Annotated in this window: 104 protein-coding genes and 1 tRNA gene (2 of these 105 cut by a window edge); 49 read left to right on the top strand and 56 right to left on the bottom strand. The window is 68.3% G+C overall.

What is annotated here, in order from left to right:
- Positions 1–622, bottom strand: the 5' portion of a protein-coding gene (locus F0U63_RS34040; protein WP_395836494.1) for a family 43 glycosylhydrolase. Its footprint begins 1,061 nt before the window's first position; 622 of the gene's 1,683 nt are visible here — the first part of the coding sequence; its start codon is at positions 620–622; the stop codon falls past the left edge of the window.
- A 369-nt stretch (positions 623–991) separates the two neighbouring features.
- Here F0U63_RS34040 and F0U63_RS34035 point away from each other — a divergent pair, with 369 nt between their 5' ends.
- The 5 genes from F0U63_RS34035 to F0U63_RS34015 all read left to right on the top strand — a co-directional run bounded on the left by F0U63_RS34035 (position 992) and on the right by F0U63_RS34015 (position 7,315).
- Positions 992–2,848 carry a family 43 glycosylhydrolase gene (locus F0U63_RS34035; RefSeq protein WP_395836492.1) on the top strand — a complete coding sequence of 619 codons (1,857 nt, stop codon included), beginning with the start codon at positions 992–994 and terminating at the stop codon, positions 2,846–2,848.
- Positions 2,849–2,928: 80 nt separating this feature from the next.
- Positions 2,929–3,915, top strand: coding sequence for an ABC transporter substrate-binding protein (locus tag F0U63_RS34030; RefSeq protein ID WP_395836490.1), 987 nt, complete (start codon positions 2,929–2,931; stop codon positions 3,913–3,915).
- Positions 3,905–5,389 (top strand): sugar ABC transporter ATP-binding protein, encoded by a 1,485-nt coding sequence (locus tag F0U63_RS34025; protein ID WP_395836488.1) that lies wholly within the window; start codon positions 3,905–3,907, stop codon positions 5,387–5,389. Before F0U63_RS34030 ends, F0U63_RS34025 begins: the two co-directional genes overlap by 11 nt.
- Positions 5,379–6,359, top strand: a complete 981-nt coding sequence (locus tag F0U63_RS34020) for an ABC transporter permease (RefSeq protein ID WP_395836486.1) — start codon at positions 5,379–5,381, stop codon at positions 6,357–6,359. The genes F0U63_RS34025 and F0U63_RS34020 overlap by 11 nt, the downstream gene beginning before the upstream one ends.
- Positions 6,356–7,315: a sugar ABC transporter permease YjfF gene (locus F0U63_RS34015; RefSeq protein ID WP_395836484.1), complete on the top strand. Its 960-nt coding sequence runs from the start codon at positions 6,356–6,358 to the stop codon at positions 7,313–7,315. Before F0U63_RS34020 ends, F0U63_RS34015 begins: the two co-directional genes overlap by 4 nt.
- A gap of 111 nt (positions 7,316–7,426) precedes the next feature.
- Here the strand turns inward: F0U63_RS34015 and F0U63_RS34010 are convergent, their stop codons facing one another.
- Complete coding sequence (locus F0U63_RS34010; RefSeq protein ID WP_395836482.1) at positions 7,427–8,854, bottom strand: carbohydrate porin; 1,428 nt, start codon at positions 8,852–8,854, stop codon at positions 7,427–7,429.
- Positions 8,855–9,389: 535 nt separating this feature from the next.
- On the opposite strand from F0U63_RS34010, the gene F0U63_RS34005 reads away from it, so the two are divergent.
- Together F0U63_RS34005 and F0U63_RS34000 are read left to right on the top strand one after the other, a co-directional pair.
- On the top strand, positions 9,390–10,274 hold the full coding sequence (locus tag F0U63_RS34005; protein ID WP_395836480.1) for a carbohydrate ABC transporter permease: 885 nt from the start codon (positions 9,390–9,392) through the stop codon (positions 10,272–10,274).
- Positions 10,271–11,107 carry a carbohydrate ABC transporter permease gene (locus F0U63_RS34000; protein WP_395836478.1) on the top strand — a complete coding sequence of 279 codons (837 nt, stop codon included), beginning with the start codon at positions 10,271–10,273 and terminating at the stop codon, positions 11,105–11,107. Before F0U63_RS34005 ends, F0U63_RS34000 begins: the two co-directional genes overlap by 4 nt.
- Positions 11,108–11,179: 72 nt before the next feature.
- On the opposite strand, the gene clpB is transcribed toward F0U63_RS34000, so the two are convergent.
- On the bottom strand, positions 11,180–13,783 hold the full coding sequence (gene clpB, locus F0U63_RS33995) for an ATP-dependent chaperone ClpB (RefSeq protein WP_395836476.1): 2,604 nt from the start codon (positions 13,781–13,783) through the stop codon (positions 11,180–11,182).
- Positions 13,784–13,998: 215 nt separating this feature from the next.
- On the opposite strand from clpB, the gene F0U63_RS33990 reads away from it, so the two are divergent.
- On the top strand, positions 13,999–14,505 hold the full coding sequence (locus F0U63_RS33990; protein ID WP_395836474.1) for a hypothetical protein: 507 nt from the start codon (positions 13,999–14,001) through the stop codon (positions 14,503–14,505).
- A gap of 16 nt (positions 14,506–14,521) precedes the next feature.
- On the opposite strand, the gene F0U63_RS33985 is transcribed toward F0U63_RS33990, so the two are convergent.
- Genes F0U63_RS33985 through F0U63_RS33975 form a run of 3 tightly spaced genes read right to left on the bottom strand, consistent with a single transcriptional unit; the run spans position 14,522 to position 15,715 of the window.
- Positions 14,522–15,166, bottom strand: a complete 645-nt coding sequence (locus F0U63_RS33985; protein WP_395836472.1) for a hypothetical protein — start codon at positions 15,164–15,166, stop codon at positions 14,522–14,524.
- Complete coding sequence (locus tag F0U63_RS33980; protein ID WP_095989161.1) at positions 15,163–15,474, bottom strand: DUF1844 domain-containing protein; 312 nt, start codon at positions 15,472–15,474, stop codon at positions 15,163–15,165. The genes F0U63_RS33985 and F0U63_RS33980 overlap by 4 nt, the downstream gene beginning before the upstream one ends.
- A gap of 4 nt (positions 15,475–15,478) precedes the next feature.
- A complete protein-coding gene (locus F0U63_RS33975) occupies positions 15,479–15,715 on the bottom strand; it encodes a hypothetical protein (protein WP_395836470.1) in 237 nt (78 codons plus the stop codon).
- A 239-nt stretch (positions 15,716–15,954) separates the two neighbouring features.
- On the opposite strand from F0U63_RS33975, the gene F0U63_RS33970 reads away from it, so the two are divergent.
- The gene (locus F0U63_RS33970) at positions 15,955–16,716 is read left to right on the top strand and encodes a gamma-glutamyl-gamma-aminobutyrate hydrolase family protein (protein ID WP_395836468.1); all 762 of its coding nucleotides are present in this window, start codon (positions 15,955–15,957) and stop codon (positions 16,714–16,716) included.
- A 66-nt stretch (positions 16,717–16,782) separates the two neighbouring features.
- The gene (locus tag F0U63_RS33965) at positions 16,783–17,448 is read left to right on the top strand and encodes a hypothetical protein (RefSeq protein ID WP_395836466.1); all 666 of its coding nucleotides are present in this window, start codon (positions 16,783–16,785) and stop codon (positions 17,446–17,448) included.
- A 134-nt stretch (positions 17,449–17,582) separates the two neighbouring features.
- Here F0U63_RS33965 and dnaB read toward each other — a convergent pair whose 3' ends face one another.
- The 9 genes from dnaB to F0U63_RS33920 form a co-directional block, all read right to left on the bottom strand.
- Positions 17,583–18,953 (bottom strand): replicative DNA helicase, encoded by a 1,371-nt coding sequence (gene dnaB, locus F0U63_RS33960; RefSeq protein WP_395836464.1) that lies wholly within the window; start codon positions 18,951–18,953, stop codon positions 17,583–17,585.
- 154 nt (positions 18,954–19,107) lie between these two features.
- Positions 19,108–19,554, bottom strand: a complete 447-nt coding sequence (gene rplI / locus F0U63_RS33955) for a 50S ribosomal protein L9 (RefSeq protein WP_395836462.1) — start codon at positions 19,552–19,554, stop codon at positions 19,108–19,110.
- A gap of 30 nt (positions 19,555–19,584) precedes the next feature.
- Complete coding sequence (gene rpsR / locus F0U63_RS33950; protein ID WP_395836460.1) at positions 19,585–19,926, bottom strand: 30S ribosomal protein S18; 342 nt, start codon at positions 19,924–19,926, stop codon at positions 19,585–19,587.
- 47 nt (positions 19,927–19,973) lie between these two features.
- Positions 19,974–20,435 (bottom strand): 30S ribosomal protein S6, encoded by a 462-nt coding sequence (gene rpsF / locus F0U63_RS33945; protein WP_095989154.1) that lies wholly within the window; start codon positions 20,433–20,435, stop codon positions 19,974–19,976.
- A gap of 174 nt (positions 20,436–20,609) precedes the next feature.
- Positions 20,610–21,188, bottom strand: coding sequence for an aminoacyl-tRNA hydrolase (gene pth / locus F0U63_RS33940; RefSeq protein WP_395836458.1), 579 nt, complete (start codon positions 21,186–21,188; stop codon positions 20,610–20,612).
- 75 nt (positions 21,189–21,263) lie between these two features.
- Positions 21,264–21,965: a 50S ribosomal protein L25/general stress protein Ctc gene (locus tag F0U63_RS33935; protein ID WP_395848470.1), complete on the bottom strand. Its 702-nt coding sequence runs from the start codon at positions 21,963–21,965 to the stop codon at positions 21,264–21,266.
- Between the two features lie 203 nt (positions 21,966–22,168).
- A complete protein-coding gene (locus tag F0U63_RS33930) occupies positions 22,169–23,119 on the bottom strand; it encodes a ribose-phosphate pyrophosphokinase (RefSeq protein WP_395836456.1) in 951 nt (316 codons plus the stop codon).
- 69 nt (positions 23,120–23,188) lie between these two features.
- On the bottom strand, positions 23,189–23,491 hold the full coding sequence (gene spoVG, locus F0U63_RS33925) for a septation regulator SpoVG (protein WP_395836454.1): 303 nt from the start codon (positions 23,489–23,491) through the stop codon (positions 23,189–23,191).
- Between the two features lie 92 nt (positions 23,492–23,583).
- The gene (locus tag F0U63_RS33920; protein ID WP_395836452.1) at positions 23,584–23,952 is read right to left on the bottom strand and encodes a DUF5658 family protein; all 369 of its coding nucleotides are present in this window, start codon (positions 23,950–23,952) and stop codon (positions 23,584–23,586) included.
- A 162-nt stretch (positions 23,953–24,114) separates the two neighbouring features.
- Here F0U63_RS33920 and F0U63_RS33915 point away from each other — a divergent pair, with 162 nt between their 5' ends.
- From F0U63_RS33915 to hpt, 3 genes are read left to right on the top strand one after another with little or no spacing between them, the layout of a single operon-like run.
- Complete coding sequence (locus tag F0U63_RS33915) at positions 24,115–24,717, top strand: thymidine kinase (RefSeq protein ID WP_395836450.1); 603 nt, start codon at positions 24,115–24,117, stop codon at positions 24,715–24,717.
- 19 nt (positions 24,718–24,736) lie between these two features.
- On the top strand, positions 24,737–25,552 hold the full coding sequence (locus F0U63_RS33910; RefSeq protein ID WP_395836448.1) for a uracil phosphoribosyltransferase: 816 nt from the start codon (positions 24,737–24,739) through the stop codon (positions 25,550–25,552).
- 10 nt (positions 25,553–25,562) lie between these two features.
- On the top strand, positions 25,563–26,096 hold the full coding sequence (gene hpt / locus F0U63_RS33905) for a hypoxanthine phosphoribosyltransferase (protein WP_395836446.1): 534 nt from the start codon (positions 25,563–25,565) through the stop codon (positions 26,094–26,096).
- A 13-nt stretch (positions 26,097–26,109) separates the two neighbouring features.
- Here the strand turns inward: hpt and F0U63_RS33900 are convergent, their stop codons facing one another.
- On the bottom strand, positions 26,110–26,634 hold the full coding sequence (locus tag F0U63_RS33900; protein ID WP_395836444.1) for an MmcQ/YjbR family DNA-binding protein: 525 nt from the start codon (positions 26,632–26,634) through the stop codon (positions 26,110–26,112).
- Positions 26,635–26,686: 52 nt separating this feature from the next.
- The gene (locus tag F0U63_RS33895) at positions 26,687–27,502 is read right to left on the bottom strand and encodes an IF-2 protein (protein WP_395836441.1); all 816 of its coding nucleotides are present in this window, start codon (positions 27,500–27,502) and stop codon (positions 26,687–26,689) included.
- 101 nt (positions 27,503–27,603) lie between these two features.
- Here F0U63_RS33895 and F0U63_RS33890 point away from each other — a divergent pair, with 101 nt between their 5' ends.
- From F0U63_RS33890 to F0U63_RS33870, 5 genes are read left to right on the top strand one after another with little or no spacing between them, the layout of a single operon-like run.
- Entirely contained in the window at positions 27,604–31,614 is a 4,011-nt protein-coding gene (locus F0U63_RS33890) for a hypothetical protein (RefSeq protein ID WP_395836439.1), read from the top strand.
- Positions 31,615–31,628: 14 nt separating this feature from the next.
- Positions 31,629–32,480, top strand: a complete 852-nt coding sequence (gene dapF, locus F0U63_RS33885; RefSeq protein ID WP_395836437.1) for a diaminopimelate epimerase — start codon at positions 31,629–31,631, stop codon at positions 32,478–32,480.
- Between the two features lie 46 nt (positions 32,481–32,526).
- The gene (locus F0U63_RS33880) at positions 32,527–34,377 is read left to right on the top strand and encodes a response regulator (protein ID WP_395836435.1); all 1,851 of its coding nucleotides are present in this window, start codon (positions 32,527–32,529) and stop codon (positions 34,375–34,377) included.
- A 20-nt stretch (positions 34,378–34,397) separates the two neighbouring features.
- Positions 34,398–35,906, top strand: a complete 1,509-nt coding sequence (locus tag F0U63_RS33875) for a DUF4388 domain-containing protein (protein ID WP_395836433.1) — start codon at positions 34,398–34,400, stop codon at positions 35,904–35,906.
- A 22-nt stretch (positions 35,907–35,928) separates the two neighbouring features.
- A complete protein-coding gene (locus F0U63_RS33870) occupies positions 35,929–37,251 on the top strand; it encodes a tetratricopeptide repeat protein (RefSeq protein WP_395836431.1) in 1,323 nt (440 codons plus the stop codon).
- Between the two features lie 12 nt (positions 37,252–37,263).
- Here F0U63_RS33870 and F0U63_RS33865 read toward each other — a convergent pair whose 3' ends face one another.
- The 4 genes from F0U63_RS33865 to F0U63_RS33850 form a co-directional block, all read right to left on the bottom strand.
- Complete coding sequence (locus F0U63_RS33865; protein WP_395836429.1) at positions 37,264–38,226, bottom strand: class I SAM-dependent DNA methyltransferase; 963 nt, start codon at positions 38,224–38,226, stop codon at positions 37,264–37,266.
- Between the two features lie 7 nt (positions 38,227–38,233).
- Complete coding sequence (locus F0U63_RS33860) at positions 38,234–38,839, bottom strand: DUF2378 family protein (protein WP_395836427.1); 606 nt, start codon at positions 38,837–38,839, stop codon at positions 38,234–38,236.
- A gap of 98 nt (positions 38,840–38,937) precedes the next feature.
- Complete coding sequence (locus tag F0U63_RS33855) at positions 38,938–40,233, bottom strand: M16 family metallopeptidase (RefSeq protein WP_395836425.1); 1,296 nt, start codon at positions 40,231–40,233, stop codon at positions 38,938–38,940.
- Entirely contained in the window at positions 40,230–41,771 is a 1,542-nt protein-coding gene (locus F0U63_RS33850; RefSeq protein WP_395836423.1) for an ATP-binding protein, read from the bottom strand. Before F0U63_RS33850 ends, F0U63_RS33855 begins: the two co-directional genes overlap by 4 nt.
- 191 nt (positions 41,772–41,962) lie before the next feature.
- Between F0U63_RS33850 and F0U63_RS33845 the strand changes: the two genes are divergently transcribed.
- On the top strand, positions 41,963–43,438 hold the full coding sequence (locus F0U63_RS33845; RefSeq protein WP_395836421.1) for a kelch repeat-containing protein: 1,476 nt from the start codon (positions 41,963–41,965) through the stop codon (positions 43,436–43,438).
- 48 nt (positions 43,439–43,486) lie between these two features.
- Here the strand turns inward: F0U63_RS33845 and F0U63_RS33840 are convergent, their stop codons facing one another.
- Positions 43,487–44,554 carry a cell envelope biogenesis protein TolA gene (locus tag F0U63_RS33840; RefSeq protein WP_395836419.1) on the bottom strand — a complete coding sequence of 356 codons (1,068 nt, stop codon included), beginning with the start codon at positions 44,552–44,554 and terminating at the stop codon, positions 43,487–43,489.
- Positions 44,555–44,806: 252 nt separating this feature from the next.
- On the opposite strand from F0U63_RS33840, the gene F0U63_RS33835 reads away from it, so the two are divergent.
- On the top strand, positions 44,807–45,688 hold the full coding sequence (locus tag F0U63_RS33835; protein WP_395836417.1) for a 2-oxo acid dehydrogenase subunit E2: 882 nt from the start codon (positions 44,807–44,809) through the stop codon (positions 45,686–45,688).
- Between the two features lie 32 nt (positions 45,689–45,720).
- Here F0U63_RS33835 and F0U63_RS33830 read toward each other — a convergent pair whose 3' ends face one another.
- The gene (locus tag F0U63_RS33830) at positions 45,721–46,668 is read right to left on the bottom strand and encodes a zinc metalloprotease HtpX (RefSeq protein ID WP_395836415.1); all 948 of its coding nucleotides are present in this window, start codon (positions 46,666–46,668) and stop codon (positions 45,721–45,723) included.
- Positions 46,669–47,029: 361 nt separating this feature from the next.
- Here F0U63_RS33830 and fni point away from each other — a divergent pair, with 361 nt between their 5' ends.
- The 6 genes from fni to F0U63_RS33800 are packed head-to-tail and all read left to right on the top strand — an operon-like array spanning position 47,030 to position 53,371.
- Positions 47,030–48,091: a type 2 isopentenyl-diphosphate Delta-isomerase gene (gene fni / locus F0U63_RS33825; RefSeq protein ID WP_395836413.1), complete on the top strand. Its 1,062-nt coding sequence runs from the start codon at positions 47,030–47,032 to the stop codon at positions 48,089–48,091.
- A 29-nt stretch (positions 48,092–48,120) separates the two neighbouring features.
- On the top strand, positions 48,121–49,467 hold the full coding sequence (locus F0U63_RS33820) for a hydroxymethylglutaryl-CoA reductase, degradative (protein WP_395836411.1): 1,347 nt from the start codon (positions 48,121–48,123) through the stop codon (positions 49,465–49,467).
- Between the two features lie 7 nt (positions 49,468–49,474).
- On the top strand, positions 49,475–50,425 hold the full coding sequence (mvk, locus tag F0U63_RS33815) for a mevalonate kinase (RefSeq protein WP_395836409.1): 951 nt from the start codon (positions 49,475–49,477) through the stop codon (positions 50,423–50,425).
- On the top strand, positions 50,422–51,414 hold the full coding sequence (mvaD, locus tag F0U63_RS33810; protein WP_395836407.1) for a diphosphomevalonate decarboxylase: 993 nt from the start codon (positions 50,422–50,424) through the stop codon (positions 51,412–51,414). The genes mvk and mvaD overlap by 4 nt, the downstream gene beginning before the upstream one ends.
- Positions 51,414–52,493 (top strand): mevalonate kinase, encoded by a 1,080-nt coding sequence (locus tag F0U63_RS33805; protein WP_395836405.1) that lies wholly within the window; start codon positions 51,414–51,416, stop codon positions 52,491–52,493. The genes mvaD and F0U63_RS33805 overlap by 1 nt, the downstream gene beginning before the upstream one ends.
- A gap of 44 nt (positions 52,494–52,537) precedes the next feature.
- Entirely contained in the window at positions 52,538–53,371 is an 834-nt protein-coding gene (locus tag F0U63_RS33800) for a DUF4846 domain-containing protein (protein WP_395836403.1), read from the top strand.
- A gap of 870 nt (positions 53,372–54,241) precedes the next feature.
- Here F0U63_RS33800 and F0U63_RS33795 read toward each other — a convergent pair.
- The 6 genes from F0U63_RS33795 to F0U63_RS33770 all read right to left on the bottom strand — a co-directional run bounded on the left by F0U63_RS33795 (position 54,242) and on the right by F0U63_RS33770 (position 62,148).
- The gene (locus F0U63_RS33795) at positions 54,242–56,185 is read right to left on the bottom strand and encodes an NERD domain-containing protein (protein ID WP_395836401.1); all 1,944 of its coding nucleotides are present in this window, start codon (positions 56,183–56,185) and stop codon (positions 54,242–54,244) included.
- A gap of 291 nt (positions 56,186–56,476) precedes the next feature.
- A complete protein-coding gene (locus tag F0U63_RS33790; RefSeq protein ID WP_395836399.1) occupies positions 56,477–57,439 on the bottom strand; it encodes a helix-turn-helix domain-containing protein in 963 nt (320 codons plus the stop codon).
- A gap of 1,435 nt (positions 57,440–58,874) precedes the next feature.
- A complete protein-coding gene (locus F0U63_RS33785; RefSeq protein ID WP_395836397.1) occupies positions 58,875–59,759 on the bottom strand; it encodes an alpha/beta fold hydrolase in 885 nt (294 codons plus the stop codon).
- 628 nt (positions 59,760–60,387) lie between these two features.
- The gene (locus F0U63_RS33780) at positions 60,388–61,146 is read right to left on the bottom strand and encodes a double-CXXCG motif protein (protein ID WP_395836395.1); all 759 of its coding nucleotides are present in this window, start codon (positions 61,144–61,146) and stop codon (positions 60,388–60,390) included.
- Positions 61,109–61,585: a DUF2380 domain-containing protein gene (locus F0U63_RS33775; protein WP_395836393.1), complete on the bottom strand. Its 477-nt coding sequence runs from the start codon at positions 61,583–61,585 to the stop codon at positions 61,109–61,111. Before F0U63_RS33775 ends, F0U63_RS33780 begins: the two co-directional genes overlap by 38 nt.
- Before the next feature lie 92 nt (positions 61,586–61,677).
- Complete coding sequence (locus tag F0U63_RS33770; RefSeq protein WP_395836391.1) at positions 61,678–62,148, bottom strand: FHA domain-containing protein; 471 nt, start codon at positions 62,146–62,148, stop codon at positions 61,678–61,680.
- A gap of 228 nt (positions 62,149–62,376) precedes the next feature.
- Here F0U63_RS33770 and F0U63_RS33765 point away from each other — a divergent pair, with 228 nt between their 5' ends.
- A complete protein-coding gene (locus F0U63_RS33765; RefSeq protein WP_395836389.1) occupies positions 62,377–63,117 on the top strand; it encodes an SIMPL domain-containing protein in 741 nt (246 codons plus the stop codon).
- Positions 63,118–63,617: 500 nt separating this feature from the next.
- Entirely contained in the window at positions 63,618–64,646 is a 1,029-nt protein-coding gene (locus tag F0U63_RS33760) for an aspartyl protease family protein (protein ID WP_395836387.1), read from the top strand.
- Between the two features lie 233 nt (positions 64,647–64,879).
- On the opposite strand, the gene F0U63_RS33755 is transcribed toward F0U63_RS33760, so the two are convergent.
- On the bottom strand, positions 64,880–65,209 hold the full coding sequence (locus F0U63_RS33755) for a hypothetical protein (RefSeq protein ID WP_395836385.1): 330 nt from the start codon (positions 65,207–65,209) through the stop codon (positions 64,880–64,882).
- Positions 65,210–65,800: 591 nt separating this feature from the next.
- On the opposite strand from F0U63_RS33755, the gene F0U63_RS33750 reads away from it, so the two are divergent.
- The gene (locus tag F0U63_RS33750; RefSeq protein WP_395848469.1) at positions 65,801–66,973 is read left to right on the top strand and encodes an amidohydrolase family protein; all 1,173 of its coding nucleotides are present in this window, start codon (positions 65,801–65,803) and stop codon (positions 66,971–66,973) included.
- 240 nt (positions 66,974–67,213) lie between these two features.
- Here F0U63_RS33750 and F0U63_RS33745 read toward each other — a convergent pair whose 3' ends face one another.
- Positions 67,214–68,074 (bottom strand): SDR family NAD(P)-dependent oxidoreductase, encoded by an 861-nt coding sequence (locus tag F0U63_RS33745; protein WP_395836383.1) that lies wholly within the window; start codon positions 68,072–68,074, stop codon positions 67,214–67,216.
- Positions 68,075–68,163: 89 nt separating this feature from the next.
- On the opposite strand from F0U63_RS33745, the gene F0U63_RS33740 reads away from it, so the two are divergent.
- Complete coding sequence (locus F0U63_RS33740; RefSeq protein ID WP_395836381.1) at positions 68,164–69,267, top strand: hypothetical protein; 1,104 nt, start codon at positions 68,164–68,166, stop codon at positions 69,265–69,267.
- A 327-nt stretch (positions 69,268–69,594) separates the two neighbouring features.
- On the opposite strand, the gene F0U63_RS33735 is transcribed toward F0U63_RS33740, so the two are convergent.
- On the bottom strand, positions 69,595–69,870 hold the full coding sequence (locus tag F0U63_RS33735) for an RCC1-like domain-containing protein (RefSeq protein ID WP_395836380.1): 276 nt from the start codon (positions 69,868–69,870) through the stop codon (positions 69,595–69,597).
- Here F0U63_RS33735 and F0U63_RS33730 point away from each other — a divergent pair.
- From F0U63_RS33730 to F0U63_RS33715, 4 genes are all read left to right on the top strand, one after another.
- Positions 69,850–72,147, top strand: a complete 2,298-nt coding sequence (locus F0U63_RS33730) for an MASE1 domain-containing protein (protein WP_395836378.1) — start codon at positions 69,850–69,852, stop codon at positions 72,145–72,147. The two genes, F0U63_RS33735 and F0U63_RS33730, sit on opposite strands and share 21 nt — an antisense overlap.
- A 381-nt stretch (positions 72,148–72,528) precedes the next feature.
- On the top strand, positions 72,529–73,845 hold the full coding sequence (locus tag F0U63_RS33725) for an ATP-binding protein (protein WP_395836376.1): 1,317 nt from the start codon (positions 72,529–72,531) through the stop codon (positions 73,843–73,845).
- Positions 73,846–73,937: 92 nt separating this feature from the next.
- Positions 73,938–76,175, top strand: a complete 2,238-nt coding sequence (locus tag F0U63_RS33720; RefSeq protein ID WP_395836374.1) for an ATP-binding protein — start codon at positions 73,938–73,940, stop codon at positions 76,173–76,175.
- The gene (locus tag F0U63_RS33715; protein ID WP_395836372.1) at positions 76,172–76,651 is read left to right on the top strand and encodes a response regulator; all 480 of its coding nucleotides are present in this window, start codon (positions 76,172–76,174) and stop codon (positions 76,649–76,651) included. Before F0U63_RS33720 ends, F0U63_RS33715 begins: the two co-directional genes overlap by 4 nt.
- Here the strand turns inward: F0U63_RS33715 and F0U63_RS33710 are convergent.
- The 3 genes from F0U63_RS33710 to F0U63_RS33700 form a co-directional block, all read right to left on the bottom strand.
- A complete protein-coding gene (locus F0U63_RS33710; protein ID WP_395836370.1) occupies positions 76,638–76,883 on the bottom strand; it encodes a hypothetical protein in 246 nt (81 codons plus the stop codon). The two genes, F0U63_RS33715 and F0U63_RS33710, sit on opposite strands and share 14 nt — an antisense overlap.
- Before the next feature lie 167 nt (positions 76,884–77,050).
- Positions 77,051–77,275, bottom strand: a complete 225-nt coding sequence (locus F0U63_RS33705; protein ID WP_395836368.1) for a hypothetical protein — start codon at positions 77,273–77,275, stop codon at positions 77,051–77,053.
- Between the two features lie 39 nt (positions 77,276–77,314).
- Entirely contained in the window at positions 77,315–77,452 is a 138-nt protein-coding gene (locus tag F0U63_RS33700) for a hypothetical protein (RefSeq protein ID WP_395836366.1), read from the bottom strand.
- 138 nt (positions 77,453–77,590) lie between these two features.
- On the opposite strand from F0U63_RS33700, the gene F0U63_RS33695 reads away from it, so the two are divergent.
- From F0U63_RS33695 to F0U63_RS33680, 4 genes are all read left to right on the top strand, one after another.
- Positions 77,591–77,767: a hypothetical protein gene (locus F0U63_RS33695; RefSeq protein WP_395836364.1), complete on the top strand. Its 177-nt coding sequence runs from the start codon at positions 77,591–77,593 to the stop codon at positions 77,765–77,767.
- Positions 77,768–77,870: 103 nt separating this feature from the next.
- The gene (locus tag F0U63_RS33690) at positions 77,871–78,218 is read left to right on the top strand and encodes an FAD-dependent oxidoreductase (RefSeq protein WP_395836362.1); all 348 of its coding nucleotides are present in this window, start codon (positions 77,871–77,873) and stop codon (positions 78,216–78,218) included.
- A 101-nt stretch (positions 78,219–78,319) separates the two neighbouring features.
- A complete protein-coding gene (locus F0U63_RS33685; protein ID WP_395836360.1) occupies positions 78,320–79,066 on the top strand; it encodes an alpha/beta fold hydrolase in 747 nt (248 codons plus the stop codon).
- Entirely contained in the window at positions 79,047–79,610 is a 564-nt protein-coding gene (locus F0U63_RS33680) for a TetR/AcrR family transcriptional regulator (RefSeq protein WP_395836358.1), read from the top strand. Before F0U63_RS33685 ends, F0U63_RS33680 begins: the two co-directional genes overlap by 20 nt.
- A 173-nt stretch (positions 79,611–79,783) precedes the next feature.
- Here the strand turns inward: F0U63_RS33680 and F0U63_RS33675 are convergent, their stop codons facing one another.
- Complete coding sequence (locus F0U63_RS33675) at positions 79,784–80,545, bottom strand: hypothetical protein (RefSeq protein ID WP_395836356.1); 762 nt, start codon at positions 80,543–80,545, stop codon at positions 79,784–79,786.
- Between the two features lie 170 nt (positions 80,546–80,715).
- Here F0U63_RS33675 and F0U63_RS33670 point away from each other — a divergent pair, with 170 nt between their 5' ends.
- Positions 80,716–83,475, top strand: a complete 2,760-nt coding sequence (locus F0U63_RS33670) for an AbfB domain-containing protein (protein WP_395836354.1) — start codon at positions 80,716–80,718, stop codon at positions 83,473–83,475.
- A 101-nt stretch (positions 83,476–83,576) separates the two neighbouring features.
- On the opposite strand, the gene F0U63_RS33665 is transcribed toward F0U63_RS33670, so the two are convergent.
- The 7 genes from F0U63_RS33665 to F0U63_RS33635 form a co-directional block, all read right to left on the bottom strand.
- Positions 83,577–83,957, bottom strand: coding sequence for a hypothetical protein (locus F0U63_RS33665; RefSeq protein ID WP_395836352.1), 381 nt, complete (start codon positions 83,955–83,957; stop codon positions 83,577–83,579).
- Positions 83,958–84,201: 244 nt separating this feature from the next.
- Positions 84,202–85,167, bottom strand: coding sequence for a TIGR01777 family oxidoreductase (locus F0U63_RS33660; protein WP_395836350.1), 966 nt, complete (start codon positions 85,165–85,167; stop codon positions 84,202–84,204).
- Positions 85,168–85,276: 109 nt separating this feature from the next.
- Positions 85,277–86,401, bottom strand: a complete 1,125-nt coding sequence (locus tag F0U63_RS33655; protein WP_395836348.1) for a sugar ABC transporter substrate-binding protein — start codon at positions 86,399–86,401, stop codon at positions 85,277–85,279.
- Between the two features lie 48 nt (positions 86,402–86,449).
- Positions 86,450–86,992, bottom strand: a complete 543-nt coding sequence (locus tag F0U63_RS33650; RefSeq protein WP_395836346.1) for a thiol-disulfide oxidoreductase DCC family protein — start codon at positions 86,990–86,992, stop codon at positions 86,450–86,452.
- Between the two features lie 8 nt (positions 86,993–87,000).
- The gene (locus F0U63_RS33645) at positions 87,001–87,447 is read right to left on the bottom strand and encodes a hypothetical protein (RefSeq protein ID WP_395836344.1); all 447 of its coding nucleotides are present in this window, start codon (positions 87,445–87,447) and stop codon (positions 87,001–87,003) included.
- A 124-nt stretch (positions 87,448–87,571) separates the two neighbouring features.
- Complete coding sequence (locus F0U63_RS33640; RefSeq protein WP_395836342.1) at positions 87,572–89,017, bottom strand: serine/threonine-protein kinase; 1,446 nt, start codon at positions 89,015–89,017, stop codon at positions 87,572–87,574.
- Entirely contained in the window at positions 89,014–89,736 is a 723-nt protein-coding gene (locus F0U63_RS33635) for an RNA polymerase sigma factor (RefSeq protein WP_395836340.1), read from the bottom strand. Before F0U63_RS33635 ends, F0U63_RS33640 begins: the two co-directional genes overlap by 4 nt.
- A gap of 121 nt (positions 89,737–89,857) precedes the next feature.
- Between F0U63_RS33635 and F0U63_RS33630 the strand changes: the two genes are divergently transcribed.
- The 3 genes from F0U63_RS33630 (at position 89,858) to F0U63_RS33620 (ending at position 91,406) form a co-directional block, all read left to right on the top strand.
- Positions 89,858–90,259, top strand: coding sequence for a c-type cytochrome (locus F0U63_RS33630; RefSeq protein WP_395836338.1), 402 nt, complete (start codon positions 89,858–89,860; stop codon positions 90,257–90,259).
- Positions 90,260–90,384: 125 nt separating this feature from the next.
- Positions 90,385–90,924 carry a hypothetical protein gene (locus F0U63_RS33625; RefSeq protein WP_395836335.1) on the top strand — a complete coding sequence of 180 codons (540 nt, stop codon included), beginning with the start codon at positions 90,385–90,387 and terminating at the stop codon, positions 90,922–90,924.
- Positions 90,925–90,941: 17 nt separating this feature from the next.
- Positions 90,942–91,406 carry a cupin domain-containing protein gene (locus F0U63_RS33620; RefSeq protein ID WP_395836333.1) on the top strand — a complete coding sequence of 155 codons (465 nt, stop codon included), beginning with the start codon at positions 90,942–90,944 and terminating at the stop codon, positions 91,404–91,406.
- 4 nt (positions 91,407–91,410) lie between these two features.
- Here F0U63_RS33620 and F0U63_RS33615 read toward each other — a convergent pair whose 3' ends face one another.
- The gene (locus F0U63_RS33615) at positions 91,411–91,809 is read right to left on the bottom strand and encodes a hypothetical protein (protein ID WP_395836331.1); all 399 of its coding nucleotides are present in this window, start codon (positions 91,807–91,809) and stop codon (positions 91,411–91,413) included.
- 529 nt (positions 91,810–92,338) lie between these two features.
- Here F0U63_RS33615 and F0U63_RS33610 point away from each other — a divergent pair.
- The gene (locus F0U63_RS33610; RefSeq protein WP_395836329.1) at positions 92,339–92,578 is read left to right on the top strand and encodes a hypothetical protein; all 240 of its coding nucleotides are present in this window, start codon (positions 92,339–92,341) and stop codon (positions 92,576–92,578) included.
- A gap of 47 nt (positions 92,579–92,625) precedes the next feature.
- On the opposite strand, the gene F0U63_RS33605 is transcribed toward F0U63_RS33610, so the two are convergent.
- The gene (locus F0U63_RS33605) at positions 92,626–93,792 is read right to left on the bottom strand and encodes a BamA/TamA family outer membrane protein (RefSeq protein WP_395836327.1); all 1,167 of its coding nucleotides are present in this window, start codon (positions 93,790–93,792) and stop codon (positions 92,626–92,628) included.
- 162 nt (positions 93,793–93,954) lie between these two features.
- On the opposite strand from F0U63_RS33605, the gene F0U63_RS33600 reads away from it, so the two are divergent.
- On the top strand, positions 93,955–95,541 hold the full coding sequence (locus tag F0U63_RS33600) for an alkaline phosphatase family protein (RefSeq protein WP_395836325.1): 1,587 nt from the start codon (positions 93,955–93,957) through the stop codon (positions 95,539–95,541).
- Positions 95,538–96,620, top strand: coding sequence for a lysylphosphatidylglycerol synthase transmembrane domain-containing protein (locus F0U63_RS33595; RefSeq protein ID WP_395836323.1), 1,083 nt, complete (start codon positions 95,538–95,540; stop codon positions 96,618–96,620). The genes F0U63_RS33600 and F0U63_RS33595 overlap by 4 nt, the downstream gene beginning before the upstream one ends.
- A 51-nt stretch (positions 96,621–96,671) precedes the next feature.
- Here F0U63_RS33595 and F0U63_RS33590 read toward each other — a convergent pair.
- The 7 genes from F0U63_RS33590 to F0U63_RS33560 form a co-directional block, all read right to left on the bottom strand.
- Positions 96,672–96,755 (bottom strand) — tRNA-Leu (locus F0U63_RS33590).
- Positions 96,756–96,857: 102 nt separating this feature from the next.
- Positions 96,858–97,235, bottom strand: coding sequence for a 2Fe-2S iron-sulfur cluster-binding protein (locus F0U63_RS33585; protein ID WP_395836321.1), 378 nt, complete (start codon positions 97,233–97,235; stop codon positions 96,858–96,860).
- 1 nt (position 97,236) lies between these two features.
- Positions 97,237–99,081 (bottom strand): Fe-S protein assembly chaperone HscA, encoded by a 1,845-nt coding sequence (gene hscA, locus F0U63_RS33580; protein WP_395836318.1) that lies wholly within the window; start codon positions 99,079–99,081, stop codon positions 97,237–97,239.
- Positions 99,078–99,707, bottom strand: coding sequence for a Fe-S protein assembly co-chaperone HscB (hscB, locus tag F0U63_RS33575; protein WP_395836315.1), 630 nt, complete (start codon positions 99,705–99,707; stop codon positions 99,078–99,080). The genes hscA and hscB overlap by 4 nt, the downstream gene beginning before the upstream one ends.
- A gap of 88 nt (positions 99,708–99,795) precedes the next feature.
- Positions 99,796–100,191 (bottom strand): iron-sulfur cluster assembly accessory protein, encoded by a 396-nt coding sequence (locus F0U63_RS33570; protein WP_071900937.1) that lies wholly within the window; start codon positions 100,189–100,191, stop codon positions 99,796–99,798.
- Positions 100,192–100,225: 34 nt separating this feature from the next.
- The gene (iscU, locus tag F0U63_RS33565) at positions 100,226–100,627 is read right to left on the bottom strand and encodes a Fe-S cluster assembly scaffold IscU (RefSeq protein ID WP_395836313.1); all 402 of its coding nucleotides are present in this window, start codon (positions 100,625–100,627) and stop codon (positions 100,226–100,228) included.
- 40 nt (positions 100,628–100,667) lie between these two features.
- Positions 100,668–102,029 carry an IscS subfamily cysteine desulfurase gene (locus tag F0U63_RS33560; protein ID WP_395848468.1) on the bottom strand — a complete coding sequence of 454 codons (1,362 nt, stop codon included), beginning with the start codon at positions 102,027–102,029 and terminating at the stop codon, positions 100,668–100,670.
- A gap of 361 nt (positions 102,030–102,390) precedes the next feature.
- Here F0U63_RS33560 and F0U63_RS33555 point away from each other — a divergent pair, with 361 nt between their 5' ends.
- From F0U63_RS33555 to F0U63_RS33540, 4 genes are all read left to right on the top strand, one after another.
- The gene (locus F0U63_RS33555; protein ID WP_395836310.1) at positions 102,391–103,941 is read left to right on the top strand and encodes an SPFH domain-containing protein; all 1,551 of its coding nucleotides are present in this window, start codon (positions 102,391–102,393) and stop codon (positions 103,939–103,941) included.
- A 142-nt stretch (positions 103,942–104,083) separates the two neighbouring features.
- Positions 104,084–105,754, top strand: a complete 1,671-nt coding sequence (locus tag F0U63_RS33550; RefSeq protein ID WP_395836306.1) for a hypothetical protein — start codon at positions 104,084–104,086, stop codon at positions 105,752–105,754.
- An 11-nt stretch (positions 105,755–105,765) separates the two neighbouring features.
- Positions 105,766–106,392: a hypothetical protein gene (locus F0U63_RS33545; protein ID WP_395836304.1), complete on the top strand. Its 627-nt coding sequence runs from the start codon at positions 105,766–105,768 to the stop codon at positions 106,390–106,392.
- Positions 106,393–106,721: 329 nt separating this feature from the next.
- The gene (locus F0U63_RS33540) at positions 106,722–108,680 is read left to right on the top strand and encodes an AbfB domain-containing protein (RefSeq protein ID WP_395836301.1); all 1,959 of its coding nucleotides are present in this window, start codon (positions 106,722–106,724) and stop codon (positions 108,678–108,680) included.
- Between the two features lie 48 nt (positions 108,681–108,728).
- Here F0U63_RS33540 and F0U63_RS33535 read toward each other — a convergent pair whose 3' ends face one another.
- The 4 genes from F0U63_RS33535 to F0U63_RS33520 all read right to left on the bottom strand — a co-directional run.
- Complete coding sequence (locus F0U63_RS33535; protein ID WP_395836299.1) at positions 108,729–110,774, bottom strand: PEP/pyruvate-binding domain-containing protein; 2,046 nt, start codon at positions 110,772–110,774, stop codon at positions 108,729–108,731.
- Between the two features lie 23 nt (positions 110,775–110,797).
- Positions 110,798–111,286 carry a hypothetical protein gene (locus F0U63_RS33530; RefSeq protein WP_395836296.1) on the bottom strand — a complete coding sequence of 163 codons (489 nt, stop codon included), beginning with the start codon at positions 111,284–111,286 and terminating at the stop codon, positions 110,798–110,800.
- Between the two features lie 141 nt (positions 111,287–111,427).
- Positions 111,428–111,841, bottom strand: a complete 414-nt coding sequence (locus F0U63_RS33525; protein ID WP_395836294.1) for a hypothetical protein — start codon at positions 111,839–111,841, stop codon at positions 111,428–111,430.
- Between the two features lie 7 nt (positions 111,842–111,848).
- Positions 111,849–111,938, bottom strand: partial view of a hypothetical protein gene (locus F0U63_RS33520; RefSeq protein WP_395836291.1) — the 3' end only. 954 nt of this gene lie beyond the right edge of the window; the window shows 90 of its 1,044 coding nt (coding positions 955–1,044); its start codon lies off the right edge, out of view; the stop codon is at positions 111,849–111,851.

The raw sequence follows: 111,938 nt of genomic DNA, 5'->3' as shown, positions 1-111,938 counted from the left end.
AGATGGGGGTGGGCAGACCCCGGCTGTTGCCATCCAACTTCCAGACGAGGAACAGCTCGTCGTTCTCGTCGCGGATGATCGCGCCGTCGATGGAGCCCAGTTCCTCGCACACGAGCGGACCGTGATCGGTGTACGGCCCCTGGGGCTGAGAGGCGGTGGCCACGGCGACGCACAGCGGGCCGTCCTTCTTCCTCGCCGTGTAGAAGACGTAGTAGCGGCCCTTGTCGACCGCCAGCTCGGGTGCCCAGTAGTTGGACTCGGGCTTCTCGGGGTCGGCCTCGGACCAGGCGGGCTGCTGCGTGAAGACGGAGCCCACCAGCTCCCAATGCAGCAGATCCTTCGAGTGCAGCAGCGGAAATTGGGGCGCCCACTCCGAGGACGTCGCCGAGGCCCAATACTCCTCGCCCACCTTGATGACGGACGGATCGGCGAAGTCCCCCGAGAGCACCGGGTTGGTCACCTCGAGCGGTATGAGGGGCTCGGGCGGCGGCGGCTCGACGGGGGGCTGGGGCTCCACCGGAGGTGGCTTGGGAGTGTCCTGCGTGCAGCCTGGCACCGCGAGAGCCAGGGACACGGACAAGGAAAGCAGGGCCGCGGAAAACGAGACACCGCGTGAGCGCATCAAAGGGGGTCCTCGGCGAAAAGGGGCGGCAGGCTACGGTGTGATGATCCGCCGGTCAATCCAGCAGGACGTCAGGATTGGCGGACACGAGTCACTCACTGCATGTATGGGCTTCGGGATGGGCGTGTATTCCAGCCGACATATGGTTTTGACGCAATGCATTGTCATCGTGTCTGGTGCAACGGATGGCGGGCGTGCGAGAGGGTGGCTCGCTGTCCTTGACACCCTCCACCCGCGTGTATCTGATGCGCGGCCTCTTGCACGGTGCCCGGGACCGGGCGGCCTGAGAGCCACCAGCCGTTACATCATCCAGCGAAGGGAGCAGGGTTCATGCGGAGAGGTTTGTCCTCGTCTCGGAGTTGGAGCCGGATGGGAGCCCTGCTCCCAGTGCTCGCATTGCTGACCATCACGGCTTGCCCGAGCGAGCCGACACCACCGAATCCCCCGGAGCCTCCAGGGTCCGAGCCCCCGCTGCCTCCGGCGCCCACGCCCGTGAGCCGCGTCTTCACCAATCCCCTGCGGGCTTCCATTCCGGGCGGAGGCTTCGTGGAGACCTGCGCCGACCCGACTCTCATCCGCGGCCAGGGCAGCGATACGTCTTGGTACATGCTGTGTACCTCGGACCCCCTGAACGAGCAGGACCGGGACAGCTCGGGCCGCTACAAACATCACCTGCTGCCCATCCTCAAATCCCAGGACCTGGTCAACTGGGCCTACGTGGGGGATGCCCTGACCAGGCTCCCGGATTGGGCGAAGCCCGGCGCCGGCATCTGGGCCCCCGAGATCGCCTGGTTCAACGACAAGTTCTATCTGTATTTCACCGTCACCGACACCCCGGAGGGCGGGAGCGCCATCGGCGTCGCGACGAGCGACAGCCCCACCGGGCCCTGGACGATCTCGAACAAGCCCGTCGTGGAGCCGCACGAGAACGTCTGCTGCGGCAACTCCAGGCGGCACGTGTACGACCCCGAGGTCCTCGTCACGCCGGGGGGGAAGCGGTACATCTATTACGGCAGCTATTACGGGGGCATCTCGGTGCGCGAGCTCTCGGAGGATGGCCTCACCTCCGACAAGTACACCCAGGTGGAGGTCGCCACCCCCAACCGCTACGAGGCGCCCAACGTCATCCAGCATGGGGAGTATTACTATCTCCTCGCCTCCGCCGCGGAGTGCTGCCGGGGCGCGCTCACCGGCTACAGCGTCTTCGCCGGACGCTCCAAGCAGCCCTATGGCCCCTTCGTGGATCGTGAAGGCGTGCGCCTCACCTACAACCGCGTGGGCGGCACGCCCGTGCTGGGCGCCAATGGCAACCGCTGGGTGGGGGTGGGGCACCACAGCGTCTTTACCGACACGGGCGGCCAGGATTGGATCGTCTATCACGGCATCGACCGCCACAGCCCCTACGTGTCGAGCACGCCCGGCGGGGGGGATCTCCTCAACAAGCGCCCGGTGCTCATGGACGCGCTGGACTGGGTGGATGGCTGGCCGGTGACGCGCGGAGGCCAGGGGCCCTCGGACTCCGAGCAGCCCGCTCCCGCCGCCCAGGCCAACGAGAAGAGCCGTTACGAGCCCGTCTTCGCGAAGCAGGATCTGCCGGGCGCCGAGCTGACCGCCTTTTCGGACGAGTTCAACGGCTCCTCGCTGGATCCGAAGTGGTCCTGGACGCGTCCTCCCGTGATGAGTGACTACGGGGTGGAGCAGGGGCAGTTCCGCTTCAACACCCGGAACAAGGACATCTACCAGGGCGACAATGCCGCCGCCGTGCTCTGGCAGCCCGCCCCCACGGGCAACTTCCTCGTGGAGACGAAGATGTCGTTGAACCTTCCGCCGGTGAGCTGCTGCCACAACTTCGTCCAGGCGGGAATCATGATCCAGAAGGACGATGACAACTACGTGCGGCTGACCCACGTCTCGTTCTACGAGACCCGGCAGATCGCCTTCTCCAAGGAGGTGTCGCTGGAGCAGGTGCCGGTGGGAGCGCCGCTCTTTGGTGATACCTACGGGGGCCCCGCCGACGAGACCGTCTGGATGCGGATCGTCCGGCGTGTCCAGGGGAGCGAGGAACTCTACACCGCGTATTCGAGCCGGGATGGCACGACCTGGACCCGGACCGCGACGTGGACCCACGCCCTGGGCGCGGCGCCCCGGCTGGGCTTGCTGTCGATCGGTGGAGAAGGTTTCGTCGCCACCTTCGATTACGTGCGAGTCTATGAACTGAAGCAGTAGAACCGTCGCTTGTGGTGCACCAAGTGGGGCTTCGTTGATTTCAGCGGCGGACGGGTTCCGCCGCTCACCTGGAGGGACGCATGAGATGGATGATCGTGGCGGCGATGGTCGCCCTGGTGGGTTGTAAGCAGCAGGCCGCGGAGAACAAGGCGCCGGCGGCGGGCGCGGAGGGCGCGGGCGGCGCCCCGGTGGCCAAGAAGCTGTCCGTGGGCTTCTCCCAGGTGGGTGCCGAGAGCGCCTGGCGCACGGCGGAGACGAACTCGATCCGGAGCGAGGCGGAGAAGCGGGGCGTGGACCTCAAGTTCGCCGACGCCCAGGGCAAGCAGGCCCAGCAGATCCAGGCCCTCACGTCCTTCATCGCGCAGAAGGTGGACGCCATCGTGCTCGCCCCGGTGGTGGAGACGGGCTGGGATGTGGTGCTGACGCGCGCCAAGGAGGCCAACATCCCGGTCATCCTCGTGGACCGCGGCATCAAGACGAGCGACGAGAGCCTCTACACCACGCTCATCGCCAGCGACTTCGTGGAGGAGGGGCGCATGGCGGCCGAGTGGCTCGCCAAGAAGACCAACGGCAAGGCCAACATCTACGAGTTGCAGGGCACCACGGGCGCCGCCCCGGCCATCGATCGCAAGAAGGGCTTCGAGGAGGCCCTCGCGAAGTACCCGGACATGAAGATCATCAAGAGCCAGAGCGCCGACTTCACCCGCGCCAAGGGCAAGGAGGTCATGGAGGCCTTCATCAAGTCCGACCGCGAGCAGATCCAGGCCGTCTACGCCCACAATGACGACATGGCCCTGGGTGCCATCCAGGCCCTGGACGAGGCGGGCATGAACCCGGGCAAGGACGTGACGCTCATCTCGGTGGACGGCGTGAAGGGTGCCTTCGAGGCCATGGTCGCCGGCAAGCTCAACGCCACGGTCGAGTGCAACCCGCTGCTCGGGCCCCTCGTCTTCGACACCATCAACAAGGTCCGGGCGGGAGAGAAGGTCGAGAAGTTCATCAAGAGCAACGATCAGCTCTTCGAGCAGAGCACCGCGGCACAGGTCATCGGCTCGCGTGAGTACTGAGCCCATCCTCGTCGCTCGCGGAGTCCAGAAGCGGTTTCCCGGGGTCCACGCGCTGGCGGGCGTGGACCTCGAAGTTCGTGCGGGCGAAGTCCACTCCTTGATGGGCCAGAATGGCGCCGGCAAGTCCACGCTCATCAAGATCCTCACCGGCGTCTATGCGCGAGATGGAGGCTCCCTCACCTTCGAGGGACGTGACTTCCATCCCACCTCGCCAGGTGATGCCCAGAAGAAGGGCATCAGCACCATCTACCAGGAACTCAGCCTCATCCCGACCCTGACGGTGGCGGAGAACCTGTTCCTTGGCCGCGCCCCCCGGCGCTGGTTCGGCATCGACTGGCGGGCCATGCACCGTCAGGCCGAGGAGATCCTCGCCACCTTCGATCTGCACGTCGACGTCACCCAGCCGCTGGGCACGTTGTCGGCCGCTGTGCAGCAGCTCGTGGCGATCGCCCGCGCCGTGCAGACGCGTGCCCGGGTGCTCATCATGGACGAGCCGACCTCGAGTCTCGACAGCCATGAGACGGAGGTGCTGCTCGACACCATCGTGAAGCTGAAGCAGCGAGGGCTCGGCATCATCTTCGTTACCCACTTCCTGGATCAGGTCTACCGGGTGAGTGATCGCATCACCGTGCTGCGCAACGGCGCGCACGTCGGCACGTACGAGGCCAGCCAGCTCTCGCGGCTGGAGCTGGTCTCGCACATGCTGGGCAAGGTGCCCGAGGAAGTGGAGCCCGCGCTGCACGAGCATGGGTCGAACCAGCGGCCGGTGGTCGCCGAGGCCCGGGCGCTGGAGCGCCGGGGCGTGCCCGCGTTCGATCTGACGTTGCACGAGGGCGAGGTGGTGGGCTTCGCGGGGTTGTTGGGCTCGGGCCGCACCGAGGCCGCGCGTCTGTTGTTCGGCGCCGACCATGCCCGGAGCGGAACGATCAATGGGGAGTCTCCGAAGGGTCCCCGCCATGCGATTGATCGGGGGATGGCCTTCCTGCCCGAGGATCGCAAGGCGGAGGGCATCTTCCCGGAGTTGTCGGTGCGCGAGAACATCGCGCTGGTCGTCCAGCGCAAGCTGGGCTTCACCTTGTCGTACGCGCGCCAGGTGCAGCTCGCCCAGGAGTTCGTGACGAAGCTGGGCATCAAGACGCCCTCGGTGGAGCAGCCCATCCGCCTGCTCAGCGGCGGCAATCAGCAGAAGGTCATCCTCGCCCGGTGGCTCGCGTACGAGCCGCGCCTGCTCATCCTCGACGAGCCGACGCGCGGCATCGACGTGGGGGCCAAGGGGGAGATCGAGAAGCTCATCCAGCAACTGTCCCAGAAAGGACTCGCGGTGCTCTTCATCTCGGCGGCGCTGGAGGAAGTGCTCCGGCTGTCTCATCGCATCGCCGTGTTCCGGGATCGCAAGAAGGTGGGGGAACTGTCGCGCACGACGCTGCCAGAGGTCATGAAGATGATCGCCAGTGAGGACACCGATGCGTCCTAGGAACTTCTGGCCCTGGGTGGCGCTCGTGGCGCTGCTCGTCTTCAACCTGCTGTTCACCCCGGGCTTCGCGCGGCTGGAGCTGCGCGACGGCCGGCTGTTCGGCACGCTCGTGGACATCTTCCAGAATGGTGCCCCCGTCATGCTCCTGTCCGTGGGGATGACGCTGGTCATCGCCCTGGGAGGAATCGATCTGTCGGTCGGCTCGGTGATGGCGCTGTCGGGCGCGGTCGCGGCGCTGCTGATGACGGAGCAGGGGCAGGGGGTGCCCGTGGCGGTGCTGGCCGCGCTGGCGCTGGCCCTGGGGGTGGGGGCCTTCAACGGGGCGCTCGTCGCCTATGGAGGCATCCAGCCCATCATCGTGACGCTGGTGATGTTGGTGATGGGTCGGGGGCTCGCGCAGGCGCTCACGCATGATCAGAAGATCCGCTTCGAGGTGCCGGCCTTCGAGTTCATCGGCAATGGAACGGTGCTGGGCCTGCCATTTCCCATCTTCCTCGTGGCGGCCCTGGCGCTGCTCGTGGAGCTGATGTTGCGCAAGACCGCCGCGGGGCTCTACCTCGAGGCGATGGGGAGCAACCCGCGCGCCGCGCGGTTGTGTGGCCTGCGGGTGCATGTCATCCGGCTGGTGGCGCACATGACGTGTTCCTTGTGCGCGGGGCTCGCCGGGCTCATCGCCGCGGCGGACATCAAGGAGGCGGACGTGGCCAACGCCGGGCTCTACCTGGAGTTGGATGCCATTCTCGCCGTCGTGCTGGGCGGCACGAGCCTGACGGGAGGGCGGGCCAACCTGGTGGGCTCGCTCATCGGGGCCACCTTCATCCAGACGCTCACCACCATGCTCCAGATGCGCGGGGTCATCACCGAGCACACGCTCATCATCAAGGCCGCGGTGGCGCTGTCCGTGTGCTTCATGCAGACGCCCGCCTTCGAGCGGCTGGCGCGTCGCTTCCGCTCCGCGGAGGCCGCATGAACTTCGTGCGCAAACACATCACCGTGCTGGCGGGCCTGCTCGTCTACGTGCTGCTCTACGCGGTGGCGGCGATTCGCTACGAGGGCTTCTTCTCGCTGCCGGTCTTCATCAACTTCCTGTCCAACAACGCGGTGCTGGGCATCGTGGCGGTGGGCATGACGTTCGTCATCCTCTCGGGTGGAATCGATCTGTCCGTCGGGGCGGTGATGTCCTTTTCCAGCGTGCTCATCGGCGTGCTGGTCATGGACCTGCACTGGAACGTGTACGTGGCCATCGCGGCGTCGGTCGTGTGTGGCACCGCGCTGGGCGCGGTGATGGGGGCCATCATCCACGCGACGGGCATCAAGCCGTTCATCGTCACGCTCGCGGGGATGTTCTTCGTCCGGGGGCTCGCCTTCCTCATCCACCTGGAGTCCATCTCCATCTCGGAGCCGAGCCACACGGCCATCGCCCTGGCCAGCGTGGGTCCGCTGCCGGTGACGGCGGTGCTGTTCCTGGGCTTCGTGCTGGTGGGGTGGTACGTGGCGGTGCTCACGCCCTTCGGGCGCGAGGTCTACGCGCTCGGGGGAGGGGAGGAGGCCGCGCTGCTCATGGGCCTGCCGGTGCGGCGCACGAAGATCGCGGTCTACGCCGTCAGTGGCTTCTGCGCGTCCTTCGCCGGGGCGGCGCTCACCTTCTATCTGTCGAGCGGCAGCCACCTGGAAGGCGTGGGCATGGAGCTGGATGCCATCGCCACGGTGGTGATTGGCGGCACGCTGCTGGCGGGCGGGGTGGGCTCGGTGTTCGGCACGCTCATCGGCGTGTTGATGCTGGGCCTCATCCTCACGTCCATCACCACGTACGAAGGCATGATGAGCTCGGGGATGACCCGCGTGGCCATTGGCGGCCTGCTACTGGCGTTCGTGCTCCTGCAGAAGGTGCTGACGCGGCGGGCGGGCGTGGGCCGCGCCACCTGAAAAGCAGAAGGCCCGTCCCTTCCAGAGGCGCCTCGCGGAGCCGGGAAGAGACGGGCCTTGGGGGAAGAACCTCCCACGGTCAGGTGCCGTGGGAGCCTTTCCCGGGAACGACTAGAACCACCACTCCACGCGCGTGCCGAGGTAGTGGCCGACCTTCACCGGGCGGCCGTTGTCGGACACGGCCTGCTGATAGGACGACACGAGGCCGATCGCCGCGGCATCGTTGTAGAAGGCGGCCGTGTAGAAGAGGCGGAAGTGGGGGCGGGCCCACATGGTGCGGCCACCGAGCGGAACGAAGGTGGGCGCGATGGTCAGCTTCAGGGCCGTGGCCAGGTCGCCGCTGGCGATCTCGGCCTGCTTGACGCCCTGGTAGTGGACCTCTCCGATGAGGTGGAGGTGGTCGGTGAAGTAATACTCGCCGCGGGCGCCCACGCCGAAGTCCATGGCGCTGCCCACGGTGGTGCCGGGCCCGCCCTCGGGCACGGTCAGGTTCCGCAGACCCTGGCTCCAGTGCAGGATGGCGTAGGCGTTGAGGCTGAAGGAGCTGCCGAAGTTGTAGAGGAAGTGATCCACGGCCTGGATGCCCGCGGAGTCGTCATAGACGCCCTCGGTGTTGGCCTGGCCGAACGAGTAGTACGTCTGGGCTCCGCCACGCGCGCCGCTGGCGGCGCGGCTGCCATAGCGGAAGGACACGTCATTGAAGGAGCCATTGCCCAGGTCGAAGTGGGCCTTGGCGCCCAGCACCCAGCCCAGGTCGGCGTTGAGGCCGACCTGGGTGCCATCATCCCTCGTCACCTTGACGGCCGGCAGCAGGTGCAGCTCCGCCAGCCCGTGGAAGGAGTGACCGGACTCGAGCTTGTGCACGTACTGCGCGACGAACACGGTGCGCTGACGCCGGATGTCCCCCGAGCCCAGGCGGCCGTCGCCGTTCACGTCGAAGTTGTACTGGGGGCTGTTGAGCGAGCCCTGCATGATGATGGCCAGATCCAACGGGCCGTACATCACGCCACCGCCCTGTCCCACCAGGTTGTTGAAGTAGAAGATATCCGCGATGTGCACGTCCGTGCCGCGGTAGAACCGGGCGCCGCCCCACACCCGCAGGTTGGGCAGCAGGATGTTGCCCGACTCGATGTAGGCCTGGGAGAGCGAGATGACGAGCGGGTCTCCGTTGCTGCTCGGCCCGCCGGCGAACAGGCCATTCTGGGAGTACATGGCCGGGGTGATGACGAAGTCCACGTACGGCGCGCTCGTGTCCGTGCTCGGCGCGAGCAGGTGCAGCTTGATCGCGGGCTCGAGATAGTCGCCTTCCTCGAGACGGCCACCGATGGCGCTGCCCGTCACGTTCATGCGCTGTCCCATGACGTAGCGACCCGAGGTGGGATCCCAGGCCGCGCCCATGCGGCCGTACATGGAGATCTCAAGACGGTCGTACAGGAGGCTCGCGTCCGCCGATGTGGAACCCGCCGCCAGGGCGATGACGCACAGCATCAGGCAAACGCGCCAGAGGCGAGACAGGGTGGGGGTGGAGGAAAGTGTCATAAAGTCAATCTCACAAGGGGTCCGCAGGGCAGCTCATACTCTGCTGCACATACTCTGACACCGAAGTTGTTGGGTTTGTCGAGAAAATTAGAGATGCTGCCACGCGTCGTTCTTCCCACCGGAGGCAGGCGTCGAATGCGAGACAGGCGGAGGGCGCCCGAGACGGCCGCCGCTCCATTTTTTCCTGTTGGAAAGTACCGGCCTGGGCAGGCTCTCGATGGCTGAAACGTGTGAGCAAGACCATCGGTGCGAGGGCTCTATTCGGCTGGTTTCGCCAACGGCAGTCCGCGGCTCTGGCGCTCATGACTGTCTACCGATGAGATGGTGGGGCGCGGCCCATTGGCTTTTGGCTTGATTGGTTTGAAGTCCTATGGTCCGTGGCGGTGAAGGTCGGCCGCGGCGGGAACGACGTGGCTGAATTCTTGACTTGGAACGCATTGATGAACCACGAGGGGACGCGTTGAGTATGGCGGACAGCGGCACAAAGGCATCAACCCATGCATCCTCCGAGGGCTCCGCGCCGAGCGCGGGTTCGATGCTGGCCCGGCAGCGGGTGCGGGCGGCGTGGCTGTTCCTGTTGCCCACGCTCGTCGTGTTGGCGGGAGTGGCGGGGTGGCCTCTCTTTCGGACCTTCTGGTTCTCCTTCACCAACGCGAACCTCGGCAGCGGCGAGCCGCCCGAGTTCGTCGGCCTGGAGAACTTCGTGGTGGTGATGGAGGATCCGGACTGGTGGCGCTCGGTGCGCAACACGTTCCTGTTCACCGGGGTCTCCGTGACGCTGGAGACGGTGCTGGGGATGGTCATCGCGCTCACGCTCAACAGCCACTTCCGGGGCCGGGGCGTGCTACGGGCGGCGGTGCTGGTGCCGTGGGCCATTCCCACGGTGGTGTCCGCGAAGATGTGGGGGTGGATGTTCCACGATGTCTACGGCGTCATCAACGAGATGCTGCTGCACTTGGGGGTGATCTCCGGGCCCATCGCCTGGACGGTAGACCCCAACCTGTCGATGGTCGCCATCATCGCCGTGGACGTGTGGAAGACGACGCCGTTCATGACGCTGCTCCTGCTCGCGGCGCTGCAGATGCTGCCGGATGAGCTCTACGAGGCGGCGCGCCTGGATGGGGCCCATCCGGTGCTCGTCTTCTTCCAGATCACCCTGCCGCTCATCCGGGGGCCGATGCTGGTGGCCATCATCTTCCGCGTGCTCGATTCCCTGCGTGTGTTCGATCTGTTCTACGTGCTCACGAGCAACAGCAGCGAGTCCATGTCCATGGCCGTCTACGCGCGGCAGCAGATGTTCGAGTTCCAGGATCTGGGCGTGGGGGCGGCGGCGGCGACGTTGCTCTTCGCGCTCATCGCGCTGTTCACCATCATCTACATGGTGCTGGGCCGTAACTCGGTGATTCAGGAGGCCGCATGAGCCCGGCACTGACGTGGTTGAAGCGGATCTCGTTCGGGGTGCTGGTGACGGTCATCATCGTCTACACCCTCTTTCCCTTCTATTGGGCGGTGGTGTCGTCGCTCAAGCAGGGCAGCGCGCTCTTCCAGGTGGAGTGGTGGCCCAAGAATCCGGCGTGGCACAACTACGTCGCGGTCTTCACCGAGCAGCCCTTTGGCCGCAACCTGCTCAACTCGGTGGTGGTGGCCAGCTCGGTGGTGATCCTGTCGCTCATCCTGGCGATCACCGCCTCCTTCGCCCTGGCGCGCATCCGCTTCCGGGGGCGTACCCCGCTCATGCTGATGATCCTCGGCGTGTCGATGTTTCCGCAGATCGCGGTGCTCTCCGGCATGTTCGAGCTCATCCGCGCCCTGGGGCTGTACAACACGCTGCCCGGACTGACGCTGTCATACATGCTCTTCACGCTGCCGTTCACCGTGTGGGTGTTGACGACGTTCATGCGCGAGCTGCCCAAGGAGCTGGAGGAGGCGGCGGTGGTGGATGGCGCCACGCCCTGGGTCGTCTGCATGCACGTCTTCCTGCCGCTGCTGCGGCCGGCGCTGGTGACGACGGGCCTGCTCGCCTTCATCGCGGCGTGGAACGAGTTCATCTTCGCGCTGACGTTCACGATGGATCAAAGCGCGCGCACGGTGCCGGTGGCCATCGCGCTGATGAGTGGCGCCAGCCAGTACGAGTTGCCCTGGGGCCTCATCATGGCGGCGTCCGTCATCGTGACGGTGCCGCTCATCGCCCTGGTGCTCATCTTCCAGCGCAGCATCGTCTCCGGCCTCATGGCGGGCGCCGTCAAGGGCTAGAAACGGCTCCGCCCCACACGGTGTGAGCACCGTGCGGGGCGGGGGAGGGCGCCCGGGACGAGCGCCCGGGGCTCAGGCGGCCTTCGCCTCGCCCTTGCCGAAGGTGAGGCCGTCCTGGTCCGCGTCCACGAGGATGTGCTCCCCGGGGGCGTAGTCTCCGCCGAGCACCTTGCGCGCCAGCGGATCCATCAGGTGCTTCTGGATGGCGCGCTTGAGCGGACGCGCGCCGTACACCGGATCGTAGCCGCGCTCGGCGAGCACCGCCGCCGCCTTCTCCGTGAGCGACAGGGTGAGCCGCTTGTCCGCGAGTAGCTTCTGCAGGCGCCCCACCTGGATGTCCACGATGCGCTGGATGTCGCGCTTGCGCAGCGGCTCGAAGAGGATGATCTCGTCCACGCGGTTGAGGAACTCCGGCCGGAAGTGCTGGCGCAGGATGCCCATCACGTCCTCACGCGTGCGCTCGTCCAGCTCGTCCTTGCCCGCCATGCCCTCCTGGAGCGCCTGCGAGCCGATGTTGCTCGTCATGATGAGCACCGTGTTCTTGAAGTCCACGGTGCGCCCCTGGCTGTCCGTCAGCCGGCCCTCGTCGAGCAGTTGCAAGAGGATGTTGAAGACGTCCGGGTGGGCCTTCTCGATCTCGTCGAAGAGGATGACGGTGTACGGACGGCGGCGCACGGCCTCGGTGAGCTGGCCGCCCTCGTCGTAGCCGACGTAGCCCGGAGGCGCGCCCACCAGGCGGGCCACGGAGTGCTTCTCCATGTACTCGGACATGTCGATGCGCACCATGGCGGTGTCGTCATCGAAGAGGAACTCCGCGAGCGCCTTGGCCGTCTCCGTCTTGCCCACGCCCGTGGGGCCCAGGAAGATGAACGAGCCGATGGGCCGGTTGGGATCCTGCAGTCCCGAGCGCGCGCGGCGCACGGCGTTGCTCACCGCCTCGATGGCGCTGCGCTGGCCGATGACTCGCTGGGCCAGCCGGTCCTCCATGTGGACGAGCTTCTGCACCTCGCCCTCCATGAGCTTGGAGACGGGGATGTGGGTCCACTTGGCCACCACCTGCGCGATGTCCTCCGCGTCCACTTCCTCCTTGAGGAACTTGTGGTTCTTCTGCAGCTCGGCCAGCTTCTCGTTGCCCTGGGAGATCTCTTTCTCGAGGCCGGGGATGACGCCGTACTTCACCTCGGCGGCCTTGTTGAAGTCGCCCTGGCGCTCGGCCGCGGCCTGATCGTTCTTGGCCTTCTCGAGCTTCTCCTTCTTCTCGCGGATGCCGGCGATGGCCTTCTTCTCCGAGTCCCAATGGGCCTTGAGCGCGGTGAAGTTCTCGCTGAGGTTGGCCAGCTCCTGTTCGATCTTCGCGAGCCGCTCCTTCGAGTGGGGATCCGTCTCCTTGCGCAGGCCCTCGCGCTCGATCTCCAGCTGGGTCATCTTGCGCCGGATGTCGTCGATCTCCGTGGGCATGGAGTCGATCTCGATGCGCAGGCGGCTGCACGCCTCGTCCACGAGATCGATCGCCTTGTCGGGCAGGAAGCGGTCGGAGATGTAGCGGTTGGACAGCGTCGCCGCCGCCACGAGGGCCGAGTCCTGGATGCGCACGCCGTGGTGCACCTCGTAGCGCTCCTTGAGGCCCCGCAGGATGCTGATGGTGTCGTGCACCGTGGGCTCGCCCACCATCACCGGCTGGAAGCGCCGCTCGAGCGCCGCGTCCTTCTCGATGTGCTTGCGGTACTCGTCGAGCGTGGTGGCGCCCAGGCAGTGCAGCTCACCGCGCGCGAGCGCCGGCTTGAGCATGTTGCCCGCGTCCATGGAGCCCTCGGCCTTGCCGGCGCCCACCAGGGTGTGCAGCTCGTCGATGAAGAGGATGATCTCCCCGGCCGAGTCGGCCACCTCCTTGAGCACCGCCTTGAGGCGCTCCTCGAACTCACCGCGGAACTTGGCGCCGGCCACCATGCCGCCCAGATCCAGCGTCACCAGGCGCTTGTTCTTGAGCCCCTCGGGCACGTCGCCGTCGACGATGCGCCGCGCGAGCCCCTCGGCGATGGCCGTCTTGCCCACGCCCGGCTCGCCGATGAGCACCGGGTTGTTCTTCGTGCGCCGGCTGAGCACCTGGATGCAGCGGCGGATCTCCTCGTCACGGCCGATGACGGGGTCCAACTTCCCGGCGCGCGCCGCGTCCGTCAGATCGCGCCCGTACTTCTCCAGCGCCTGGTAGGTGGACTCGGCGTCCTGGCTCGTCACCCGGGCCGAACCGCGCACCTCCTTGAGGCTGGACAGCACGCGCTCGCGCGTCACACCGGAGGACTTGAGCACCTCGCCCACGCTCCCCTTGTCCTGCGTGAGGGCGAGCAACAGGTGCTCGCTGGAGACGAAGTCGTCCTTGAGGGACTTCGCCTCGTCCTCCGCCTTGTCGAAAACCTTGGCCAGCCGCTGGCGCACGGCCGCGCTCTCGCCTCCCTGCATGCGGGGCAGCTTCTGGAGCGCCTCGCCCAGCCGGGACGCGAAGAGCTTCACGTCCACGCCGATCTTGCGCAGCAGGGGCTCGACGATGCCGTCCTTCTGCTCGAGCAACGCCGCCGCGAGATGCTCCGGCTCGTAGTCCGGGTTGTCGGCACGCCGGGCCAGAGACTGACCTTCCTGGATGGCCTCCTGGGCCTTCACCGTATACTTGTCGAGTCGCATGTCTCCAACGTAAGGGCCGTGACCCCCTTGGCAAGGAAGGCCTGTCCGGCCTCCTTTCACGCCCCGTAGGGGTTTTTCATGGATTTTCTGGCTCTTCGGGAGTTGCCTTCCCCCACCCGGTCCAGGTATATGCCCGCGCGAACACCCTGGGGGGCACCCAACTGGAATCGCACGGCGGTTACCTCATTCGAGTCGAGTCGCTGGGCAGCCTGCCGTTGAAGGCGCTCGCTCAGCAGGCGCTCGTCGAGGACGGCGCCCCGGTGGATACGGTGCTCTCCCTGTCCGTCTATCCGCGTCGGAAGATCGTCCGCCTGGCCCTGGATTCGGCCCTCACGGCGGGACGCCGGGGGGCGCACTGGTACAGCACCCACCACTCGCTCGCCCGAGCCCTGTCACGCGCCACTGGCGTCACCGTGCACACCTACGTGTATGACCCCCAGGAGTACGAGGAAGTGCTCGCCTTTGGCCGGGGACAGCATGTGGGCGGAGAGCGGCTGTTCTATGACACGGTGGATCTGCCCGAGTGCGTGGATGGGGAGTTCGACGACGCGGCGTTCGCGCGGATGCAGGCGCGCTGGCCGTTGGGGCACCTGGCGTGGGTCTTCGGGGTGGAGCGGGAGCTGTTGCTGCAGCTGCACCAGATGAAGCCGACGCGGTTGAGCCTCCAGGACTCGGGGCCGGAGCTGTCCCTGGAGCACCTGCTGCACGGCATCGCCGCCTGAGCCCGCCGCCCGGGGACTACTCCTCGTTGGCGAGGCGCCCGTCGCTCAGGCTGATGGCCTGACGCACCCGCTCACTCTGGAAGTACTGGCCGAGCACGGCGAAGGAGCCGGCGATGAGGGCCGTGAGGCCCATGGTGGTGGCGGGCAGCAGCCAGGCCATGATCTCCAGGGGCGCGGCGGTGGAGCCCTGGAACTCGGGGAGTGTCTTCAGGGCCTCGGCGATGACGGGGCCCGTGTGCCGGGCGACCACGGCGTTCTGGGCACCGTCGATGGTGCGCAGCAGGGCGGCGGCGATGGTGGAGCCCGCGAGCATGCGGCGCATCCGCTCCAGGGGGAGCCCGTCGGGCCGCAGCAGCCGGCCGGCGGACACGAAGGCGAGCGAGCACACCACCGAGAGGGCGCCGAGGAAGAGAGCGCGCGACTCCCGCAGCGGCTGGAGCGCGGAGAGCTGGGCCTTGGCGATGCGCGCGTCGAGCACCGGATCTCCCACGAGGGAGAAGTTGGCGGCGTTCCGGGGGTCATCGAGCTGGCTGAGCCCCAGGCACTCGCTCAGGGCGAAGAAGCCCGTGAAGGCGGAGAGCACGAGACAGACGAAGGCCGCGAAGCGCAGGCCTCGCGGCAGGGGGCCCTTGTGGGGGGCGGGTGCGGCGGGGGGCGTCACCGTTTGTTCGCCTCCACGAAGCGCAGGCGCAGGTCGGCGAGGAGGTTGTCGAAGAGCTGCTTCTCCTCGCCCGTGAGGTTGCCGCGGGTCTTCTCCTGCAGCATCCCCAGCAGATCCAGGCTCTGGCGCGCGAGCACCAGGTCCCGCTCGGCTTTGCCCGTCTCCGGGTTGGGGGCCTCGCCCAGGTGGATGAGGGCGCTGGACGCGAGGCCGATGAGGAAGGTGCTGAAGGTGATGGGGGCCTCGGGCGCGCCCGGCTTCGGCTCGCCCCGCATCACGAAGGTCTCTCCGCGCTTCTCATCGCTCATGGGCTCACTCGTTCGCTTCGGCGTCCTCGTCGCCCTCGTCCTCGTCCTCGTCCTCGTCGTCCTCGAAGTCGTCGTCGAGATCCTCGTCCTGCATCAACGTTTCCACGGGCACGGACTTCTCGGCCACGTCCGGCAGGCCCTCGATGTGGCGCTTGTACGTCGCCTCGTCCAGCTGACCGCTGCGCAGGTAGCGCTCGACCGTGCGCTTGTCGAGGTGCTTGGGGTCCATCGCGTCTGCCATGCTCAACTCCTCGGAATCTCTTGGAAAAGGGCGCGCCACCTTATAGCAGGGCTCCCCCCTGTCAACGCCGCTCAACCCCCCGCCCCTCCCGAGCCGATGAACGTCCCCCTTCCCCCCCGACTTCCACGAGATCCGTCCCGCCCGGAGGACGACGCGCAGCAGGTGTCCGAGCAGGTGTGGCGGTCAGAGGCCGCCTTTGACAGGGGCGTCCAGGGGACTAGCCTCGAGGCGAGAGGCGTATGATTCACAAAACCCACGGCCAGGCTCCGCGCCGGCCCAACATCGGCATCACCCCGGACTTCAGCGCGAGCCGGCCGGACTCGGTCTTCCCCAGCTACGAGCTGAGGGCGGCCTACCCGGAGGCGGTGCTGCGCGCCGGGGGGCTGCCCCTGGTGCTGCCGTACTCGGACGACGCGGCGTGCGTGGAGTCCTACCTGGACCGCATCTCCGGGCTGATGGTCACCGGAGGCGCCTTCGACATTCCCCCGGACGCCTATGGCGAGACGGCGCGCGAGGGCCTGGGGCCGATGAAGCCGCCGCGCACGGCGTTCGAGACGGCGCTGATGCGCGGGGCGCTCAAGCGCAACATGCCGGTGCTGGGCATCTGCGGGGGCATGCAGCTGCTCAACGTGGTGCTGGGCGGCACGCTGTTCCAGGACATCGCCCTCGAGGTGCCCGGCGCGAACTCGCACCAGCAGACGCATGACCGCACCCAGCCGCAACACCCCGTGGAGGTGCGCGACGGCACGCACCTGTCGGAGGCGCTTGGCCGGGGTCAGCTCATGGTGAACTCCACCCACCACCAGGCGGTGTCCAAGCTGGGCGATCAGGTGGTGGTGAGCGCGACGGCACCCGATGGGGTGGTGGAAGCCATCGAGTCGCCGCAGCACGTCTTCGCGCTGGGCGTGCAGTGGCACCCGGAGCTGATGCTCCAGACGATTCCCTTGAGCGCGGGCATCTTCCGGCTGCTGGTGCAGAAGTCGCGCGAACACCGGCGCTGAGCGTGCCCCTCACCGTGCTGTCAGACCTGCATGGCAGACATGCGGGGCCGAGCATGGTGAGAGGACATGGCCCCGAAAGAACAACGTCTGCGCGAGCTGCTCCAACTGCCGCCCGCCGCCGCCGTTCCCGCCGCTGACGCCTCCTGGCCCGACGAGTACTGGGACGAGACCTTCATGCGCCTGGGGCGCGGGTATGTGTTCGAGCCCGACGCGGGCGAGTTCCCCGTCGACCATTCACGCTTGATGGCGGAGCTGCTGCCGCTCGTCTCGCCGTGGCTGGCCGGGGCGCGGTTCTCCCAGGTGCTGCCGGGCCAGGGCGACCTGGCGGGGGAGGGGTGGGGGCCGTCCTTCGGGGAGGAGGGCAGGGGAGTGGCGTACCGGTACACGCTGCGCCTCACCCATGGGGGGTACCGCTACGGCGTCACGTTCCACGACAGCTCCGAGTTCTACAACCTCAACGCCGTGCTGGCCCTGTTGAACGCGGCGCTGGAGACGTGTGGCACGTCCCTGCGGCTGTTCGGCCTGGGCAACGTGGTCGTCCTGGGGCCGCTCGGGGGCCTGCAGCAGGCCCTCCGCGAGGGCTTCATCCCCGGTTTCGAGGGGGAGGGCATCTACGAGGAGTGGGAGCTGGAGGCCATCGACGCCTGGTGCGAGTCCGGAGACACGCCCGAGTCCTTGGCCCGACAACTCGAGAAGGGGCTGCGGCGGGTCCAGGTGTCGCTCGTGGTATGAGCGGCCCGCCTGGACATGGCCTCGAATACGGTGCTCATCACGGGCCCTGGCCTCCTGGGTGAAGAGCGCGTTTCCCCGGCTCGACGAGGCGTTCCAGCGGATGAACTCACGCCGCTGAACGCCTCGGGCTCCGCTCACTCCACGCGCGCGCGGCTCTCGAAGCGCGTGTACTCGGCGAGGAAGACGAGATCAATGTCCCCGATGGGACCGTTGCGCTGCTTGGCGATGACGAGCTGCACGGGGATGGCGCTGCTCGTGCGCACCTCGCCTCCGCCCTCTCCCTCGCCCTGGTCCTCGCGGTGGATGAACATCACCACGTCGGCGTCCTGCTCGATGGCGCCCGACTCGCGCAGGTCCGAGAGCATGGGCTTGCCGCCCTTGCGCTCCTCCACCTTACGGCTGAGCTGTGAGAGGGCGATGATGGGCACCTCCAGCTCCTTGGAGAGCTGCTTGAGCGAGCGGGAGATCTCCGAGATTTCCAGCTGGCGGCTCTCCACCTTGCCCTTCTGGTGCATGAGCTGGAGGTAGTCGATGATGATGAGCGACAGCCGGGGATCCCTCTGCTTGAGCCGCCGCGCCTTGGCGCGCAGGTCGAACGGGGACAGGCCGCCCGAGTCGTCGATGTAGAGCGGGGCGTTGTAGAGCTTGCCCGCCATCTCCTGGAACTTCTCCTCGTCGTGAGGCGTGAGCCGGCCGCCGCGCAGCTTCTTCATGTCCACGCGCGCGCACGAGGCGAGCAGACGCATGAGGAGCTGATCCGCGGGCATTTCCAGGCTGAAGATGGCCGCCGCCCGGGCCTCTTCCTGGAGCGCCACGTGGGTGGCGATGTTCATCGCGAAGGACGTCTTGCCCACGCCGGGGCGCGCCGCGAGGATGATGAGCTCGCCGGGGTGCAAGCCCGTGAGCTGGTTGTCCAGGTCGACGTAGCCCGTGGACAGGCCGGTGATGCCCGTCGTCGCGGTCTTCATCTTGTCGAGCAGATCGAGCGTGTGCTCCATCAGCTCGCTCACGGGCCGCAGGTCGCCCTCGCGCTTCTTCTCCGCCAGGAGGAACACCTTGCGCTCGGCCTCGTCGAGCAGCACCTCCAGCTCGCCCGTCTCCTGGCTGGCCAGCTCCTGGATCTCCCGGCCCACGCCCGCCAGGCGCCGCCGGATGGCCTGATCCTTGACGATCTGCGCGTACTGGATGGCGTTGCCCGGCACGGGCACCACTTGGTCCAGGCTCATCAGGTACGCGGGGCCTCCCACCGCGGCGAGCTGGCCGAGCACCTTGAGCTCCTCGGCCAGGGTGAGGTGATCCACCTGGCGGTTGGAGCCATCCAGCTTGATCATCGCCGCGAAGATCTGGGCGTGCGCGGGACTGGCGAAGTCGTCCGTGCTCACCACCTCCGCGAGGCTGGCGAAGATGCTGTTGTCCGCGAGCACGGCGCCCAGCACCGCGCGCTCGGCGGCCAGGTCCTCGTGGCCCCGCCGCGTTCCCGTCCGAATGTCGAGGATGTTGTCCATGTTGTCCCGGCCAGTCTCCGCGCTACAGACGTGTGGCGCAACCCTGGCAGCCACCCCTGACACGTGCCCGGGTGCCCGCTCCCGCAAAAGCGGAGGGCCGCCCGGGAGTGAACCCGGACGGCCCTCGGTGCTTCTCGCGGTGTCAGGGGGGGCTTTACGCCTCCGCCTGGACCTCGACCTTGATCTTCGCCGTCACTTCACGGTGCAGGCGCAGCTCCACCTCGTACTGACCGGTGGCCTTGATGGGCTCGGCCAGGTGCAGCTGGCGGCGGTCCACCGACTGGCCCTGGGCGGCGAGCGCCTCGGCGATGTCCAGCACGGTGACGGAGCCGTACAGCTTGTCCTGCTCACCCACCTTGCGGCGGATGGTGACCTTCACGGCGCCGAGCTTCTTGGCCTGCTCCTCGGCGGCGCCCTTGAGCTTGACGTTGCGCGCCGCGATGACCGCGCGCTCGTGCTCGAGCTGACGCACGTTCTGCTCGGTGGCGAGCACCGCGATCTTGCGCGGCAGCAGGAAGTTGCGGCCGAAGCCGTCCTTCACCGTCACGAGCTCACCGGACTTACCCAGGTTCGCGACGTCCTCACGAAGAATGACCTTCATTGAATGTCTCCGTTGGTGCGGGCGAGGGGACTAGCCGACCATCGCGTTGTAGGGGAGCAACGCCAGGCCACGGGCGCGCTTGATGGCCGTGGCCACCTCGCGCTGGTGCTTGGCGCAGTTGCCGGAGATGCGGCGGGGGATGATCTTGCCGCGCTCGGTGACGAAGTACTTCAGCGTCGCCTGATCCTTGAAGTCCACCTGGGCGTTCTTCTCGGCGCAGAAGCGGCACACCTTCTTGCGGCCAAAGCCGCGGCCACCGCCACGCTTCTCGTCATCGCCCCCGGCGCCACCCCGGCCGCCGCCATCCCGATCCCTGTCCCGATCCCGGTCGCCGCCACCGCGGGACGAATTCCTGTCGCTGTTGCCAATCATTGAGCGTTCTCTCTTCTCTGGTAGGGGTCCGTGGAGGACCAAGGGGCTCACGCCTCCTCGGTGCTCTCCTCCTCAGCCTCGCCCGCATCCTCGACCACGCCGCGATCCTGCGCGGGGGCCACGCCCGGACGGGTCTCCTCGACGTCACCGGCGAGCTTCACGTCCTCGAGCACCGGACGGCTCTCGGGATCCACCTCGTCCGCCAGCTTCGTGGACAGGTAGCGCGTGACCTCGTCGAAGTTGCGGAGGTTGCGCTCCACCTCGGCCACGATCTTGGTGCCGCCCAGGTAGTGGGCATGCACGTAGATGGCGCGGGGCTGCTTGGCGATGGGGTAGAGCGTCTTCTTCTTGCCCCACACCGTGAAGCGGATGACCTTGCCGCCCTCACGGCCGACGATGCCACGGACGCGCTCCTTGAGCTTGTCCACGTTGTCGTCGGTGAGGTCCGGCTTGACCAGGAAGATGGTCTCGTACTCACGAAGCCGCTTGGCGGCCTGCGTCTCAGCCATGTTTCTCTCCCCTTGGGGTGGAGTGCCCCCCGGGAACACCGAGGAGCGGGGAAACGGTCGGAGGGTCCAAGGGGGATCCTCCGCCGGGGACGGGAAACCGCGCGCCCGTCACCCTCGCGCTGTTGAAAAAGAACGATGAAGAGGGGGCCTTCTAAGGGCGCCCCGGCCCGGAAGTCAAGGCGCCCGCTTGTTGTAACGGTTCATCGCCGTGGCCAATCCGTCCCGCACCCAGGTCTCGGCCGCGTCCGCCGCCTGGGCGAGCAGCTCGTCGAGCCTCCGGCGCTCCCCGTCGTCGAAGTTGGAGAGCACGTAGCCGGCCACCCGCTCCTTGGCGTTGGGGCCCTGCGGCTTGCCGATGCCGAAGCGCAGGCGGATGAAGCTGTCCGCCCCCAGGCTGGACACCGTGCTCTTGAGCCCGTTGTGACCCCCGCTGCCGCCTCCCGCCTTGAGCTGCAGGCGGCCGAAGTCCAGATCCAACTCGTCGTGGATGACCAGCACGTCCTCCACCGCCACCTTGTAGAAGCGCGCCGCCTCGGCCACCGAGCGGCCCGACAGGTTCATGTAGGTCTGCGGCTCGAGGAAGACGATCTTCTCGCCCCCCAGGGTGCCCTGACCCACGCGGGCCTGGAACTTCTCCTGGTGGAGCTCGGCGCGCGCGCGCGGCAGCAGCGTCTCCACCACCATGAAGCCCACGTTGTGCCGGTGGCGCTCGTACTCGCGCCCGGGATTGCCCAGTCCACAGATGATCTTCATGGCGGAGGCTCCGCAAAACAGACGGGGCCAGTCCTCTTGCCGGACCGGCCCCGCGGGTGTGACAGGGAAGGGGGATTACTTCTTGCCAGCCGCGGGCTTGGCCGCCGCGCCAGCCGCGGGCTTGGCCGCCGCACCAGCCGCGGGCTTGGCCGCCGCACCAGCCGCGGGCTTGGCCGCCGCACCAGCCGCCGCCGCCGCCGCGGGAGCCGCCTCGGCCACACCCTCGGGCGCGCTGACGACCGCCACGGTGTAGTTGACGTGCGACTTCACCGTCACGCCCTCGGGCATCTTCACGTCGTTGATGTGGAGCGCCTGGTTGATCTTCAGCGGCGTCACGTCCACCTCGATCTTCTCGGGGATGGCGTTCGGCTTGGCGTAGACCTCGATCTCGCGGCGGGCCTGGGTGAGCAGACCACCGTCGGCGACGCCCTCGGAGCGGCCGGTGAGCACCAGCGGCACGTTCACCTTCACCTGCTCGCCCTCACGCACGGCGATGAAGTCCACGTGGAGCATCTGCCGGGTGAGCGGATCCTGCTGGTAGTCCTTGAAGAGGACCTGGTGCTCGCCGCCCACGCCCGTGAGCGTGAGCAGGGTGTTGAACTTGTGCGGGGTGTTGATGGCCTGGCGCACCGCCTTCGCGTCGACGGCGATGGACAGGGGCTTCTCCAGGTGCTTGCCGTAGACGACGGCGGGCACGAGACCCTGGGTGCGCAGGCGGCGGGCGGCGCCCTTGCCAGAACCCTCACGCGGCTTGACCTCGAGCGGGCGCTTGTCGATGGACATGGATTTCCTCGGTATGGACTGCGGTGTGTCCCCCGCCGACGTCCCGGCGCCTCTGGCATCCCGCCCCCATGGCGGGCCCCAAGAGCAGCGCCTCGCTTTTCGGGCAAGGACCGGCAGGGTGTGCCCGCCACATGCCAGCGCGCGCGCTCCGAGTCAAGGCGCGTGGCGGCGGAGGCAGCGGGCCCTCCCCCGTCCGGCTACACGAAGAGTGAACTGAGCGAGTCGGCGCGGTGGATGCGCGCGATGGCCTCGCCGAAGAGATGGTCCGTGGTGATGACCCGGATCTTCCCGCACGCCTGGGCCGCGGGGGCCAGGGGCACGGTGTCCGTGAAGACGACCTCTTCCAGGGGCGAGTCCTGGATGCGCTGGATGGCGGGACCGGAGAGGATGGGGTGGACGGCGTAGGCCACCACCCGGCGCGCGCCACGCTCCTTGAGGGCGGCGGCTGCCTGGGTGAGCGTGCCGGCGGTGTCCACCATGTCGTCGATGAGCATCGCGTCCTTGCCCGCCACGTCGCCGATGAGGTTCATCACCTCGGAGGAGTTGGGCTTGGGCCGGCGCTTGTCGATGATGGCCAGGCTGCAGCCGAGCCGCTTGGAGTAGGCGCGCGCCCGCTCCACGCCGCCCGCGTCCGGCGACACGATGACGAGTTCCTGCGCGTCGGGGAACTTCTTGCGCGCGTCCTCGAGGAAGACGGGCGAGGCGTACAGGTGATCCGAGGGGATGTTGAAGAAGCCCTGGATCTGCCCGGCGTGCATGTCCATGGACACCACGCGCGTGGCTCCCGCGCCCTCGAGCAGGTCCGCGATCAGCTTCGCGGTGATGGGCGTGCGCGGTGCCACCTTCCGGTCCTGCCGGGCATAGCCGTAGTACGGGATGACGGCGTTGATGGAGGCGGCGCTCGCTCGCTTGAGCGCGTCACACATGATGAGTAGTTCCATCAGGTGATCGTTGGCCGGCGGGCAGGTGGACTGGACGATGAAGATGTCCAGTCCGCGCACGTTCTCGCCGATTTCCACGTGGATCTCTCCGTCGGAGAAGCGACCCACGTGCGCCTTGCCCAGAGGCCTCTTGAGATAGTCACAGATACGCTGGGCCAGGGCCGGGTTGGAACTCCCGGAGAACACCTTGAAATCGCTCGGGCTCATGGGGCGCGCTCCTAGCGCGCCCCGTGGCGGAAGGGAAGATCCTTCCACCGCCAGCGTGCAGCCCCAGGCTCAGTCGGCCACGGCTTCCATATGGTACGAGCCCATCGCTCCCATGCTCGTCTGCTGGTGCCGCTCGTACTCCAGGAGGATGGCCCGCTCCATCTGCGTGCGGGTGTCCGCGTTGAGCGGGTGGGCGATGTCCTTGTACGTCCCGTCCTTGCGCCGCTTGGCGGGCATGGCGATGAACAGGCCCGAGGCTCCGTGGATCACCTTCAAGTCCCGAATGACGAAGCAATGGTCCAGGGTGATGGTCACGTAGGCCTTCAGTTTGTCTTCTTCAACCGGATATACCTTGACGTCGGTGATGTTCATGGTCCCCCCAAGGACCCTTCGGATCCAAGCGCTGGGGACAAGCCTGAAACAGACAGGCCTGGAAAAGCAAGTCTGTCTGGGCTGGTTGTGCGTCACGCGACGGTTTGGTGCACCAGGTGCGTGAGGAAGGCCAGGTGGTAGATGTCGATCACCGTATAGAGCGCCGCGCCCGCCTGGATGGCGCGCTGGCTCAGCTGCATGGAGCGGTTCAGGCAGAGCAGGGCGAGTCCCAGGCTCACGATGGTGAGCTTGACCGCCATGAACGACAGGGGCGAGTGCATGTAGGCCACCCGCATCAGCGGATTGAGCTCCTCGGCCACGTTCATCTGTAAAAAGGTCAGGGTGAAGAGCCCGTCCAGCAGGTTGAGCACCACCAACAGCGCCGCCGCCGGCGTGATGTGGAACGAAGCCCCCTCGATACCCGCCCAGCTCGACCCCTGCACCTGTACTGTCGCCGCCACCCGTCACCTCGCCGTTTGAACCCGAAGCACTCCTTTTCAAGATGCTTGCCAGGGGCACGGGAGCCGGGACTCGGGGGGCGGGTCCCCGGAAAGTTGACGACCCGGGGGGGTCATGAAAGAGGTGGCTGTCGCTGTCGTCACCGCCCGGAACGAGCATCTCGCGTGTACCAAATTCCCAAAGACATCGGGTGGATAGAGGTCATCTGCGGCTCGATGTTCTCCGGAAAGACGGAGGAGTTGATTCGCCGCGTCAAGCGCGCCGTCTACGGCAAGCAGACCGTCCAGGTCTTCAAGCCCAAGCTGGATAACCGCTACGACGAGACGCAGGTGGTCAGCCACTCACAGTTGAAATTGACCTCCGTGGCCATCGAGAGGGCTGAAGAAATTTTCCATCACCTGTCCCCGCGCACCCAGGTGGTGGGTATCGACGAGGTGCAGTTCTTCGGCACCGAGGTGGTGGCCGTGTGTGAGGCGCTGGCGCACCGTGGCCTGCGGGTCATTGTCGCGGGGCTGGATCAGGACTACCAGGGCCGTCCCTTCGAGCCCATGCCGCAGCTGCTCGCCGTCGCCGAATACGTGACCAAGCAGCTCGCCATCTGCGTGGTGTGCGGCAACCCCGCCCACCGCTCCCAGCGGCTGGTGGACCGGGGCGAGCGCGTGGTGGTGGGCGCCGCCGGCGCCTACGAGGCGCGCTGCCGCAAGTGCCACCGTGCCGAGCCCACCGAGGCCACGCCTCCCCAGACGCTCGATCTCTTCAAGGACTGAGCCCCCCAGGCGCGAGCGCATGCACGACCCGCTCTACTCCCACATCCCCTTTCAGTTGAGTGAGTTGCCCCACCGCTACGGGCCCCAGGTCCACTTGGTGGGCAATCCGTTCCTGCTCTCCCAGCTCGCCCGGCTGTGTGCCAAGGGGACGACCCAGCCGGACATCAACCGGCTGGTGGCCTTGCTCTACACGGATCTGATGAAGATGGTCCTCAACGCGGAGTTCCCCCGCACGCGAGTGGCCGTGGCCACGCGGATGATCGACTCCACGCCCCAGGGCATCTACCAGGGCGAGGTGCTCGATCCCGCCGTGCGCGCGGTGACGGTCAACATCGCCCGGGCTGGCACGCTGCCCTCCCAGGTGGCGTACGATCTGCTCAACACCACCCTGGATCCCGCGCGCGTGCGCCAGGATCACATCATGATGAGCCGGACGACGGACGCCCGGGACATCGTGGTGGGCTCGAACATCGGCGGGGCGAAGCTGGGTGGAGACGTCGACGACGCGTTCCTCCTGTTTCCCGATCCCATGGGCGCCACCGGCGGCAGCCTGAGCACCGCGGTGAACCTGTACAAGAACCAGGTGGCCGGCACCCCCCGGCGCATCCTCAGCCTGCACCTCATCGTCACCCCCGAGTTCCTGCGGCGCGTCACCCGCGAGCACCCCGACCTGAGCGTGTACGCCCTGCGCCTGGACCGCGGCCTGTCCCCCCCGGAAGTGTTTGGCACGGTGCCCGGGGAGTTGTGGGAAAAGGAGCGGGGGTTGGATGATCACCAGTACATCGTCCCCGGTGGCGGCGGCTTCGGGGAGATCATGAACAACGCGTACGTGTAGAGGTCGGACCGTGGCTTTCTTCGAGCAGGACGTCGACATCCTCATCGATGAGCAGAAGCTCCAGGCGCGCGTGCGCGAACTGGGCGCGCAAATCACCCGCGACTATCAGGGCAAGGATCTCACGCTCGTCTGCGTGCTCAAGGGCTCGGCGTTCTTCGCCATGGACCTGGCGCGCCAGGTGGATCTGCCGCTGACGATCGAGTTCCTCGGGGTGTCCTCCTACCAGAGCGGCACCGAGACGACGGGCGAGGTGCGCATCACCACCGACGTGAGCAAGCCCATGGCGGGCAAGCACCTGCTCATCATCGAGGACATCATCGACACGGGGCTCACCATGAGCTTCCTGCTCGAGAACCTCAACGCCCGGCACCCGGCGTCCGTCAAGGTGTGCACGCTCCTGGAGAAGCCCTCGCGCGCCCGCACGAAGGTCCCCATCGACTACAAGGGCTTCGTCGTCGACGACATCTTCGTCGTGGGCTACGGCCTCGACTACGCCGAGCGCTACCGCAACCTGTCCTTCATCGGCGCGATGAAGGGCAAGTAGGCCGCCCGGCCGGCTACCGCTTCCCCGCCGCCTTCTTCTTCGCGGCGGCCTTCTTCACCGGGGCCTTGCCGGCCGCGCTCTTCTTCGCGGCGGGCGCCTTCTTCGCGGCGGGCGCCTTCTTCGCCGGAGCGGCCGGGCGCGGCGTGTTCGTGTCGCCCGTCAACCGCTCCACCAGCTTCTTGGGCGCCACGGCGCGGTAGCTCTCGTCGAGCCACCGCCGCAGCATGTCCACCGGAGGCGTGTCCTTCGCGCCGAAGCGCGCGGTGACCCAGCCGCTCTTGCCCAGCCCGTACCCGGTCGGCTCGGCGAAGGGCAGCATCAGCGCCGCGCCGTGCGACTGGGGCAGCTTCACGGACAGCGACAGGCCCTCCTCGCTCAGCGAGAAGAAGACGAACGCCTTGCCCTTCACCTTCAGCGTCGGATGGCCCCAGGGAAAGTCCTCGGTGACTTCCGGGTAGCTCCGTCCCGCCTCACGCAGGCTCTTCTCGAACGGCTCGAGTCTCTTCATCTCCGGGGGAACAACCGGGGTCATCGTCATGTCGCACGCCTCCTCGGACCCAGCGGTTATACCGCTCGCGCGGCCACGCGGCTCAGCGCGCCGTGCCTGGGGCCTCGCCGGGGGAGCCCGGGGCCTGTCCGGCGGGCGGCGGAGTCCCGGCCGGGGTCCCCTCGCTGCCGGGGGTGGGGGAGGGCGCCGGGGTGGGAAGCGCGGCGGCCTCGGACCCCTCGAAGCTCGCGTCCACGGCCCGCAGGGCCCGCTCCAGCGCCTGCGCCGCCGGCCCCACGGTGGTGAGCATCTGGTTGGCCCGCTGCGTGTTCCGGTTGCGGCTCTCCGCCGCCAGCTTGAGCTGCGTGAGCGCCTCGGTCACCCCCCGCCGCGCCTCCTCCAGCTTCTGCTTCGCCTGGAAGAAGGCCACCTCCGTCTTCATCGCCCCCAGCGAGCGCCGCTGCTCCTCCGTCAGCCCCGTGAGCAGCTCCGCGCGCCGCAGGTAGTACAGCCCCTTCTCCAGCACGGCCGGGTCATCCGACTGCACCTTGGGCTGGGCGAGCGACTCCAGGAGCGGAAAGAGGGCCCGGTCCAGCTCGTCCCGCTCGGTGAACTTGCGCTCCACGAGCATGCTCACGTCCCGGCCCTCCACCCCCAGGGGGGCATAGGCGTCCGCCAGCCGCGCGTCCCCGGGCCGGTAGGGCACCGCCCCCGTGGGCAACAGCCGGCCCTTCATCACCACCAACTGCCCGTTCTCCTGGGCCAGCGAGAAGGTGCGCGCGTTGAGCTGCGACAGCAGGAAGACCACCGCCGCCCCCAGCCCGAGCACGAGCAGGGTGACCAGCAGCCGCGTGAAGGCGCTCGTGGCCCGGCGGCCGAGGCTCGGCCGGTGCTGGGAGGGACTCATCGGGGAATTCATGGTGCTTGCTCTCCCTTCATCCGGGCAGAGAGGCGGCCTCCCGACTCCGGTGCTTTGCTTGGGACAATCCTCCCCGGGGCTATACTCGTCCGCTGGACCTCATGCACCCTACATTCCGCCGCCTGGGCAGCAGTGAGCTGTTGCCCCGGTACATCTTCGCGGAGAGCCTCTTCGCCCGCCGCCGTGTGTTGGAAGTGGACGCGGTCTCCACCACGGGCGGGGAGAGCGCGCGCTTCCTGCTCGAGCGCGGGGCCCGGACCGTGGTGGCCTGCGACGCCGACGTCGCCGCCGTGGAGGCCGCCCACAAGGCCCATGGTGGCCCCTCGCTGCGCTTCCGCGCCAACGTCTTCGACGACCTCGAGCCCGGCAGCTTCGATCTGGTGCTCGTGGCCGACCTCGCCCCCTACGTGCGCGCGCCCACGCTGCTCGCCGAGCTGACGCGGCTGGTGAGCCGGCAGGGCCATCTGGTGGGAGGCTTGCGCAATGGCGCGGGGCTCGCCCTCTGGCAACTCATGGAGGTGGAGGAGGAGGCTCCGCCCACGTACGGGCAACTGCTCGACGCGCTCTCGCCCCACTTCCCCCACGTGGAGGTGGCCACCCAGTCCCCCGTGCTGGGCTACCAGCTCGCCTTCGAGAAGGGGGATGGGCTCCAGGTCGACGGCACCCTCATCCACGGCAGCGAGGCCGCCTACTTCTTCGTGGTCGCGGGGCATGATCCCGCGCGCATCGTGGACCCCACCTGGGTGCAGCTGCCTCCCGAGCCGCTCGCCTTCACCCGCGGCAAGCTGGATGAAGTGGCCCAGCGCGGCAAGAGCTGGGAGGAGCGCGCCGGCAAGTTCAAGGAGTCCCTCGCCCGGGCACGCGCGGAGCTGACGGATCGCGAGGCCCAGGTGCTCGCCCTCCAGCCCGCCCTGGAGTCCGCCCGGAGCGACGTGGCCCGCCTCACCGCGCAACTGGAGCAGGCGCGCGGCACCCCCGACTCCGCCCGCGAGCGCGATGAGCTCGCCTCGCGTCTGCGCCGCACGAGCCTGGAGCTCCAGGTGGCCATGGAGCGTCTGGCGGACGCGGACAAGCGCCTCACCCAGCAGCGGCTGGAGGTGGAGTCCGCCGAGCGCGCCCGCAAGGAGTTCGAGGCCCAGGCCCTGGGCGCCCAGGAGGCGATGCGGCTGGAGCGCGCGCGCCTCGAGGAGCTGAACACCACCCTGGAGGAGGCCCGCGGGCGCCTGGCCCAGGCGTACGCCGATCAGCGCGAGCTGCGCGACGAGCTGGCCAGCGTGCGCGTCGAGCGCGAGAAGGACCGGCTCGCGGCCGAGCGCGCGCGTGAGTACTCCGAGGACTCGCGGCGGCAGTTGGAGGCGGCGCGCGAGCGCGAGGTGCGCCTCGCCGAGCAGCACTCGACGGCACTGGCCGCCGTGGAGATGCTCAAGGCGGACGTGGCCCGGGCCGAGCACGCGCGCGAGGCGGCGGAGAAGTCCCTGCGCCTGCAGGACGCCGACCTGTCGCGCGTGAGCCGGGAGCTGGAGGTCCATTCCCGGCGGGTCTCGGCCGCGGATGCGGCACGGCGCGACGCGGAGCTGCGCCTCACCGCGCGCGAGGCCGAGTTGCGCGGCGTGAACACCGAGCTCACCGCGGCCCGCGCCGAGGTGCAGCGGCTCAACGCCGAGGGCGAGGAGCACTCCCGCGCCCAGGAACAGCTCCGGGCGGCGGCCGCGCGCCTCGAACAGGAGCTCGCCGAGGCACGTGCCCAGTTCTTGTCGCTGGAGCAGGAGCGGGTGCGCGCCGCGGCCGAGCTGGAGGAGACCCTCGAGGAGGAGCGCCGGCTCGCCGAGGCGCGGCTGGCGCGCGCCGTGGCCCAGGAGCGCGAGCGCACCGAGCAGGCCACGGCCGAGGCGGCGCAGGAGCGGGCCGAGCGGGAGGACCAGGCGCGGCGGCTCGGAGAGCTGGAGCACCAGCTTCGCCTGGAGGAGGCCGCGCGGCGCGACGCCCAGCGTGCCCTCTCCGCCCTGGAGGCGCAGCGTCAGCAGTGGGCCGATGAGCGCGGTGCCCTGCGGCGGCGCGTGACGGAGGTCGAGGAGTCCCTCGCGGAGCTGGAGCGCGTGCGGGCCTCGGACATCGAGTCCATCTCCCGGCTCCAGGAGGAGCTCGAGGCGACCCACGGCAACATCGCGGCCGAGCAGCAGGCGCGGGTCCGGGCCGACGAGGAGCGGGAGCGGACGCTCGTGGAGCTCGGGCTGGAGCGCGATGCGCGGCTGCGGTTGAAGGAGTCCCTCGCCCTGGCCCAGTCCGGACTCACGGCCGAGCAGCAGCGCCTGGCGGAGGCCCAGGAGGCGCTCGCCCAGGCCCGCGAGCAGCTCGAGTCGACGCGGCAGCGGCACGTCCAGGCGGCGCACGAAGAGGCCCGGACGCGGGAGGAACTCGAGGCGGAGCGCCAGCAGCGGACCCAGGTGGAAGAGGCCCTGGCCGAGACCCGGATCGCGCTCGAGGCCGAGCAGCGGGCACGGGGACTCTCGGAGGAATCGCTCGCGCGGCTCCAGGCCGAGTGGGAGGCGGAGCGGACCCAGGGCGACGAGGCCCGGGAGTCTTTCCTCCAGGTGCGCGCGGAGCTGGAGGCCGAACGCTCCCGGCTCGCCGTGCTCGAGGAGACCCTGGCCGCGGAGCGCGAGGGCCGGGAACAGGCCGAGCAGTCGCTGGCGCGGACCGAGGAGACACGGGCCGACGAGCAGCGGCGGCGGGCCGAGGTGGATGCGTCCCTGGCGGCCCTCGAGGAGCAGCTCGCCGAGGAGCGGCTGGCGAGATCCAGTCTCGAGGCCTCCCTCTCACACGTCCAGGAGGAGCTGGACGCCGAGCGGGCGAAGCGCGCCGAGACGGACGAGTCGCTCACCGACATGAGCGCGGCCTGGGAAGTGGAACGCGATGGCCGGGCGGCCATCGAGGCCTCGCTGGCACGGGTGCAGGCGGAACTCGAGACCGAGCGGACGAAGCACGCCGAAGTGGTGGCCTCGCTCGCCGCCGCCGAGGCCGGACTGGAGTCCGAGCGCGAGGGCCGCGCCCAGGCTGAGGAGTCGTTGGGCATCCTCCAGGAGGAGATGGCGGCCGAGCAGCGGCAGCGCTCCGAGCTGGAGGGCCTGTTCGCCGCGGAGCGTCAGGAGGCGGACGCACTCCTCGCCGAGGTGCGCGAGTCACTGGAAGCGGCGCTGGCGTCGGCCCGGGAGGAAGGGGAGGCGCAGCGCCGCCGTGTCGAGGCCCTCGAGGCGCGCCTGGAGGAGGAGCAGCGCTCGTTCGCCGAGCTGTCCGCCACCGCCCAGGCGCACGAGGCCAGCTTGAGCCTGGCACGTGAGAAGCTCGAGGACACCGAGGCCCGGCTCGCTGAGTCCCAGGCGCGTGAAGCCGCCGCCTCCGCCGAGCGCGAGGCCCGCAAGCGCGATGCCGTGGAGAGCCGGATGGAGCTGGAAGGTCTCCGGGACGAGCTGGAGGCCGCGCGCGCCCGGCTGGTCACCCTCGAGGCCGCCCAGGCCCAGGCCCGGCAGGACGCGGAGGCGCTCGAGGCGGCCCGCTCGGAGCTCCAGGATCGCGAGGTCCTCGTGGACAACCTGCGCGAGGAGCTGGACCAGACGCGCGTCCGGCTCGCCTCCGAGAGTGAGCAGCAGGAGCTGCTCACCCTGCAACTCGAGTCCGCGCGGCGCATCGCGGGCAAGGTCACCTCGCTCGAATCCTCGCTCCAGGAGGAGCGGGGCCGGCTCGAGGCCTTCCGTGCCGAGCTCGAGTCCGTCCGCGCCGAGCTGGAGACGGCCCGGGAGCGCGTGGCCGAGTTGGAGGGTCAGAACGACGCCGCGGAGAAGGCCCGCCTCATGTCCGAGCGGGAGCGCCTGGCCTCGGACCTCACCGTGGCCCGGGCGGCCCGCGTGCGCTTGGAAGGCCGGGTCTCGACGTTGGAGGCCGAACTGGCCACCCTCAAGGCCGGAGCCGCGCGCAAGGAACCAGATTCCGTCCAACACATCTATGCTCGTGCCCACGCCGAGCTGAACGCGGTAAAAAACGACTTGCTGCGCCGTCCCAAGCCCAGCACCTCCGCGCCCACCGCCTCACCCTCCAAGCCCGATGAACCGGGCTGAAGCGACCTCCCCGTATGAGCACCACAGAGTTCTTTCACAAGTACCACGGCCTCGGTAACGACTTCATCGTCCTGGATCGCCGCCAGACGGGCGTGGACGTGGACGCCCAGACGGCCCAGTGGTTGTGCGACCGGCGCCTGGGCATCGGCGCGGACGGAGTGCTCAGCCTGCTGCCCTCGGAGACGGGCATGGCGCGCATGGTGGTGCACAACTCCGATGGCAGCATCGCGGAGATGTGTGGCAACGGCCTGCGCTGCGCCGTGAAGTACCTGGTGGACAACTCGGGCGAGAAGCCCGAGCGCATCGACGTGGAGACGGGCGCGGGCCTGCTCGCGTGCGTGCCCGGCTATGGCGTGGATGGGGTCGCCCAGGTGGAGATCTCCATGGGGCCCGCGCGGCTCGTCGAGCCGAACCTGCCCTCGGGCGCCACCCAGCGGCCCTTCCTCGACGAGTCCGTGCCGGGTCACGCCGGTCTGCGCGGCCATGCCATCAGCATGGGCAACCCGCACCTCGTGCTGCTCGATCAGCCCCTGGAGACCGCCAGCCGCCTGGGCCCCGCGCTCGAGCGCCATCCCGACTTCCCCGAGCGCACCAACGTCGAGTTCGTCCGCGTGGACGCGGATGGCCTCACGGTGGTGGTGTGGGAGCGCGGGTGTGGCCTCACCCAGGCCTGTGGCACCGGCGCCTGCGCGGCGGCCGTGGCGGCGGTGCTGGCGAAGCGACGCCCGGCGGAGGACTGGTCGCGCGTCCGCCTGCCCGGAGGGGACCTGTTCATCTGGGTCGCCTCGGATCTGTCCGATATCCGCCTGCGAGGACCCGCCTCCTTCGTCTTCACCGGCGTTGTCCCGGATGCTCCGGGCCGCTAACCTCCACTCCTTCCACTCCTCACCCGTCCCGAGTCCCCCCTCCGCCGTGGCCGGTCCCATCCTCGTCGTCGACGACGACCCATTCTTCCGGCAGCTCGCCTCCGACATGCTCTCCCGGCGGGGCTACCGCGTCGTCACGGTGGAGAGCGCCGCCCAGGCCCTGGAGGAAGTGGCCCACTCCGCCTACGACCTGGTCATCACCGACGTGGTGATGCCGGGCATGGATGGTCTCACCCTCACCGAGAAGCTGCGCGAGCGCGACCCCGCCCAGGAGATCATCCTCGTGAGCGCGCGCCCGGACATGAAGGGCTCGGCCATGGCGCTGAAGGTGGGGGTGGCGGTCGTCCTCACCAAGCCCGTGGACGAGACGGACCTGTTGCTGGCCACCGAGCGCGCCCTGGAGCGTGCCCAGCTCCGCCACGAGCGCTCCAAGCTCCAGAACGAGAACCTGGAGTTCGCCCGCTACCAGCACCTGCACCAGCGCTGCCTGGAGTTCCTGTCCCAGCCGGACCTCGAGTGGCTCCAGGAGCGCGTAGCCGCCGAGCTCGCCTCGGTGTGCGACGCCCAGAGCGCCGCCCTGTGGATCTCCGATGATCGGGGCCAGCTCGTCCTGCGCGCCTACCGGGGTCTGCTCGACCGGCACTTCCTCGTGGATCGCATCAGCACCGAGGGGCCGCTCGGCCCCTACATGCGCGAGGGCCATCCCTGGGTGGCGCACGAGCAGCGCTCGCCCATCCTCTACGTCCCCTTCGTCAACAACGGCGAGCTCTTGGGCCTGGCGCAGTTGTCGGATCCGCTCGCGGGCGACTTCCGCCCCGAGCACCTGCACTACGCGAAGATCCTCGGCGACTCGGCCGCGGTGGGCGTCAAGAACGGCCGCAAGATGCTGGCGTTGCAGCGGCTCGGGCTGCGCGACCGGGACACCGCCGCCTACAACCTCAGCTACTTCACCGACTACGCCTCCAAGGAGATCTACAAGGCGCGGCGCTACGGGCGCATGTTCTCGCTGCTCACCTTCAGCGTGGACAACCTGCCCCTGGTGCGCATGCGCCTGGGCGCCACGGAGGCGAAGCTCGCCGTGCGCGGCATCATCAAGGCGTTCTCGCGCATCGTCCGCGACTCGGACGTCATCGCCAAGGCGAGCGACCAGGAGTTCTACCTGCTGCTGCCGGAGACGGACTTCTTCGGCGCCATGATGTTCGTGCGCCGCGCCCTGGCCGCCGTGCGCGAGGAGCCCGAGGCGCAGGAGGTGGAGGCGCGGCTGCCGCTCGGGCTCGTGGGCGGGGCGAGCACCTTCCCCAAGGACGGCGAGGACTTCGACGAGCTGATGTACCGCTGCCGCCGGCGCATGGACGAGCGCCGCGCGTCCCTGCAGCGCAAGCTGATGCTCGACACGCTGCCCTTCTGGGACGAGGTGGATCTGCTGCTCGGCAACGCCTCCAGCCCTCGGCTGCCCGTGGAGGAGAACGCCGAGCCGTCGCGCCGCGGCAAGGTGTCCGATGCGCTCTTCGACGAGCTCCAGGTGGAGATCGCGCGCGAGCTGATGCGCGATCCGGCCTCGCGTGGGCTGTTGTACGTGGGCAGTCCGGAGATCCGCTCCGAGCTGCCCATCGTGCAGGGCCTGGAGTCGGCCTCGCCCGACATGGCCTCGCGCATCTACCTGCTCGGGCGGCGGATGGATCTGGAGTCGCACCGGGCCCTCACGCCCGTCTTCCTGGAGGGGGACGAGCGCATGAGCCGGCACGAGTTCATCCTCTGGCTCTCGGAGAACGCCGCCTACGCGCTCATCCAGCGCCGGGGGCTCGGCGCCACCTGGGGATTCCACTCCTCGGACACCGCCGTGGTGGATGGGCTCATCACCCGTCTGCAGGCCGAATACGATCTGCAGCCGTACTGACCCGGCGAGGAACTCCCCCCATGGCCCAGGTCCGAAAGATCCTCATCGCCGACCCCGACCTCGAGTCCGTACGGCCGCTGTCGCGGGCCCTGCGCACCAAGGGGTACCAGGTGCACTACGCGCCGGACGGCTCGCGCGCCCTGGAGGTCGCCGTGCTGCGCCACCCGGACCTCATCCTCTTCGATGAGGCATGCCGGCTGCTCGACGCGCGCACCTTCATCAACATCCTGCACACCAACCCGCGCACGGACGACATCCCCGTGGTGGTGTCCACCAGCCAGTTCGAGGCGGACAAGCTGCGCGGCCTGCGCGATGGCTTCTTGCGCAAGCCCTTCAACCTCGACGAGGTGCTCTCGCGCATCGAGCACGTCTTCCGCCGCAGCGAGGCCGCCAAGGATCTCAAGAGCGAGGCGCAGGAAATCGAAGGCTCGCTCAGCCAGCTCGGCATTCCGGATCTGATGCAGATCCTCGGGATGAACAAGCGCAGCGGCAAGCTGACGCTGGAGCGCGGCAACGAGCGCGGGGAGATCGTCGTCATGGAGGGCCGCCCGTTCAACGCCCGGGTGGGCCGCGCGGAAGGGGAGAAGGCCCTGTTCCGGCTGCTCGTGTGGACCGAGGGCACGTTCACCTTCGCGCCCGGCAACACGAGCGGCAAGCCCCGCATCCAGCGCCCCATGGACAGCGCCCTCCTGGAGGCCATGCGGCAGGCGGACGAGGTGAACCGGCTGCTGCCCGGACTGCCGCCGCGCCATACCCGGTTGGTGCTCGCGCCGGACGCGGATCTCACCCAGGATCAGCACCCGGTGACGGCGCAGGTGGTGGACCTGCTGCGCCAGCCCCGAGCGCTGGGCGAGGTGTTGGACCTGGCGCCGGCCACGGACCTGGACGTGGTGGGCGTGCTGCACACGCTCCTGCAGAAGGGCGTGGCCCGCATGACCGATGGCGACTCGGACGAGGGCACCCAGGCGCCGCTCCTGGGGACCGCGGAGCTGCACGCGCTGCGCGGGCGCATCCTCCGGGGCCGGGGCTCCTCGCGCGAGGCCGTGGCGAAGATCTTCGTCTGTGGCAGTGGGCCCGCGGTGGCGCGGCGGCTGCTCTCCCAGCTCGCGGACATCGCCGCCGTGGCGGCCGAGCCCCCCGCGGTGCGCAGTGGCTTCGGCACGCTCGGGCGGCTGGCCCTCAACGAGCTGCTGAGCCTGGACTTCTGCGTCCTGCCCCCGGCGGAAGCCGCGCGGCCCCTGTGGCGGCCCTTCAGCGCGGGCGCGGTGGGCGCGCTGCTCTTCGACAATACGGAGGCGGCCGTGAAGCTGGCCCACTTCCTGACGTGGGACATCCGCCTGCCCCTGGTGGTGGTGGGCCAACCCGTCCCCCCGGAGCTCCAGGGCGCGCCCTCGGGCTCGGCCAGCGTGGGCGAGGATCTCAAGGAGGCCATGCGCAGCCTGCTCGTCCTGGCGCTGAACCCCGCGCCCCTGGTGTCTGGAATGCCTCCTCCCCCGCGCCCCAGCGCCTCGACTTCCTCCTCGCCGTAGCGTGTCCGCTCCCGTCCCCGCGATGCCCTCGAGACTCCTCCGCCCGCTCTGGGCCCTCCCCTTGCTGCTGTCGCTCGCCTGCAAGGACTCCGACACGCTCTCCGCCCGAGGCCAGGAACAACGCTTCCAGGCGAAGATGAACGAGGGCCATGCCCTGCTGAACGAGAACCAGCCCGAGCTGGCCGCGCGCGCCTTCCGCGAGGCCTCGGGTCTGGCGCCCGACCGCACCGATCCGCTCGTCCAGCTCGCCGAGGCCCAGCGCCGCGCGGGCAACTCGGGGGCGGCGATCCTGGCGCTCAAGCAGGCCATGACGCTCAATCCCTCCGAGGCGCCCGACATCAAGCGCAAGCTCGCCGAGCGCTATGAGCGGGACGGGCTCATCCGCCAGGCCATCGCGGTGCTGCTGGAGCTGCGCGACGCCGAGCATCTGCGTGATTCGGAGATCCTCCGGCTCGCCCACCTCCAGACGATGGAGGGCCAGCACGAGGAGGCCTTCAAGACGCTGGAGCGCATCCAGAAGGAGCGTCCCGATGACCTGGACGCCAAGGTCGTGGAGGCGGAGATCCTCCTGGCCAAGGGCGAGGAGGTGCTCGCCGCGAAGCTGATGGATCGGCTGCTGGAGGAGCAACCGGGGCTCACGGCCGCGCGGGTGCTGCGCGCGCGCTACTTCCTGCGCAACGGCTACGCGGAGTACGCCGAGCAGGACCTGTCGCGGATTCCCCCCGAGGAGGCGCTGCTGCCGGAGTACGTCGCCCTGCGGGTGGGGGTGCTGACGGAGCTCGATCGCCGCGCGGACGCGGAGAAGCTGCTCGCCCAGGCGGTGGAGCAGAACCCGCGCAACGCGGACCTGCTCGCCCGGCTCGCCGAGCTGCGGTGGGAGGCGGGCAACAAGGTCGAGGCGCAGCGGCTCGTGGAGCAGGCGCTCAAGGCGCAGCCGGACTCGGCCCGGACGCTGTACGTCCGGGGCCTCATTCACGAGGGCTCGGGCAACGTCCAGCTCGCGAAGGAGGACTACGGCTTCGCCCTCACGGAGAACTCCCGGTTCGCCCCGGCGCTCTCGCGGCTGTGGCGCTTGCAGGCTCGCGCCGCCCAGGACGACGCGGCGGTCGCCTCCCTGGAGCGGTTGCTGGCGCTGGGCGAGGCCACCCTGGAGGAGAAGGTGGCGCTCGCGGACCTCTACGCGCGCACCCGGACGAAGCCCGAGCAGGGCTTGAAGCTCATCGCCGAGGCGCTCAAGCAGGACGCGCGCAATGAGGAGTACCTGGAGATCCAGAAGGCGTTGAAGAACATCCTGCCCCGGAAGAAGGCCGCGGGGCCGCTCATCATGCGGGGCGGGCGCCGCTGAGGGCCTCGTGCCTCACGCGTGGCCGAGCACCACCACGTGGCCGATGACGGGCTGGCCGGCCTGACGGCGCAGCGTGTCCTCGCGCTCCACCACCGGATGCAGGCCCGCCAGGTGGGCGCAGTGCCGGACGTAGTCGAGGTGGTGCGCGTAGCGCGCGCTCGGCTGGAGCCGGTAGCCGGGCTCGGTGCTCTTCTCCACGGTGAAGGCGAACAGGCCCCCGGGCGCGAGCCGCCGGGCCACCTGCGCGAAGAGCGGCTCCAGCGCGCCGAAGTAGACCAGCACGTCCACGGCGACGATGAGATCCGGGCACGCGGGGGAGGCGGCGAGCCGCGCGGTGATCTCTCCGGCATGCAGGGCGTCATACACGCCGCGCTCGCGGGCCTTGTCCAGCATGCCCGTGGACAGATCGATCCCCTCCAGGTTGCGGGCCAGGGGCTTGAGCAGCGGACCGGCGAGCCCCGTGCCGCAGCCCAGGTCCAGCACGTCGAGCCCCCGCCGGGCTCCGAGCGCGGTGAGCACCGCGTCCAGGAGCCGCTCGGGCGCGCGGTAGTCGAGGAAGCCCCGCAGGCTGTCATCGAAGGTGGGGGCGTAGAGATCGAACAGCGCGCTCACGTACGCGTCGGCCGAGCGCTCGGGCGGAGGAGAGCCCGTCTCCGCCGCCTCGAGGTAGGAGATGACCGTGTCGCGGGCGTGCTCGGGGACGCGCAGATCCTGGCAGCGCCGCTCCTGGAGCTGGCGGCGCAGGGGGCGTTCCTCGTCGCCGCGGCCCAGCTCGCGCAGCAGGGCGATGAGCGTCTTGAGCGCGTCCTTGTCCTCGGGCTGGTGCTCGAGCTGCTCGCGCAGGGCGGCCTCGGCGGCGAGCGGCTCGCGCCAGGAGCGCAGCACGTGGGCCGCGTAGCCGGGGGGGACGTCCCACGCCCCTTCGAATCCACAGGCTTCCAGGCGCGCGCGCCAGTCCACGGGGGAGGGCTTCATGGGGGGCTCAGTCCTTGCGGTGCAGGACGAAGACGGCGTGCTGGAGGCCGGACTGGTCCGGCTGATACTCGCCGGAGCGGAACGGCGCGCCGACGAGCGCCATCATCGCGTCCATGCTGCCGTTCATGAAGTGGGGCTCGATGCCGGACTGGTTGCCCAGCGCGGCGTGGAACTCGGGCAGCACCTCGAAGCGCAGCTCGAGCGCGCCCCCCTCCAGGAACCGGCTCTGGGCCGACAGGAAGTTGGTCCCCGATTGGAGCCCCCGGGTGATGCGTGACAGCGAGGACTGCCAACCGAGCATCCGGAAGAGCTGGAGCACGGCGCTGCCCATGGTGGTCCGTCCATAGGAGTCCGTGAGCGCGTAGCCGATACGGTAGCGCGCCTGAGCGCTGGGAAGGTGGGGGTGGAGGATCTCCGCGCAGACGCCGACGGTGGCGCGCCAGATGGGCACCGAATAGGCGACCAGCAGCGGTTGATCCATGTCGACGCCAATGGTCTTGAGGCGCTTGCGGGTGTCCGCGTCGAAGCGCTGCCTGCCGGTGAGCCGGAAGAGGGAATCCATCACCTGACTGAAGATGACGGGTTCTCGTGGGCCCTCGACCGCGTTCATCATGTGCCGCATCCCCCGATGGTCGGGCGTCATCGAGGGCGAGGGTATAGGGTGGCGGGGGATGGCCGCCAGCACGTGTGTTCGACGGGCCCCGCACATCGTCAAGTGGCGGATGGCAGGCCCTCGGCGCTCTCCACCACCTTCTCCAAGGCCTTGATTCCCTTGCGTTGGCCCACGGCCACCACGGTGAGGTTGTCCCGGGCGAAGTAGCGCCGCGCCACGTCGCGCACCTGGGTCGCGCTGGCCGCGTCCACCAGATCCGCGCGCAGGCCGAAGGATTCGGGACGCCGGAACAACTCGGTTCCCGCGAACCACCCGGAAAGCTCTCCCGGCGAGTCCTGGGAAAATTCCAGCAGCATGCGGTGCCGCCGCTTGGCGCGCGCCAGCTCCTCCTCGGCCACCGGAGACTGGGCCAGCTCGCCCAGGACGCGGAACATCTCGCCCACCACGAGCGAGGCCCGCTCCGGCGCGCTCGCGGCCTCGATCTCGAAGATGCCCGCGTCGTGGAAGGCCTCGAGCGAGGCGTGCACGGAGTAGGCGAGGCCCCGCTTCTCGACGATCTCGAAGGGCAGCCGCGAGGACAGCCCGTCATCGAGGAAGCGGCGCAGGAGCTGGAGCGCGGGCCAGTCCGGGTGGTGCTCGGGCACGGTGCGGAAGGACAGGCGGAACTCGGTCTGGGCCTCGTCGTGGGTGACGACGTGCAGGCGAGGGCCCCGAGGGGTGGGGGGCGGGGCGATGTCGAGGCTCTCGGGGCCCTGGGGCAGGCGCGCGAAGTGGCGCTCCACGAGCGCGAGCACCTCGTCGCGCTTGACCCGGCCCGCGGCGGACACCACGAGGTTGCCGGTGACGTAGTGGCGCGCGAAGTGCTCGAGCACCTGGGTATGGGTGAGGGCGGAGACGGACTCGCGCGTGCCGGCGATCTTGAAGGACAGGGGGTGGTCAGGGAAGAGCAGGCGCTTGGACAGGTTGTCGATGTCGATGTCGCGGCCCTTCTCGTCCACCTCGTCGAGCATCTCCTCGAGGATGATGCTGCGCTCCACCTCCATGTCGGTGAGGCGGGGGCGGGTGAGCATGTCGCCGAGGATGGCGAGGCCCACGTCCAGGTGCGCGGGGTGCAGGGGGGTGTAGTAGTAGCCGTGGTCGCGCGTGGTGACGCCGTTGAGGTTGCCGCCCACCTCCTCCACGGCGGAGTTCATCCGCACGGTGTCGGGCCAGCCCTCGCTGCCGCGGAAGAAGAGGTGCTCGAGGAAGTGGCTGACGCCGTTGCTGAGCACGGACTCGTGGCGGCTGCCGGTGCGCACGTACACGGCGAGCAGCGCGGTGTGCAGGTGCGGGGTCTCGACGGTGACGACGCGCAGGCCGTTGGGCAGCACGTCGCGGTGGTAGGTGAAGCTCATGCGCGGGGAAGCCTGACGAAGAAGGTCGTGCCCCGGCCGGGCTCGCTCTGACACGAGAGCTCCCCGCCGTGGGCCTTGAGGATCTGCTGGCAGACGGCGAGGCCGAGGCCCGTGCCGTCTTCCTTGGTGGTGAAGAAGGGTTCGAAGATGCGGGAGAGCACCGCCTCGGTCATGCCGCGGCCGGTGTCGCGCAGGGCGACCACCACGTCGCGTGCCTGCACCTGGGTGGCGATGGTGAGCCGGCCTCCGTCGAGCATGGCCTCGCGGGCGTTGCGCAAGAGGTTGAGGAACACCTGGCGCAGCTGGCCCTCGTCGGCGAGGGCGCGGGGTGGCTCGGGGGGCAGCTCGCGCACCACCTCCACGCCGGCGCGCTCCAGCTCCTCGCGGGAGAAGTCGAGCACGCTGGCGAGCACCTCGGTGACGTCGGTGGGCTCGAGGCTGGGCTGGGGTGGGCGGGCCATGCGCAGGTACTGCTCGGTGACTTCGGTGAGCCGGTCCACCTCGCGGGTGACGGCGGCGAGGATTTCGCGGGCCTCGCGGGCCTCGCCGGGCGAGTCGAAGGAGGCGTGCTCGAAGGCGTCCTGCATGAGCTCCACGTTGAGGCCGATGGAGGAGAGGGGATTGCGCACCTCGTGGGCGACCTGGGCGGAGATGCGGCCCACGGCGGCGAGCTGCTCGGCGCGCATGAGGGCCTCGGCCTGGGCCTTGAGCTGGGCCTCGCGTGCCTGGAGCGAGCGCGCCATGGCGTCGAATTCGCGGGCGAGCACCGCCACCTCGTCGTCGCCGCGCACGCCGAGCTGGGCGCTGTAGTCGCCGCGGCCGATGCGCGACACGCCCTCGATGAGGGTGCGCACCGGGCGCAGCGTGCGCGCCGACCAGGCGGTGGCGACCAGGCCCACGATGATGGCGAGCACGGACAGGGTGATGATGGCCAGGCCCGTGCGGCGCTCGCGGTCCTCGGCCCCGTCCACGCGCTCGCGGATGCGGTTGGTGAGGGCGGCGCGCAGGAAGCGGATGTCGCGGCCGATGGCGTTCTCCTGCTGGCGCAGCTCGGTGGCGGCGCGAGCCACCTCGTCCGCGGGGGGCGAGTCGCTGGCGAGCACCGTGAAGACGGCCTCCGCTGCCCGGCCGTAGGTGGGGTAGCGATGGGCCAGCTCGCCCAGGCGCGACTCCAGGTCCTGCACGAAGGGCACCTCGCCGGGGGGCGCCAGGGCGCGCACCTCGCGGGCCCGGGCGAGCGCGTCGTTCAGCCGCTCGGACATGAGCGAGGGGACATAGAGCCGGGCGAGCCGGATGAGGGCGCGCCGGGTCTCCGCGTTGCCTTCCTCCAACAGCCGCTCGGTGTCCTTCTCCTGATTGGTGTGGAAGGAGTCGAGCGCGGCGGCGTCCTGGGACAGCTGGAGGTAGCCCTGACTGACCAGACGGATCTCCAGTTGGTTGCGGTGCAGCTCGGCGACGCTGAACAGGGACACCGCGCCGAAGGTGACGAGCACCACCGCGTAGCCCAGGAAGATGCGGGTGGCGAGCGAGAGCTTCATCGGGAAGAGGGCCGCGTTGACCCTGGCCAGAGGCCATCGCTACGCTCGCGCCGGTCCGAGCGCAAGCCCTCTTTCGTCTGAGCCGGGGCCATCGGATCGCGAAAGGGTACCTCATGGGGCGGAGCAACAACCGGTGGGACTTGACCGCTGGGAGGAGCGTCGGGCGGGGAAGGGGACGGCGGCTGGGTTGGATGGCGTTGACCGTCGCGGCGTTGGGCGTGCTGGGCGGGTGTGAGACGCGTCCTCCCGTGGAGCTGCGCACCGAGGCGTGCTCGGGGACTCCGGCCCTGGAGGGCGTCTCCTACCTGCGCTGGCGCGTCACCGGTGAGGGGATGCAGCCTCGCGAACACTTCACCACCGTGGAGGTGGGCGCGGCGGGCGTCCCCGCCATTCCCTCGGGAAAGGGCCGGGTGGTGGAGGTGCGGGGGTACACGGCCATGCCGCGGCAGGGCGGACGGGTGGTCGCGGTGGGGCGCTCGCACCCCTTCGAGGTGCCGGGGGGCGGCGAGGCGCCAGCGGTGGCCATCGCCCTGCGCCGGGTGGGGGAGTTCGTGCGGCCGAGGCTGGCCCAGGGCTGCGCGGGACTGGGCGAGGCGCGCGCGGGACACACGGCGACGCTGCTGGAGGACGGACGGGTGTTGCTGGCCGGGGGCGTGCGGCTCGGCGCGGACGGGAGGCCCGCCACGGTGTCCGCGGTGGAGGTGTTCGAGCCGGCCACGGGAGCCCTGGAGCGCGTGCCCTCGTTGGACTCGGCCCGGGCCTTCCACACGGCGACGCGGCTGCCGGGAGGCAAGGTGCTGCTGGTGGGCGGCGAGGAGACACCCGAAGGCACGCGGCTGGCGGGCGCCCGGGTGCTGGATGTGAAGGCGGGCACGTCGACGCCCGTGGAGGGCCTGCGGGCGCGTGGCCACCATGCCGCGGCGGCGGATGCGAGTGGGCGGGTGCTGGTGGTGGGGGGCGTGGGGGTGAACGGCGAGGTCGTGTCCGAGGCGGAGGGGTATGACGCCGCGACGGGCCGGAGCTTCCAGGTGGGCACGCCGGTGCGGCGGGTGGGCATGGGGGTGAGCGCGGTGGGAGACGGGCGGCGCATCGCCGTGGTGGGTGGCTCGGATGGGACGGCGTTGGTGCCGGAGGTGCTGTTCTTCTCGTACCAGGGGGACACCTTCGTCGCGGAGGACACGGGCGAGCGGCTGCGCGAGCCCCGGCGTGACGCGGCGCTCGTGCCCTTTGGCGGACCCGGGCGGTTGCTGTACGTGGGGGGCCAGTCCTCCCCGGGGGCAGCGATGACGGACACGCTGTTGGCCTCCTCGCAGATCGTGTCTCCGGATGCGGCCTCGCGTCAGGGCCAGGGCCCCCAGATCTTCGCCCGGAGCGAGCCGTGCGCGGTGGCCCTCCAGGATGGGCGGGTGCTGACGCTGGGCGGATGGGGCAACGCGGACGTGGGCGAGCTCGTGAGCAACGCCCATGGGGAGCTGTTCGTGCCCGGAGCGCAAGGGGGAGCGGCGGGATTGCTCGGGCTGCCCGATCTGGAGCGGTCGCGGCACCAGCACACGTGCACGGCGCTGGAGGATGGCTCGGTGCTCATCGCGGGCGGGCTGGAGGAGGATGGCGTCCAGCGCACGACGCTGGATGACCTGCTCCTCTACATGCCCGTGCCGCTGGACTGACAGCGGGTGCCCCCTTCCGGATGCGGAAGGGGGACACCGGGGCGGCGACTACGGCGTGGCCGGCTTCTCTTCAGCGGAGTCGGTCGCGGCGGGCTGTCCGGAGGAGTCACCCGACGCTGGGGCGGCGGCCTCGGGGGCCGGGGCGGCGGCCTGCTGCTGAGCGGCCTCGGCGGCGGCGCGGGCCCGGGCGGCCTCCTCCACCTTCCGATCGCTGGCGGCCATCTCGTCCGGCGTCAGCTCGGTGCGATCGGCCAGCATGCCCGTCTTCTTCTCGAGATCCTTGATGGCCCGGCGCAGCAGATCCCGCTCGAGCAGCGTGCGGTTGAGCCGCTTCTCCAGCGCCTTGAACTTGTCCTTCACCAGCTCCAGCTCGCTCTTGCTGGCGGCGAAGATGCGCTGCTGCGAGTCGGCGCGGCCCCGCACGCGCTTGAGCTCGCGCTCCAGCTCCGCGGCCCGGCCGCGCTCCTTGTTCGCCGTGGCCTCCAGCCGCTCCATCTTCTCGCGGTCGGCGTCGTTCAGCTCGCGGTAGCGGCGGGGCGCCTTCTCGGCGGTGGCCTCGGCCGCGGCGGCGGGCACCACGGTCGTGGACACGGCCACCACCGGCTCATGCGCCTGGGCGGGAGCGGAGATCGGCTGCGAGGGAGCGGTCGTGATGGGCGCGGGAGCGGGTGCCGGCGCGGGAGCGGCGTTGCGGCGGCCACCACGGCCCATCTCCAGCTCCGAGCGCAACCGGGCGATCTCCGTCTGGGCATCGGCCAGCTCGCCCCGGACCACCTCGAGCTGCAGGGACGCGTTGCGCTCTACCTCGGCGCGCGCCCGGGTCAGCTCCTTCTCGCCCTTCTCCGACTCGCGCTGCTCGTAGTTCTTGCGCTTGGCCTGCTTGAGCTGCTCCTTCAGGTCCTGGAGCTGGGCGCGCTGCTCGTCCAGTTCCTTGCGCTTGCGATCCAGGTCCGACTCCAGACGCGCACGCACCTTGGCATCCGACTCCGCCAGCTCACCCCTGGGCTTGTTGGCCTGGGGAGCGGCGATGGCCGGGGCGCCCGTGGGGCGGAAGAGCAGCAGGCCGAGCGTGATCAGGAAGCCCGCTGAGACGACGATGAGGAGTGCTACCAGCACGAGGGTGACCTCCGGGGATAATGCAAAAAGCGGCGCAGCCTAGCGTCAGAAGGCGGGACGTCAATAGATGTCGTGGGTTGTCCTTCCGGGCATGAACCTGGCGCTACCCCGCTCGCATCCCCCTGGAGGCAGCGGGCGAGGGGGGCGGATGACGCGGTGCGGCTCGGGTCGGGAAGGGGGGCGGGGGGTTTTGCCGGGGAGCGGAACACGCGATGCTGGAGGACCGCCTCTTCGTGAAGGAACCCCTGTCTCATGGCTCACCTGGAGCTCATTCCCAAGGACAACATCTCGAGCTTCCGCAAGCTCGCCATCGGAAGCTGGAAGACCGCGTACGACCCGACCGTGTACGGGACGATGACGCTGCGGATGGAGAAGGCGTTGGCCTACATCGAGGCCTTCCGCCAGAAGACGGGCATCCGCCTCACCGTCACGCACCTGCTGGCACGTGCCATGGCCGAGGCCCTGCGCCGCTGCCCCGAGGCCAATGCCATCCTGCGCTTCAACAAGATCTACCTGCGCAAGCGCATCACCATCTCCATGCTGGTGGTGCAGACGGACGGCGGCAAGGTGGACCTCACCTCGGCGAAGATCGACGACGCGGAGCGCAAGACCCTGCGGGAGATCGCCACCGAGATGGAGATCGCGGTGCAGCGGGTGCGCCAGCGCAAGGACACCATGATGGAGAAGGGCAAGGGCACGGTGCAGAAGGTGCCCTACATGCTGCTCAACCTCTTCACCTGGATGATGTCCTTCTTCATGTACACGCTGAACTGGAACATGACGTGGGCGGGCATGCCCTACGACGCGTTCGGCTCGGCCATCCTCACCAACGTGGGCTCGCTGGGCCTGGACACGGCGTACGTGCCGCTCGTGCCCTACAGCCGCGTGCCCATCCTCATCGCGCCGGGCGCGGTGAAGGACGCCCCCGTGGTGGAGAACGGCCAGGTGGTGGCGGGCAAGATCATGAACGTGAACGCCACGTTCGATCACCGCTTCATCGACGGCTTCCACGCGAGCATCCTCTCCACCACGCTGCGCGAGATGATGGAGGATCCCTTCAAGCACTTCGACTCGCTCGACGAGGTGCCGGCCGAGGGCGTGCAGGCTCCCGCGACCCAGACGGCCGCGGGGTAGGGCCCCTTCCCGGAGGAAGGAGCCCCTCGGGCCTACGCCCAGACGCTGCGCCAGGCGCGCGGCGAGCGCGGGGTGAGGGCGCTCATCTCGCGCAGGCGGCGCACGCGCTCGGGGATGGGCGGGTGCGTGGAGAACAACCCCATGATGGCGCCGCCGGACAGCGGGTTGACGATGAACAGGTGCGAGGTGGCTGGCGCCCGGTCATAGGGCATCAGCTCCGCGCCGCGCTCCAGCTTCAGCAACGCGTCCGCCAGCGCATCCGGATCTCCACAGAGCTGGGCGCCCGTGGCGTCCGCGCCGTACTCGCGCGAGCGGCTCACCGCGAGCTGCAGCAGCGTGGCGGCGATGGGCGCCACGAGCAGCACGCCCAGGTTGCCGAGCGTGTGGGCGAGCCCGTCCTCGTCATCGTCGCGGCTGAGCAGCGAGCCGCCGAAGAAGAAGAGCATCTGCGCCGCGTAGCTGATGACGCCCGCGAGCGTGGCCGCCACGGTGCCGATGAGCGTGTCGCGGTTCTTCACGTGCGCCAGCTCGTGCGCGAGCACGCCCTCCAGCTCGCGCTGATCCAGGATGTCCATGAGGCCCGCCGTCACCGCCACCGCGGCGTGCTCCGGATTGCGGCCCGTGGCGAACGCATTGGGCGTGCGGGTGGGCAACAGGTAGATGGCCGGCTTGGGCATGCCCGCGCGCGCGGCGAGCCGCTCGACCATGGCATGCAGCCAGGGCGCCTCGGCGTAGTCCAGCGGCTGCGCCCCGTGCATGGCCAGGGCGATGCGGTCGCTGAACCAGTACGAGGTGAAGTTCATCACCACGACGAAGAAGCCCGCCACGATGAGCCCCTGGGGTCCTCCCAGGCGCTCGCCCACCACGAGCAGGAGCGCGGTGAGTCCGGCCAGCAGCACCGTCGTCTTCAACGCGTTGCCCAGCCGGTGGCCCCATCCGCCACCGCCCGTGCCCATCGGGGGCAACGACGTGTTTCGCATCTCTCCAGCACGCATGATGTGGCCTCGTCTTTCCTTTCCCTGGACTGAAGGGGTCTCGAAAGAACGTAAACAGGCGACAGGACGCGTCAAATCGGGGGAAAGGCGAGAGGGAAGTGAAAACCCACCTGGCCTTCGAGCGCTCCGCTTCCCGCCCGCCCCTCGTTCCGCCGGGCGCGGAACCACTCCCCGTGGCCCGGGGGTTTCACAGGACGGCGTACCTTTCCCCTCCTGCCCCGGGGGGCCGTGGCGTGCACGTCGCTTGCGCCTGCCTGCCCGCCTTGGTAGGGATTCGAGGTCCAGGATAGGCTTGGCGTAATTGTATTTTTTTCAGACCATGGTTCCAAATGAGGGCAGGCGGCACGTGACGGACGAGGAGGCGACAGCGAAGCGCAAGGACGCCCACCTCGATCTGTGTGCGACCGGGGACGTCGAGCCGTTGGGAAACAGCACGTTGTTGGAGGACGTGCGGTTGGTGCACTGCGCGATGCCGGAGCTCTCGGTGGACGAGGTCAACCTCACCACGGAGTTCCTGGGCAAGACGGTGCGCTACCCTCTGCTCATCACGGGGATGACGGGCGGTACGGAGCGGGCCGGGGTGGTGAACCGGGACCTGGCCCTGCTGGCCGAGCGGCACGGGTTGGCCTTTGGCGTGGGCAGTCAGCGCGCCATGGCGGAGAACCCCCAGGCCGCCGAGTCCTTCCAGGTGCGCAAGGTGGCGCCCACGGTGCCGTTGCTCGGCAACATCGGGCTGTACCAGGCCGTGCGCATGGGCGTGGACGGGGTGCGCAGGCTGGCGGACGCCATTGGCGCCGACGGTCTGGCGCTGCACCTCAACGCCGGGCAGGAGCTCACCCAGCCCGAGGGCGACCGGGACTTCCGCGGCGGCTATCAGATCGTGGAGCAGCTCGTGCGGGCCTTTGGCGCGCGGCTGCTGGTGAAGGAAACGGGGTGCGGCATCGGCCCCGACGTGGCGCGCCGGTTGGTGGAGCTGGGCGTGCGCAACCTGGACGTGTCGGGTCTGGGGGGCACGTCCTGGGTGCGCGTGGAGCAGCTGCGCGCCGAGGGCATCCAGGCCCAGGTGGGCGCCGAGTACTCCACCTGGGGCATCCCCACCGCGGCGGCCATCGCCTCGGTGCGCCGTGCCGTGGGCCCCGGGCCCCGGTTGGTGGCCTCGGGTGGACTGCGCACGGGTCTGGACGCGGCCAAGGTGATCGCCCTGGGCGCGGATCTGGCCGGCATGGCCCTGCCCCTGTTCCGGGCGCAGCAGACCGGTGGCGTGGAGGGGGCCGAGAAGGCTCTCGCCGTCATCCTGTCGTCGCTGCGGCAGGCATTCGTCCTCACGGGCAGCGCGAGCTGTGCGGACCTCCAACGTAAACCCCGAATCATCGGGGGGCAGTTGAAGGACTGGCTCGCGACGCTGTAGGAATCTGTTGGGTTTCGCGCGAATGCCGCGTGGAGAAGAGAAAACGAATGTCTGACATGTTGACGTCCCGGCTGGCGGGTTTCCACAAGCTCTCGATGGTGGCGCGGCACGAGAAGCTCGCCGAGATGCTGAACCTGACCGAGGAGGACCTGGCGCAGCTGCAGGGCATCAGCGCGCTGCAGCCGGGTCTGGCCAACCAGATGATCGAGAACGCGGTGGGCACGTTCTCGTTGCCGCTCGGGCTCGGGCTCAACCTCCAGGTCAACGGCAAGGACTACCTGGTGCCCATGGCGGTGGAGGAGCCGTCGGTGGTGGCGGCGGTGTCGTTCGCGTCGAAGATCGTCCGCGAGGCGGGCGGCTTCACCGCGGAGACCGACGAGCCCATCATGATCGGCCAGGTGCAGCTCACGCGCTATGGCGATCCCACCGAGGCGACGCAGAAGATCCTCGCGGCGCGCGAGGCCATCCTGGCGCTGGCCAACAGCTTCCACCCCTCGATGGTCAAGCGCGGCGGCGGGTGCAAGGACATCGAGGTGCGCGTGCTCCCGGCCCCCGAGGGTCCGCGGGGCGAGCCGCTGCTCGTGGTGCACCTGGTCATCGACACCCAGGACGCCATGGGGGCCAACCTCATCAACACCATGGCCGAGGGCGTGGCGCCGCTCATCGAGCAGCTCACCGGCGGCAAGGTGTACCTGCGCATCCTGTCGAACCTGGCGGACCGGCGGCTGGCGCGTGCCATGTGCCGCATCCCGCTGGAGGCGCTCTCGGACTTCGACATGCCCGGCGCGACCATCGCCGAGGGCATCTACCAGGCCAGCCGCTTCGCCCTGGCGGATCCGTACCGGGCGGCCACGCACAACAAGGGCATCATGAATGGCATCGACTCGGTGGCGATCGCCACCGGTCAGGACTGGCGCGCCATCGAGGCGGGCGCGCATGCCTTCGCGTGCCGGGACGGGCAGTACCGGCCGTTGTCGACGTGGCACGTGGAGGGCGGCCACCTGGTGGGCCGCATCGAGCTGCCCATGGCGCTGGGCACGGTGGGCGGTCCCATCAAGGTCCACCCGGGCGTGCAGATCGCCATGAAGCTGGTGAACTGCTCGTCCGCGCGCGAGCTGTCCATGGTGTTCGCCGCGGTGGGACTGGCGCAGAACTTCGCGGCGGTGCGGGCGCTGGGCTCCATCGGCATCCAGAAGGGCCACATGGCGCTGCATGCGCGGTGCGTGGCGGTGACGGCCGGCGCGCGCGGAGACTGGGTGGAGAAGATCGCCGAGCTGTTGGTGACCGCGGGCCACGTGAAGGTGGAGAAGGCGCGAGAGCTGATCGCCTCCCTGTCGGAAGAGGACTTCCGCGCCGCCACGGGCACCGAGGGCTGAAAGACAAATGGACTCGAACAACACATTGGTGGGTTTTGGTGCCGGCAAGGTCATCCTCCTGGGCGAGCACAGCGTGGTGTACGGCTACCCGGCGCTGGCGGGGCCGCTGTCGCGCGGCGTGACGGCCCGGGGTGAGACGTCCAACAAGTGCCAGCTCGTCATTCCCGATGCCCTGACGCCCGAGCAGCGCAAGGTGCTCAAGGCCGCCTTCGGCCGGGCCATGGCCGCGTGCGATGAGCCGGGAGTCCGGGTGTCGTTCAACACGGACCTGCCCCTGTCCATGGGCCTGGGCAGCTCCGGCGCGCTGTCGGTGGCGTGCGCGCGCGTGCTGTTGCAGGCCGCGGGGCGCAAGGCCTCGGCGATGGACGTGGCCAACGTGGCCTGGGAGATGGAGCAGGAGTTCCACGGCACCCCGTCCGGCGTGGATCACACCACGAGCGCCATGGAGCAGCTCATCCTCTACCGCCGCAAGCCGGGGGCCGAGTCGGGCCGCTCGAAGGTGGTGGAGAGCCCCAAGCCCGTGCGGCTGGTGGTGGTGATGGCCGGCGCGCGCAGCCCCACGAAGACGACGGTGGGCGCGCTGCGTGAGCGCCAGAAGCGTTGGAGCGAGCGCTACCAGCGCGTCTTCCGGGAGATTGGCCTGTTGGCCTCCGAGGGCGCCGAGGCGGTGGAGGAGGGCGACCTGGAGGCGCTGGGCGACGTGATGAACGTCAACCACGGCCTGCTCTCGGCGCTGGGCCTGTCCTCGCCGGGCCTGGACGACATGGTGCACCGGCTGCGCAGCATGGGCGCGCTGGGCGCCAAGCTCACGGGCGCGGGCGGAGACGGCGGGGCCGTCATCGGCCTGTTCCACGACACGGCGCCCGCGGTGCACGAGCTCACGCGCCTGGGCTTCCGCTGCTTCGACAGCCAGCTCGCGGGACCGCGGGAAGAGGGCGCGACCCGAGGCGCGGCATGAAGGCGACCGCCCTCGCGCATCCCAACCTCGCGCTGGTGAAGTACTGGGGCAAGCGGGATGACGCGCTCATCCTGCCCCATCAATCGAGCCTGTCCCTGACGCTCTCGCCCCTGTCGGTGCGCACCACGGTGGCCTTCGGGGTGGGCAACGCCGACGCGGTGGAGCTCAACGGCTACGTGGCCAAGGGCAGCGAGCGGGACCGGGTCCTGCGCGTGCTGGACACGGTGCGCGCCGAGGCGAAGGAGCGCTCGCTCGGCCCGGCGCGGATGGTGTCGCGCGGGGACTTCCCGGCGTCGGCGGGACTGGCGAGCAGCGCGGCGGGCTTCGCGGCTCTGGCGGTGGCGGCGCGCGCGGCCGCGGGGCTGCCGGCGGACCCCCGGGCGTCGAGCCTCCTGGCGCGGCTGGGCAGCGGCTCGGCGTGCCGCAGCGTGCAGGGAGGCCTGTGCGAGTGGATGCGCGGCGAGCGCCCGGACGGCTCGGACAGCTACGCGGTGCAGCGCTTCGACGAGAAGCACTGGCCGGAGCTGCGCATGGTGGTGGCCATCGTCAGCCGCGACGAGAAGGAAGTGAAGTCGCGCGACGGCATGAAGAACGCCGTGGAGACGAGCCCCTACTACGCGGCGTGGGTGAAGGACGCCGAGGCCGAGGTGGTGCGCGCGCGCGACTACATCGCCCGGAAGGATCTCCAGGCGCTGGGGGACATGTGCGAGCGCAACGCGTGGCGGATGCATGCCACGTCGCTCGCGGCGGATCCTCCGCTCTGCTACCTCATGCCGGGCACGCTGGCGCTCATCCACTCGCTGCGCGAGCAGCGCAAGAAGGGCGTGCCAGTGTGGTTCACCCTGGATGCGGGTCCCAACCCGTGCATCCTGACGGACGCGGCGCACGAGGTGGCGGCCGAGGCGCTCGCTCGGGCCTGTGGCGCCACCGAGGTGGTGCGGTGCGTGCCGGGCGGGGACGCGCGGCTGCTCACGGAGCACCTGTTCTGATGGAGCGCGCCCTCTCGGCCCCGGGGAAGTTGTTCGTGTCCGGCGAGTACGCCGTGCTGTGGGGAGGCCTGTCGCGCGTGGCGGCGGTGGGCCCTCGCACGGCGGCGCTGGTGCGGCGGCGGGCCGACTCCCAGGTGCACATCTGCCTGGAGGAAGGGACGCTGGCGGGGCGGACGACGCCTCGGGGCGTGAAGTGGGAGCGCGAGGTGCCCCCGGGCTTCTCCTTCGTGGCGCGCACGCTGGACGAGGCGCTGCGGCTGCACGGGCGCGAGTCGGTGGGCTTCGATCTGGCGCTGGCGCCCTCGGCGGTGGGCCCCAACGGGCTCAAGCTGGGCATGGGCGGCAGCGCGTGCGCCACGGTGCTGGCGGCCGACGCGGTGCGCTTCGTCCTGGAGGAGCGCTTCGACGCGCTGAAGCTGGCGCTCGTGACGCACGCGGCGGCCCAGGGCGGCAAGGGCAGCGGCGGCGACGTGGCCACGAGCCATGCGGGCGGCGTGGTGCGCTACCGGCGTTACGAAGTCTCTGGGCTCATCGAGGCGTCGAGCGCCGGGGGCTACCGCGCGGCGGTGGATGCGTCGCCTGCGGTGGACGTGTGGCGGCTGCCCACGCCCCGGGTATCCCTGGGCTATGCCTTCACGGGGGAGAGCGCGTCCACGCGCGTGCTCATCTCCCAGGTGGAGGCGAAGTGGGGCGAGCAGGGCCGCCGCTCCTTCGTGGATCGCTCGGACGCGCTGGGCCAGGAAATCGAAGAGGGGCTCGCGGGCGGTGACTTCCGCTCCTTCTCCGAGGCCGTGCGCGAGCAACACGCGCTGCTGCAGGAGCTGGGTCCGCTGGAGACCGAGCCGATGAAGCGGGTGCTGGGTCTGGCCGCGTCCTATGGGTGCGCGGGCAAGCAATCCGGAGCCGGGGGAGGGGATGGGTGCATCCTGTTCGCCCCGGACGCCGAGCAGCGCGCGGCGCTGTTGGAGGGCATCCGCGCGCGGGGCTTCCACACGTTGGAGCTCACCGTGGAGCCCGGAGTGCGCAGCGAGGCCGTGGCGGATTCCCGGTTGCGCGCCTGGCTCGACGCCTGTTCTTGAACCGAGAGGGCCCCATGCGCCGCTCACCCATGTGGAGACTCCCCGTGAGTGCCCTGTTGCTGGGGGCTTGCCTCGCCGGGGCGTCCGAGCCTCGCGCGCCCACCCGGCAGGAGCGGGCCCGCTACCCCTGGCTGTCCGCGGACAGTTCCATCCGTCCGCTCGCCGAGGCCCTGCCGCCTCCCGAGGGTTACACGCGCGTCGCGCTCGAGGAGGGCTCCTTCGGCGCCTGGCTGCGGGGTCTACCGCTGAGGCCGGAGGGCACCCCGGTCCTCGACTTCCAGGGGCGGACCATCCTGCCCGCGAAGAATGACTCCCTCGCCGCGGTGGCCGAGCTGGACGTGGGACGGGCGGATTTGCAGCAATGCGCGGACTCCCTCATCCGCCTGCACGCCGAGTGGCTCTGGTCCCGTGGCGACAAGGAGCGCATCGCCTACCGCTTCACGAATGGAGACCTCGCCTCCTGGCCGCGCTACGCCCAGGGCGAGCGTGCTCGCGTGTCCGGCTCGAAGGTGACGTGGGAGAAGCGCGGGCCGGTGGATGGCTCGCGTGCCGCGTTCCAGAAGTACCTGGACCTGGTGTTCACCTACGCGGGCACGCTGTCCCTGGCCGCCGGAAAGCGGCGGCCCTCGCGCGAGGACGTGCGCCCGGGAGACTTCTTCGTGCTGGGCGGCAGTCCGGGCCACACGGTGATGGTGCTGGACGTGGCGCGCGATGCCGAGGGCCGGCGCGTGGCGTTGCTCGGCCAGGGCTTCACGCCCGCGCAGGACTTCCACGTGCTGTCCCCAGGCGACGGGGGGCCCTGGTTCTCACTGGAGGGTGACACGGTGGCGACGCCCTTCTGGGCTCCCTTCCCCTGGTCTTCCCTGCGCCGGTGGTGAGCGGCGCCCACGCCTCGGCTCGGGACAGCTACGTGGACCTCATGTCTGTTTGTTCCAGTCCTTGATGAACTCGACGAGCTTGCCGTTTCAACGTCTGCCCATGGTTGAATGCGGCTCATAAAAACCCCTCTGGGGAATTCCCTGCGTCCCGGATTGCGGAGGCCACGCGGTGAGAATCCATGAGGCTCTCGCACGGGCATCACGATTCACTGCGCCTCTCTGGAGAACGGCCAGGGATGAAGGCAGAGAAGATGCCAGGTTGATGACTTCGAGGACTACTTCGGAAACCGACTCGAATATGCCCCACTCGCCATTGCTTCCTTCACGACGCGCGATGAAGCACGGGCATGGCTGGAGGGCCTCACGGAGCCTCCCAGTCCCGCTCGGCGCGCGATTCTGGAGCACCTGAGCCTGGCCCCGGCAGGTGCGAGGCTGGCCCCGGCGCACGGGCTCTCCAATCCGCGTGGTGTTGAAGCTCAAGCCGCCAGCGCCAACAGAGCCAGGCGCCTGCCGCGCACCTCATGGGAGGGTGGCCTGGGCCGGCGTGTACCCCAAGGGGCAACGCGGCTTCTCCACCCGCCTGGCTCACTGCTCGGGCGGGCCCCCGTCAGCGGCCCTCCTCGCCACCTCCGCTCCAGGCCGCCTCCTCTCAACAGGTCTCCTATACGTCCTATACTTTCCTTCATCGGCTCCTTCCTGGCCGCTACCTCAAGCCTCGCGCTCGCCTCCTCCTCACCTGCTTGAGGGAGAGGGAGCCCTGACTTCTCGAGGTTGATGGAGGAGCGACATGGGGCCGAATGAAGCAGTCCCTTGCTGACACGCGACTGACGGCTCTGGCCGGAACTCAAAGCGGTGCGAGCGTGGTGTTGCTTACCCTCGTTCCGGCAAGCGATAGGTCAAGGGAGGCGTCGCGCCGCCGGGTGAAGCGATGTGCGTCTTGAAGAACGACTCGTATTTTCCACCCTTCACATCGAAGACGACGAGGTTCTTCTGCGCCCGAGTGATTCCCGTGTAGACCATCTCCGCGCTGTCATCGGGTCGCAGGATGCAGAAGATGGTCTCGGACTGGTGACCCTTGAAGCTGTGCGTGGTGGAGAGTTTTATCAGGCCTGAGTGTTGCGCGAAGACCAGCTTTTTGAGTCTGCGGATCTTCTCGATTAGTTCCTGCCGCTCCTCCTCCGTGAGGCGTGGGGAGAGAGTATCGAGCTCGGCCTGCGTTTCGAACATCACCCTCGTTCTCTCTTCGCTCATCAGCTCTTCGTTGATCGGGATGAGGTAATTGACCTCCGAGCAGATGATGGAGACGTCGTCTGGGTGGAGGCTGTGCTTCTTGATGTAGTCCCGAATTCGGCGGCACACGTGCTCAGGGACGTAGCTTTCGCCGTAACTCTCGTAGAACAGCAAGTCGAGGCTCATACCTCCCTGCGCAGGAGCAGAATCAAAGATCTCCGCGTCCGGGTTCGTTGTGGCGAGGTACTGCTCTTGAAAGCGCTTGAACAATTGGATGAGGCGCGTATCGAGGCCACCGCGGTACGACTTGGTCAGCTTCTTCCAGCGCCCGAATCCCTTGAACATGGGCGGTTCACGCAGACTGCCATCTCTCTTGTAGATGTTCTGGTTCTGATCCGCGAAGAGCACCATTTCGCCATCGTGTTCGTCCAGAAACACGTCGTGGATAAGCTTGATCCATTCCGGATCGAAGTCCTGTGCTTCGTCTACGAGGATCGTCTTGAACTTGCGAATGGGACCGGAGGCGAGTTGCCGGGCGAGAACGCCCATCTCTTCGGGGTCGTGGCGCTCCAAGATCGGCCTCTCTTCGAGGACGATCCCCAGTTCGTCCAGTTGGGCTCTGACGAATGCGTGGAAGTGGGTGATGCCGAAATCGTTGTCGGCGCCCTTTCCCTGCTGGCGGCTGATGGTGTCTCGGATGAAGTGCCGCAGGGTAATGTTGAAGGAGAGGATCAGGACTTGCCCGTCATGACGAGCATGGGCGTTGATTGCCCGTTGCGCCAGGATCGAGGTCTTGCCACATCCGGCCACACCCTTAATTTTCGAGAGCCCCGGCGTGCTGATGGTCAGGGCATGTTGCTTGCTGTCGAAGCGCACCGGTTGTCCTTGTTTTAGCACGTGACTGGGCGGTGCCAGCCTCCGCTTGAACTCCTCGTAGATTTCATCGGTGAAAAGGACGTCCGGCTTCATCTTGGAGAGCTTGCTGACCTTTGCGTGCAGTCGATCCCGGGCCCAAGACATGTTTAGGTCGCGGTCCAGCTTTTTCAGCTTGCGCGACAGCCGCTCGAACGCATCCTCGTAATTGGAGTGGGTGGTGTTTGCCCGGTCGCGGTTCAATTCGTTTCTGCGGGCTCTCAACTCCTGCCGGGCCGGTTGATAGAGCCGTTCGAGTTCCGCCTGGGTCTGCTTGTGGAAGTAAACGTAGGGAGTGATGACACGATAGAAGAGGCTGTTAGTGATCTTCTTAAGGCCGAGTGAGGGAAGATGCAGATTGAATAGGTTGGTCTTGTAGCGGTATGCCTGCTGCTGTGGGGCTATCTTTGGTGCGTCTCCGTAATGCCACTTATTGTTTGTGTCGATCCGGTAGTGCACGAGGTTCCAGTCCTTGACCTCGATGATTGCGGCTCCGCGGTTCTTCTTGAGGACGATGACATCCGGTCGGTCACCGTCCAGGAAGGGGTTGAAGAACACCTCGTGTGTGTCGTCCAGATGCTCGGCCAGTTGAGAGAGCAAGAAGAGCTCTCCCGCAGTGGGAGGCGTGGTCAGTCTCTGGATGTTCTCGAAGGAGGGGAAGAAGAGCGCCATGTCAGTGCCTCCAGCATACTGTGATGAGAGTCCCGTCCTTGGCGACGACGACGTACACGTTCCGATAGCGCTCGAAGCGCCTGGCCTCGCGCCCCAGGTATCGGGCGAACCTGCGCCAGCTCCGCTTTGAGAAGGCGTACGACGAAGCACCTGTCCCCGCATCGCTGCGGTCGCCCCAGTCTATCAGCGCATCGACTATGAACTGCGGGATGCAGCGTTGCTGGGTCCGTACGGCAGCGTGCCGGGAGAACGTCGGCGCAGGCCGTCCACTTGCATGGCTTTCGTGTCGCATCACGAGTTCTCCTCTCTATCGGACGGCGACTTCGTGGTCGTCCAGGGGCCGAGCTTGGCCAGAACGGCTCGAAATTCGGCGTGCGAAGCCCGCTCCCTTTCCTCGAACTCGGACTTGGCGGCAGCCACCCGGTCCCGCATCCATTGCAGCCGCTGCTCGGCCTTGTCATTACTGCGGAGTTCGGCAGGCACCTCGTGGACGCCCATCCATCCTTCTTCTAGCGCGGTTGCCAAGTCTTCATCGCCACCCGCGAAGGCCAGGGCTACCTCCCGGCAAACGGAGTAGGAGGGACCACACTCCCAGTCACTGATACCGCCCATCTCGCCGGTCCGCGCGAACCATTCCTTGATGTGAGCTTCGAGCGGATTCCACTGGCCGACTTGGTCAACGTCCTTGGGGAGCTGCGGCGGTTGAATGTCGGGGTCATCCATCTGGCGGCCGAAGATGTCCCTGATGCGAATCGACCGAGCCTCGGCGTGCTCGAATCGCTCCGCCGCGTCGCTATAGGTGCTCGGCAGCGTCCCGCTCGCCAAGCGCGCAGCATGGAGGGCGGAGAGTCTCTCAGCCCGCTTGCGAAGGCTGTCCTCCGCGACCATCACGAACAGCAGTGGGGCCAGTTCGACGATGGTGGAAGGGTTGATTCGGTAGCGCCGCGACACGAACGAAAGGGCATTGCGGTCCCGGTTCCCGAGATTGAAAGAGACCTGCGACCTGTCCTTCGGCTCGCGCGCAGGCTTGTCGGGCACCGGATCCGATTCGACTGCGAGCTCCTCCTCCTTCACGTTGAGCGCCTTGGCGAGTTCGCGGAGGACGTTGGCGCGGGTTTTGCGCTTCGGAGGGGCCGCGCTCTCGATCCGGTAGATCGTGCTCTTGTTGACGGAAGACGTCGCCGCCAGTTCCTCCATGCTCAGGCTTCGCTTCGTACGCCAGTGCTTCAGTCGCCGTGGATTGATGTTGGGCATGTGCTCTCCTTTGTGGGGCCGTTATGCCCACGCCGAGAGGTCGCGTCCGTATGCATATTGGTGCTTCTGCGTACAAGATGGAGGACAAAGTTGCCAAGTATAGGCACAAGTTGAGCAAAAACGCATATGTGGGGTGCTTAAGGTCGGCTCGGGCGCGCTGCCGAGTCCGAAATCGCGACGGGTACAGGGCCACGGACGGGTGCCGCTGGAGCTGTGCACCGGGCTGGTGACAGGCCGTGCAGCCGCGTGGGCAGTTCCAGGTGCTCCAAAATGGCGCGAGCCTCCCGGGGGCCATGATGTGAGTCGAGCGCTCGCCGGCCACGAGGGGCTCCGCGGATCGAGGACGATCACCCAGCCGCAGGGGGATCGCACGGCTCCGGGGCGACACCGGAGGGAACTTGACGAGATAGTGGCGTCGGGCGGAGCTTACGAATTGTCGGCCTACCGGCTGGACTGGCGTGTCATCCATCGGGAGACTGGGCACATCCTCCTCGTCTCCGAGGGGCTCTCGGACCCCTTCATCGCCCGTATGGAGCCCTCGGTGGGCTTTGGTTTGGAGCTCGCCCTGGAGACGGAGGAGACGGAGCTTCCCCTCGATGCCATCGGGCGAAGCTGGCCTACCTGCTGCTGGAGCGAGTCTCCAGGATGGTGGTGGCCCATGAGCACGTGCGCGAGGGGGCGAAGGCGGGCCTCCTCGCGCTGGAGGTGGACGGGAAGGGCCTGCCCGAGTCCCTCGTTACCCCGGAGGGCCGGGTGGGCGTGATGCTGGGCCAGGAGTCGCGCACGCTGCCGAGGCAGTTTCCCACGCCTTTCGGCGACGTCCGGCTCGTCACCGTCAAGGCCCTGCTGCCCGCGGAGCTGGAGTACGTGTCGAAGCGTGGCGCGGAAGGTGCGGCCGAGCTGGTGCGGCGCTTCGCTGAAAACGGGGAGGAGCACGTCTCGCGCGCCAACCCGAGAGGGTGTCCCCGAGAGGGTGTCAAAGAACTTGAGCCAGGGGAGGTGTCAAAGGACTCGTTCCGACACCTCGTCTCCACCCCCTTCCTGGACACCCTTCCTCAGCCTACGAATCGTCTGACACCCTTCCTGCCCTTCCTGGGGGGAAGCTCCGAGAAGGTGTCAAAGGACTCGAAACCCGAGAAGATGTCGAAGGTGTCTGTCAAAGGACTCGAAACGAGGGACTTGAGCGAGAACGGAACTCGGCGGAGAAGGGGCACCGACCGCTCTTCAAGTCTTTCCGAGGACCTGGCGTTGGCCCACCAGGTGCATCGGCCCGGCGGTGGGCTTGCCCCGGTTACGTGGCTCTCCCTCAGTTTGTGTGCATCCCCCGGCATTCGGCTGGCCGCACGAGAGAAGCTTGCCTGCCCGCATCAGGTGGAGCACATGAAGTGCGGGAGAGCCACTGAACTGGGGCAGGCTCATGGTGCCGGGCCGCCGCCTACGGGCGCAGGAACCTGGCGATGTGCGCGGCAGCGGCGTCGGCCGAGGCTGGCTCATTCCACATGCGATGGGTGGCCCCGGCGAGCTCGATCCACCTTCCATGCTTGACGTTGCACGTGAACGCCATCGCGGCCTGCTGGAAGGCCGAGTCCGCGGCACTCGTGTCGACACCGAGAGCGGACGGAAGCGTGGGCAGGCTGAAGTCGCGGGTGAGGAGCAGCGCCTTCTTTACCGCCGGCCAGGTCTCCGTCACATCGAACTGGGTGTAGGCGGTGAGCCCGGTAATGTACTCGTCGTACGTCATGCTCGAGGAAGACGGATCGAAGAACAGGGCTTCGAGCTCGATCACACTGTAGGGCCCGGCAGGCAAGCCGAAGGCGTTGTCCGGGAGGAACTGGATGGGTGGCACCTGGCCAAGCGAAATCTGCCCGTCATCGAGAAGCACCACCTTGTTGAGTGTCCGGGTCGGATGGGCGCGCTCGAAGGCCAGCGCCTGCAGCGCACCAGCCGAGTGTCCCGCCAGATACGCCTTGAGGATCCCCTCCTGATTCAGGAAGGCGAGGATGACCTTGTTCATCAGGTCGACGATGTCGGTCCTGACGGCATGGCCCGACTGGCCTTGGTTGAGCGGGTCGATGGAGAGGACCGCGTAGTCCGCGAACAACTCCCGGTGGAAGATCGAGTCCCCGGTGCTCCCCGGGTCGCCGTAGCCGGGGATGTAGATGATCGTCTTCTGCTTGCCGTGATTCCAGTACACACCGTGGAACGAGATGCCCTCCTGCTCCACCCAGACGCTTCGGGTGGGAACCTGTGCCCTGGCTGGTGCTGCTCCGAGGAAGAGCACGGCGGCGAGAACACTCAACACCCATGACCCCATTCTCATGCTGTTCACCTGGCTATCCTTTGCCGGCGGAAAAAGGACGAGCTCCCGTCCGCCGATACGCCCAGATGGCGGTTGCCGCGTGACCTGTCAACTCCGAACACCCCCAAGACGGCCCAGCCCAGGCCCAAGACGGTGCCAAAGGACTCGTTCCGACACCTCGTCTCCACCCCCTTCCTGGACACCCTTCCTCAGCCTACGAATTGTCTGACACCCTTCCTGCTCTTCACCGGGCTGGAACTGTTACGGCGTGTAGCGTCCCTGGTACCTCCGCCTCGGGCAAACCTCACGAGGTTCCACGGCGTCTTTGCTCCAGGCGCGCAACTGCGGCCATTTCTGGTCCCCCAAGTGGGAGCGGAGGAGGCGAGCGTGGCGCCCCAGGCAGCGGCCAGCAAGGAGCCGATAAAGGAGAAGACGCCGCGAGGAGACTGGGCCGAGTGGCTCAGGAGGACGTTCGACTTCGATGTGTTCGCGTGCTTGAGGTGTGGAGGCGGGCGGCGGGTGTTGGCGTACGAGAAGGGAGAAGGAGGGGTGAGAGCGATTCTGGAGCACCTGGGGTTGCCCACGGCGAGTGCGCACCTGGCCCGCTTGGGCTCCACCCTCGCTGGAGGGAGCTTGATGAGTGGTGTTCTCAGCGCACTGGGAGCGGCGCGAAGGCGAGACCATCCAGCCCCAGGCGTTGGCAGGCTTCGACGAAGCGCTTGGTGCAGACCACCACCGTGGGGAAGTCCTCCAGGCGGAAAAGGTCCAGCTCGGTGGGGAGCGTAGTGGCGTCCAGGAGGATGTCCTTGGGGAGTGGAATGCCCCGGCGATGACAGCGAGGGCAGGGGGGCTTGCGGTCCGGCGGAAGGCAGTCAGGATGCACGCGTCCATTGGGGATGAGTTCCAGTTCGAGCAGCTCGGGAGGATTGCGCTGACGAAAGCGCACTTCCATCCGGCACCCCTTGAGTCCGCGCAGGGGCTCGGACTGAAGCTGCTCGTACGCCTCGCGGCGAATCAGGATCAAGAAAGAGTAGTTGGAGACGAACTGCCCGAAACGACCCTGTGCCCTACCCACGAGCGGCCCGAATGCCGCACCAGGTTCCAATTGGGCTCCCGGCGGCAACAGCGGACGGACCAGTTCACCCAGCCGCTCATACTCCTCGATGGGCTCGGTACGAGCTTCCTCGAAGTCAGCCAGCGCAATCACTGGCGTCAGATCCACGGAGGGATATACCTTGGCCCCTCCACTCCAGGTGGACTTGCACACGGGGCAGTAAATGCCAGGAAGCCCCCAACGATGGGCAGCATCAACGAAGCCTGTATAGCCCGCCGCTCTGTCTTCCTTCATCCTGAAGTAATTCATGGCATCCTTATCGATCCTGGCAATAATAAGCGACAAGAGGGCCATTGACGCCAAGCCGGTCCATGAGTTCGAATGCGAAGCGCCACATTTCTACTTGATTGGCGTCGGGGTGCTCTTCTCGAAACTGTCGCCATGCGTCGTTCCACTGTCCGCCTCTGGGCCCGCCGCTGTGCAACCAGTCGTGCCAGGGAATCTCGAAGACGGGATCGCTGTCGAATGGCGCGACGAGCGGACGACCCCACCAGCGCGTGGGCGACGCGGGAGGGCGCAGGGTCAGCGTTCCCCGGGTCAGGAGGATGGAAGGGGCGTCCGCCAGTTCCAGATCCCGGCAGCGCCAGAGCACACAGTGCTCTTCCTCACACAGCGGCACCACGCAGCTCGCGTCCTCGCGGGCTTCTTCCCACGAATCAACAGCCTCCCATGGCCCCTCGTCCCCCTGAACAGCGGGAGCCGAAGAGGCACACGCGGTCAGCAGCAGACACAAGAGAGCAGCGCCCCTCATGGCGTGCGGGAAACACATGTATCCCATCCTACAACGTTACGAGCATCCTCAGCACACCTGTGCCGGAGACGGTGTCAAAGGACTCGAAACGGCGCCGCGAGCGAGGTCAGGGCCATGGCCTCTTCCAGTTCCCGAGGCGAGAACGGCGGGCGGCCCGTGTGGCGTCCGAGGTACACGACGGACAGCGGCGCCGTGCCTCCGCGCAGGGGCAGCACCAGGGCGTAGGTGGGGCGCAGGGCGACGACACTGGGGGCGCCGACCAGCGCCGCGTCCGAGGCCACCTCCGGCGAGGAGCCCGCGACGGCCGGGGCCGCTTCGGAGGAGAGCAGGGTGAGGGTGACGCGCCCCAGCTCCACGCGCTTGTTGCGCACGCGCACCTCGCAGCCCCTGGCCGTGGCGGACACCGTCCAGCCTCGCGCGTCCTGGATGAGCAGCGCATGGCTGGGCTTCACCCCCGGCTCCCGGAGGACGACGCCACAAGCGGAGTCGGCGCCCACGGACACCACCGGTTTCTCCAGGGGAACGTGGCGGCCCAGGAGCGGCATGAGTGTCTGGAAATCCTACTCAGCCGGACGCCTACGCATAGTGCTTCACACCCCTGCGGTCTGCCGCCTGGGCAGGCGCGTACCCCAAGGGGGCTCTGCGCGGCCTGTCCAACGGCCCGGCGCCGCGGGAGGACGGCCCACCTGCGCGGGAACCCACACCCACCCCGGTGGTTCAACTCTGGTAGATCCTTCGTTCTAAGTTGATGGGCTTGCTTCGAGGAGGGCCTCATGGATCGCCGCGCCATTCACATCTCTGTCGGTCTCATCATCTGCACGCTGATCGCCTCGGTGACCTGGGCGTGGGTCCGACTGCATCGCTCGACGACCATTGACGTGCGCGGCTCGGCCAAGCGACGCATCTCCTCGGACCTTGTGCAGTGGGCCGCGGTCGTGGGCGCCCGGGACAATACCCGGGTCGGCGCCTACACCACGCTGGCCAAGGACGTCGAGCGGACCCGGCAGTTCCTCGAGAGCCAGGGCGTGCCCGCCGAGCAGATTCGCATCTCGTCCGCCGACGTGCAGGAGTTGGTGCGCGAAGAGACCCTTCAAGAAGGCTCGAAGCTCATCCAGAAGCAGGTGTTCGACGGATGGCACGCGCAGCAGCGCATCGAGATCACCTCCACCGATGTGCCGCGCATCGAGCGGCTTGCGCGCGAGGCCACGCAGCTACTGGAGAAGGGCATCACCATCACGTCGGAGTCACCTCGGTATCACTACACCAAGGTGTCCGATCTCAAGATCGAGATGCTGGCCGAGGCTTCACGCGACGCGCGCCTGCGCGCGGAGCGGATGCTGGAGGCAGCCGGCGGAAGGGCCACCGTCGGGCGTGTGGAGGGGATCAGCACCGGCGTCATCAACATCAACGCCGCCAACTCCACCGAGACCTCGTGGGAGGGGAACTACGACACGAGCTCGTTCGAGAAGGACCTCATCACCACCGTGCGTGTCCTGTTCGAGGTGAACAATTAGGCATACCGTTGGGTGCCGTCAGGTACGCCAACACCCGGCGCCTGCCTCCACAGGTCGCCGATCTGACCGCGCGCGTGCTCTACCCGTAGCGCGCCATGATCTCGCCCGCCCAAGCCGGTTCGCGGAGGTCGCCCAGCGGTAGGACCCCCCTTCGCCCGTGCGGGTGGCGGACCTCGTCACCATGTCCGCCCTTTCGCAGCCACGGCGATGTTGGGGAAAACTGCTCTTTCCGGGCCGTCAAGTGGACCCTGTTCGCGCTGCGGAGTGCCCCGAGGGGCCTCCCTGGACTTCCCAAATCGGGTGCGAGTAGAAAGCGCCGGATGAGCACTCCGACGTGCAAGAACCACCCCTCCAAAGAAGCGGTCACGACCTGTGCCGACTGCCTTTCGCTGTTCTGCTCCGCTTGCACCGTCTACTTCGGGCAGGAGGAGTTGTGCTCCGGGTGCTTGCCGAAAAGGAAGGCCGCGCGGTCACGGGCACGGGCGATCCCGGCCGTGGGTGTGTTGCTCCTCGCCGCGGTCTCGGTGGGTTGGTGGGTGACGCGCCCGAGGCCGCCGGCTCCAGCCCCGCAGAGCCCGAAGACTGATCACGGTGAGTACAACCAGGTGATCGACTCACTCACCGAACACATGCAAAAGGAACCGTGTGATCGAGCGAGCATCGTCAAGCTGGGCGAGTGGCTCCTCAAAGCGAGCGACGCGCGGGGCGCGCTCCAGGTTTCCGGGAAGTTCTTCGACAAGTGCGGAGAACACCTGCGGCTGCGTTGGGTGAGCTACAGCGCTCACAAGCAGTTGTCCGAGTTCGACGCGGCGGCGGAGGACGCTACCCGCCTCATCGAGAGTGAGCCGGACGACAAGGACTACTGGTTCTGGCGCGGGCAGGCGAGGGAGATCCAGGGTGATCGGCACAGCGCCATCAGGGACTACCAACAGGCGATCGCACTCGAGCCACGGCTCCAGGGCGTTCCGCTGAATCTGGTGAACCTGCTCGAGCAGGCCGGGCAGCCATGCGAGGCGCTGGTGGCGCTGGATACGTACATGTCCGTCTACCCGGAACTGCGGGCCGAACCCCGCCTCCAGGTCCGTCTGGAGAAACTCGGGGGCAACTCCAAATGCGCCGGGTTCCTGGGCACGGGGAAGGCCATCCTTCCACGGCGAGCATCCGATACCGCCATTCTTGCTCCGGTGGTGGTGAACGGAAAGCAGAAGGGCTCCTTCATCCTCGACACAGGAGCGACGTATGTGACGCTCACCCGCGCCTTCGCGGACACTCTTGGGCTCGATCCATCGCAGGGTTCCAGGGTCAACGTGGTCACGGGGGGCGGCATGCGCACGGTCAGGATGGGGCGCGTCGAATCGCTGGAAGTGAACGGCGTGCGTGCAACCAACGTCGAGGTGGCGATCTTGGACGATCTCCCCAACCACGTGGATGGGCTGTTGGGGTTGTCATTCCTCAACCGGTTCGAGGTCAAGGTCGATGCCACCAAGGTCCAACTGGAGCAGCGATCGTTGGTGCTGGGAGCAAAGTGAGGGCGCTCGTACCACTTGGTGACTTGGGAAGTAGCTCGACTTCGACGTGTTCGCCTGCGTGAGGTGTGGAGGCAGGCCAAAGGTGCTGGCGGGGGTGACGGCCCCCGCTGGGGTGCGCTCGAGGGGGAGCTCCTGGGACTGCCCACGCAGGCACTGAAGCGTCCTGGATGCGCGCGCACCATTCGACATTACCCGGGCCCTGGATTCCGTACCACCAGGGCCCATTTCTCTCTCTACTCAGAAATCATTCGCTTCTCCATCTTCTCCGCCCACTCCTCGTCGCGGAAGTCCAAGACCTCCTTCACGCGTGAAGGAGCGATGCGAAGCCGCACCTCCAACACGAGGTCCCCATGAAGTCGAAATGGCGTCCCCTTCATCAAACCGCCAAAATCCTCCTCACCCGAGCACCCAGACTGCTGAAGCTCGCAAAGAGAAACGTTCCTCCGAATCACTCCGTACTGCTCGCCATACTTTCTCGTCATCAACTCCGACGAAAGCTCAACCGCGAGCAATCCAAGAATGAAGCCCAGTGCAACCCATGCAAGCCTCTTCATCAAGGCCATGTTGCCCCAAAACCGTTATCCCCTCCGCCATAAATGACATTGAAGACAAAGTGCTGGCAATTATTGAACAGCACATTGTCTCGAGGCGTGTTTTTGAGCTGACCACATCCCGGATCCACTGCCGCGGCGGTGCCCGCACCATCAAGAGGAATCACCTCCACCGCATAGCGCCACTTCCTGGCGCACGGGGTTGGCACGTCGCTGGATTTGGTCGCGAAGGAGGCAGGCGTCGGGCCGGGTACACTGTACCGCCACTTCCCCACGCGGGAGGCGCTGCTCGCAGCGGTGCTGCAGTTGCGCTCGGAGGAGTTGGTCGCGCGGCGCGCGGACTGTGCTCCGCGCATTGGGACGCCTGCCGCTCCAACGAGCATTGATCGCCGCACGACCGGCAAGCACACAATGTGCGGGAGAGCCACAAAACCAGGGCTGGCTCACGCGGGAAATGGCCCGTCCCCGTGGACGTACGGAGGACGGAGCATTGACTTCGGAGGGCAGGAGCGCATGGCTTGGAAGATGTTGTTCGTCGCCGGAGTGCTGGGTTTCATGGGGTGCAGGACGCCAGCCAGTTCTGGGAGGGTCACGGACTCAGAAATGTCCACCCTGGCGCTCGTTGGCGGCACGGTCTACCCGTCCCCCGAGGCGACTCCCATCGCGGATGGGGTCGTGCTGATCTCCTCGGGACGGATTTCCGCGGTGGGGCCTCGGGCGGAGGTGGAGATTCCAGCGGGGGCGACCGTCCTCGACACCTCGGGCCAGACGCTGTTGGCCGGGTTCTGGAACAGCCATGTCCACTTCACCGAGCCATGGGGACAGGGCGCGGCGACCCTGCCCGCGTCCGAGCTCGCGCAACACCTCCGGGACATGCTGCTGCGCCACGGCTTCGTCCACGTCGTCGATACCGGCTCGTTCCCGGAGGCGACGCTGGCCCTGCGGCGGCGCATCGAGGCCGGCGAGCTGACGGGTCCCAGCATCATCACCGCGGGTGTTCCACTGGCTCCGGTGGATGGCACACCTCGGTACGTTCCGGTGAAGCTGCCGGAGCTCCGGACGCCGGAGCAGGCCAGGGCGATCGTGAAGGAGCAGCTCGGGGGCGGCACGGATGCCATCAAGCTCTTCACCGGCTCCCTCACGGCACACCCCCCCTATCCGGTGATGCCGCTGGCCATCGTGCAGGCGGTGACCGAGGAAGCTCATGCGCACGGCAAGCCCGTTTTCGCGCACCCGACGAACGCGGCGGGACTGAGCGCGGCCGTGGAGGGAGGCGTGGACGTGGTGGTGCACACGGCGCCGATGGCCGGTCCGCTATCGGACTCACTCCACGAGGCCATGGTGCGCCGGAAGGTGGCACTGGTGCCGACGCTCGCCCTGTTCGAGTGGGAGCTGAAACGTGCCAACGAGGAGCCCATCGTGCTCGAGCGCTTCACCCAGGCGGGAGCCGAGCAGGTTCGCAACCACGCCCGGCTTGGAGGCCGCATCCTCTTCGGCACGGACGTAGGCTACATGACCGACGACGATCCACGGCGCGAGTACGTGCTGCTGCGGGGAGCGGGGCTCGACCTGCGGGACATCCTGGCGAGCCTGACGACGAACCCCGCGACACAGTTTGGCCAGGAAGCGCGGACGGGTCGGCTCGCGCCGGGACTGGATGCGGATGTGGTGGTCATCGACGGAGACCCGTCCCGGGACATCGAGGCGCTCGCCAACGTGCGCCTGGTGTTGAGGCAGGGGAAGAGCGTCTTCCGCCAGGACACGCTTCATCGATGAGTAACACCGGACGCGCAGGGGACTCCCTCGTGAAGAGGACCTCTTCAGCAGCGACGAGGTCATGCGGGAGCGGGCGCGTGTCACGGCGGCGCGCGTCCAGGGAAGGGATCCCTTGCGTGCCGCCGTCTCCTGGCTTGAGAACTCCCTGGTGGGATGCGATGGCGTGACGGCCGGGACCGGGTGATGGATATGCCACCCGAGGTGAGCACGGACGTGAAGCGAGTCAGGGGCGGCGGATGCTCACGAGCCAAGCCCCACCATGAGGGCGCTCGCGCGCCACAAATCCCCGCCACGCATGACGTCATACGAGGCCTCGGAGGAGCGGATTTCCCGCATGCCTTCGAAGTACTTCCCGCTGGTGCCTTCGAGCGCGGGGGCGTGCACCAGATGTGCGAGTGCTGTCCCGGACTCCTCGGTGGTGTGGATGTTGGGCAGGAGCAGACGCCGAAGCAGCGGGATGATGCGCGGCAGGATCTGGGTCCAGGCGAAGCGCGCCACGGCCCCCGCATCCCGCGCGAGACCGGTGCCCGGCATGAGTCCCGGGTCGAAGGCATTGACCGTCACCCCCGGAGGCAGGCGACGCGCGAGCTCGTACGCGAAGAGCACGTTCGCCAGCTTCGAGGTGGCGTAGCGGCGCCTTCCCGCGCGCACGGGATCATCACCCCGCGCGGCCTCCCCGAGGTCTCCCTGGGCGAGCGCCTCGGGCGTGGTCCACACAGGGTCTGGCATGCCGAGTCTTTCCTGTGCTGGGTCGTGCACGCCGCTGGCCACCACCGCGATGCGCGCTGGCGCAACCAACCTGGGCAGCAGCAGGTTCACCAGCAGGAAGTGGCCGAGATGGTTCACCCCAAAGGTGGATTCAAAGCCATCCAGGGTCCGTTTGACGGACACATCCTGGACACCCGCATTGCACACGAGCGCGTGCAGAGGCGGGAGCTGGCCGCGGGCCAATCTCTGACCCAGCTCATCCGCGAAGGAGCGAATGGACGCGAACGATGCCAGGTCCAGCCGCATGGCGACAACCGACGCCGAAGGCATCCGCCGCCTCAAGGACTCCACCGCCGACTGCGCGCGCTCCGGGTCACGGCACGCCAGGACCACCGTCCACCCCTCGGGTGAGCTCGCCTACCCCTGGCGCAGTAGTGCTAGAGTCACGCCCTCACCCTCGTGACTTACCTTTGCACACACCCATGAAAAAGACTCTTGCCTCACTTCTTGTTCTTTCTGCCGTTGTCATCTCCTGCAGTGATGAAGGCTCTGGATCCAAGGACCTGACCTTCAACCTCAAGGGTGCAAAGGCTCTTCTCTATAGCCAGCAGGGCATCAGTTCCGGGCGTTCAAAGGCCGCGGAATCAAACCTCTTCAAGATTGAAGCGAATGGCGATGTCACTCCCGTACTTGAAGGCTCGGAAGTGGTGAGGGTCAATGCAATCTCCTGGGGCATGATAGTCACGACTCGTGCCACGGGAACGGATGACCTCCGGACTTTCTATGTGAAGCCTGACAATACCTCCGGCGAACTCCCAGCGGACATCGGGAGATTCATTGGGGAGAACGATAATGGCGATGTTGTATTTGTCACCAGCACAGTGCTTAGAAAGTCGACCTTGACGTTGGAGCCAATACAAACCACGCTCACCCGTCCGCTCGTGGACGCCATGTCTGGCAACTTTGTCATTATCAGTGATGGGTCCATCCACCAGGTTCTCAACACTGTCGACGGAGTGCGCTACAACGTCATGAGCTGTAACGGACCGCATGTCCTGGCTTTGGATGCCACCCACGCGGTGATTGATGATTGCCAACCCAAGGCAGTGATCGACATGGCTACCGGCGAGCGCACGGAAGGTGACGTCCGCGCGTTGAACCATGAGGGCGTACGCAGTGAGAACGGAGCCGTGGTGCTTGCTCAGGGGCTGGGAAGCGACTTCAACCTTTTTTATCTCGGTGAAGTTGACGTTCACGGTGGTCTCACGCTTGTCAATGAATACGGATTCCAACCCGGCTCCCCGTGCATGAGTTGCAGCTCGAATTCCGTGCTGCATAAGACCGGTGATTATTTCATCGTGCGCGAGCTCAGCAAGGTAACTGTCGTCAAACGAGGTGAACCCAATCCTGTCTTTATCTTGTCAGGCTATAATGTCACTTCTGTTTCGACGAGTGAAAATCGTGTCTACTATCTCGCGGAAGACAGCACGGGTCATCCCATCACCGGTGTTTATGATCTGGTGACCCAGGAGAACAAGGTGTTGCAGGACTCAGGACGGTTCACTGAGATCCATGCCATGAATTAGATGCGGGGTGCGGCCCCAGGCCCAGCGGGCAGGCGGGGGAGGCCTCGGAGGTTCCAGGAGTCTCCCCTCTGTATCGTCGATGGCGCCCTCTGTCACCGTGCGTTCGCGCCGATGCCGAAGCTGTCGCCTCTCCTCGCCCGGCACTTCACGGTGTTCACGTACGACCGCCGCGGCCGGGGCGACAGCGGCGATACGCAGCCCTACGCGCGGGAGCGGGAAAGACGGACCCCCGGCTGAAGCAGGCGGCCGAGGGCGTCGCGAAGGCCGTGCCGAACGCACAGCACCGCGCGCTGGCGGGACAGACACATGACGTAAGCCCCAAGGTCCTCACCCCGGCGCTCGTCGAGTTCCTCGCCTGACACAGGACGGGATCGCCCTCCCGCTGAATCCGACACCACTCCATGGGGGAAGCGTCTGCCCGAGCGAGTCATCCCCCCAGGCGACGAGGGCGCCCTCCCGCGTGAGGGCGAGGCTGTGGCGGGAGCCCGCTGCAATGGCCACCACGCCCCTCTGCCCCTTGGGCACCCTGGACTGTCTCGGCACCTGGCCGAGGATGAGGTGCTCCCTGGCGCGGATAATAGGATGAAGCCATGGTTCTATCATGCGCCCGCGCGCGGGTTCGGGGGAGTCATGATGGCAAGCAACCTGCGCCGTTGGCGCTCGGGGTGGTCGCCGGCGACGCGGCAAGCGCTCAACTTGTTCCTCGGCTGCGCTGCCCTCTTCGTGGCCTACTGCGCCCTCGGGAAACTCAACCAGGCTTTCATCTTCCCCCCTCGGAACGCCATATTCTGGCTGCCTAGCGGCCTGGCTCTTGCCTGGATTCTCCGCACGCCCCGCTCTCATTGGCCCGCCTACCTGCTCGCCATCTTTGGAGCCGATGTGTGGATCGGCTCATGGCATGGCTTCCCCCTCTCCATCATCGTGGCCTGGGCGCTGGTCTCCGGTCTGCTGCCTCTCCTCGGCGCCTGGCTGTTACGCCCGCCGTCGGGCCACCCTTTCGTGTTCAGTCACGCCGAGGACATCATCCGCCTGGTCTTGCTGGCCGCTGGGGTCGGCGCATTCCCATGCGCGCTCATCGCGGCGGCTGCCAACGTCACGTGGTTGGAGGCCGGCTCGTACTGGACGAAAGTGGCCACGTGGTGGACCAGCGACGCCCTTGGGGTGATTCTCCTCACTCCCTTCTTCCTGGTCTGGACGGAGCCCGCGAGCCCTCGCTTCGGTCGCGCTGTCGAAGCCCTGGCCTTGCTCGCGTTGCTGACGACCGTGGGATGGTGGGTGTTCTCCTCCACGCAGCCGCGTGAGTTCGACGCGGCGCTTCCTTTTCTCCTTCTCCCCTTGATCGCATGGCCAGCCCTGCGTCTCGGAGCGCGAGGCGCGACGGCTGCCACGGTCATCCTCGATCTGATGGCGACCTGGCACACGGTTCACGAGCGCGGGCCCTTCGCGATGCTGAGCATGACCGTCGGCACACGCATCTTGAACCTGCAGCTCTACATCTCGTTCCTCAACCTGTTCGTGCTGATCCTGGCGGTCGTCGTCGTCAAGGAACGGCAGGCACGCGCCGCCGCTCAGCAGGCGGAGCAGCGCGCCAGGTTTCTCGCCGCTGCATCCGAGTCCCTGTCGGCCTCGCTTGACTACGCGGAGAGCCTCTCCGCGCTGCCGCGGCTGTGCGTGCAGTCGCTGGCGGACTGGTGCGTGCTCGACGTCGTCGAGGACAACAAGCTTCGGCGCCAGGGTTCCGCGCATCGGGATCCCTCAAAGCTGAGACTCCTCGGTGAGCTCGCGGAGCGTTATTCACTCAACAACCACTCGCCTCAGCCCGCGGCTCAGGTGCTCCGCACGGGCGAGCCTCTCCTGTTGCCTCGGACCACCGACGACGTCATTCGGAACTACAGCGCCGACGATGAGAACGTACGGCTGATCCGGGAGCTCGGCACACATACGGTGATGGCCGTCCCGCTCGCCCTCCGCGGGAAGATGATCGCCGTGCTCACCCTCGCCTCGGCGAACCCAGGCCTGCCCTACAGCTCCACCGACATCGTGTTCGTGAGCGAGCTCGGGCGCCGGGCCGCCATCGCCATCGACAACGCGCGCCTCTATCGCGATGCACAGGACGCCAACCGCTTGCGGGACGTCTTCGTGTCCTTGGCCTCGCACGAGCTGCGCACCCCCCTCCTGCCGCTCCGGCTGCGCCTGCAGATCATCCTGCGCAAGTGCGCTCGGGCCACGTCCGCCCTGGACCCGGCCTGGCTCGTCCGGGAACTCACCGCCGCGGAGCATCAGACCCGGCGGCTCGGACAGTTGGTCGATCAGCTCATCGACGCCTCCAGTCTCAGCTCGGACCAGCCGTTGGAGCTGCACCGCAAGCGGGTGGACCTGTGCACGGTGGTGGAGGGTGTCCTCGAGTCGATGCGGGAGCAGATCGACGCCAGCGGCTGTCAGCTCGTCCGGAAACTGCAAGGTCCAGCCCTGGGGGAGTGGGACCAGCGCCGGCTCGAGCAGACGGTGTTCCAACTGGTGCACAACGCGCTGAAGTTCGGGCAGAGGAGGCCCGTCGAGGTCAGCGTGGTGCCGGGCGCGACGTCGGTGCGCTTGGTGGTGCGCGACCACGGCCTCGGGATGTCGGAGAGCGAGGTGGCCGACATCTTCGACCGGTTCTCGCGCGGAGTGTCGGACCGGCATTACGGAGGGCTGGGCATTGGCCTCCATCTCGTGAAACATCACGTAGAGGCACACGGTGGGAAGCTCTCCGTCGAGAGCCAGCCGGATGCGGGCTCCACGTTCACGCTGGAGCTGCCGGCGGCGGTACGCCAATACACTCCACCTGCCTCCACACCTCACACAGGCGAGCACGTCGAAGTCGAGCATCTTCCCCAGTAACTCCGCTCAGATGTCCACACGCCCCCACTGCCTGCCGCTCTCCTCGAGCGAGGGCGGCCAGGGCAGGGGGGCCCAAGGGGTCGCCAGCGGCGGGCGAGTCCGTCTCCGCTTCGGCCTCCGCCGCGGCGTGAGGCCCGCGCGGCGCCGGTCCATTCGCGGAACATCTCCTACTCAACATTGAATCCGGCATGCTGGGGGGGCGTTGCCGGCCAGGGATATATCTTTGTCTGAAAATCCTGTTTAGTCATGTGATTGGAAATTGGACCGCCCCCCATTGGTCGCGTAGCTCACCTATCTGTTCTCGAGAGTTGATAGGCATTTCCGCGGTTCTGGATGCGGACAGCGGACTCGGAAGAGGGGGCAGGTGGGGGAGTGTACACCATGAGTCTCTCAGTCGTGCCCGCGCCGCGTGTCCTGGTCATCGATGACACTCCGTCGATTCACCAGGACTTCCACCGGCTGCTCGCCGAGAGCGAGGGCGGCGCGTCACTCGCGGAGTTGAGGGCCTCGCTCTTCGGCATGCCTCCACCCCAGCCCAAGGGGTATTGCTTCGAGGTGGACTCCGCCTTCCAGGGAGAGGAGGGTCTGCAGCGCGTGAAGGCCGCACTGAAGGAGGGGCGGCCGTACGCCCTGGCCTTCGTCGACGTCCGCATGCCGCCGGGAATGGACGGCGTGGAGACCACCGAGCGACTCTGGCGGGAGGACCCGGACCTCCAGGTCGTCCTCTGCTCGGCGTACACGGATTACTCCTGGGAGGAGGTGGTGCAGCGGCTGGGCATCAGCCAACGGTTGCTCATCCTCCACAAGCCCTTCAGGAGCATGGAGGTGCGGCAGATGGCCCACGCGCTCGCCGAGAAGTGGGAGCTGTTGCGGCGCGAGCGCAGGCGGTTGGCGGAGCTGGAGCAGGCCAACGCCCAGCTACGGCGGGAGACGGAGGAGCGCAGGCGGCTGGAGTTCAAGCTCGTCCAGGCCCAGAAGCTGGAAGCGCTGGGGCGGCTCGCCGCCGGGCTGGCACACGAGGTCAACAACCCCCTCAGCTTCATCATCGCCAACCTCCACCATGTTCGAGGGGAGCTGAAGGCGCTGGCCGCCACCCAACCCCCGCGAGACGTGGAGGAGCTCCAGGAGTCCTGCCACGATGCGCTCCAGGGCTGCGAGCGCATCCAACGGCTGGTCCAGGACGTGCGGGGGTTCTCCCGCGGCGGGAACTTCCCCGACGCGCCGGTGGCGCTGGACACGGTGCTGGAGGAGGCCCTCGCCATGGCGAACCTCGCCCAGGTGCCGGGGCTCCAGGTCGAGTGGGCGCGGTGTCCGGTGCCGCCCGTTCTCGCCGACGAGCATGGGCTGGGGCAGGTCTTCCTCAACCTCATCATCAACGCCCTCCATGCCGTGGCGAAAGGGCCCGCCGAGCCCCGCATCCGCGTGGCCACGGGCCTGCTCGCGGATGGCCGGGTGTGGGCGGAGGTCCAGGACAATGGCCACGGCATCGCCTCCGAGGACCTGGGCCGCATCTTCGAGCCCTTCTTCACCACCAAGCCGCCGGGTGTGGGCACCGGGCTGGGCCTGTTCATCTGCCACGGCCTCATCACCGGGTTCGGCGGCGAGCTCTGCGTGGAGAGCCAGCCGGGCCAGGGTGCGACCTTCCGCGTCCTGCTGTCAGCGGCCCCCGCCGATGCGCCCTCCAGCGCGGTGGCATGAGCTTCCGAGCGGGCAGCCTCCGTTCCCCGCTCCCCTGGTGTTTCCGGTAGGTCCGTGCGTGGATTCACGCTCCAGTCCGTTGAGCGCGCTCCATGCCGAACTCGATTCCTTCCCGCCCTCGTGCCTCCCTGGCCCGCGCGACGCTCCTCAAGATGGGGATGCGCATCGCGTTGGTCATCGCCCTGAGCACGCTCTTCAGCTACCTGCACCTGTTCAAGACGCTGCGCGACCAGTCCCTCCTTCAGCTGGAGCGGTCGGTCGTCGAGCGCGTCCACCGCGAGGAGTCCATCTTCCTCCTGGCGGAGGACCACCATGCCTTCCTCAAGAAGGCCCTCCAGGAGCGCATCCAGTCCTTGAGCCAGGAGGAGGCGGTCTCCCGCTTCGAGCGCCTGACCGTCCAGCTCCCCGACGGGACGATCCGCAGCCGTCCCGAGGGCTTCGATGGCACGAAGATGCCGGGGTTCATGGTGTTCCGCGGCGTGTCCCCCAACGCGGAGCTCCGCCAGCGGCTCGTGGCGGCGTACGACGTGCTCGTCCAGCACGGGCCGCTCCTCCTGACCCGCGTCGCGGACATCTACATCATGATGCCGGAGGGAGCATTCGTGACCCTGTGGCCGGAGCGCCCCACCTATACCCAGGACACCGAGCCCGACTTTCCGCTCTACACCTTCGATTACTTCACCAACAGCCTTCCCCAGAACAACCCCCAGCGGAGGACGGCCTGGTCTGGCGCCTTCCTGGACCCGGTCTCGCAGGTCTGGATGGTCACGGCCTCCACCCCATTGGATATGGAGGGCCGTCATGTGGCCACCATCGGCCATGACGTCCTCCTGAATGAGCTGATGGCCCGCACCGCCAAAGGCCACCTGCCCGGCTCGTACAACATCATCTTCCGCGACGATGGTCAGCTCATCACCCATCCCGAGCTGAAGCTGGATGGCAACGTGGCCTACAACATCCGCGACGTGTCGTTGTCCGGGAGCTCCACCGAGTTCGGCTCCCCGGAGCAGCGGGCCCACCTGCGGCACATCTTCGAGCGGGTGATGGCACGCGCGTCCGACCAGAGCGTGCTGGAGCTGCCGGAACACGACGAATTCCTCGCCACGATCCGGCTGGGGGGCACGGGCTGGAACTTCGTCACGGTGCTCCCCGAGAAGGAGCTCACCAGGCCCGCCCTCCTGGCGGCGCGCTACGTCCTGGCGTTCGGCCTGGCGTCGCTGGTGTTGGAGCTGGCCATCATGTCCTGGGTGCTGCGGGAGCAGATCTCCCGCCCCCTGCTGGACTTCACCCACGCCACCAAACGGATCGCCACCGGGAACTTCCAGGTCCAGCTGGACACCCGGCGTCAGGACGAGCTGGGACAGCTGGCCTGGTCCTTCCGCCTCATGGCCGACGAGGTCCAGCGGCGCGAGGAGGCCTTGCGACAGGCCAACGAGGGGCTGGAACAGCGGGTGGACGAGCGCACCCGGGAGCTCAAGGACGTCCACCGGCAACTGGTGCAGGTGGCACGGCAGGCGGGCCGGGCGGAGGTCGCCACCAGCGTGCTGCACAACGTGGGCAACGTGCTCAACAGCGTCCACACCTCGGCCATGCTGGCCAAGGAGCGGCTGGTGGGCCTCCAGGTGGACGACGTCGGCCAGCTGGCCACCCTGCTCGAGGAGCGGCGCGAGGACCTCGCCACCTTCCTCACCCAGGACGAGCGCGGCCGGAATGTCATGCCCTTCCTGAGCGGGCTGGGACAGCATCTGCGCAAGGAAACCCATGAGGCCGTGTCGCTGCTCGACGAGGTGGGCCGGTACACCGAGCACATCGGCACCATCGTGAAGCTGCAGCAGAACTACACCCGGACCCCCCGGCTCAACGAGCCGGCCCACCTGGTGGAGCTGTTGGAGGATGCCTTGCGCATCAACTCGGCGGGGCTCACCCGTCATGAGGTGCGGGTGGAGCGGCACCTGTCCCCCGTGCCCCAGCTCCTGACCGACAAGCACAAGGTGTTGATGATCCTGGTCAACCTCATCAGCAACTCCAAGTACGCCCTGGATGCGGCGCCCGCGGAGCAGCGGTGCCTGACGCTGCGGGTGGAGGCGCCCGCGGCCGACCGCGTCCGCATCGAGGTGAGCGACAACGGGGTGGGCATCGCGCCGGAGCTGCTCACGCGCATCTTCCAGCACGGCTTCACCACCCGGGAGGAGGGCCACGGCTTCGGCCTGCACTCCAGTGCGCTGGCGGCCCAGGAGCTGGGCGGCACGCTGACGGCGCACAGCGACGGTCCCGGGCGCGGCGCTACCTTCACCCTGGAATTGCCCTGTACCCCCCCGGAGGCGGCATGAGTGACAAGCGGCGGATCCTGGTCATCGATGACTCCGCGGCCATCCACCAGGACTTCCGGCGGCTGCTCTGTCCGGAGCGAGGCGGGAGCCCGGAGCAGCTCTCATCGCTGCGGACGGCCCTCTTTGGCGCGCCCCCCGCTCGTGCGCGGCCCGCCGGTCCGGAGTTCGAGATGGAGTCGGCCTTCCAGGGACAGGAGGGGGTGGCCAGGGTACGGGAGGCCGTGGCGGCGGGCCACCCCTACGCGTTGGTCTTCCTGGACTACCGGATGCCGCCCGGCTGCAATGGCGTGCAGACGCTGCGGGAGCTGTGGAAGGTGCACCCCTCGCAGCGGGTGGTGCTCTGCTCGGCCTACTCCGACTACTCCTGGGAGGAGATTGTCGAGGAGTTCGGCGAGACCCCGCTGCTCAAGGAGCTGCGTAAGCCCGTCAACGGCTACGAGCTGCGGCAGCTGGCGCTCACCCTCACCGAGCCGTAGGCCGTCCCATGATCCGGTGGCGCGGTACCCGGTGCAGCTCGGCGAGCAGCGGGGACTGCCCCATCTGCTGCATCACCAGGTCGTTCAGCTCGTTCATCAGGGCGCGGAACTCGTCCTCGGATAGGCCGCTGGCGTCGACCCGGGAGCAGGTGCTCTTCCTGGACGCGGCACCGGCCGCGGGGGCGCCCGGGGTGTGCGCCTCGGCTTCATTGGGCAGCCAGTCACCGATCATGCCCGCCTCGCTGACCTACCGCCATGACCCCGCCGAGCCCTGGAGGAGCGAGGGCGGAGCCCGCGGGCTGGCCTTCGCCATGTTGGGTCACCGGTGGAGCGCCAGGCCGAGGCACCCACCGATTCCGTGCACTGAATGGCGTGGCACCCAGGTTCGCCGCAGGTGCTTCAGCAGGTGCGGGAACAGCTAGACTCACAAATACTGCGCAGCAGATTACAGAGGGCGATCTGCTGCGCATTGTTACCCGAACTGTTCAGACACCGCTGAAAGTTGGGGTTGCAGGACGAGCAGCATGCACCCGACTGCGCCTCGGCCTCCTGCGCGGGAAGAATCACAGCCCCGACCGCCCCCAGCATCACTCCGAGAAGTCCCACCTTCAGCGTCTTCATCATGGCGCACTCCCTATCGAAATGTCGAGACGGTGAATCCCGTCAATCCAAGCTTCTCCCGGGTGTGGAGGGATTGTCAAAATCAATCAAACCACCCATGCTGTTTTTGGATTCTTCTTGTTTTCTTGGTTTGTGATTGAGGCCTTCATGCTCGGGTGTGCCCGCCACCGGTTCAGGCATTCTGTCCTCCATCCACCGTGATGCTGGTACCCGGCACATGAGCGGCGTCCGGCCCGGAGTCCCTCTCGGTCCCTACTACATCAGCCCGGCCCCTCAACAGGTCCCCGTTTTTCCCATACGCCATGCGAGAATCACGACATGCGGCAAGCACTCGGGTGGATGGTGGTCGCGCTCTGCTGTGTCGTGGGCGCGGCGTCCGGTGAGGAGCGGCTGGATGTGCGGTTGCAGGAGGCACGGCGTGCCTGGGAGGAAGCGCGGAAGCTCTCCCAGCCGGCAAGCACGCGGACGCCATTGAGCGGGATCAGCATGCACTGACGCTGCAGGAGGCGGTCGTGCTGGCCCCGGCAGCGGCCCTTCTCGGCCCCTGCGCTCCAGCCCTCTCCCTCCACATGGCTTCTCTCCCGCCTATACGCCACCAGTGGGAGCGGGTTCCGGGGGTAACCTGCTCGGAGACGCCGCGCACCTCGCGGCCCCGAACGGCGAAGGCGCCAACCTGGCCATGTACGACGGCGCCGAACTCGGCAAGGCCCTCGCCGCGCACCCCGGCGACGTCGAAGCCACCCTCACCGAGTATGCGCAGGCCCTGTTCCCGCGCGGTACCGCGGCCGCCACCGACGGCACCCAACTCCACGAGTTCCTCTTCGGCGACAACGCCCCCCACAGACTGGTCACCGCGACGCGCAGACCCCATGAGCCGCCAGGCGTGGGGGAGCACCGGCGCGCCCCCGCGCGAAGGCTGTTCGCCCGGGCCGCGCTCGCGGGTTGACAACGCTGGCTAATAGCGTTAGCTATAAGGCTATGGGCATTAGCTTTCTGGACAGGGAAGGCCGACGCGTCGCCTACGAGGCACGTGGCTCTGGGCCGCTGGTGATCTGCTCCCCGGCGATGGGCGACACGCGGGAGGCGTACGGCCTGTTCGCCGACGGACTCGTCGCGCGGGGCTACCGTGTCGTGCTGCTCGATCTGCGGGGGCACGGCGACAGCGACCACGGGTTCACGCGCTACGGGGACGAGGCGACCGCCGAGGACCTCCTCGCCGCGATCGACGCGTTCGGCGACGGGCCCGCCTACCTGGTCGGCGCCTCGATGAGCGCCGCCGCCGCCGTCATCGCCGCGGGACGCAGACCCGAGGCGGTCGCCGGTCTCGTGCTCCTCGGACCCTTCCTGCGCAACGGAGCCGGACGAGCGGCCCAGCTGGCCCTGCGCGTGATGCTGAGCCGGCCGTGGGGCCCGGCGATATGGCGGTACTATGCGGCGTCCCTCTGGCCGGGTCTCGGCCGCGAGGAGGCCCGCGCCCGTGCGGCGAAGACGACGCAGCTGCTCACCCGGCCCGGGCGGTGGCGGGCGTTCACGGCCACGGCCCGCACGGATCATGCGGTGGTGACACCCTGGCTCGCGTCCGTCACGGCGCCGTCGCTCGTCGTGATGGGGGAAGCCGATCCGGATTGGAAGAACCCGCGCGCCGAAGCGGAGTGGATCGTCCAGCAGCTCGGCAGCCAGGTGTTGATGGTGCCCGGCGCCGGCCACGCCCCCATGCTGGAGGCGCCCGACGTCGTGACACCGCGGATCCTCGAGTTCCTGAAGGGAGCAGCGGATGCCGCGCGCCGGCCTTGACCCCGAGATCATCGTGCGGCGCGCGAGCGCGCTCGTCGACGTGGACGGCGTGCACGCGCTGACGCTCGCGCGCGTCGCCGCCGAGTTCGGCGTCGCGACGCCGAGTCTGTACAAGCACATCGGTGGGCTCGACGATCTCCTCGCGCGGGTGGCGGCCGCCGCCACGGCCGACCTCGCCGCGCGGCTTGGCGTCGCGGCACGTGGCCGGTCGGGCCGAGCCGCACTGGAGGGGATCGCCAACGCGTACCGGCGTTTCGCGCGCGAGCATCCCGGCACGTATCCGCTCACGCAACGCGCCGTGAGCAGTGCCGCTTGGGAAGCGGCGGCTTCCGACGCCGTCGCCTCGGTCGTCGCGGCGCTGTCGGGATACGGCGTGGAGGAAGACGACACCGACCGCATCCGGTTCGTGCGTGCCGCGCTCCACGGATTCGTGGACCTGGAGCGGAGCGGGGGATTCGCGCTCCCCGTGTCGGTCGACGAGAGCTTCGCGTTCCTGATCGACGCGCTCGACGAGACCCTTCGAGCACTGCACACGAAACGATGACCCCTCGGGTCATCTAGCGGCTCAAGGGACCGAGGGGAGGAGGGTGGGGGTGCTCATGGAAGACCGCATGGGAGGACCGCGGGTGGAGCGGGCACACGGATGGCCGCGGCGCCGCTCCGGTCAGGAGCGGCGCACGACGGGTGCCCGGGACTGAAGGGAAGGGGCCTGCTGCGTCAGTGCAGCACGCGGCCGGGAAGGCTCAGGTCACCGGAGGCGACGTCGAAGGTGCTCGTGACGCACAGCAGCGGGTCGTGCAGGTTGGCGTTCACCTTGAGGGCCGCGGTGACACCGTCGTAGTTGAACTGCACGGGAAAGGTGGCGGCCTTCTCGGGGATGCGCACCTCCACCACCTGTCCCCGTAGCGCGGGCTTGAAGCCTGGGGAGTCGATGAGGATGGGCAGGCCGGGCCACGTCTTCGGCAGCTTCGGCTTGGAGCCCTCCGGGATGTCGCGCACCTTCAGGCCGCCGGGACAGGAGGCGTCCTTCACCAGCACCACCCAGTGGCTGTGCCACAGGTTGCCGTCGTTGCCCTTGTTGCCGTCCCCGTTCTCGTCTTCCAGCGGCGTGTCGTCGAAGTCCGGGTGGGCCGTCAGCACGAAGGCGAGGATGCCCTGCGCGGTGTCGAAGCCCACCGCCCCCGAGTCGATGGAGGTGGGCCAGACGTAGGAAAACACCTCGCTGCCGGCCAGTTGTCCGGTGGGCGTGGGGGTGAGCTTGCCTGCCTCCTCCCGCACCTCCTGACGGAAGAGGATGTGGCCGCCCTCGCGCCGCACCTCGGTGCGCACCAGGTCGAAGGAGGCCGTCACCTTCGGGGAGACGGGCGCGACAATGCCCTTGGCGGGCTTGTCTTGCTTGGGCGGTGCGTGGTTGGCGCCGTGGGCGAGCGCGAGCGTGGGGAGGAGGAGCAGCGGGACGAGCAGGACATGGGACTTCATGGGGAAGCGCCTCCGTTTGGTTTCGACCCGATACCAAATGCCAGCGGCGCCCGGTCTTGTCAAGAAGGTTTCGACTCGATACGTTATAATTCCTGTTTTGACAATATTCCTTGTTGGCGTCTGGTCTGCCGATTACAGCTCATTCAATCCAATTCAGGAGATTCCCCCGCATGAAATGCAATCAATGGACTGGCGGCGTTGCCTTGCGCTTGCTGCCTTTGTTCTGTGGTCTGTTGTCGCTCCAAGGCGCTCAGGCTGCCTGGGCCCCCAAGACGCCACCCCTCTCCACGCCGTGGACCTCCCAGGTCTCCACCACCAATGCCCTTCCGGACTATCCCCGTCCGCAGATGGTCCGCTCCGACTGGCTCAACCTCAATGGCGAGTGGCAGTTCGGTAACGCCACCGCGGGCCAGACCCCTCCCTTCGGCCAGAACCTCGCTGAAAGCGTTCTCGTCCCCTTTCCCATCGAGTCTGGCCTCTCCGGCATCAAGCGCTACCAGGAGCGCATGTGGTACCGCCGCACCTTCACCGTCCCCGCGGCCTGGAGTGGCCGGCGCGTCCAGCTCCACTTCGGCGCCGTGGACTGGGAGGCCACCGTCTATGTCAATCGCCAACTGGTGGGGAGCCACCAGGGCGGCTTCGACGGCTTCAGCTTCGACATCACCCCTCAGCTCAACGGCGGCACCAACGAGATCATCGTCGGTGTGTATGACCCCACCGAGGAGGGCGGGCAGCCCGTGGGCAAGCAGCGCAAGAACCCGAACAGCATCTGGTACACGTCCGCCTCGGGCATCTGGCAGACGGTGTGGCTGGAGCCCACGCCCTCGGCCAGCATCACCCGGCTGGACATGACTCCGGACCTGGCCGGCTCCGCCCTCCGCCTCACGGTGCGGGGCACCGGCGTGTCGGGCCAGACGGTCGAGGCCGTGGCCTTCGATGGCACCACCCAGGTGGGCAGTGCCACCGGCGGCGTGGGCGCTGAAATCCGCATCCCCGTGCCCAACCCCAAGACGTGGTCTCCCGACAGCCCCTTCCTCTATGACTTGCGCGTCTCCCTCAAGAGCGGCTCCACCGTCGTCGATCAGGTGACGAGCTACTTCGGCATGCGCTCGGTGGGCCTCAAGCTCGTGGGGGGCTACCTGCGCCCGGTGCTCAATGGTCAGTTCGTCTTCCAGATGGGCACCCTGGATCAGGGCTACTGGCCGGATGGCATCTACACCGCGCCCACCGACGAGGCCCTCAAGTTCGACATCCAGAAGCACAAGGACCTGGGCTACAACCTCATCCGCAAGCACATCAAGGTCGAGCCCCAGCGCTGGTACTACTGGGCCGACAAGCTCGGTCTGCTCGTCTGGCAAGACATGCCCTTGATGGACAACCGGACGCCCTCCGCCACCGCGCGCGGCCAGTTCGAGAGAGAGCTGCGCGAGATGGTGGATGAGCACCGCAGCTCACCGTCCCTCATCACCTGGGTGGTGCAGAACGAGGGCTGGGGTCAGTACGACCAGGCCCGGCTCGCGGACCTGGTGAAGAGCTGGGATTCCTCCCGCCTGGTGAACAACATGAGCGGCATCAACTGCTGCGGCTCCGTGGACGGTGGAAACGGCGACCTGGCGGACTGGCACGTCTACCCAAGCCCGGCTTCACCTTCCGCGTCGACCTCGCGCGCGGCGGTGCTGGGTGAGTACGGCGGTCTGGGCCTGCGCGTCCCCGGCCACGAGTGGAGCCCCGGCAACGGCTTTGGCTACGAGATGGTCGCCGATGGCGCGGCGCTCACCAGCCGCTATGTGGGCTTCATCCAGGGACTCCAGAGCCTGATGAACAAGCCGGGCCTGAGCGCGGCCGTCTACACGGAGATCACGGACGTGGAGAACGAGGTGAACGGCATGTACACCTACGACCGTGCCGTCCTCAAGGTGGACCTCAACCCGGTGCGCACCGCTCACCTCAACCTGATCGCCGCCTCGCGTCAGCTCAACAACCTGGGACTTCTGGGCGCTGGTGGCCAGTACCGCTCCCTGCAGGTGACGACGCCGGGCTACACCCACCGCTCCGTGCGCCACCTCGACAGCCTGGGCTTCACCGAGGTGGTGAACAGCGGCAGCAACGGCACGCTCAAGCAGGACGCGACCTTCAAGATCGTGCCCGGCCTGGCGGACGCCAGCTGCTACTCCTTCGAGCCGCGCAACTTCCCCGGCAGCTACCTGCGCCACTACGGCAGCCGCCTCCGCAGGGATGTACGAGACGGCACGGCGCTCTTCGACCAGGATGCCACCTTCTGCGCTCGCCCGGCGCTCGACGGGTCCCCGCTGTACGCGTCGCTGGAGTCCAAGAACAAGCCCGGCTTCTATGTGCGCCACCGCGTTGGCGAGGTCTGGTTGGATGCCTTGGAGAACACCACGGGCTTCCGTCAGGACGCGACGTGGGCCCCGGGAGAGGCCTGGTGGAAGAGCGACGCGAATGTCCCCGTGGGCGAGTACCGCTCCTTCCAGGTGACGACGCCGGGCTACACCCACCGCTACCTGCGCCACCTCGACAGCCTGGGCTTCACCGAGGGGGTGGACGGCGCCAGCTCCACCACGCTCAAGCAGGACGCGACCTTCAAGCTCGTGCCCGGCCTGGCGGACGTCAGCTGCTACTCCTTCGAGTCGCGCAACTACCCCGGCCAGTACCTGCGCCACCAGGGCAGCCGCCTCCGCAAGGATGCTCCCGACGGCTCGGCACTCTTCGACCAGGACGCCACCTTCTGTGCCCAGCCGGGTCTGTCTGGCACCGGTGTCTCGTTCGAGTCCTTCAACTTCCCCGGACGCTACATCCGTCACTCCGCCGCCCAGGTGTGGACGGCGTCGGGGTTCGGGATCGGTTGGGACATGGCCACCAGCTTCAAAGAGGACACGAGTTGGAACATCGTGTCCCCCTGGGCTCCCTAGGTCCCCCAGACGTCCGCTTCACTGCGCAGGCTTGAAGCGGCTCTTCGTGCGGCGCGAAGCAGGGGAGGGTCGGCCGACCCTCCCCTGGGCCCCGGACCCGGTTACTCCGCGCTGACCGTGCCCGAACGCGGGTAGACGCGGTAGATGCGGTTGTTGGTGTTGGAGCGGACCCGGATCTCGTCACCGGCCACGCCATCAAGATTGACGTAGTCGACGAGCGTCCACGAACTGCCGAAGGTGCCGGCGCCGTTGATGGTCTGCAGGTAGCCGGCGCGTGGACGCAGGATCAGCAGATTGCCGTTGCCGCCCTGGGCCATCGCGATTTCGTTGCCGGCGACGCCGTCGAAGTCACGCACACCGTCGCGCAGCGTCGCGTACTGGCTGCCGATCCAATAGCTGTTGATCGTCCCCGATTGCAGCGACACGATCCGCACTTCGCTCGGCAGCGCGATCAGCAGTTCGGCGCCGGTCACGCCGTTCATGTCGCTGGCGCAGTTGGCGATCTCGGGAAGGCACGGCCGCGGCAGCGGCCATGAGCAATGTGAAACCTATCTTTCCGAACAGACGGTGCATGGCGAACTCCTTGTCGGTGAGGTGCGACGGGATGGATCCGGAGGGCGACCGCATCGGGGTGAGCAGCAATGACGGAAGTCGCCTCTCATAGCACGTGACATCCATCCGGATATCGCCAACGCCCGGGTGGCACTTGCATGGCACAGCCGTTGCTCAAGGCCCATGCATCCCTCTTGGAGAGGGATGGGATGCAACCCAAGAACGGGGACAGCAGAGGATATCCGCCAGGGCCTCGTGGAGATTCGTGTGGCGGAAGGTGAAGCCCTCGGCCATCAGCCGCTGGGGGATGCCGCGCCGCCCGCTCAGGGCCAGCTCCGCCTCCGTGCCCATCCACCGCGCGCCCACGCGCACCGCCCACGCGGGCACGGGCGGGCTCCAGGGGCGGTGCAGCACGCGGCGCAACGTGCGCATGAACTCCGCGTTCGTCACGGGCGAGGGCCCGGTCGCGTTGTACACGCCCTCCATGCACGGGTCCTCGATGGCTCGGAGGAAGAGGGCGTTGAGGTCATCGATGTGCAGCCAGCTGATGTACTGCTCGCCGCTGCCCACCGCGCCGCCGAGCCCCCAGCGCGCCAGCCTCGCGAGCTTGTCGAGCGCGCCCCCGTCCCGTCCCAGCGCGAAGCCGATGCGCAGCAGCACCTGGCGTGTGCCAGGCGAGCGCTGCTCGGCGAAGACCGCTTCCCACTGGCGGCACACGTCCACGGAGAAGCCCTCGCCGGGCGGTGAGCGCTCGTCGCGCACGGCGTCGCCCGAGTTGCCCAGGATGGCGAGCGAGGCGGCCTGCACCCAGACACCCGGAGGCGTGGCGCACCGGCGGATGGCCTCGCCCAGCACGCGCACCGAGTCGAGCCGCGAGGAGAGGATTTCGCGCCGGTTCTCCGGCGTGTAGCGGCAGTCCACGCTGCGGCCCGCGAGGTTGACCACGGCCAGGGCGCCCTCGAGCCGCGTGCACCAGTCCCCCAGGGTCCGGCCGTCCCAGGCCACCTCGCGAGCCGAGCCCGGCGAGGGGGAACGGGTGAGGATGATGGCCTCGTCACCCCTCGCCTCCAGCTCCCGCGCGAGCGAACGGCCGAGAAAACCGCTGCCTCCCGCGAGCACCACCTTCCGCGTCGTTCCCATGACCATCCTCGCTTTCACGCGCTTCGTTGCCAGGGAGTACCGGCAAGGGGGCTCGCGGTTGCGGGGGGATTTTCCGGCAATCCGCGGGCTGGCGTGAGCGCGCGATGGCTCAGGGGGTGAGCTGCGCGCTGGCGCAGGCGCTCGCGTACGCGCCCTCGCACAGCTGCGCGGCCGTCCAGAACTTGTCGGCGAGCACCGTGCTCTTCACGTTCTCCTTGGTGACGGCCACGGGGGTCAGCAGGATGGAGGGCACGTCCTTGGTGCCGTTGTTCACCTTGCCGTTGATGCGCTCGGCTGGCGGCTTCTCGCCGCGCAGCAGCGCCACGGCCACCTCGGCGGCGATCCCCGCCTCGAGCTTGATGGCCAGGTAGACCGTCATGTACTGCTCGCCCGTGAGGATGCGCTGGACGGCCGTCAGCTCCGCGTCCTGGCCCGTCACGGGGGGCAGGGGATCGATGCCCGCGGCCTTCATCGCCGCGATGGCGCCACCGGCCATGCCGTCGTTGGCCGAGTACACGCCGATGATCTTGTCCTTGCCGAGCCGGGTGATGGCCTGCTCCATCTGCTGCTGGGCCTTGTCGGGGCTCCAGTCCGGGGTGTCGTACTCGGCGCCCACCGTGAGGCCGCTGCCATCGATGATGCCGTGGGCGCCGGACTTGTAGAACCGGGAGCTGTCGTCGGTGGGCGCGCCGTGGAGCATCACGAGGGTGCCCTGCGTCTTGCCGTCCGCCTTGAGCTTGTCCACCAGGGCCTGGCCCTGCAGCCTGCCCACCTGCTCGTTGTCGAAGGAGATGTAGTAGTCCACGTCCGCGTTGAGGACGAGGCGCTCGTAGCTGAGCACCGGCACCTTCGACTGGCGGGCGCGCGCGACGATGGCCGCCGCGGCGCCGGAGTCCACGGGATCCAGCACGAGCACCTTGGCGCCGTTGACCAGGGCGGCTTCGGCCTGGTCCTGCTGCTTGGCGACGCTCTGATCGGCGTTGCTGTAGAGCACCTCGCAGTCCGCGCACAGCTCCTTCACGCGGCGCTCGAAGTGCGGCCGATCATGGCTCTCGTAGCGCGCCGTCTTGGACTCCGGCAGCAGCAGGGCGATCTTCCCACCCGAGGGGGCCTTGGCCGGGGCCGTGGCGCCTGGAGCCTCGGGCTGCTCGCGCTTGCATCCGGGAGCCGCGAGCAGCAGTGCGGCGAGCAGGCCCGCGGTGCGGCGGGCGGACAGGGGGGTGGTGGGGCTCATGCGTGGATCTCTTTGGAGTGGGGGTGAACCGGTCGCTCCGTCCGGAGGTTACCCCTGTGCCACTACCTCCGCGAGGCAGTGAGGGCAGAACGCGCGGCCCCTCACCATGGGTTGGCCGCAACTGCCGCATCGCTCCCGCGAGGGCAGGCGGCAGGCCGCGTCGTCCGGGCCGCATCTGGGCGCATCCGGCGGCCCCGCCTCGCGCTCCAGGTGCTGGCGCACCACCTCGTCCTCCAGGTGCAGCCAGCCGGACAACCTCCGGCGGTTGCTGGAGAGCAGCTCGAAGGCGTTGCGCGCCAGCGGCATCAGCGCGGGGCTCGACAGCCGCAGCGCCCACTCCCGGTAGTCCTCCAACGCCCAGAGCACCATCAGCCAGGCCTGGGTGTCCCGGTAGACGCCCCCCTCGTCATCCACCACGAGCAGCTCCTCCCGGCTGCCAGAGCGCCGCAGCTCGGGAAAGCGCCGCGCCGCCTCCTCGCCTCCCGAGGCGAGGCACTCGAGCGCGACCCACGTGGACTGCGCCTCCAACCACCGCGCGCAGCTCACACAGAAGCCACACGTCTCGTCATACAGCACGCACAGGGCTCGCATGGCTCACCTCACGTGGCCTTCGCGGTGGCCGGCATCCTGGTGAACTCGCGAGGCACCACGGGGGGCGGCAGCTGGCGCACCATGGCCGAGCGGCGGATGCGGTTGAAGACGTACAGGTTGAAGAAGTGCATGCCACCGAGCACCACCAGCACCTTGCCGATCTTGGAGCAGACCAGCTCGATGATCTCCTGCAGCGTCCAGATGGTCTGGTGCTCCTTGAGCGTCAGGGCCACGAAGCCGATGTTCATCAGGTAGAAGCCCACCACCAGCAGGTGGTTGACGGAGTCCGCCAGCACCTCCTTGCCCAGGAAGGCCTCATGCAGAAAGGGCGCGCCGTTGCGCTGCAGCGTGCGCGCCACCCAGATGGTCAGCGTGATGCTCACGAGCAGGTAGACCAGGTAGGCCGCCACCATGAACTGGCTCGACACGGCTCCCGGGGTGATGTTCGTCTCCATGGCTTCTCTCCCTCGGGGAAGCGCGGACGCCCGGGGCTCCAGTGCCCTCGTGGTGGGGTGCCGCTCTTCCCTTTCGCGGGGAAATACCGGGAGGGCGCTTCGCGGTTGCGGGGTGCCTTTTATTTCAAGGCCGCCAGGCGTGGAGCTGGAGGCCCAGCTCGATGGCCGGTGGGAGGAGCATCAGGACCACTCCCCACCACAGCCAGGGCTCGCGGGAGAGTGCCCGCTGGCGCCGCCAGGCCTCCAGGACGGCGACACAGAGCAGGTAGAGCGTCCCCAGTTCCAGCAGCCCTCCAAGCAGCGGCATGAAGTGGGGCAGGGACAGGCCCGCCGACCACGCGAGCCCCAGGTGCAGCGCGAACAGCGCCGAGTTCACGCTGGCCACTCCCAGGAAGACGCGCGCCTCGCGCAGGGGAAGCTCCGGGGCGGGGGCATCCAGGCCCTCCTGGCGCCAGTGCCGGCGCAGCAGGCCATACGCCGCGAGCGCCACCGCCAGCCCCGCCACCGCCCCGAGGATGGGGCCCGTCTCGAAGCGCGCCTTCGTCACCCACCGGCCATCCGCGAGCCGCGCCACGGGCTGCATGGTGAGCAGATCCAATTGCTCGGGCGCCAACACCCGCGGCGTCACCGAGACGACGAGCGCCCAGAGCACCAGCGCGCACGCCACCGCCTGGAGCAGCGCCACCGTGCGCAACCAGACGGCCTCGTCCGGGGGCAGGGCCGCCTCCGCCGCGCCGTCCGCCAGGCGCCGCAAGTCCAACCCCAGGGCGTGGGCACTGGCGTAGCGCCGCGTGGGATCCAACGCCACCGCGCGCCGCACCATCGTCCCGAGCGCCCCCGTCAGGGTGGGCGAGCCCGCCGTCAGCGGCCGGCCCGTCACCATCTCGTGCAGCAGCACGCCCACCGCGTACACGTCCATGCGCGGATCCGGCGCGGCCCCGGCGAGCGCCTCCGGAGCCATGTACTCGGGGGTGCCCACCACGGTGTGCACGGCGGTGAGGGTGTCGCGGCGGCCCTCCGAGCGCACGATGCGGGCGATGCCGAAGTCCGTCACCTTCACCCGCCCCTCTCCGTCCACGAGGATGTTGGCGGGCTTGATGTCCCGGTGCACCACGCCGCGCGCGTGCGCGTAGGCCAGCGCGTCACACACCTGGAGCGCCACGCGCACGGCCTCCGTGGGAGGCAGAGGCATGAGCTCGGACAGGCCACGGCCCTCCACCAGCTCCATCACCAGGTAGCGCTCGCCTTCCTCTTCTCCGAAGTCATGCACCCGGACGATGTGGGGGTGATCCAACAGCGCCAGGGCTCGCGCCTCGCGGGCGAAGCGGGCCTGGGCCTCGGGGCTGGAGGCCGCCTCCCCGTTGAGGAACTTCACCGCCACTGGCCGATCCAGGCGCACGTGCCGCGCCCGGAAGACGTGGCCCATGCCCCCGCGCCCGATCTCCTCCTCCAGCTCCAGCGCGCCAATGCGCTCCGGGCCCGCCCCGTCCTCGCCCAGCAGGCAGCTGGCGCAGACCGCCAGTCGCCCCACGTCCACCGGGGCACCGCAGCGTGGACACGTCTCGCTCATCGCTTCAGCACCCGGAGCAGCTCGGCGAGCTCGGCCTCCGCCTCCTCGGGCGCGTCCACCGTGTCCGCCACCTCCTCGCGCACCAGCTCCCGGTAGCGCACCCGCGCCCGGTGGAGGAAGGTCTTGAGCTGCGGCAGGGACATGCCGTGCGCCCGCGCCGCGTCGCGGTAGCTCGGCGGTTCGCCGGGACGGAAGAACTGGAGCACCAGGGCGAAGGGACCCTTGCGCTCGCCTCCCTCGTACTCCGCCCGGAGCCGCTCCAGGGCCCGCTCCATTACGCTCGAGGCCCACTCCCGCTCGAAGGCCTCGTCCGGACCCCGCGCGTCCTGGGAGGCGATGCGCTCGGCCAGCTCGAAGTCCAGAGGCAGCGCGGCCACCCCACCGCCCCGCCGGGCGGCGCTCTCGCGCTCGTGCCGGTGGGACAGGTGGTTGCGCGCCGCCGTCAGCAGGTAGCCGCGCAGCCGGCCCTTCCCGGGGTCGAGCCGCTCGAGGAAGCCGTGCTCCAACAGCCGCAGGAGCAGCTCCTGCACCGCGTCGCGCGCGGCCTCGGCGTCCAGGCCCTGGCGGCGCATGTAGACGTAGAGCGGGCGCCAGTAGGTGCCCAGCAGCGACTCGAGCGCCGCGCGGCGCGCCTCCGGCGAAGCCCGTGCCGAGCGGATGAGGGTCCAGCGCGTGGGAGGAAAGAGCCCAGGCCCCGCGTCTCGTGCGTCCGCGCCCATTGGGATGGGTTCTAGCCCAACTTCGTGTTCAAGGCCGGCGGGTGGCATTGCACGGTGGCGACGCCCTTCTGGGCTCCCTTCCCCTGGTCCTCCCCACGCCGGTGGTAGTAGAGGAGGGGGCATGCGCAAGCGCTCGAACCGCATGCCCCTCGTTCTTCCGCTGTCCCACACGGTGCTCTTGTCGATGGCCGTGGCCCTCGCGGGTTGCTCGGAGAAGAAGGAGGCGGAGACCTCCGCGTCCGGAAACACCGCCACCGCCCAGGCGCCGCGGCCTCCGGAGGAACTCTTCGCCAGCTTGAAATGCCGCGGCTGCCACGGCGAGGGCGCCATGTTCGCCCCCGCTCTCGTCAACGCGCGGAGCAAGCCCGACGAGACGGTCGCCATGTGGATCCTCGACGCCCAGAAGGTCCGGCCCGGAACGGGGATGCCCAGCTACACGGACCTCATGTCCACCCAGGAGGCCCTCTCGCTGGCGCGCTGGATCAAGGCGGGCAACCCCGCGGCCCCGGCGGCGACTCCCTGAGGCTCCACTCGCACTTGTCCGGCACGGGAGGCCACCGAGGCTCCGCATTGCTTTCCGCGAAGCCAGGGCTGATCCTGCAAGGGGGTGAGCAGCCCCATGCGCATCACGGCCGACGAGTCCATTCGATGAAGACCCCTTCTTTTCGCGTCCCCCTCGTGCTCGTGGGCTTCCTGTCCGCGGGTTTCGTCTTCCATGCCTCCGCCGCGGAGCCCGAGCCCCAGAAGGCCGCTCCGTCCAAGAAGCCCAAGGCCGAGAAGCCCAAGACCGAGGTGGCCGACAAGCAGCCGCCTCCCTCCTCGTTGGGCAAGCCGGACTATCTGCCCGAGCAGGCCCGGTCCCTGCTGCGCCAGAAGATGGAGCGGCACGGGCAGGACGCACGCGATCTCATGTATGGCGTGACGTTGCTCCAGTACGACGTCGCGCGCGCCGCGGCCAGGCACATCTCCGCCGAGCCCCGGATCATCCGGCCCCTGCCCGGGGGGGAGGCGGATTTCAACGCGCTCCTGCCCGAGCGGTTCTTCGTGCTCCAGGACGAGGCCCGCCTGCGCGCCCGCGCCGTGAGCGAGGCCGCGGAGAAGCGGGACGACCAGGCGCTCGCGGAGAGCTACGGGCGCCTCGTGGAGACGTGCGTGGCGTGCCACTCGACGTATCTCAATCACCGGTGAGCGGGAACGGAGGGGTGATGCGTACCGCATTCTTGTCGGCCCTGTTGTGTGTCGGCGTGGGCTGTGCCCGCGTCTCTTCCAACCAGCCCGTGCGCTACGTGGTGGACGGCGCGCGAGCCCCCACCTTCCGCATCGCCCAGGGCAAGGGCACCGCGCGGTTGCTGCTCAACGAGGAGACCGGCGCGCGTGCCGCCTCGATGGGCGTGTTGGAGCTCCAGGGGGGAAGCACGGTGCCCGAGCACGTCCACGCGGACAGCGTGGAGATGATCTACGTGGAGGAGGGCGGGGCGGAGATGACCGTCGAGGGGCAGGCGATGTCCGTGCGTCAGGGCGATGCCGTCTACATCCCCGCGGGACTGCGCCACTCGGTCCGGGTGGCCGAGAGCACGCCGCGCTTCCGCTCCGTGCAGGTGTACGTGGGCCCGGGTCCGGAGGCGCGCTTCCGCCAGGGCGAGCCCGTGACGCCCGCCGTCTCTCCGTAGCGCCCTAGTCCGGAGGGTGTCCCCGGTGAGGGCGCTCGGGGTGGCAGGCGCGCTGTTGATCCGGGCCGGTGTGGCACTGGCCCTGGAGCTCCCTGTCGTGGAGCGTCACCGTGCAGGCCTCGCCCTCCTGGAGGCCCGAGCAGGCGGCGAGGGCCTCGGGAGGAGGACCGGGAGGCCGCGCCGGCCTGCACGCCAGGGTCTCCCCATGGTGAGACTCGCAGGTGCCCTCGCGCTGGCGGTCCGGGAAGTCGATGGTGCAGGTGGCGCCCTGGCTCTTGGCGGCGCAGGCCTGGATGGCCTCGGGAGGCGGGCCTCGCCGATGCGGCGGCTGTGCGAGCACCGACGCGGAAACCAGCGATGCCGCCAGGGTGAGCACGGCGTGAAGAGGGATGAACCGACGCATGAACGACCTCCTGGGGTGAGGATTCGACGTTCACCAGTGTCGGCGCCGCATGTTTCCGGGTGATTTCTCTCCCGTTGCGAATCTTGTTCTTTCGATTTCCAGGTGCCGAGAGACGTTGGTATTCCATTGATCCGGGTTTTGCCGTGACGGAGTGAATGGCAGGCGAGCGTCTGGCGTCTGGGCGCGCACCATGAATGGTCTTCGCGCACTTCTCGTTGGTTGGATGCTCACCGCGGCGGGTTGCACTTTCATTCACTCTTCCGACCCCGACCCCGAACCCCCGGAAGCTCCGAGCCGGCCTCCTCATCGGCCTCGGCCCCCGCCGCGCGGGCCCCGGCCTCCGCCGCCGCCTCCCCCGTCCCATCCGCCCGCGCCGCCTCCGGGCTCCATGAACTTCCACGTCCCTCCGGATCGCGTTCCGCGAGAGGGGCTGTGCCGCATCTGGTACCGGCCGCTGCCTCCGGATCGCCAACCGGCGGCCATGTCGTGTGGCCACGCGCATCGGACCGCGAGCCGCCATGGAGGCCTGGTGATCTGGGCTTCCTCCCCGCGCTCGTTCCAGACGGGTGAAGTGGCGGCGACCGAATACGGGCCGGTGTCCTTCGATGGCGTTCCGCCCGACCGTCTGCCGCCTCCGGGCTCCTGCCGTGTCTGGCTCGATGGGGTGCCTCCGGACCGTCAGCCTCCGCCCATGTCCTGCCCGGACGCCTCCGCCTATCAGCGGCGCCACGGGGGCCGGGTGCTGTTCATGCCCGCCTCGGACCTCTGACAAAGGCAGGCACGTTCCTCATCGCCCCGTCTCGAGAGAGGCGGGGTTCAGAACATGTGGCCGAAGTTGATGTACACGCGGTGGCGCAGCGTCTCCGGGGACATGGCCCAGTCGAAGCGCACCACGGCGGCGCGCCGGGCCACGCGCAGGCCCGCGCCCACGCCCGGGTGCAACATCCACCAGGGGCCATCCGTCACGCCCGGGTGCCACACGCGCCCCACGTCCACGAAGGCCACGCCGCCCGTGTAGACCGGCGCGCCGAACAGGTTGAAGTCGAAGGCGCGCACGCGCAGCTCCGTGTTGGAGAACGCCTTGACGTTGCCCGCGAACCGGTTGCGCTCGATGCCGCGCACGCTGCTCATGCCGCCAATGCCTTCCGACACGCTCACGCCGCCCGTGTTCACCCACTCGAAGAAGGGCACTTCCCCGAACAGCGCGTCCAGCGTCAGCCGCTGGGCGAGCACCACCCGTGAGCCGAACTGCCAGAAGCGCTTCTCGCTCAGCGTGATGCCCCCGTACTGGTAGCGGCTGCCCGTGGCGGTGCCCGACACGCGCACGCTCAGCTCCTCCACGCCGCCGCGCACCGGATCCGACTCGTTGTCGCGCGTGTCCCACATCACTCCCGCGGACACCTGTCCGGTGGGCCCGCCCTCGATGCCCACGGGCTTGAGATCATTGAGCACCGAGGACTCGAAGGTGGACACCTGGGTGTAGCGCCACGCATAGCCCGCGTACACCTGCAACGGGTGGCTCTCGCCGAGGGGCCGGCCGCGCAGGCGCATCCACGCGCCGGGCGAGCCCTTCTTGTAGTTGAAGCGCTCCTGGTTCTCGTTGCCGCGGAAGTCCTGCGCGGACACGTTGCCCGCGCCGTAGAAGGGGCTGAGCAGCTCGCGCCGGTACTCCAGGCGCAGCTCCAGGCGCATGGGCCCGATGAGCCGCGGCCCGTCGTAGCGCAGGTAGTGGTTCTGCTGTCCCCGGCTGGTGAACATCGCCTGGATGGCGATGGCATGCCGGTAGGGCACATAGCCCGGCGCGTACAGATAGGCACCCGCCACGCCGCCATAGGTGAAGCCCAGGTCGGAGTTGTAGCTCACCAGGGGCACCACGATGGCGTCGGCGCCCTTCTCCTTCTGGACGGGCACCTCGAGGGTGGACGCGGTCGCGGAAGCGGGTGCCGTGGCCAGCGTTGTCAGCAGCAGCGCGGTCGTAAGCATGCCAACTCAAGGTGCCATGCCCAGGGTGATGGGGACCATGACCCGCTCGGCCCGGCCTGCCTGTCTGGCCGCTCTGCGGCGGAGCTTTCGACACACCCCGGTTCGCACGGCTGGCGGCTCCCTGCGTGCACATCTTCCCGGCCGGGGAGGGGAAACGAAACCGTGAACGAAGTCATCAACCCGCAATTGCAGACGTGGGCCCGCGAGTACGTGCGCCGAGTCGGCTCGAAGCTGGGCCCTTTGTCGGCTTCACGTCAACGCAAGCTGCTCATCGTCCACCTGGATGGTGTGCCCAGGGCGCACCTGGAGGACGCCGTCCGCACCGGACAGATGCCGTTCTTCTCCAGGCTCGTCACCTCGGGCGCCTACGCCATGGACGATGCGTTCTGGGGCTCGCCCGCCTCCACGCCCTTCTTCCAGGCGGGGCTGCTCTACGGCATCCGCCATCCCAACCTGCCCGCCTATAGCTGGTTCGACCGGGAGCTGGGGCGCAAGGTGCAGATGAACACCCCGGTGGATGCGCTCGCCATGGAGTCGCGGCTGGGGCGCAGCGCGGGCTCGAGCCTGCTGTCCGAGGGTGGTCATGCCTACTTCGCGCTCTTCCGCGCCGAGGCGCGCAACCGGCTGTGCATGACCACGGTGGCCAGCTACAAGACGATGCTGCGCAGCATCAAGTACGAGTTCGACGGCGTGCTGGCGGGGCGCACGCGAAAGCCCCTGTCGTACCTGCGCTCGTTCGGCAAGGACGCGTGGAACTCCTTCCGCGAGGTGTACCGGTGGGCGCGGATGCAGCGCGACTGGCGCCACGAGCAGGGCTACCTCGTCAGCCGGGTCTTCCTGCAGCGGCTCGGGTGGAGCTTCGCCCACACCAAGGCCATGGTGGACATGATCCGGGGCGTGCCCTCCATCTACCTCGTCTATGGCAACTACGATGAGGTGGCCCACCGCCGCGGTCCCCGCTCGGAGCAGGCGCTCACGGAGCTGCGGCGCGTGGATTCCTACCTCGCCGAGCTCTACGCCGTGTCCAAGGCGGTGGAGCCCGGCTACGACATCGTCTTCCTCACGGACCACGGTCACGTGGACAGCGACGCCATCGAGCGGCGCACCGGGCAGCGCCTGGAGAAGCTCCTCCTGGAAGGGGCGCCCCTGCCGCTGTCCGAGGACGTGCGCCGGGCGCTGCTCGATGGCCGTCCGCTCTCCGAGCAGGTCTCCCTGAGCGCGCCCGAGGAGCCGGTGGTGGTCGAGTCCGGCAACTTCTCGCACGTGTACCTGACGCGGCGGCGCGAGCCGCTGGAGGCCGCGCAGCTCGTGGCACGCTTCCCGGAGGTGCTCGGCCGGGCCATCCGCCATCCGGACCTGGGCATCGTGGCGGTGCGCCGCCGGGACAAGGCGGTGGCCATCATCGGGGGCCAGGTGTACGAGGCGCATCAGATCGACAGCGCGCCCCTGTCCTCGGAGTTCTCGCGCCGCGCGGTGGCGGACTACCTGCGCGAGCTGCCCCACATGCCCACCGCGGGCGACCTGGTGCTCTTCGGCCAGGCGGTGTCCAAGGGCGGCACGGTGGGCTTCGCCTGGGAGTTCGGCTCGCACGGGGGGCTGACGCGCACGGAGACCAACAGCGTCATCTGCTGGCCGCGCGAGCTGCCGGTGGACCTGTCCGCGATGAGCCACTGCACCCAACTGCATGATCGGCTGTCGAGCGTCTACCGCGAGGGGCGCCGGTCGCTGGTGGAGGTCGCGGCGTCATGAAGAACAGGGCGGGGGGCCGCACGTTGCTCAAGGTGCTGGCGGTGATGGTGGGCGCGGTGCTGTCCGTGTTCCTCATCTCCAGCGCCTTCTTCCGGTGGAACTTCGGACCGGGCCCCCTGCTCATTCCGCGCTTCTCGTTGGAGGGCTTCATCGAGGAGCTGCCCGGGCACCTGCCCTGGTTCATCCCCTTCCTCCTGCTGTCCGCGTCCATCATCCCCCTGCGGGCCGTGCAGTGGCAGACGACGCTGAGCAAGCCCGTGCCCCTGCGCGAGCGCTACCACCTGGTGGCCATCGGCGCCTTCACCCACAACGCGCTGCCCGGGAAGCTGGGCGAGTTCATCCGCTGCTTCCTCCTGTCGCGCACCCAGCGCATTCCCTTCCTCCAGGCCCTGGGCTCGGTGGCGGTGTGCAAGCTGCTGGAGTTCGCGGCGCTCATGGGGCTGGTGGCCCTGTCCTTCCTGGGGCCCTTCGGGGAGAAGATGGCGGAGTTCTCCGGGCCGCTGCGCATCGCCGTGGGGGTGTGCGTGGGCCTGGTGGTGCTGGTGGTGCTGCTGGCCCACTACGCGCTGCCGCTGGCCCGGGCGCTGGGCAGGCGCAACCGGCTGCCCCGGGTGCGCCACCTCCTGGGGCACGTGTCCGAGGGCCTGGGCACCGCGCGCAGCTTCCGGGGCATGGCCCGCACGCTGTTCTTCTCCGTGGGGCCCGTCCTGGCGCCCGCGCTGGCCTACGGACTGGCCCTGAGGGGGCTGGGCATCTCCGGGGGGCTGTTCGCCGGCACCATCGTCCTGGCCGCCATCGCCCTGGGCCAGAGCCTGCCGGGGGTGCCGGCGGGCATGGGCATCTACTACTTCGTCACGAGCTGGGCGGCGCGCAGCCTGGGGGCGTCGGCCGAGGACGCCGCGGCCTTCGCGGCGCTTACCCACCTGGGCACGCTGCTCAGCCAGGTGTCCCTGGGGGCCATCTCCGTGCGCGTGCGCGGCATCCGCATCAAGGACCTGCGCCGGGGTGGCAGCCTGGCGCGCGAGGCGGCGGGCCACATGGCCCACGAGGCCGTGGAGCCGGTGCACAGCCCCGCGTGAGGGGGCTGAAAAAGAAAAAGGCCCCGACTTTTCAGTCGGGGCCTTCTTCAGTGCCCAGGAGAGGACTCGAACCTCCATGCCCTTGCAGGCGCTAGACCCTGAATCTAGTGTGTCTACCAATTCCACCACCTGGGCAGGTGGCTGCTGCTGCATCGCTGCGGCGTCTCGGCGGTGCGTTGCGTCGACGGGGGCGGTGTATAGATGCCTGAACCGTCCCCGTCAAGCAGTTGTTTCAACCTACTTCTTCAGGGGCCATTTTCCCTCGGACGCGAGGCGGCGGCGCACGACGGGGTTCTCGTCCATATAGGCCGAGAGCGACTCCTCGGTGATTTCCACGTGCACGTCCTCCTGGCCGACCTCGCTCTGGCAGGACAGGCGGGAGTAGGGGCGCACGTCGAACCCCATGTCCAGCCGGTCCATCTCCTCGTCCCGCTGCTCGGAGAGCGACTCGAGGCCCTTGCGCACCCAGACATGGCAGGTAGAGCAGGCGCAGACGCCGCCACAGGAGTGGCCGACCTGGGCGCCGGCCTTCTCGGCGGCGTCCAGCAGCGTGGTCCCCGGCGACACCTCCACGGTGACGTCGTCCAGGGGGCTCTTGAAGTGGACCTTGGGCACGTCAGAACTCCTCGACCGAATGGCCCGCGACGACCTGCGTCACGGCCTGGTTCATGATGCGCTCGACGAAGGGCTTGCACGCCTCGTCCAGGGCGTGGATGGCCTCCTTGAGGGCCTGGGAGTCCTTGCCCTGGGCCAGCTCGCGCACCCGGGCCATGGCGGCCTCGATGGTGGGGCGCTCGCCCTCGTCCACGAGCTTCGCGTGCTGCCCGAGCTGCCGCTCCACCTCGGTGAGCACGCGCTCGGCCTCCACGCGCTGCTCGCGCAGCTGGCGCACCTGCACGTCCTCCTCCGCGTTGTCGATGGAGTCGAGCAGCATCTGCTCGATCTCCTCGTCGGTGAGGCCGTGGCTCGGCTTGACGGTGATGGACTGGGTGGCGCCGGTGCTCTGCTCCTTGGCGCTCACCGAGAGGATGCCGTCCGCGTCCACCTGGAAGCGCACCTCCACCCGGGCCATACCGGCCGTCATGGGGGGAATCCCACTCAGGGTGAAGCGCGCGAGGCTGCGGCAGTCCTCCACCAGCTCGCGCTCGCCCTGGAGCACGTGGATGTCCAGGCCCGTCTGCCCGTCCTTGAAGGTGGTGAAGACCTGGCCCGCGCCGATGGGGATGGGGGAGTTGCGGGGAATGAGCTTCTCCACGAGCCCGCCCATCGTCTCCAGCCCGAGCGACAGGGGGATGACGTCGAGCAGCAGCACCTCGTCCTGGCGGTCCACGTTGGTGAGCAGGTCCGCCTGGATGGCGGCGCCGAGCGCCACCACCTGATCCGGATCGATGTCGCCCAGGGGCTCGCGGCCGAAGAGCTCGGCGACGAAGCGGCGCACGGCGGGCACCCGGGTGGAGCCGCCCACGAGGATGACGCCGTCGAGCTCCGAGGCCGTCACGCCCGCGTCCTTGAGGGCCCGGCGGCACACCGCGCCCGTCTTCTGCAGCAGGGGGCGGATCCACTCCTCCACGTCCGCCCGGCGCACCGTCTGCTGGTGCGCGCCCACGGTGAGCAGCGTCTCGGGGCTGTCGGTGAGGGCTTCCTTGGCCTTGCGCGAGGCGGCGAGCACCTCGGCCACCAGGGCGGGGGAGGGCGAGGCCTGGCCGAGCGCCTCCAGCACACGCTGGGCGATGGCCCGGTCGAAGTCGTCCCCGCCGAGCGCCGAGTCACCGCCGGTGGACTTCACCTCGAAGACGCCGTCCACGAGCTTGAGGATGGAGATGTCGAAGGTGCCGCCGCCCAGGTCGTACACCGCGAAGGTGCCCTGGCTGCCCTTGTCGAGCCCGTAGGCGAGCGCCGCGGCGGTGGGCTCGTTGAGCAGGCGCAGCACCTCCAGGCCCGCGAGCCGGCCGGCGTCCTTGGTGGCCTGACGCTGGGCGTCATCGAAGTAGGCGGGCACGGTGATGACGGCCTGCTCCACCCGGCCGGAGAAGTGCGACTCGGCGCGGCGCTTGAGGGCGCGGAGGATTTCGCCGGACACCTCGATGGGGGTGACGGGCTGGCCGCCGGCCACCTCGAAGCGCACCACCTTGCCGCCGGAGGCGAACCGGTAGGCGCCCAGCTTGCGCGTCTCCGGATCATCCGGGCCGCGGCCCATGAAGCGCTTCACGGAGACGATGGTGTCCGTGGGGTGCTCGGCGGCGAGTCCCCGGGCGCGCGCGCCCACCACCACGCCCCCGTCCCGGCCGTAGTGCACCACCGAGGGCAGCAGGTTGCTGTCGCCCTCGTCCGCCACCAGGCAGCGGGGCTTGCCCTGGATGACGCCCGCCACGAGCGAGTTCGTGGTGCCCAGGTCGATCCCCACCGCATGCCCCTTGGGCTTGAGCGGGTCATGAATCTGCAGGAAGCCGTTCTTGCTCACGCCAGCATCTCCTCCTCGAACGCGTCCACCTGCTCGAGGAAGCGCGTGAAGTACCGCACCCGTCCCAGGGCGTGCGACGCCTTTTTCAGTACCGCCTCGTCGGCGGAGCCCTTCTCGAGCACGCGCAACGACTCCACCGCCTCCTGGAGGGCCGCCGAGCGCTTCGTCTCCACGTCCCGTGCCATCGCCTGGACGCGCGCCTGATCCTTCGCCTCCATGGCCCCGTCGAGCGCCTCGCGCAGCTCCATCACCTCCTCGAGGAACTCCAGGGGCATGTTCTTCTGGGCGGCAGTGTCCTCCCGGTCCAGGTCCACCCCGTGGAGGGAGAGCAGGTAGAAGGCGCGCCGGGTGGCGTCCTTGAGCGTCTTGTAGGCCTCGTTGAGCGCGGTGGTCTGCTCCAGCGACAGCCGGCGCTCGCGCGCCTCGGCCTGGGCGAAGCGGTCCGGGTGCAGCCGCAGGGACAGCTCCCGGTACTGCCGCTCCAGGGCGGCCAGCTCCACGTCCGGGCTCGGGGGCAGACCGAAGATGGCGAAGTGGGTGGTGCCGGCGATCCGGCCCGCGATCTTCCCGCAGGCGCCGCAGAACGGGCTGCCCTCCGACGCCTTGTCACAGTTCCAGCACTTCACCGGGAGCTTCCTCTCGACGGAAAGAAACGACGAGGGCCCGGCGATTGGTGGCCGGGCCCCCAGGATTGCGTGGTGGGTGTCGCGTGCGTCAGACGGAGAAGCTCTCTCCGCAACCACACGCGCCCTTCACGTTCGGGTTGTTGAGCTTGAACCCGGAGGCCATCAGCGTGGACTCGTACACGATCTCCGTGCCGATGAGGTACAGGTAGCTCTTGGGGTCCACGAAGACCCGCACGCCCTCGCGCTCGAAGATCTTGTCCTTCTCGCGCGGCTTCTCCGCCCACTCCATCACGTACGCCAGCCCCGAGCACCCGCCGCCACGCACCGCGATGCGCAGCCCCGCGTCGGGCGTCTGCCGCTCCGCGAGCAACTTGCGCAACTGCTCCACCGCGCTGTCATGCAGCGTGATGCCCCGCGCCGGTTTGGCGGCCGGGGTCACAGGCGCCGTCTTCTGGCCCGTCTGCTCTGTCGCCTGCTCGTTCATCACGCGCCTCCTGACTTCACGTCCGGTTGTCCGCTCAGGCCCGCTGCTGCCGGCGCGCTTCGCGCTTCTTCTTGAAGTCGTCGATGGCCGCCTTGATGGCGTCCTCGGCCAGCACCGAGCAGTGGATCTTCACCGGCGGCAGCGCCAGCTCGCGCGCCACGTCCTTGTTGGAGATGGTCAGCGCCTCGTCCACCGTCTTGCCCTTCACCCACTCGCTCACCAGCGAGCTGGAGGCGATGGCCGAGCCACAGCCGAACGTCTTGAAGCGGGCGTCCTCGATGATGCCCTCGTCGGTGATCTTCAACTGCAGGCGCATCACGTCGCCGCACGCGGGCGCACCCACCAGACCGGTGCCGACGTTGGGGTCCGCCTTGTCGAGCGAGCCGACGTTGCGGGGGTTCTCGTAGTGGTCGATGACTTTGTCGCTGTAGGCCATGGGAACTCCGGGGGGATGGGGGTGGGGGGAGGGCGCGGGGCTAGTGCGCCGTCCACTCGATGCTCTTGAGGTCGATGCCTTCCTTGGCCATCTCGTACAGCGGGCTCATTTCGCGCAGACGGTTCACCTTGTCCACCATGAGCTTGATGACGAAGTCGACCTCTTCCTCGGTATTGAAGCGGCCGAGGCCGAAGCGGATGGAGCTGTGCGCCAGCTCCTCTTCCACGCCGCAGGCGCGCAGCACGTAGGAGGGCTCCAGCGAGGCCGACGTGCACGCCGAGCCCGAGGACACGGCCACGTCCTTGATGGCCATCATCAGCGCCTCGCCCTCCACGTAGGCGAAGGAGATGTTGAGGTTGCCCGGCAGCCGGTGCTCCTGCGAGCCGTTCACCGTCACCATGTCGAGCTGCTCGACGATGCCCTTGCGCAGCCGCTCGCGCAGGCGCGTGAGGCGCGCGGCCTCGTCGGCCATCTCCTCGCGGGCGATCCTCGCCGCGTGGCCGAAGCCCACGATGGACGCCACGTTCAACGTGCCCGAGCGCATGCCGCGCTCATGGCCGCCACCGTCGATGAGCGGCGCGATGCGCACGCGCGGCTTGCGGCGCACGTAGAGCGCGCCCACGCCCTTGGGGCCATACATCTTGTGCGCGGAGATGGAGACCAGGTCCACCTGCATCTCCTCGACGTGGAAGGGCACCTTGCCAATGCCCTGCACCGCGTCGCAGTGGAACAGGATGCCCCGGGCGCGGCACAGCCGGCCGATCTCCGCGATGGGCTGCACGGTGCCGATCTCGTTGTTGGCGAGCATGATGGACACGAGGATCGTCTTGTCCGTCATGGCCGCCTCGAGCTTCTTGAGGTCGACCCGCCCGTCCTTCTCCACGTCCAGGTACGTCACGCGCGCGCCGCCCGTGGGCAGCTCCGCCCACTGGCGGTACACCGCGTCGTTGTCCAGGTCGTGCTTGATGGCGAGAGTGGCCAGCTCGTCGCGGCTCACCGGCGCGCCCGTGAGCTGCATGAGCCGCAGCGTCTTGAGCTCGTCCAACCGCTCCTGGCGCACGCGCTCCAGGCGCTTGCACGTGTCGAGCACCGCCTTGTGCTCGGTCTTCAGGGTGATGATGTGATCACCCTTCTCCTTGTAGAACTCGACCACGCCCTTGATGGCGAGGTTGTCCGACTCGGTGGCGCCCGAGGTGAAGACGATCTCCTTGTCGGACGCGCCGATGAGCGCCGCCACCTGCTTGCGCGCCTCCTCCACCGCCGCCTCCGCCTTCCAACCAAAGGCGTGGTTGCGCGAGGCGGCATTGCCGAAGTCCTCGCGCAGGTAGGGCAGCATCGCCTCCAGCACGCGCGGATCCATCGGCGTGGTGGCGTGGTTGTCCATGTAGATGGGCAGCTTCAGCATCTCGGTCGCCTTCCAGGCAGCAGCGGTCGTTCTCGAACCCCAGGGGCGGGGGTAACCCCGTGAGGTCCTTGGTGCTCCTACATCGGCGCACCTAAAGTGGACTGGATTGGTCAAATATAAAAAGGACCCCCCCTCGGTCAAGACGACATGAGGGGCGTGCCTCCAGCCCCGTCTCAACCGCGAATCGGAGGGATTCAGTCCACTACCAGGAGCGTGGGCCGGGAGGGAGCGATCCATTCCGGGGCAGCCGCGCCAGGACGGCGCACCCCCCTCCGCGCAACCGGGCCATTTCAGGGCCGTTGGTGGCTGGCGAGGAGGCTGCAATCGGGGAAGTCCGCGAGAGACCGGGAGGACGCGGATGGCCACGAGCGAGAAGCGAGCGGTGAGGGTGAACGCGGCGGGTGCACTGGCGGTGCGGGTGGGCGGCGGAATGGAGCCGCCCCCGCCGCCGCGGGACGAAGAGTGGATGCGGGACACGGAGGGGTGGCGGGCGGGCAAGCCGGCGGAGGATCCGGAGAAGATGAAGAAGTGGGGGCTCATCACCGCGCGGCCGAGCGAGTTCCTCATCCACATGCGCCGGGGGCGGGTGCGGGAGGTGAGCGGGCAGGGGGCGTCGTGCTTCAAGCTGCCGGGGGACTCGGTGGCGATCGTGCCCACGAGCGTGCAGCGGCTGCGCTTCACGGCGGATCAGGTGACGAGCGAGAAGGTGGGGGTGCAGGTGACGGGGCTGGCGGTGTACCGCATCGTCGAGCCGCTGGTGGCCTTCCGGATGCTCAACTTCTCCTTTCCGGAGCGGGCGCAGGAGAAGCTGCGCGAGCTGCTCACGGAGATGTTCGTGGGCGCGGTGCGGCGGCTGGTGGCGAACCTGTCGGTGGAGGAGTGCCTGACGCGGCGCAAGGAGGGGATCGCCACGGAGCTGATGCGGGAGATTTCCCCGGTGGTGTCGGGGCGGGGGCGGCCGGAGGACCGGACGGACACGGGGTGGGGGGTGGTGCTGGACACGATCGAGATTCAGGACGTGCGGGTGCTGTCGGAGACGGTGTTCGCGAACATGCAGGCGCGCTTCCGGCAGGAGCAGGAGCGGGTGGCGCGCGAGGCGGAGCTGGCCAAGGAGCGCTTCATCCGGCGGGAGGAGGCGGAGGCGGAGCGGCAGATAGCGCTCACGCGGCTGGTGACGGAGGAGGAGGTGCGGCACAAGCGGCGGGCGGCGGAGGAGCAGGCGCAGCTCGAGTCGCTGGCGGTGGAGGCGCGGGTGGCGGAGGCGCGGGTGGCGCAGGAGCACGGGGCGCGGCAGGCGCAGGTGACGCTGGAGCGGGAGACGGCGCTGGCGAAGCTGAACGCGGAGCTGGAGGTGCGCGAGCGCGAGGCGCGGGCGGAGGAGGCGCGGGAGCTGGCGCGGCTGGAGTCCGAGCGGCGGATGGCGGAGGCGCGACTGGAGAACGCGCGGGCGCTGGCGGCGGCACAGGCCCAGGCGGAGCTGGAGCGGTTGAAGCTCGAGGCGGAGGCTCAGGCGGCGCGGCACGCGGCGGAGCTGGCGAAGCTGCGGCAGGAGGAGGAGCGGGCGCGGACGGAGGCGAAGGCGGCGGAGGCCCGGTGCGCCATCGCCGAGGCGGAGCTGGCGCGGGCGGAGCTGGAGGCGCGGCAGGCGCGCATTGCCCAGGAGCCGGAGCTGGCGCGGGCGAGAGCGCAGCGCGAGATCGAGAACACGCTGTCGTCCGAGTCCATCCAACTGGAGCTGGCGCGGCAACTGCCGAAGGTGGCGGCGGCCTTCCAGCAGAAGATGGGCGAGGTGCACGTGACGGCGGTGGATGGCGCCAATCCGTTTGGCTACATCGCCGCGGCGGTGGAGGGCGTCATGGGCCTGGCGCGCTCGGCGGGGTTGCAGGTGCCTGCGAAGCGGGAGTCGTAGCGCGAGCCGTATTGAACCGCGCGCGGCTTGCGCTCCGCCCTCGTGCGCGCTTGATCAATCCGGTGGGCTTGACGGGCACACCTGCGTTTCCGTGTGATCGCGGCGCGAAGGCTTTCAGCCTCGTCATTCCCGGAGGTGGGCCGTGTCCACCCGTCTTGCTGGCTCGCGCCCATCGAGTGCGCGGTTGCGCCCCTTGCTGCGCGGCTGCTTTCTCGTCCTCTTCCTCCAGGCTGCTTGTGTCACGGACACTCCACGGGGGCGCGACCACGACAACTCGTCGACGTCCCCACCGTCGACCACGGCAAGTTTGGCCGTCACGGCGGAGCCTGGCCTGGAGTCCGCCACCGTGTACGACGCGGACTTCCTGGAGCCGGGCACTGTCGTCACCCGGCCGGTGCGTATTTCCCGGGCCGAGTTCCAGCAGGCCTTCCTGCGCCTGTCCCGCGACGTGAGACTGAGGGCGAAGACGCCACAAGCGGCCGCTCGGGAATTGCTCCACCTGCTGCCGCCACCCAAGGGCGTCGAGACCGTGGATAGCCAGGGAGACTGGCTGCTGGAGGTGTACCGCGACCAGGCCTACACCCTGGTGCCCGAGCGCCAGGAGGGCCCGGTGGTGCTCACCCCCGAGGCGGATGAAGCCCTGAGGGTCAGGTACCTCCAGTGGTGTGTGCCCCGAGGAGGAGGCGACTGCCTGGGCCTGCTGGACGACGGGCCCTATCTGCGCACGGACGACAGGCGGGCGTTCGCCCTGGCCCTGGCTTTCGGCCATGTCCTCGATGAGACGCGCGGGGCTCTGGCGCGCGAACTGCTAGACGTACGGATGCTCGTCTCCACGGTCGTCTGGACGGTGACCCTCTACTGCATGATGTGGGTGGTGCCCGAGCCAACGACCAAGGCCCTGGCCGCCGGCATGACCCTCATTTTGATGGGTTACCTGGGCCTGGAGACGATGTACGGGCTGATGGACGGCTGGGCCCGCCTGGCCGACACGGCGCACCACGCCAGCACCTTCGAGGAACTGGGTGCGGCGGGCGAGGAGTTTGGCCGGGTGCTGGGTGAGGACGCGGCCCGGGCGATGATTCTGGCGGTGGCCACGCTCAGTGGGCACACGCTGGGGCAGGTACTGCCGCGAGTGAAGTCGCTGCCGGGCTTCAAGCTCGCGGGGAAGCAGTGGAAGGCTCAGGGCGGCGCCGCTGTCATGGGGCGCGTGGAAGTAGAGGAGACGGCACTCGCGACGGAGGCGGCCCTGGCTCAGGCGATTGCGGCGGTGGAGACGGTGGCCACCTCTCCACAGGGCCCCCTGGCCGTGGTGATGTTCAAGAAGGGGACGGGTAGTGGGACGGCGAAGGCTCCTGGGGGCCGCTCCGCGCGAACCGTCATTCGCCACCGGGGTGGCAACCGGCAGGTGGAACTGAGCGACGGTCAGCGTTGGCATCTGCCACGCGGCAAGTCGGCCGCGGACCTACCCGCCCAGGACAAGGTGGGGGATATGCTCCAGGAGGCTGTCACCCAGGCCGCGAAAAAATGGGGGCCTGATAGGCTCTCGGACGCGGAGAAAGAGGCCATCAAGAAGGCTCTGGACAAGGGCGAATATTGGTTGGCGCGGCTGTTGGAGCGCGAGGCACGGGGGCGTTTCGTGGAAAATGAGGTGTCACGCCAGTTCAAACATCTCTACAACTTCAGCCGGAACAAGGGCGTGGATGTGGTAGTCCCAGGAGGCTACCAGTACGAGATTCTTTCTGGCACGGAGTCGAACCTGGCGCGTCACGGCAGGCGCCTGGCGGGCGAATTCTTCCGGATGCTCACCTTCTGAGAGGGCGGCGGATGCTCTATACAAAGGTCTTCTACGAAGACCGGGAAATCGAAAACGAGCGGCTGGAACTGACTGACAAGGGCTCGCTGTATTTTCTTGGCTCGAATGTGACGTTCAGACATTGCACCCTTGTCCTGAAGGTCTCCGGCAGGAATTTGATCTTTGATCAGGGAACTCGGTTCATCGGCTGCACCTTCGAGGTGAAACAGGAACTGAAGAACCATCAGGATTGGGTGTTTGCCTCCCTTCATGGTTGTCGATTCAAGGGGCGTCTGTCTGGCTGCGACTTTGGGCACTGGCCTGGCTATTCGGAAAAGGCAGGTCACGGTTCCATCGAAGACTGCGACTTCTCCGAGGCCCGCCTGGATGGTTGCCGCATCATGGGTTGCGACCCCTCCACCTTGCGCTTTCCCAAGTGGCCCTGCTTCACCATCCTGGAGCCGATCCGCCGAGCCCCCGAGTTACGTGGCGCGAAGTGGCCGGGTCGCTTTGGTCGTGTCACCGTGGAGGAACTTCATACTCAACCGGCTCCTACCAGGTCGCTGACTTATCACGCCCCCTCGATAGCCAAGCGGATGGAGACCACCGAGGAAGAACTCCGGGCCGTCATCGAAAAGTTCGATTGCATCGTCTACTGACGGGATCCTGCTGAGTTGGAGCGGGGTTTCGCGGAGTGGCCGTCCCCCTGGGTTCGAAGAGACGTGGGCGCCGGGGCCCTCGCTCAACGAGCCCCGGGCGGGACACCACCTCGTGGAGGTGGTGCCCGGGACCTTCCTGGTCGTGGGTCCCTCCCGGAATGCCCAGGGGGAATTGTCGACCACCTGGGAAGTCTGGCGGCCCGGGGCGTAGCGCGAGGGGTTGTTGGCGTGCTCGTGGAGCGCTCCCGCCTTCTTTGCAAAATCGTGCAAAAGTGGGTAATCCAGGATTTGCTTCTCCCGACCCCGGTTTCACCCAGAAGGAAGCACGCATGCCCCACACGTCGAGAACCTGGCGCCTCTCGCCCATCCACACGCCGTTGCTGCTGCTGCTCTTGAGTCTGCTCCCCGGGATGCTTCCCATGGCGAGCGCGGCCACGGGGGATGGCTCTCCGAGCGATTCGAACATCGTGTATGTCGGACGCTGGGACAAAGGCAACGCGAGTGTCTATCGAAGCAACTGGTCGGGGGCCTACTTCCGGGTCGACTTCACCGGCACGAGCGTGAAGCTGCGGCTGGCCGCGGCCGCCCACGTCTATGTCAGCATCGATGGTCGAGCCGACGTCAGCTACCCCGGTGCCGTCGGGACGATCAACCTGACGCCCACTGCGCTGGGCTCGGGACGCCACACCCTGCGGGTCGCCACCCGCGAGCAGGATCTCATGCAGTTCCAGGGCCTGGTGCTCGACAGCGGCGCGAGCACCCTGGCTCCCGTTCCCCGCGCGAAGCGGATCGAGTTCATCGGAGACTCCATCACCGCCGGGTGCTGTGCGTTGAGCCAGGGCGCGTTGAGTGACTACGCCTGGCTGGTGGGCGAGTTCCTCAACGCGGACCACACCCGCATCGCCTATTCCGGCATCTGCTTGCAGGACGCCTTCTCCTGTCACTCTCCCAACGGCATCGGGATGAGCCGGCAATACTTCAAACTCCAGACGGTGGAATACCCCTCTTCCCCCGACTGGAACTTCAGCCAGTACCAGCCCGACGCGGTGGTGATCAATCTCGGCACCAATGACCAGAACTTCGGGGTCTCCGATGCCGCGTTCCAGAGCACCTACATCACGTTCCTCCAGAACGTCCGGGCCCGTCACCCCAATGCCTTCATCTTCGTGCTGCGCACCTTTGGTGGCTTCAAGGTCGCGCCCACCCAGGCGGCGGTGAACGCCCGGATCGCCGCGGGGGATACGAAGCTGTACTACGTGGATACGACGGGCTGGGTGACGGTGGGCACCTCGGATTACACCGACGGGCTGCACCCCTCCGACAGCGGCCACCTGAAGATCGCCCGCTTCCTGGCGCCATTCATCTCCAAGACCGCCCGCTGGGAACTCCCTTTCGCGGATGACTTCAACGACGGCAACGCCACGGGCTGGCAGACTTATGGAGGCGCCTGGTCCGTCGTCAATGGACAGCTCTCCGTCGGGGCCGATGCGGGCGCCAAGGCCCTCGCGTTCGGCACCCTGTTCTCCAACTTCACGTACGACGCCGACATCACTCCTGGCCCGTCCGGCAACCCCGGGCTCCTGTTCCGCGCCAGCCGCCCGGCCACCGGGGTGGATGCCTACCAGGGCTATTTCGCTGGCATCGATGGCAACCAGGTGGTCCTGGGCAAGGCGAACGGTACGTGGACGACGCTCGCGGTCGCGGCCCTTCCGTCCATGACGGGCACGTCCCGTCACCTGCGCGTCGTGGCCGCGGGTTCCTCACTCAAGGTCTATGTCGACGACCTCGTGACTCCCAAGCTTTCGGTGACGGATGGCTCCTATGTGTCCGGTGCCATCGGCGTGCGGACCTACCAGGCCCAGGCGAGGTTCGACAACCTGTCGGTGCGCGCCTTCTCCCGGTTCGAGTCCCAGTTCCAGGGCTCCTTCGTGCGGCATCAGAACTCCCGGGGGCGCATCGACCACATCCTCTTCCCGGCGGAAGACGCGGAGTGGAGGATCGTGCCTGGATTGGCGAATGCCTCGGCCCTGTCGCTGGAGTCCGTCAACTTCCCTGGCTACTTCCTGCGGCATCGCGACGGCGAGGTGTGGCTGGACCGCAATGATGGCTCCAGCCTGTTCAAGGCGGATGCGACCTGGTGGAGACGGGCGGGACTGGCCAACAGCGCGCTGCTCTCCTTCGAGTCCTCCAACTTCCCAGGCTACTACCTGCGGCACCGCGAGGGTCTGCTCTACCTGAATGGGATTTCCACGAGCCTGGACCGGAGTGACGCGACCTTCCGCGAGTGAGGGTGGAGCGGTCCTTCCACCCCCACTGGCACGCCCTGCGCCTGCCTCCTACTGCCCGCGTCCGGGGTAGGGGCGGGCCTGCTTGATGTACAGCGTGGGGGGCTGGCCGGGGTTCGCGTCGTCGTCGAACTTGAACTCCACGTCCATGGCGTACCAGCCCGTGTTGCCCGCCGCCGGCCCATACGCCGGAGAGAAGCGCTTGTGGATGGCATCCAGCGCCACGCCCAGTTGGTGCACCTGCGTGGCCGTCAGCACCGTGCTTCCACTCGGGACGAGGTTCGAGTGCGCGAAGTACGTCACCGGTTGGTTGGGCTGGCTGAAGAAGGAGAGGAACTGGTCACTCGTCACTCCCGCGGGGGGGGACACCACCTCCGCGTCCCCTCCGTATTGCACGTTCACGTAGAAGGCCGGATCCAGACCCGTGGCGTCGAACGGGTTGCTCGTCACCGCGACGCCGTTGGCCTCCTCGTCGGGGAAGTTGTGGTGCACCAGCAGCGCCATGCCCACGGACTTGTGGTCGATGCCGTAGTAGGTGCGCTCCTCGAAGGTGCGCAGCGCCCAGGCGCTCGCGTATGTCTTGCGGATGGCGCTCAGCACGTCCTCCCAGCCCTCGGCGGGGTCTCCCGTGTGCGAGTCGTAGCAGCCCGCGCACGGAAACCCATCCAGGTCCTCGCTGTTGGTGCTCGTGCGAAAGCGCATGGACTGTCCCGGATAGTCCTGGTCCAGCTTCTCCTTGAGCCGTGCCTGGAAGTCCGCGTCGAGCGGCGCCTTCTTCATCGCCGTGCGCAGGGCGTTGAGCTTCGCGTCGCGCACGGCGGGATCCGTGGCGAAGCTCGGATCCGCCACCATGGCGTCGATCTGCTCATAGAAGCCGTTCTGCCGCATGAACTGATCATAGAAATAGACGGGGATGGCGAAGGCCTTGAGCAGGGGGACGGACGGCGTCCTGGCCAGGATGGAGTAGTGCGCCGCCTTGCCCCCGAAGGCCTGGACCGACTTCTTGAGGTCGTCGCGCAGCGAGCCCGTCTCGGGCGTCACGTCCTCGATGTCCACCAGTTCCTTCACCGTCAGGTCCAACGCGGGCAGCGTCACGGGCGCGGGCTTGTGCGCATCCCAGAAGGCCTGGGCCTCGGCCTCGCTCACCTCGTGCACCGACCACGCGGTGGAGCCCACGGTGAGCCGCACCAGCTTGCCCTCGAGCGCGCGCAGCGTGGCGTTCGTCATGGCTCCGCGCAGGCCCATGTTGGGCGTGTGGCGGTTGGCGGACAGCACGTTCACATGGGACAGCGGCGTCTGGAACTCCTGGGTGATGAGGCCCTGAACGACGGAGATGTCATTGGGTGCCTCGTCGAGCACGGCGAGGTCCTGGTAGGACAGATACTCGTCCTCCAGGTCCGCCGCCTTGACGAAGCGCAGCCGGCCGATGCCCGAGGCGAGCGTCAGCGGCTGATAATCGATGGCGGCGTAGATGTCGTCCGTGCTCTTGATGGGGATGTCCGACGGCAGCCGCCTGGCCTCCACCTCCACCGCGGCCGAGGTCGGGTGGAAGACCAGCTTCGAGCCGAAGAAGGCCGAGCCCTTCACCTTCTGGAACAGCGTGGTGATCATCGCCGCCGAGGCGGTGTCATAGGGCGACAGCTCGAGCGCCCACAGCTTGGGGCCCTCGTAGTACGTCACCGTGCCCAGGATGAAGCGGCGCTCGGGGCTGTAGTACTCGGAGGCATTGAACGACGCGAGCGCGGGGACGATGGGCAGCCCATTGCCGGACAGGTGCGTCGAGGCGAACTGGTAGTGGATTTGGTACCGGGTGCTGTTCTGGAAGTAGAGCGCGTTGTCGTCCGCCGTATCCAGCACCACCTTGACCGAGCGCGCCCCGGGCAGGGTCGAGTCGATGGGCTCCGAGGCGAGCGCCTGGAAGTCCGTCTCGCAACCCACCTGTTCGAGGAACTCGGGAGCCTCGGAGGTGCTGGGGGCCTGGCACGTCCACTCGATGGTGGGCGTGGACGGGCTGTTGCTATTGCCGCACGCGGCCAGGAGCAGACCGCCCAGGAGCGCCACGCCCCATGGGCACTTCGCGGTGTGAGTCTTCAACATTCGTCCTCCGGGGATGTCTGCCTTCATGGGACCAGGGAGAAGCAATAGATGCCGCCGTAGCCACCGCCCGAGCCCACCGTGTTGGAGCTCTCGATGGGCCCGCCCATCTCCACCAGATTGACGCCCGGCGCGCAGCCCGACTCGTCCAGCGAGGACATCCAGTTGTTCATGTCACCCATCCCGCCGCCCGTGCCGCCATCGCCGCCTCCCGGTGGGAAGCCGCCATCCCGCCCGCCCGGCGGAGGCATGCCGCCATCGCCGGAGGGGAAGGTGCCGCCGTCGCCACGCGGGGGACGGCCTCCATCGGTCGGGAACGTGCCGCCATCTCCTCGGGAGGGAAAGCCTCCTCCGCCGCCACCCCCCGCGCCCGAGCGAGGCCAGGAGTGGCCCACGCGCGGCCGGCCCTCGGTCGCCTTGTCTCCCGTCGCCGCCGTCCAGTCCTTGCAGGTGGAAGTGGCGCTGTAGAACATGCCCGTGGCGCTCGAGCCCGTGAGGATGTCGTGGTTGTCCACGGCGGGCTGGCTCGGGTCCGGCTGGTGGTTGGGGATGCCGTCCTCGTTGGGGAAGTCGTTCTGGATGATGGCGTTGCCGCCCAGGGGCCGCGTGTTCGCCAGGTCCGCCTTGTTCGCCGCCAGCAGCCGTCCGAGCCGGTCCTACCAGGGGCCCTCCCCGATGCGATCAATGGCGTTGACGGGCTGGCCGTCCTCGCCCGCCGAGGCACTGAGGAAGGCGCGCCAGGGCTTCTTTCCCGCGCCCGGCATGCTGCGCTCGGCGATGGTGGCGCAGAGCTTGTCGGCGCCTCGCAGGCCAGCCCCCGGACCCGTCTCGCCATAGCGCAGGTCGCCGCCGAAGCCGCTGGGATTGCCAGACAGTTCCTGCATCGCCTTGAGGCTCGTCACGAAGAAGCTGAAGTGCTCCGTGTCGCCAGGGTCACCGGTATCGACGGTGCCCGAGTCCAACTCATCGGAGGAGCTGCCCGTTCCGGGGTCGTGGGCGTTGGAGGAACAGCCCGCGCTCGACAGGGCCAGCGCGCAGCACAGGGGAATCAAGGGGGAGCGAGGGGTCATGGTCTTCTCAGCCACAGGTGAGGTCCGGCTGGCAGGTCTTGCCGGAGGGACAATCCGAGTTGCCGCTGCACGAGGTGATGCCGGGGACGACGACCGC

The organism is Cystobacter fuscus (assembly GCF_044360685.1).
GTDB classification, from domain to species: domain Bacteria; phylum Myxococcota; class Myxococcia; order Myxococcales; family Myxococcaceae; genus Cystobacter; species Cystobacter fuscus_C.
Note: the sequence above shows the minus strand (reverse complement) of the source record. Positions and strands in the feature narration are given on the sequence as shown.

Bases quoted from the DNA above. Each gene is read 5' to 3' on its own strand.
- F0U63_RS34035 (WP_395836492.1), top strand. From the start codon at position 992: ATGGGAGCCCTGCTCCCAGTGCTCGCATTGCTGACCATCACGGCTTGC.
- F0U63_RS34030 (WP_395836490.1), top strand. From the start codon at position 2,929: ATGAGATGGATGATCGTGGCGGCGATGGTCGCCCTGGTGGGTTGTAAG.
- F0U63_RS34020 (WP_395836486.1), top strand. From the start codon at position 5,379: ATGCGTCCTAGGAACTTCTGGCCCTGGGTGGCGCTCGTGGCGCTGCTC.
- F0U63_RS34015 (WP_395836484.1), top strand. From the start codon at position 6,356: ATGAACTTCGTGCGCAAACACATCACCGTGCTGGCGGGCCTGCTCGTC.
- F0U63_RS34010 (WP_395836482.1), bottom strand. From the start codon at position 8,854: ATGACACTTTCCTCCACCCCCACCCTGTCTCGCCTCTGGCGCGTTTGC.
- F0U63_RS34005 (WP_395836480.1), top strand. From the start codon at position 9,390: ATGCTGGCCCGGCAGCGGGTGCGGGCGGCGTGGCTGTTCCTGTTGCCC.
- F0U63_RS34000 (WP_395836478.1), top strand. From the start codon at position 10,271: ATGAGCCCGGCACTGACGTGGTTGAAGCGGATCTCGTTCGGGGTGCTG.
- clpB (WP_395836476.1), bottom strand. From the start codon at position 13,783: ATGCGACTCGACAAGTATACGGTGAAGGCCCAGGAGGCCATCCAGGAA.
- F0U63_RS33980 (WP_095989161.1), bottom strand. From the start codon at position 15,474: ATGAGCGATGAGAAGCGCGGAGAGACCTTCGTGATGCGGGGCGAGCCG.
- F0U63_RS33975 (WP_395836470.1), bottom strand. From the start codon at position 15,715: ATGGCAGACGCGATGGACCCCAAGCACCTCGACAAGCGCACGGTCGAG.
- F0U63_RS33970 (WP_395836468.1), top strand. From the start codon at position 15,955: ATGATTCACAAAACCCACGGCCAGGCTCCGCGCCGGCCCAACATCGGC.
- F0U63_RS33965 (WP_395836466.1), top strand. From the start codon at position 16,783: ATGGCCCCGAAAGAACAACGTCTGCGCGAGCTGCTCCAACTGCCGCCC.
- dnaB (WP_395836464.1), bottom strand. From the start codon at position 18,953: ATGGACAACATCCTCGACATTCGGACGGGAACGCGGCGGGGCCACGAG.
- rplI (WP_395836462.1), bottom strand. From the start codon at position 19,554: ATGAAGGTCATTCTTCGTGAGGACGTCGCGAACCTGGGTAAGTCCGGT.
- rpsR (WP_395836460.1), bottom strand. From the start codon at position 19,926: ATGATTGGCAACAGCGACAGGAATTCGTCCCGCGGTGGCGGCGACCGG.
- rpsF (WP_095989154.1), bottom strand. From the start codon at position 20,435: ATGGCTGAGACGCAGGCCGCCAAGCGGCTTCGTGAGTACGAGACCATC.
- pth (WP_395836458.1), bottom strand. From the start codon at position 21,188: ATGAAGATCATCTGTGGACTGGGCAATCCCGGGCGCGAGTACGAGCGC.
- F0U63_RS33930 (WP_395836456.1), bottom strand. From the start codon at position 23,119: ATGAGCCCGAGCGATTTCAAGGTGTTCTCCGGGAGTTCCAACCCGGCC.
- spoVG (WP_395836454.1), bottom strand. From the start codon at position 23,491: ATGAACATCACCGACGTCAAGGTATATCCGGTTGAAGAAGACAAACTG.
- F0U63_RS33910 (WP_395836448.1), top strand. From the start codon at position 24,737: ATGCACGACCCGCTCTACTCCCACATCCCCTTTCAGTTGAGTGAGTTG.
- F0U63_RS33900 (WP_395836444.1), bottom strand. From the start codon at position 26,634: ATGACGATGACCCCGGTTGTTCCCCCGGAGATGAAGAGACTCGAGCCG.
- F0U63_RS33895 (WP_395836441.1), bottom strand. From the start codon at position 27,502: ATGAATTCCCCGATGAGTCCCTCCCAGCACCGGCCGAGCCTCGGCCGC.
- F0U63_RS33890 (WP_395836439.1), top strand. From the start codon at position 27,604: ATGCACCCTACATTCCGCCGCCTGGGCAGCAGTGAGCTGTTGCCCCGG.
- dapF (WP_395836437.1), top strand. From the start codon at position 31,629: ATGAGCACCACAGAGTTCTTTCACAAGTACCACGGCCTCGGTAACGAC.
- F0U63_RS33875 (WP_395836433.1), top strand. From the start codon at position 34,398: ATGGCCCAGGTCCGAAAGATCCTCATCGCCGACCCCGACCTCGAGTCC.
- F0U63_RS33870 (WP_395836431.1), top strand. From the start codon at position 35,929: ATGCCCTCGAGACTCCTCCGCCCGCTCTGGGCCCTCCCCTTGCTGCTG.
- F0U63_RS33865 (WP_395836429.1), bottom strand. From the start codon at position 38,226: ATGAAGCCCTCCCCCGTGGACTGGCGCGCGCGCCTGGAAGCCTGTGGA.
- F0U63_RS33860 (WP_395836427.1), bottom strand. From the start codon at position 38,839: ATGATGAACGCGGTCGAGGGCCCACGAGAACCCGTCATCTTCAGTCAG.
- F0U63_RS33855 (WP_395836425.1), bottom strand. From the start codon at position 40,233: ATGAGCTTCACCTACCACCGCGACGTGCTGCCCAACGGCCTGCGCGTC.
- F0U63_RS33850 (WP_395836423.1), bottom strand. From the start codon at position 41,771: ATGAAGCTCTCGCTCGCCACCCGCATCTTCCTGGGCTACGCGGTGGTG.
- F0U63_RS33845 (WP_395836421.1), top strand. From the start codon at position 41,963: ATGGCGTTGACCGTCGCGGCGTTGGGCGTGCTGGGCGGGTGTGAGACG.
- F0U63_RS33835 (WP_395836417.1), top strand. From the start codon at position 44,807: ATGGCTCACCTGGAGCTCATTCCCAAGGACAACATCTCGAGCTTCCGC.
- F0U63_RS33830 (WP_395836415.1), bottom strand. From the start codon at position 46,668: ATGCGAAACACGTCGTTGCCCCCGATGGGCACGGGCGGTGGCGGATGG.
- mvk (WP_395836409.1), top strand. From the start codon at position 49,475: ATGGACTCGAACAACACATTGGTGGGTTTTGGTGCCGGCAAGGTCATC.
- mvaD (WP_395836407.1), top strand. From the start codon at position 50,422: ATGAAGGCGACCGCCCTCGCGCATCCCAACCTCGCGCTGGTGAAGTAC.
- F0U63_RS33805 (WP_395836405.1), top strand. From the start codon at position 51,414: ATGGAGCGCGCCCTCTCGGCCCCGGGGAAGTTGTTCGTGTCCGGCGAG.
- F0U63_RS33795 (WP_395836401.1), bottom strand. From the start codon at position 56,185: ATGGCGCTCTTCTTCCCCTCCTTCGAGAACATCCAGAGACTGACCACG.
- F0U63_RS33790 (WP_395836399.1), bottom strand. From the start codon at position 57,439: ATGCCCAACATCAATCCACGGCGACTGAAGCACTGGCGTACGAAGCGA.
- F0U63_RS33785 (WP_395836397.1), bottom strand. From the start codon at position 59,759: ATGAGAATGGGGTCATGGGTGTTGAGTGTTCTCGCCGCCGTGCTCTTC.
- F0U63_RS33780 (WP_395836395.1), bottom strand. From the start codon at position 61,146: ATGGCCCTCTTGTCGCTTATTATTGCCAGGATCGATAAGGATGCCATG.
- F0U63_RS33770 (WP_395836391.1), bottom strand. From the start codon at position 62,148: ATGCCGCTCCTGGGCCGCCACGTTCCCCTGGAGAAACCGGTGGTGTCC.
- F0U63_RS33765 (WP_395836389.1), top strand. From the start codon at position 62,377: ATGGATCGCCGCGCCATTCACATCTCTGTCGGTCTCATCATCTGCACG.
- F0U63_RS33755 (WP_395836385.1), bottom strand. From the start codon at position 65,209: ATGGCCTTGATGAAGAGGCTTGCATGGGTTGCACTGGGCTTCATTCTT.
- F0U63_RS33750 (WP_395848469.1), top strand. From the start codon at position 65,801: ATGTCCACCCTGGCGCTCGTTGGCGGCACGGTCTACCCGTCCCCCGAG.
- F0U63_RS33740 (WP_395836381.1), top strand. From the start codon at position 68,164: ATGAAAAAGACTCTTGCCTCACTTCTTGTTCTTTCTGCCGTTGTCATC.
- F0U63_RS33730 (WP_395836378.1), top strand. From the start codon at position 69,850: ATGAAGCCATGGTTCTATCATGCGCCCGCGCGCGGGTTCGGGGGAGTC.
- F0U63_RS33735 (WP_395836380.1), bottom strand. From the start codon at position 69,870: ATGATAGAACCATGGCTTCATCCTATTATCCGCGCCAGGGAGCACCTC.
- F0U63_RS33725 (WP_395836376.1), top strand. From the start codon at position 72,529: ATGAGTCTCTCAGTCGTGCCCGCGCCGCGTGTCCTGGTCATCGATGAC.
- F0U63_RS33720 (WP_395836374.1), top strand. From the start codon at position 73,938: ATGCCGAACTCGATTCCTTCCCGCCCTCGTGCCTCCCTGGCCCGCGCG.
- F0U63_RS33715 (WP_395836372.1), top strand. From the start codon at position 76,172: ATGAGTGACAAGCGGCGGATCCTGGTCATCGATGACTCCGCGGCCATC.
- F0U63_RS33710 (WP_395836370.1), bottom strand. From the start codon at position 76,883: ATGATCGGTGACTGGCTGCCCAATGAAGCCGAGGCGCACACCCCGGGC.
- F0U63_RS33705 (WP_395836368.1), bottom strand. From the start codon at position 77,275: ATGATGAAGACGCTGAAGGTGGGACTTCTCGGAGTGATGCTGGGGGCG.
- F0U63_RS33700 (WP_395836366.1), bottom strand. From the start codon at position 77,452: ATGCCTGAACCGGTGGCGGGCACACCCGAGCATGAAGGCCTCAATCAC.
- F0U63_RS33695 (WP_395836364.1), top strand. From the start codon at position 77,591: ATGCGGCAAGCACTCGGGTGGATGGTGGTCGCGCTCTGCTGTGTCGTG.
- F0U63_RS33680 (WP_395836358.1), top strand. From the start codon at position 79,047: ATGCCGCGCGCCGGCCTTGACCCCGAGATCATCGTGCGGCGCGCGAGC.
- F0U63_RS33675 (WP_395836356.1), bottom strand. From the start codon at position 80,545: ATGAAGTCCCATGTCCTGCTCGTCCCGCTGCTCCTCCTCCCCACGCTC.
- F0U63_RS33670 (WP_395836354.1), top strand. From the start codon at position 80,716: ATGAAATGCAATCAATGGACTGGCGGCGTTGCCTTGCGCTTGCTGCCT.
- F0U63_RS33665 (WP_395836352.1), bottom strand. From the start codon at position 83,957: ATGAACGGCGTGACCGGCGCCGAACTGCTGATCGCGCTGCCGAGCGAA.
- F0U63_RS33660 (WP_395836350.1), bottom strand. From the start codon at position 85,167: ATGGGAACGACGCGGAAGGTGGTGCTCGCGGGAGGCAGCGGTTTTCTC.
- F0U63_RS33655 (WP_395836348.1), bottom strand. From the start codon at position 86,401: ATGAGCCCCACCACCCCCCTGTCCGCCCGCCGCACCGCGGGCCTGCTC.
- F0U63_RS33650 (WP_395836346.1), bottom strand. From the start codon at position 86,992: ATGCGAGCCCTGTGCGTGCTGTATGACGAGACGTGTGGCTTCTGTGTG.
- F0U63_RS33645 (WP_395836344.1), bottom strand. From the start codon at position 87,447: ATGGAGACGAACATCACCCCGGGAGCCGTGTCGAGCCAGTTCATGGTG.
- F0U63_RS33640 (WP_395836342.1), bottom strand. From the start codon at position 89,017: ATGAGCGAGACGTGTCCACGCTGCGGTGCCCCGGTGGACGTGGGGCGA.
- F0U63_RS33635 (WP_395836340.1), bottom strand. From the start codon at position 89,736: ATGGGCGCGGACGCACGAGACGCGGGGCCTGGGCTCTTTCCTCCCACG.
- F0U63_RS33630 (WP_395836338.1), top strand. From the start codon at position 89,858: ATGCGCAAGCGCTCGAACCGCATGCCCCTCGTTCTTCCGCTGTCCCAC.
- F0U63_RS33625 (WP_395836335.1), top strand. From the start codon at position 90,385: ATGAAGACCCCTTCTTTTCGCGTCCCCCTCGTGCTCGTGGGCTTCCTG.
- F0U63_RS33620 (WP_395836333.1), top strand. From the start codon at position 90,942: ATGCGTACCGCATTCTTGTCGGCCCTGTTGTGTGTCGGCGTGGGCTGT.
- F0U63_RS33615 (WP_395836331.1), bottom strand. From the start codon at position 91,809: ATGCGTCGGTTCATCCCTCTTCACGCCGTGCTCACCCTGGCGGCATCG.
- F0U63_RS33605 (WP_395836327.1), bottom strand. From the start codon at position 93,792: ATGCTTACGACCGCGCTGCTGCTGACAACGCTGGCCACGGCACCCGCT.
- F0U63_RS33595 (WP_395836323.1), top strand. From the start codon at position 95,538: ATGAAGAACAGGGCGGGGGGCCGCACGTTGCTCAAGGTGCTGGCGGTG.
- F0U63_RS33570 (WP_071900937.1), bottom strand. From the start codon at position 100,191: ATGAACGAGCAGGCGACAGAGCAGACGGGCCAGAAGACGGCGCCTGTG.
- iscU (WP_395836313.1), bottom strand. From the start codon at position 100,627: ATGGCCTACAGCGACAAAGTCATCGACCACTACGAGAACCCCCGCAAC.
- F0U63_RS33555 (WP_395836310.1), top strand. From the start codon at position 102,391: ATGGCCACGAGCGAGAAGCGAGCGGTGAGGGTGAACGCGGCGGGTGCA.
- F0U63_RS33545 (WP_395836304.1), top strand. From the start codon at position 105,766: ATGCTCTATACAAAGGTCTTCTACGAAGACCGGGAAATCGAAAACGAG.
- F0U63_RS33540 (WP_395836301.1), top strand. From the start codon at position 106,722: ATGCCCCACACGTCGAGAACCTGGCGCCTCTCGCCCATCCACACGCCG.
- F0U63_RS33535 (WP_395836299.1), bottom strand. From the start codon at position 110,774: ATGTTGAAGACTCACACCGCGAAGTGCCCATGGGGCGTGGCGCTCCTG.
- F0U63_RS33525 (WP_395836294.1), bottom strand. From the start codon at position 111,841: ATGACCCCTCGCTCCCCCTTGATTCCCCTGTGCTGCGCGCTGGCCCTG.